This window comes from Rhizobium sp. NPDC092011 (assembly GCF_044756305.1).
GTDB lineage: Bacteria > Pseudomonadota > Alphaproteobacteria > Rhizobiales > Rhizobiaceae > Rhizobium.
Genome location: NZ_JBIVSO010000002.1, coordinates 165,311 through 276,493 on the forward strand (window position 1 = coordinate 165,311; position 111,183 = coordinate 276,493).

Annotated in this window: 113 protein-coding genes and 1 riboswitch (2 of these 114 only partly in view); of the genes, 69 read left to right on the plus strand and 44 right to left on the minus strand. The window is 59.8% G+C overall.

The features are described from left to right. On the plus strand, positions 1-1,473 hold the 3' portion of the coding sequence (locus tag ACIQJ2_RS09195) for an IlvD/Edd family dehydratase (protein WP_400670253.1). It extends 312 nt beyond the left edge of the window; the window shows 1,473 of its 1,785 coding nt (coding positions 313-1,785); the start codon falls outside the window, past its left edge; its stop codon occupies positions 1,471-1,473. 127 nt (positions 1,474-1,600) lie between these two features. Continuing rightward, on the plus strand, positions 1,601-3,433 hold the full coding sequence (locus tag ACIQJ2_RS09200; protein WP_400669807.1) for an EAL domain-containing protein: 1,833 nt from the start codon (positions 1,601-1,603) through the stop codon (positions 3,431-3,433). On the opposite strand, the gene ACIQJ2_RS09205 is transcribed toward ACIQJ2_RS09200, so the two are convergent. Then, on the minus strand, positions 3,396-4,418 hold the full coding sequence (locus ACIQJ2_RS09205; protein WP_400669810.1) for a YeiH family protein: 1,023 nt from the start codon (positions 4,416-4,418) through the stop codon (positions 3,396-3,398). The two genes, ACIQJ2_RS09200 and ACIQJ2_RS09205, sit on opposite strands and share 38 nt — an antisense overlap. Positions 4,419-4,532: 114 nt before the next feature. On the opposite strand from ACIQJ2_RS09205, the gene ACIQJ2_RS09210 reads away from it, so the two are divergent. Continuing rightward, on the plus strand, positions 4,533-5,477 hold the full coding sequence (locus tag ACIQJ2_RS09210) for a LysR substrate-binding domain-containing protein (RefSeq protein ID WP_199148014.1): 945 nt from the start codon (positions 4,533-4,535) through the stop codon (positions 5,475-5,477). Positions 5,478-5,512: 35 nt separating this feature from the next. Here ACIQJ2_RS09210 and ACIQJ2_RS09215 read toward each other — a convergent pair whose 3' ends face one another. Continuing rightward, positions 5,513-6,322, minus strand: a complete 810-nt coding sequence (locus ACIQJ2_RS09215; RefSeq protein ID WP_199148013.1) for a DeoR/GlpR family DNA-binding transcription regulator — start codon at positions 6,320-6,322, stop codon at positions 5,513-5,515. 308 nt (positions 6,323-6,630) lie between these two features. On the opposite strand from ACIQJ2_RS09215, the gene ACIQJ2_RS09220 reads away from it, so the two are divergent. Beyond that, the gene (locus ACIQJ2_RS09220) at positions 6,631-7,509 is read left to right on the plus strand and encodes a choline/ethanolamine kinase family protein (protein ID WP_199148012.1); all 879 of its coding nucleotides are present in this window, start codon (positions 6,631-6,633) and stop codon (positions 7,507-7,509) included. Between the two features lie 9 nt (positions 7,510-7,518). Next, positions 7,519-9,966, plus strand: a complete 2,448-nt coding sequence (locus ACIQJ2_RS09225; protein ID WP_400669813.1) for an FAD-dependent oxidoreductase — start codon at positions 7,519-7,521, stop codon at positions 9,964-9,966. A 128-nt stretch (positions 9,967-10,094) separates the two neighbouring features. On the opposite strand, the gene ACIQJ2_RS09230 is transcribed toward ACIQJ2_RS09225, so the two are convergent. From ACIQJ2_RS09230 to ACIQJ2_RS09245, 4 genes are all read right to left on the minus strand, one after another. Next, the gene (locus tag ACIQJ2_RS09230; protein ID WP_400669814.1) at positions 10,095-10,448 is read right to left on the minus strand and encodes a hypothetical protein; all 354 of its coding nucleotides are present in this window, start codon (positions 10,446-10,448) and stop codon (positions 10,095-10,097) included. A 104-nt stretch (positions 10,449-10,552) separates the two neighbouring features. Next, positions 10,553-11,533, minus strand: coding sequence for an AraC family transcriptional regulator ligand-binding domain-containing protein (locus ACIQJ2_RS09235; protein ID WP_400669817.1), 981 nt, complete (start codon positions 11,531-11,533; stop codon positions 10,553-10,555). Between the two features lie 131 nt (positions 11,534-11,664). Further along, complete coding sequence (locus ACIQJ2_RS09240; RefSeq protein WP_400669820.1) at positions 11,665-12,480, minus strand: SDR family oxidoreductase; 816 nt, start codon at positions 12,478-12,480, stop codon at positions 11,665-11,667. Positions 12,481-12,611: 131 nt separating this feature from the next. Continuing rightward, a complete protein-coding gene (locus ACIQJ2_RS09245; RefSeq protein ID WP_400669822.1) occupies positions 12,612-13,151 on the minus strand; it encodes an AAA family ATPase in 540 nt (179 codons plus the stop codon). A 53-nt stretch (positions 13,152-13,204) separates the two neighbouring features. Between ACIQJ2_RS09245 and ACIQJ2_RS09250 the strand changes: the two genes are divergently transcribed. From ACIQJ2_RS09250 to ACIQJ2_RS09265, 4 genes are all read left to right on the plus strand, one after another. Then, on the plus strand, positions 13,205-14,062 hold the full coding sequence (locus ACIQJ2_RS09250; RefSeq protein ID WP_400746512.1) for an inner membrane-spanning protein YciB: 858 nt from the start codon (positions 13,205-13,207) through the stop codon (positions 14,060-14,062). 87 nt (positions 14,063-14,149) lie between these two features. Next, positions 14,150-14,851: a uracil-DNA glycosylase gene (gene ung, locus ACIQJ2_RS09255; protein ID WP_400669826.1), complete on the plus strand. Its 702-nt coding sequence runs from the start codon at positions 14,150-14,152 to the stop codon at positions 14,849-14,851. Between the two features lie 166 nt (positions 14,852-15,017). Further along, complete coding sequence (locus tag ACIQJ2_RS09260) at positions 15,018-15,950, plus strand: VOC family protein (protein WP_400669828.1); 933 nt, start codon at positions 15,018-15,020, stop codon at positions 15,948-15,950. Positions 15,951-15,964: 14 nt separating this feature from the next. Then, entirely contained in the window at positions 15,965-16,576 is a 612-nt protein-coding gene (locus ACIQJ2_RS09265) for an alpha/beta hydrolase (RefSeq protein ID WP_400669831.1), read from the plus strand. A 51-nt stretch (positions 16,577-16,627) separates the two neighbouring features. Here ACIQJ2_RS09265 and ACIQJ2_RS09270 read toward each other — a convergent pair whose 3' ends face one another. Then, positions 16,628-17,053: a hypothetical protein gene (locus ACIQJ2_RS09270; RefSeq protein ID WP_400669833.1), complete on the minus strand. Its 426-nt coding sequence runs from the start codon at positions 17,051-17,053 to the stop codon at positions 16,628-16,630. Between the two features lie 215 nt (positions 17,054-17,268). On the opposite strand from ACIQJ2_RS09270, the gene ACIQJ2_RS09275 reads away from it, so the two are divergent. The 4 genes from ACIQJ2_RS09275 to ACIQJ2_RS09290 all read left to right on the plus strand — a co-directional run bounded on the left by ACIQJ2_RS09275 (position 17,269) and on the right by ACIQJ2_RS09290 (position 19,998). Continuing rightward, on the plus strand, positions 17,269-18,198 hold the full coding sequence (locus ACIQJ2_RS09275; RefSeq protein WP_400669836.1) for a DMT family transporter: 930 nt from the start codon (positions 17,269-17,271) through the stop codon (positions 18,196-18,198). A 60-nt stretch (positions 18,199-18,258) separates the two neighbouring features. Further along, a complete protein-coding gene (locus ACIQJ2_RS09280; protein ID WP_400669839.1) occupies positions 18,259-18,648 on the plus strand; it encodes a RidA family protein in 390 nt (129 codons plus the stop codon). Next, on the plus strand, positions 18,648-19,142 hold the full coding sequence (locus tag ACIQJ2_RS09285) for a VOC family protein (RefSeq protein ID WP_400669842.1): 495 nt from the start codon (positions 18,648-18,650) through the stop codon (positions 19,140-19,142). The genes ACIQJ2_RS09280 and ACIQJ2_RS09285 overlap by 1 nt, the downstream gene beginning before the upstream one ends. A gap of 127 nt (positions 19,143-19,269) precedes the next feature. Further along, positions 19,270-19,998: a class I SAM-dependent methyltransferase gene (locus ACIQJ2_RS09290; protein WP_400669844.1), complete on the plus strand. Its 729-nt coding sequence runs from the start codon at positions 19,270-19,272 to the stop codon at positions 19,996-19,998. A 61-nt stretch (positions 19,999-20,059) separates the two neighbouring features. Here ACIQJ2_RS09290 and ACIQJ2_RS09295 read toward each other — a convergent pair whose 3' ends face one another. Both ACIQJ2_RS09295 and ACIQJ2_RS09300 read right to left on the minus strand, forming a co-directional pair. After that, the gene (locus ACIQJ2_RS09295; RefSeq protein ID WP_400669847.1) at positions 20,060-21,064 is read right to left on the minus strand and encodes an NAD-dependent epimerase; all 1,005 of its coding nucleotides are present in this window, start codon (positions 21,062-21,064) and stop codon (positions 20,060-20,062) included. Between the two features lie 115 nt (positions 21,065-21,179). Continuing rightward, positions 21,180-22,502, minus strand: a complete 1,323-nt coding sequence (locus ACIQJ2_RS09300) for a UDP-glucose dehydrogenase family protein (RefSeq protein WP_400669850.1) — start codon at positions 22,500-22,502, stop codon at positions 21,180-21,182. 327 nt (positions 22,503-22,829) lie between these two features. Here ACIQJ2_RS09300 and ACIQJ2_RS09305 point away from each other — a divergent pair, with 327 nt between their 5' ends. The 3 genes from ACIQJ2_RS09305 (at position 22,830) to ACIQJ2_RS09315 (ending at position 27,602) form a co-directional block, all read left to right on the plus strand. Beyond that, complete coding sequence (locus tag ACIQJ2_RS09305; RefSeq protein WP_400669852.1) at positions 22,830-23,684, plus strand: GNAT family N-acetyltransferase; 855 nt, start codon at positions 22,830-22,832, stop codon at positions 23,682-23,684. Between the two features lie 167 nt (positions 23,685-23,851). After that, positions 23,852-25,147, plus strand: coding sequence for an adenylosuccinate synthase (locus ACIQJ2_RS09310; protein WP_400669855.1), 1,296 nt, complete (start codon positions 23,852-23,854; stop codon positions 25,145-25,147). A 61-nt stretch (positions 25,148-25,208) separates the two neighbouring features. Next, positions 25,209-27,602: a hypothetical protein gene (locus tag ACIQJ2_RS09315; protein WP_400669857.1), complete on the plus strand. Its 2,394-nt coding sequence runs from the start codon at positions 25,209-25,211 to the stop codon at positions 27,600-27,602. Between the two features lie 87 nt (positions 27,603-27,689). Here the strand turns inward: ACIQJ2_RS09315 and rpoH are convergent, their stop codons facing one another. Continuing rightward, positions 27,690-28,598: an RNA polymerase sigma factor RpoH gene (rpoH, locus tag ACIQJ2_RS09320; RefSeq protein WP_199147996.1), complete on the minus strand. Its 909-nt coding sequence runs from the start codon at positions 28,596-28,598 to the stop codon at positions 27,690-27,692. A gap of 367 nt (positions 28,599-28,965) precedes the next feature. Further along, on the minus strand, positions 28,966-29,991 hold the full coding sequence (locus ACIQJ2_RS09325; RefSeq protein WP_199147995.1) for an RluA family pseudouridine synthase: 1,026 nt from the start codon (positions 29,989-29,991) through the stop codon (positions 28,966-28,968). Positions 29,992-30,041: 50 nt separating this feature from the next. Between ACIQJ2_RS09325 and ACIQJ2_RS09330 the strand changes: the two genes are divergently transcribed. Next, positions 30,042-30,419 (plus strand): hypothetical protein, encoded by a 378-nt coding sequence (locus tag ACIQJ2_RS09330; RefSeq protein WP_199097647.1) that lies wholly within the window; start codon positions 30,042-30,044, stop codon positions 30,417-30,419. A 10-nt stretch (positions 30,420-30,429) separates the two neighbouring features. Next, positions 30,430-31,260, plus strand: a complete 831-nt coding sequence (locus ACIQJ2_RS09335; RefSeq protein ID WP_400670255.1) for a TrmH family RNA methyltransferase — start codon at positions 30,430-30,432, stop codon at positions 31,258-31,260. Positions 31,261-31,277: 17 nt separating this feature from the next. Here the strand turns inward: ACIQJ2_RS09335 and ACIQJ2_RS09340 are convergent, their stop codons facing one another. Both ACIQJ2_RS09340 and ACIQJ2_RS09345 read right to left on the minus strand, forming a co-directional pair. After that, the gene (locus tag ACIQJ2_RS09340) at positions 31,278-32,471 is read right to left on the minus strand and encodes a hypothetical protein (RefSeq protein ID WP_400669860.1); all 1,194 of its coding nucleotides are present in this window, start codon (positions 32,469-32,471) and stop codon (positions 31,278-31,280) included. Positions 32,472-32,655: 184 nt separating this feature from the next. Continuing rightward, positions 32,656-33,270, minus strand: a complete 615-nt coding sequence (locus tag ACIQJ2_RS09345; RefSeq protein ID WP_400669863.1) for a DUF1134 domain-containing protein — start codon at positions 33,268-33,270, stop codon at positions 32,656-32,658. A 305-nt stretch (positions 33,271-33,575) separates the two neighbouring features. Between ACIQJ2_RS09345 and chpT the strand changes: the two genes are divergently transcribed. Both chpT and ACIQJ2_RS09355 read left to right on the plus strand, forming a co-directional pair. Further along, positions 33,576-34,223 (plus strand): histidine phosphotransferase ChpT, encoded by a 648-nt coding sequence (gene chpT / locus ACIQJ2_RS09350; protein ID WP_400669866.1) that lies wholly within the window; start codon positions 33,576-33,578, stop codon positions 34,221-34,223. Between the two features lie 202 nt (positions 34,224-34,425). Continuing rightward, positions 34,426-34,788 (plus strand): response regulator, encoded by a 363-nt coding sequence (locus ACIQJ2_RS09355; RefSeq protein WP_199147992.1) that lies wholly within the window; start codon positions 34,426-34,428, stop codon positions 34,786-34,788. A 241-nt stretch (positions 34,789-35,029) separates the two neighbouring features. Here ACIQJ2_RS09355 and ctrA read toward each other — a convergent pair whose 3' ends face one another. Continuing rightward, a complete protein-coding gene (gene ctrA, locus ACIQJ2_RS09360) occupies positions 35,030-35,731 on the minus strand; it encodes a response regulator transcription factor CtrA (RefSeq protein ID WP_004116994.1) in 702 nt (233 codons plus the stop codon). 441 nt (positions 35,732-36,172) lie between these two features. On the opposite strand from ctrA, the gene ACIQJ2_RS09365 reads away from it, so the two are divergent. Continuing rightward, complete coding sequence (locus ACIQJ2_RS09365) at positions 36,173-36,529, plus strand: flagellar export protein FliJ (RefSeq protein ID WP_068401784.1); 357 nt, start codon at positions 36,173-36,175, stop codon at positions 36,527-36,529. A gap of 335 nt (positions 36,530-36,864) precedes the next feature. Here the strand turns inward: ACIQJ2_RS09365 and ACIQJ2_RS09370 are convergent, their stop codons facing one another. The 3 genes from ACIQJ2_RS09370 to cysQ form a co-directional block, all read right to left on the minus strand. After that, a complete protein-coding gene (locus tag ACIQJ2_RS09370) occupies positions 36,865-37,146 on the minus strand; it encodes a GNAT family N-acetyltransferase (RefSeq protein WP_400669871.1) in 282 nt (93 codons plus the stop codon). 250 nt (positions 37,147-37,396) lie between these two features. Beyond that, positions 37,397-37,672 (minus strand): DUF1153 domain-containing protein, encoded by a 276-nt coding sequence (locus ACIQJ2_RS09375; RefSeq protein WP_004107124.1) that lies wholly within the window; start codon positions 37,670-37,672, stop codon positions 37,397-37,399. A 292-nt stretch (positions 37,673-37,964) separates the two neighbouring features. Then, on the minus strand, positions 37,965-38,759 hold the full coding sequence (gene cysQ / locus ACIQJ2_RS09380; RefSeq protein ID WP_199147990.1) for a 3'(2'),5'-bisphosphate nucleotidase CysQ: 795 nt from the start codon (positions 38,757-38,759) through the stop codon (positions 37,965-37,967). Between the two features lie 325 nt (positions 38,760-39,084). Here cysQ and ACIQJ2_RS09385 point away from each other — a divergent pair, with 325 nt between their 5' ends. From ACIQJ2_RS09385 to ureG, 23 genes are all read left to right on the plus strand, one after another. After that, positions 39,085-40,335, plus strand: coding sequence for a sarcosine oxidase subunit beta family protein (locus ACIQJ2_RS09385; protein ID WP_400669876.1), 1,251 nt, complete (start codon positions 39,085-39,087; stop codon positions 40,333-40,335). A gap of 13 nt (positions 40,336-40,348) precedes the next feature. Then, positions 40,349-40,627 (plus strand): sarcosine oxidase subunit delta, encoded by a 279-nt coding sequence (locus ACIQJ2_RS09390; RefSeq protein WP_400669878.1) that lies wholly within the window; start codon positions 40,349-40,351, stop codon positions 40,625-40,627. Beyond that, the gene (locus ACIQJ2_RS09395) at positions 40,624-43,581 is read left to right on the plus strand and encodes a sarcosine oxidase subunit alpha family protein (RefSeq protein ID WP_400669881.1); all 2,958 of its coding nucleotides are present in this window, start codon (positions 40,624-40,626) and stop codon (positions 43,579-43,581) included. The genes ACIQJ2_RS09390 and ACIQJ2_RS09395 overlap by 4 nt, the downstream gene beginning before the upstream one ends. 7 nt (positions 43,582-43,588) lie before the next feature. After that, positions 43,589-44,143 (plus strand): sarcosine oxidase subunit gamma, encoded by a 555-nt coding sequence (locus ACIQJ2_RS09400; protein ID WP_400669883.1) that lies wholly within the window; start codon positions 43,589-43,591, stop codon positions 44,141-44,143. A gap of 219 nt (positions 44,144-44,362) precedes the next feature. Further along, positions 44,363-46,789 (plus strand): FAD-dependent oxidoreductase, encoded by a 2,427-nt coding sequence (locus ACIQJ2_RS09405; protein ID WP_400669886.1) that lies wholly within the window; start codon positions 44,363-44,365, stop codon positions 46,787-46,789. 306 nt (positions 46,790-47,095) lie between these two features. Next, on the plus strand, positions 47,096-47,998 hold the full coding sequence (locus ACIQJ2_RS09410) for a branched-chain amino acid ABC transporter permease (protein ID WP_199150554.1): 903 nt from the start codon (positions 47,096-47,098) through the stop codon (positions 47,996-47,998). Between the two features lie 4 nt (positions 47,999-48,002). Next, entirely contained in the window at positions 48,003-49,394 is a 1,392-nt protein-coding gene (gene livM / locus ACIQJ2_RS09415; protein ID WP_199150553.1) for a high-affinity branched-chain amino acid ABC transporter permease LivM, read from the plus strand. Further along, on the plus strand, positions 49,394-50,266 hold the full coding sequence (locus tag ACIQJ2_RS09420; protein WP_199150552.1) for an ABC transporter ATP-binding protein: 873 nt from the start codon (positions 49,394-49,396) through the stop codon (positions 50,264-50,266). Before livM ends, ACIQJ2_RS09420 begins: the two co-directional genes overlap by 1 nt. Then, positions 50,266-50,994 carry an ABC transporter ATP-binding protein gene (locus ACIQJ2_RS09425; protein ID WP_400669891.1) on the plus strand — a complete coding sequence of 243 codons (729 nt, stop codon included), beginning with the start codon at positions 50,266-50,268 and terminating at the stop codon, positions 50,992-50,994. The genes ACIQJ2_RS09420 and ACIQJ2_RS09425 overlap by 1 nt, the downstream gene beginning before the upstream one ends. 24 nt (positions 50,995-51,018) lie before the next feature. After that, positions 51,019-51,372: a DUF6867 family protein gene (locus tag ACIQJ2_RS09430; protein WP_199150550.1), complete on the plus strand. Its 354-nt coding sequence runs from the start codon at positions 51,019-51,021 to the stop codon at positions 51,370-51,372. Between the two features lie 184 nt (positions 51,373-51,556). Further along, on the plus strand, positions 51,557-52,678 hold the full coding sequence (locus tag ACIQJ2_RS09435) for a branched-chain amino acid ABC transporter substrate-binding protein (protein WP_199150549.1): 1,122 nt from the start codon (positions 51,557-51,559) through the stop codon (positions 52,676-52,678). A gap of 149 nt (positions 52,679-52,827) precedes the next feature. Beyond that, the gene (locus ACIQJ2_RS09440; protein WP_400669895.1) at positions 52,828-53,799 is read left to right on the plus strand and encodes a 2-hydroxyacid dehydrogenase; all 972 of its coding nucleotides are present in this window, start codon (positions 52,828-52,830) and stop codon (positions 53,797-53,799) included. Positions 53,800-54,091: 292 nt separating this feature from the next. After that, positions 54,092-54,913 (plus strand): urease accessory protein UreD, encoded by an 822-nt coding sequence (locus ACIQJ2_RS09445; RefSeq protein ID WP_400669897.1) that lies wholly within the window; start codon positions 54,092-54,094, stop codon positions 54,911-54,913. Between the two features lie 145 nt (positions 54,914-55,058). Beyond that, a complete protein-coding gene (locus tag ACIQJ2_RS09450; RefSeq protein ID WP_004107086.1) occupies positions 55,059-55,361 on the plus strand; it encodes an urease subunit gamma in 303 nt (100 codons plus the stop codon). A gap of 7 nt (positions 55,362-55,368) precedes the next feature. Further along, positions 55,369-55,623: a DUF1272 domain-containing protein gene (locus ACIQJ2_RS09455; RefSeq protein ID WP_400669900.1), complete on the plus strand. Its 255-nt coding sequence runs from the start codon at positions 55,369-55,371 to the stop codon at positions 55,621-55,623. A 10-nt stretch (positions 55,624-55,633) separates the two neighbouring features. Next, positions 55,634-55,939 (plus strand): urease subunit beta, encoded by a 306-nt coding sequence (locus tag ACIQJ2_RS09460; RefSeq protein ID WP_400669903.1) that lies wholly within the window; start codon positions 55,634-55,636, stop codon positions 55,937-55,939. Positions 55,940-55,961: 22 nt separating this feature from the next. Beyond that, positions 55,962-56,393, plus strand: a complete 432-nt coding sequence (locus tag ACIQJ2_RS09465) for a lysozyme inhibitor LprI family protein (protein ID WP_400670258.1) — start codon at positions 55,962-55,964, stop codon at positions 56,391-56,393. Between the two features lie 14 nt (positions 56,394-56,407). Further along, positions 56,408-57,001 (plus strand): Urease operon accessory protein, encoded by a 594-nt coding sequence (locus tag ACIQJ2_RS09470; protein WP_400670261.1) that lies wholly within the window; start codon positions 56,408-56,410, stop codon positions 56,999-57,001. A gap of 32 nt (positions 57,002-57,033) precedes the next feature. Continuing rightward, entirely contained in the window at positions 57,034-58,746 is a 1,713-nt protein-coding gene (ureC, locus tag ACIQJ2_RS09475) for an urease subunit alpha (RefSeq protein ID WP_400669906.1), read from the plus strand. Positions 58,747-59,019: 273 nt separating this feature from the next. Further along, positions 59,020-59,880, plus strand: a complete 861-nt coding sequence (locus ACIQJ2_RS09480; protein ID WP_400669908.1) for a GGDEF domain-containing protein — start codon at positions 59,020-59,022, stop codon at positions 59,878-59,880. 142 nt (positions 59,881-60,022) lie between these two features. Next, positions 60,023-60,496 carry an urease accessory protein UreE gene (gene ureE, locus ACIQJ2_RS09485; protein ID WP_400669911.1) on the plus strand — a complete coding sequence of 158 codons (474 nt, stop codon included), beginning with the start codon at positions 60,023-60,025 and terminating at the stop codon, positions 60,494-60,496. 21 nt (positions 60,497-60,517) lie between these two features. Continuing rightward, positions 60,518-61,189 (plus strand): urease accessory protein UreF, encoded by a 672-nt coding sequence (locus ACIQJ2_RS09490; protein WP_400669912.1) that lies wholly within the window; start codon positions 60,518-60,520, stop codon positions 61,187-61,189. Positions 61,190-61,295: 106 nt separating this feature from the next. Continuing rightward, positions 61,296-61,907: an urease accessory protein UreG gene (ureG, locus tag ACIQJ2_RS09495; RefSeq protein ID WP_199093402.1), complete on the plus strand. Its 612-nt coding sequence runs from the start codon at positions 61,296-61,298 to the stop codon at positions 61,905-61,907. Between the two features lie 37 nt (positions 61,908-61,944). Here ureG and ACIQJ2_RS09500 read toward each other — a convergent pair whose 3' ends face one another. Together ACIQJ2_RS09500 and ACIQJ2_RS09505 are read right to left on the minus strand one after the other, a co-directional pair. Next, complete coding sequence (locus ACIQJ2_RS09500) at positions 61,945-65,268, minus strand: efflux RND transporter permease subunit (protein ID WP_400669915.1); 3,324 nt, start codon at positions 65,266-65,268, stop codon at positions 61,945-61,947. 14 nt (positions 65,269-65,282) lie between these two features. Then, positions 65,283-66,473: an efflux RND transporter periplasmic adaptor subunit gene (locus ACIQJ2_RS09505; protein WP_400669918.1), complete on the minus strand. Its 1,191-nt coding sequence runs from the start codon at positions 66,471-66,473 to the stop codon at positions 65,283-65,285. 189 nt (positions 66,474-66,662) lie between these two features. Here ACIQJ2_RS09505 and ACIQJ2_RS09510 point away from each other — a divergent pair, with 189 nt between their 5' ends. Then, a complete protein-coding gene (locus ACIQJ2_RS09510; RefSeq protein WP_400669921.1) occupies positions 66,663-66,887 on the plus strand; it encodes a hypothetical protein in 225 nt (74 codons plus the stop codon). Here ACIQJ2_RS09510 and ACIQJ2_RS09515 read toward each other — a convergent pair. Genes ACIQJ2_RS09515 through ACIQJ2_RS09535 form a run of 5 tightly spaced genes read right to left on the minus strand, consistent with a single transcriptional unit; the run spans position 66,865 to position 71,045 of the window. After that, entirely contained in the window at positions 66,865-67,833 is a 969-nt protein-coding gene (locus ACIQJ2_RS09515) for an ABC transporter substrate-binding protein (protein ID WP_199142946.1), read from the minus strand. The two genes, ACIQJ2_RS09510 and ACIQJ2_RS09515, sit on opposite strands and share 23 nt — an antisense overlap. 57 nt (positions 67,834-67,890) lie before the next feature. After that, on the minus strand, positions 67,891-69,024 hold the full coding sequence (locus ACIQJ2_RS09520) for an ABC transporter permease (protein WP_400669924.1): 1,134 nt from the start codon (positions 69,022-69,024) through the stop codon (positions 67,891-67,893). Further along, positions 69,021-69,908 carry an ABC transporter permease gene (locus tag ACIQJ2_RS09525; protein WP_199142942.1) on the minus strand — a complete coding sequence of 296 codons (888 nt, stop codon included), beginning with the start codon at positions 69,906-69,908 and terminating at the stop codon, positions 69,021-69,023. The genes ACIQJ2_RS09520 and ACIQJ2_RS09525 overlap by 4 nt, the downstream gene beginning before the upstream one ends. Positions 69,909-69,910: 2 nt before the next feature. Further along, the gene (locus ACIQJ2_RS09530; protein WP_199142940.1) at positions 69,911-70,246 is read right to left on the minus strand and encodes a hypothetical protein; all 336 of its coding nucleotides are present in this window, start codon (positions 70,244-70,246) and stop codon (positions 69,911-69,913) included. 7 nt (positions 70,247-70,253) lie between these two features. Continuing rightward, positions 70,254-71,045, minus strand: a complete 792-nt coding sequence (locus tag ACIQJ2_RS09535) for an ABC transporter ATP-binding protein (RefSeq protein ID WP_199142938.1) — start codon at positions 71,043-71,045, stop codon at positions 70,254-70,256. Between the two features lie 124 nt (positions 71,046-71,169). Here ACIQJ2_RS09535 and ACIQJ2_RS09540 point away from each other — a divergent pair, with 124 nt between their 5' ends. After that, positions 71,170-71,583 carry a cupin domain-containing protein gene (locus ACIQJ2_RS09540; protein ID WP_400669929.1) on the plus strand — a complete coding sequence of 138 codons (414 nt, stop codon included), beginning with the start codon at positions 71,170-71,172 and terminating at the stop codon, positions 71,581-71,583. Between the two features lie 33 nt (positions 71,584-71,616). Here the strand turns inward: ACIQJ2_RS09540 and hydA are convergent, their stop codons facing one another. Together hydA and ACIQJ2_RS09550 are read right to left on the minus strand one after the other, a co-directional pair. Further along, complete coding sequence (gene hydA, locus ACIQJ2_RS09545; protein WP_400746515.1) at positions 71,617-73,071, minus strand: dihydropyrimidinase; 1,455 nt, start codon at positions 73,069-73,071, stop codon at positions 71,617-71,619. A 48-nt stretch (positions 73,072-73,119) separates the two neighbouring features. Further along, complete coding sequence (locus ACIQJ2_RS09550; protein ID WP_199142932.1) at positions 73,120-74,373, minus strand: Zn-dependent hydrolase; 1,254 nt, start codon at positions 74,371-74,373, stop codon at positions 73,120-73,122. Between the two features lie 307 nt (positions 74,374-74,680). On the opposite strand from ACIQJ2_RS09550, the gene rutR reads away from it, so the two are divergent. Further along, entirely contained in the window at positions 74,681-75,325 is a 645-nt protein-coding gene (gene rutR / locus ACIQJ2_RS09555; RefSeq protein ID WP_199142930.1) for an HTH-type transcriptional regulator RutR, read from the plus strand. A 237-nt stretch (positions 75,326-75,562) separates the two neighbouring features. Here rutR and preA read toward each other — a convergent pair whose 3' ends face one another. Together preA and ACIQJ2_RS09565 are read right to left on the minus strand one after the other, a co-directional pair. Continuing rightward, entirely contained in the window at positions 75,563-76,876 is a 1,314-nt protein-coding gene (gene preA / locus ACIQJ2_RS09560) for an NAD-dependent dihydropyrimidine dehydrogenase subunit PreA (RefSeq protein WP_199142929.1), read from the minus strand. A 13-nt stretch (positions 76,877-76,889) separates the two neighbouring features. Then, positions 76,890-78,248, minus strand: coding sequence for an NAD(P)-dependent oxidoreductase (locus ACIQJ2_RS09565; RefSeq protein ID WP_199142927.1), 1,359 nt, complete (start codon positions 78,246-78,248; stop codon positions 76,890-76,892). Positions 78,249-78,357: 109 nt separating this feature from the next. On the opposite strand from ACIQJ2_RS09565, the gene ACIQJ2_RS09570 reads away from it, so the two are divergent. Further along, positions 78,358-78,546: a hypothetical protein gene (locus tag ACIQJ2_RS09570; protein ID WP_400669938.1), complete on the plus strand. Its 189-nt coding sequence runs from the start codon at positions 78,358-78,360 to the stop codon at positions 78,544-78,546. Between the two features lie 197 nt (positions 78,547-78,743). Here ACIQJ2_RS09570 and ACIQJ2_RS09575 read toward each other — a convergent pair whose 3' ends face one another. Both ACIQJ2_RS09575 and ACIQJ2_RS09580 read right to left on the minus strand, forming a co-directional pair. Further along, the gene (locus ACIQJ2_RS09575) at positions 78,744-79,694 is read right to left on the minus strand and encodes a sensor histidine kinase (RefSeq protein WP_199142984.1); all 951 of its coding nucleotides are present in this window, start codon (positions 79,692-79,694) and stop codon (positions 78,744-78,746) included. A 228-nt stretch (positions 79,695-79,922) separates the two neighbouring features. After that, the gene (locus ACIQJ2_RS09580) at positions 79,923-80,717 is read right to left on the minus strand and encodes a response regulator (RefSeq protein WP_199142925.1); all 795 of its coding nucleotides are present in this window, start codon (positions 80,715-80,717) and stop codon (positions 79,923-79,925) included. A 266-nt stretch (positions 80,718-80,983) separates the two neighbouring features. On the opposite strand from ACIQJ2_RS09580, the gene ACIQJ2_RS09585 reads away from it, so the two are divergent. Next, complete coding sequence (locus tag ACIQJ2_RS09585) at positions 80,984-81,190, plus strand: NepR family anti-sigma factor (protein WP_400669942.1); 207 nt, start codon at positions 80,984-80,986, stop codon at positions 81,188-81,190. A gap of 12 nt (positions 81,191-81,202) precedes the next feature. Continuing rightward, a complete protein-coding gene (locus ACIQJ2_RS09590) occupies positions 81,203-81,754 on the plus strand; it encodes an RNA polymerase sigma factor (protein WP_199142922.1) in 552 nt (183 codons plus the stop codon). Between the two features lie 124 nt (positions 81,755-81,878). On the opposite strand, the gene ACIQJ2_RS09595 is transcribed toward ACIQJ2_RS09590, so the two are convergent. From ACIQJ2_RS09595 to hemP, 7 genes are all read right to left on the minus strand, one after another. Continuing rightward, complete coding sequence (locus ACIQJ2_RS09595; protein ID WP_400669946.1) at positions 81,879-82,283, minus strand: hypothetical protein; 405 nt, start codon at positions 82,281-82,283, stop codon at positions 81,879-81,881. A gap of 9 nt (positions 82,284-82,292) precedes the next feature. Beyond that, positions 82,293-82,643 carry a hypothetical protein gene (locus ACIQJ2_RS09600; protein WP_400669949.1) on the minus strand — a complete coding sequence of 117 codons (351 nt, stop codon included), beginning with the start codon at positions 82,641-82,643 and terminating at the stop codon, positions 82,293-82,295. 165 nt (positions 82,644-82,808) lie between these two features. Further along, positions 82,809-83,600, minus strand: coding sequence for a heme ABC transporter ATP-binding protein (locus ACIQJ2_RS09605; RefSeq protein WP_400669952.1), 792 nt, complete (start codon positions 83,598-83,600; stop codon positions 82,809-82,811). Positions 83,601-83,607: 7 nt separating this feature from the next. Next, complete coding sequence (locus ACIQJ2_RS09610) at positions 83,608-84,699, minus strand: FecCD family ABC transporter permease (protein WP_400670264.1); 1,092 nt, start codon at positions 84,697-84,699, stop codon at positions 83,608-83,610. Positions 84,700-84,718: 19 nt separating this feature from the next. Then, complete coding sequence (locus tag ACIQJ2_RS09615; protein ID WP_400669955.1) at positions 84,719-85,654, minus strand: hemin ABC transporter substrate-binding protein; 936 nt, start codon at positions 85,652-85,654, stop codon at positions 84,719-84,721. A 10-nt stretch (positions 85,655-85,664) separates the two neighbouring features. Then, the gene (locus tag ACIQJ2_RS09620; protein ID WP_400669958.1) at positions 85,665-86,720 is read right to left on the minus strand and encodes a hemin-degrading factor; all 1,056 of its coding nucleotides are present in this window, start codon (positions 86,718-86,720) and stop codon (positions 85,665-85,667) included. 9 nt (positions 86,721-86,729) lie between these two features. Beyond that, positions 86,730-86,903 carry a hemin uptake protein HemP gene (gene hemP / locus ACIQJ2_RS09625; RefSeq protein WP_400669961.1) on the minus strand — a complete coding sequence of 58 codons (174 nt, stop codon included), beginning with the start codon at positions 86,901-86,903 and terminating at the stop codon, positions 86,730-86,732. A gap of 193 nt (positions 86,904-87,096) precedes the next feature. On the opposite strand from hemP, the gene ACIQJ2_RS09630 reads away from it, so the two are divergent. The 5 genes from ACIQJ2_RS09630 to ACIQJ2_RS09650 all read left to right on the plus strand — a co-directional run bounded on the left by ACIQJ2_RS09630 (position 87,097) and on the right by ACIQJ2_RS09650 (position 90,030). After that, positions 87,097-87,546, plus strand: a complete 450-nt coding sequence (locus ACIQJ2_RS09630) for a hypothetical protein (RefSeq protein WP_400669964.1) — start codon at positions 87,097-87,099, stop codon at positions 87,544-87,546. Between the two features lie 5 nt (positions 87,547-87,551). Then, the gene (locus ACIQJ2_RS09635; RefSeq protein ID WP_400669966.1) at positions 87,552-88,796 is read left to right on the plus strand and encodes a TonB family protein; all 1,245 of its coding nucleotides are present in this window, start codon (positions 87,552-87,554) and stop codon (positions 88,794-88,796) included. Between the two features lie 227 nt (positions 88,797-89,023). Next, positions 89,024-89,422, plus strand: coding sequence for a DUF2325 domain-containing protein (locus ACIQJ2_RS09640; RefSeq protein WP_199095495.1), 399 nt, complete (start codon positions 89,024-89,026; stop codon positions 89,420-89,422). Next, positions 89,419-89,697, plus strand: a complete 279-nt coding sequence (locus tag ACIQJ2_RS09645; RefSeq protein ID WP_400669969.1) for a hypothetical protein — start codon at positions 89,419-89,421, stop codon at positions 89,695-89,697. The genes ACIQJ2_RS09640 and ACIQJ2_RS09645 overlap by 4 nt, the downstream gene beginning before the upstream one ends. A gap of 18 nt (positions 89,698-89,715) precedes the next feature. Then, positions 89,716-90,030 carry an antibiotic biosynthesis monooxygenase gene (locus ACIQJ2_RS09650; protein WP_199142903.1) on the plus strand — a complete coding sequence of 105 codons (315 nt, stop codon included), beginning with the start codon at positions 89,716-89,718 and terminating at the stop codon, positions 90,028-90,030. 138 nt (positions 90,031-90,168) lie between these two features. Here the strand turns inward: ACIQJ2_RS09650 and ACIQJ2_RS09655 are convergent, their stop codons facing one another. The 3 genes from ACIQJ2_RS09655 to ACIQJ2_RS09665 form a co-directional block, all read right to left on the minus strand. Beyond that, positions 90,169-90,546, minus strand: coding sequence for a DUF423 domain-containing protein (locus tag ACIQJ2_RS09655; RefSeq protein WP_199142901.1), 378 nt, complete (start codon positions 90,544-90,546; stop codon positions 90,169-90,171). Between the two features lie 5 nt (positions 90,547-90,551). Then, on the minus strand, positions 90,552-90,941 hold the full coding sequence (locus ACIQJ2_RS09660) for a group II truncated hemoglobin (protein WP_400669973.1): 390 nt from the start codon (positions 90,939-90,941) through the stop codon (positions 90,552-90,554). Between the two features lie 90 nt (positions 90,942-91,031). Beyond that, positions 91,032-92,075 carry a substrate-binding domain-containing protein gene (locus tag ACIQJ2_RS09665; RefSeq protein WP_400669975.1) on the minus strand — a complete coding sequence of 348 codons (1,044 nt, stop codon included), beginning with the start codon at positions 92,073-92,075 and terminating at the stop codon, positions 91,032-91,034. Between the two features lie 135 nt (positions 92,076-92,210). On the opposite strand from ACIQJ2_RS09665, the gene ACIQJ2_RS09670 reads away from it, so the two are divergent. The 14 genes from ACIQJ2_RS09670 to ACIQJ2_RS09735 all read left to right on the plus strand — a co-directional run bounded on the left by ACIQJ2_RS09670 (position 92,211) and on the right by ACIQJ2_RS09735 (position 105,784). Then, positions 92,211-93,251 carry a Gfo/Idh/MocA family protein gene (locus tag ACIQJ2_RS09670; RefSeq protein WP_400669978.1) on the plus strand — a complete coding sequence of 347 codons (1,041 nt, stop codon included), beginning with the start codon at positions 92,211-92,213 and terminating at the stop codon, positions 93,249-93,251. Positions 93,252-93,258: 7 nt separating this feature from the next. Next, positions 93,259-94,152 (plus strand): sugar phosphate isomerase/epimerase family protein, encoded by an 894-nt coding sequence (locus ACIQJ2_RS09675; protein WP_400669981.1) that lies wholly within the window; start codon positions 93,259-93,261, stop codon positions 94,150-94,152. Between the two features lie 235 nt (positions 94,153-94,387). Then, complete coding sequence (locus ACIQJ2_RS09680; protein ID WP_199142890.1) at positions 94,388-95,656, plus strand: extracellular solute-binding protein; 1,269 nt, start codon at positions 94,388-94,390, stop codon at positions 95,654-95,656. A gap of 68 nt (positions 95,657-95,724) precedes the next feature. Continuing rightward, the gene (locus tag ACIQJ2_RS09685) at positions 95,725-96,630 is read left to right on the plus strand and encodes a carbohydrate ABC transporter permease (protein WP_199142884.1); all 906 of its coding nucleotides are present in this window, start codon (positions 95,725-95,727) and stop codon (positions 96,628-96,630) included. Between the two features lies 1 nt (position 96,631). Continuing rightward, positions 96,632-97,507: a carbohydrate ABC transporter permease gene (locus ACIQJ2_RS09690; RefSeq protein WP_400669985.1), complete on the plus strand. Its 876-nt coding sequence runs from the start codon at positions 96,632-96,634 to the stop codon at positions 97,505-97,507. Positions 97,508-97,605: 98 nt separating this feature from the next. Then, the gene (locus ACIQJ2_RS09695; RefSeq protein WP_400669988.1) at positions 97,606-98,694 is read left to right on the plus strand and encodes an ABC transporter ATP-binding protein; all 1,089 of its coding nucleotides are present in this window, start codon (positions 97,606-97,608) and stop codon (positions 98,692-98,694) included. Between the two features lie 96 nt (positions 98,695-98,790). Continuing rightward, the gene (locus ACIQJ2_RS09700) at positions 98,791-99,354 is read left to right on the plus strand and encodes a TetR/AcrR family transcriptional regulator (protein ID WP_400669990.1); all 564 of its coding nucleotides are present in this window, start codon (positions 98,791-98,793) and stop codon (positions 99,352-99,354) included. A 19-nt stretch (positions 99,355-99,373) separates the two neighbouring features. Beyond that, the gene (locus tag ACIQJ2_RS09705; protein WP_400669993.1) at positions 99,374-99,715 is read left to right on the plus strand and encodes an SMR family transporter; all 342 of its coding nucleotides are present in this window, start codon (positions 99,374-99,376) and stop codon (positions 99,713-99,715) included. A gap of 165 nt (positions 99,716-99,880) precedes the next feature. Then, entirely contained in the window at positions 99,881-100,666 is a 786-nt protein-coding gene (locus ACIQJ2_RS09710; protein WP_199142874.1) for a ThuA domain-containing protein, read from the plus strand. Between the two features lie 8 nt (positions 100,667-100,674). After that, on the plus strand, positions 100,675-101,718 hold the full coding sequence (locus ACIQJ2_RS09715) for a Gfo/Idh/MocA family protein (RefSeq protein WP_199142872.1): 1,044 nt from the start codon (positions 100,675-100,677) through the stop codon (positions 101,716-101,718). Between the two features lie 42 nt (positions 101,719-101,760). Next, on the plus strand, positions 101,761-102,588 hold the full coding sequence (locus ACIQJ2_RS09720) for a class I SAM-dependent methyltransferase (RefSeq protein ID WP_400669997.1): 828 nt from the start codon (positions 101,761-101,763) through the stop codon (positions 102,586-102,588). Positions 102,589-102,651: 63 nt separating this feature from the next. Beyond that, positions 102,652-102,740: riboswitch (Fluoride riboswitch) on the plus strand. A 114-nt stretch (positions 102,741-102,854) separates the two neighbouring features. Next, positions 102,855-104,225, plus strand: a complete 1,371-nt coding sequence (locus ACIQJ2_RS09725; protein ID WP_400670000.1) for a voltage-gated chloride channel family protein — start codon at positions 102,855-102,857, stop codon at positions 104,223-104,225. 23 nt (positions 104,226-104,248) lie between these two features. Next, positions 104,249-104,638, plus strand: coding sequence for a fluoride efflux transporter CrcB (gene crcB, locus ACIQJ2_RS09730; protein WP_199142866.1), 390 nt, complete (start codon positions 104,249-104,251; stop codon positions 104,636-104,638). 300 nt (positions 104,639-104,938) lie between these two features. Further along, positions 104,939-105,784 carry an aspartyl/asparaginyl beta-hydroxylase domain-containing protein gene (locus tag ACIQJ2_RS09735; RefSeq protein ID WP_199142864.1) on the plus strand — a complete coding sequence of 282 codons (846 nt, stop codon included), beginning with the start codon at positions 104,939-104,941 and terminating at the stop codon, positions 105,782-105,784. Between the two features lie 186 nt (positions 105,785-105,970). On the opposite strand, the gene ACIQJ2_RS09740 is transcribed toward ACIQJ2_RS09735, so the two are convergent. The 4 genes from ACIQJ2_RS09740 to ACIQJ2_RS09755 form a co-directional block, all read right to left on the minus strand. Further along, on the minus strand, positions 105,971-107,686 hold the full coding sequence (locus ACIQJ2_RS09740) for a flotillin family protein (protein WP_400670004.1): 1,716 nt from the start codon (positions 107,684-107,686) through the stop codon (positions 105,971-105,973). Beyond that, positions 107,683-108,336 (minus strand): OB-fold-containig protein, encoded by a 654-nt coding sequence (locus tag ACIQJ2_RS09745; RefSeq protein ID WP_400670007.1) that lies wholly within the window; start codon positions 108,334-108,336, stop codon positions 107,683-107,685. The genes ACIQJ2_RS09740 and ACIQJ2_RS09745 overlap by 4 nt, the downstream gene beginning before the upstream one ends. A 3-nt stretch (positions 108,337-108,339) precedes the next feature. Next, entirely contained in the window at positions 108,340-109,485 is a 1,146-nt protein-coding gene (locus ACIQJ2_RS09750) for a PspA/IM30 family protein (protein ID WP_199142858.1), read from the minus strand. Positions 109,486-109,734: 249 nt separating this feature from the next. Further along, positions 109,735-111,183, minus strand: partial view of a thiamine pyrophosphate-dependent enzyme gene (locus ACIQJ2_RS09755; RefSeq protein WP_400670010.1) — the end only. 1,875 nt of this gene lie beyond the right edge of the window; only the last 1,449 of its 3,324 coding nucleotides appear in the window; its start codon lies beyond the right edge, outside the window — the gene reads right to left on this strand; the stop codon is at positions 109,735-109,737.

Genomic DNA, 111,183 nt, shown 5'->3' on the forward strand with positions numbered 1-111,183 from the left:
CGCAATCTTGCCTATCTCGGCCTGGTGGAAGTGCTCTACGGCTATCCGATCGACGGCGTGGTGCTGACGACCGGCTGCGACAAGACCACACCCTCCGCACTGATGGCGGCTTCGACCGTCAATATTCCGGCGATCGTTCTCTCGGGCGGGCCGATGCTCGATGGCTGGCATGACGGCGAGCTTGCCGGCTCGGGCATGGCGATCTGGCGCTCGCGCCGCAAACTGGCGGCTGGCGAGATCGATGAAGAGGGCTTTCTGGAGGCTGCTCTGGCGTCGGCTCCTTCGGTGGGACACTGCAACACGATGGGAACGGCCTCGACCATGAATGCCATGGCGGAAGCCCTCGGCATGTCGCTGACCGGCTGTGCCGCCATTCCCGGCGCCTATCGCGAGCGCGGGCAGATGGCCTATCGTACCGGGCGCCGCGCCGTCGAACTCGTGCTTGATGATATCAAGCCTTCGGACGTGCTGACGCGCGAGGCTTTCCTCAATGCGATCAGGGTCAATTCCGCCATCGGCGGTTCGACCAATGCGCAGCCGCATCTGGCCGCCATGGCCAAACATGCCGGCGTCGAACTCTATCCCGACGACTGGCAGGTGCATGGCTTCGACATCCCGCTGCTGGCCAATGTGCAGCCGGCGGGTGCCTATCTTGGCGAGCGCTTCCACCGCGCCGGCGGCGTCCCGGCCATCATGTGGGAGCTGCTGCACGCCGGAAAGCTCGATGGAAGCTGTCCGACCGTGACCGGCAAGACGATGGCGGAGAATTTGAAGGGCAGGGAGGCGAGCGATCGCGAAGTTATCCGCCCATTCGCCGAGCCGCTGAAGGAGCGGGCCGGCTTCCTCGTGCTCAAGGGCAATCTGTTCGATTTCGCCATCATGAAGATGAGTGTCGTGTCCGAGGATTTCCGCAGTCGTTATCTGCAGGAGCCGGGCCACGAAGGCGTGTTCGAGGGCCGGGCTGTCGTTTTCGACGGCTCCGAAGACTATCACAAGCGCATCAACGATCCCGATCTTGGCATTGATGAGCGGACTATTCTCGTCATCCGCGGCGCCGGGCCGATCGGCTGGCCGGGGTCTGCCGAAGTCGTCAACATGCAGCCGCCGGATGCGCTGCTCAAGCGCGGTATCCGCAGCCTGCCCACGATAGGAGACGGTCGGCAGTCGGGTACGGCCGATAGTCCCTCCATCCTCAATGCCTCGCCGGAAAGTGCTGCCGGCGGCGGCCTTGCGTGGCTGAGGACCGGTGATGTGATTCGCATCGATTTCAACCACGGTCGTTGCGACATGCTGGTGGAGGAGACGGAAATCGAGCGGCGCAAGGGCGACGGCATACCACCGGTGCCGCCAGATGCGACGCCTTGGCAGCGGATCTATCGCCGCTCCGTGACGCAGCTTTCCGATGGCGCCGTGCTCGATGGCGCCGCAGATTTCCGCAATCTCGCGGCTGTTCCGCCGCGGCACAATCACTGACGAGGGCTCGGGTTGACCCATCGGCGCATGGGCGGCAAGCTGCCGTTAAAGTTCGCGAAACTGGAGTAGTGCAAGTTAACCGAGTTGCAGCTATGTAATCTCTCCAGTTTCCGAAGGGAGGGGCTCTTTGGCAGAGGTGGCATCCGGGCGGACCGAAGAGGAGTTCCAGGACCTATTGAGGAGGCTGGAGCTGGCGCTTGACGCGTCCCAAATCGGCGTTTGGCAGCATAACGTCGACGACAAGGAACTACTTTGGGATCCGCAGATGCACAGGCTCTACGGAACCGGTCTTCAGGGCAGCAAGGTATCGTCCGATGTCTGGATGAGGGCGCTTTATCCCGAGGATGTCGAGAAGGCTCTCAACGACTTCCAGATCGCTCTCGACGCGCGTGGTTTCTACAATTCCCAGTTTCGCATCGTGTTGCCGAGCGGCGACGTGCGCTACATCCGCTCGCGGGCGCATTTCTATGAAGATCTCGATGGTTCACCATCCTTCATCGGCGCCGAATGGGATGTGACCGCCGATATCCTGCTCAATCGGGAGCTGACCAGCCAGAAGGCAATTGCCGAGGCGCGCGCGGTGGCGCTCGAGCAAAGCCGGGCTCGTATCGAATATGCGGCTGATCACGACTATCTCACAGGCCTGCCCAATCGACGCTATCTTGACCGGCGCCTTGGCGAATTGCGCAGGGACGCCGCGATCGAAACTTTGGCCGTGCTCCATATCGACATCGATGGCTTCAAGGAGATCAACGACAAATGGGGGCACGCCGCCGGCGATGCGACGTTGCAGAGCGTGGCCGCGCGTATCTCGGCTGCGATCACCGCCAGCGATATAGTGGCGCGTGTGAGCGGTGATGAATTCGTGGCCGTGTTGGTGAATGTCGGCAGTGCGGAGAGGCTGGAAGGTATCGTAAACGACATCCTCTCGCGGCTGCGGCGCGAGGTGCGTTTCGGTAACGAGATGCTGCGGATCGGCGCATCTATCGGTGTGGCCTTGAGCCTCACCGGCAACGCCGCCAATCTGCTGGCGGAATCGGACGTGGCGCTTTTTCAGGCCAAGAAGCTTGGCCGCAACCGTGCGGAGTTCTTCACGCCGGAACTGCAAGCCGACCTGCATGCCGAACGGCGGCTGGCCGATGAGCTGCGGCTGGCGCCGGTGTTGCGGCAAATCGAGCCCTTCTATCAGATCCAGGTGGATGCGCGCAGCCGCCGCATCGTCGGGCTGGAGGCGCTGGCACGCTGGCAGCATCCGGAAAAGGGGCTGCTCAATCCGGCTGCCTTTCTCAAGGTGGCGGATGAATATGGGCTGACGGCCGAGATTGATGCCGCCGTGCTCAAGCGCGCGCTTGCCGACCGCGCCACCTGGGTTTCGCGCGGTCTCGTGCCGCCGCGTATCGCCGTCAATATTTCCGGGCGCCGGCTTGCCGACCCAGACCTGATCGAAGGGTTGGAGGCGCTGAAGATACCGCGCCATGCCATCGCCTTCGAACTCGTGGAAACGATCTTTCTGGACGAGCCTGATGACCGGGTCCTGGCCAATATCGACGCTATCAAGAAGATGGGGATCGATATCGAGATCGACGATTTTGGCTCGGGCCATGCCTCTTTGATTGGTCTGGTGAAACTGAAGCCGAAAAGGCTGAAGATCGACCGGCAATTGGTGACGGAGTTGACGGTGTCGGACGAGCAGCGTCGTCTTGTCAGCTCGATCGTCGACATTGCGCGGGCTCTGAATGTCGAGGTGATTGCCGAAGGTGTGGAGACCGAGGAGCATGCGCGCATTCTGGCCGAGGTCGGTTGCGACGAACTTCAGGGCTTTGCTATCGGCTACCCCTCTCCGGAAAGCGAGATTGCAGCTCTGCTGAAATCGGCTCATGCAAAGAGCAGAAGCCGATCCGCCGTTACCGGCCACAGGCAGACTACTGGATCTGCAACGCGACGATCAAACCGTAGCTGATAACGCCAAGCATCAGCAGCGACAGCGTGGCTGCGATGATGACGCGCCCGCCCGCATGGGCAACGGAGCGCACATTTACCGAGAGGCCAAGTGCGGCCATGGCAATCACCGTCAGGATGCCCGACACCGACTGCATCGGAGCGATCAGTGCTTCCGGAATGAGGCCGAAGGAACGCATCGCCATCAAGCCGAGGAAGCCGCAGATGAACCATGGAACCAGCGAGGGGTGAAGGCCGCTGCCACCGTTCGCCTCGGTCGTCTCGACCTTGGTGATGATGCCGAGCAGGAAGATGACGGGTCCGAGCATCAGGACACGGATCAGCTTGACCAGGGTGCCAGTCTGGACGGCGAGAAGGCCGACAGGGGCAGTTGCAGCAAGCACCTGCGGGACGGCGTAGACGGTCAGCCCCGCCAGCGCGCCGTATTGCGACACGCTCATGCCGAAATGGAAGTAAAGGAAAGGCAGGAGGAAGACGGCGGCGATGCCCAATACAGCAGTGAAGGCAAGGGCTGCGGCGATCTCCTGTGAATCTGCTTCGATCACCGGGGCGACGGCGACGATGGCGGAATTGCCGCATATCGAGTTGCCGCAGGCAATCAGCGTCGCGAGCTTCGGCGGCAGGCCGAGCAGGCGTCCGATCACATAGGTTGCGGCAATCGAAAGCACGACGACGATGGCGATGCCGGCGATCAGCCAGACGCCAGCGCCGCGAATGGCCGAAAGGCTGATGGAGGCGCCGAGAAGGACGATGGCGATTTCCAGCAGGAACTTGGCACTGAAATCGATGCCCGGCTTCATGGACGGCTTCAGCGGCTTGAGGGTGCAGACGGCAATGCCGAGCGCTATGGCGAGTACCAGACTTTCGATCCACCGACCGCCGAGCAGGCCGACCTCCACGTGCTCGCCTGCATAGGCGACGATCGCGACGGCACAGGTGAGTGCGAAGCCGGGGAGGATCTTGTTTGCGCTTTGAGCTGATGACATGTGGTGCCGCCATTCTTTTTATGATGTGTTGACGGCTGGAAAGTCTCATCTGCTCATGTCGACATCCATCGAATATTATCCTATGTTTCGTTCGATAAATTAGAATGATTTCCCATGACCTTTGAGCAACTCGCAATTTTCGTCGCCGTCGCCGAACGAGAACATCTGACTAATGCGGCCGAAGCCATCCACCTGACGCCGTCTGCCGTCAGTTCGGCGATCAAGAATCTCGAGGCCTATTACGGGGTGGAGCTGTTTCATCGCGTCGGCAGGCGGATCGAGCTGACCGAGACGGGGCGATCCTTCCTGGGGGAAGCCAAGGCGACGCTCGCCCGTGTACGCTCCGCCGAACTCATGCTGTCCGAACTCGGTGGTCTGCAGCGCGGCCGGCTCAGCCTTTACGCGAGCCAGACCATAGCAAGTTACTGGCTGCCGCCTTTGCTGATGCGGTTCCAACGTGACTATCCCGGCATCGAGCTGGATCTTACGATCGGCAATACGCGAACCGTCACCGAGGCCGTCATCGACGGGGCGGCGGAGTTGGGTTTCATCGAGGGTGAGGTGGATGCGCCGGCGCTGTCGATGAAGATCGTGGCGCAGGATGCGCTTGTCATCGTTGTGCCGCCGCATCATCCCTGGGCCGACGGCCGGCAGCTCTCCATAACGGACCTCGTGACAGATACGTCCTGGGTGATGCGTGAGGAGGGATCGGGTACTCGTTCTGAGTTCGAGAACGCGATTGCCAAGCTCGGCGCCTCGCCACGCGACCTCAAGGTCGCGCTGGTTCTCCCATCGAACGAGGCGATTCTGTCGGCAGTCTGCGCGGGCCAGAGTGCCGCGGCGCTTTCCAACGCGGCTGCCAAGGCCTATCTGGGGCAGGGATTGCTGGTTCAGGCGAGCTTCGATCTGCCGGCCCGCAGTTTTCGCCTTTTGCGTCACAAGGAGCGCCATGCCAGCAAGGCGGCGTTGACGCTGGAGACCATGTGCAAGAGCTATCGTAAATATGCGAGCTTCGAAGCGGATGGGAATAGCGAAGACGTTGCTGGCGTCAACCGCTGACGTCGGCGATCCTCTAAAACATCACCTTCGGGATGCTATTTGCGCTCCACCCGCTGCCGGTTGGCGACCACCAGTTCGATCTCGTTGCGTTCCAGCATGGCGTTGATATCGGCCGGCGGTGCGTCGTCGGTGACGAGGACATCGAAGCTTGAGGGTTCGTTCAGGATGATCGGCGCGCTGCGTCCGAATTTTGCGCTGTCGGCGACGACGATACAGTTTTCAGAGCGGCTTGCCGCTTCCCGCGAATATTCCGCCTCTTCGAGATCATGCAGCATGAAGCCCGACGTGGCGTTGATGGCGCCGACCGAGAGGATGGCGTGGCGTATGTTGAAGCGGCGCAGGAAATTCGCCGCTTCCATGCCGAAAGCGCCGCCATCGTGGCCACGCAACTCGCCGCCGGCGAAGAAGACGCGGTTGCCATTGCGCGTGGCCAGTGCATGCGCCACCGACAGGGCGTTGGTGACGACGAAGAGCTTCTGATGCTTTTGTAGCGCAACGGCAATGAAGGCCGTGGTGGAGCCGACATCAAGAAAGAGCGTATCGCCGTCCTCGATCATGGCCGCCACCGAGGCGGCGATCATCCGCTTGGCTTCCGCATTTTCGTTCATGCGCAGGTGCAGCGGCGGCTCGATCATCGAGTCCTTGATATGGACGCCGCCATGCACCTTGGTGACGAGACCGTTTGCTTCGAGGCTGCGGATGTTGCGGCGGATGGTTTCTTCGGAAACGCCGAGCCGCTCTGCCAGAAACTGAATGCGGCTGGCCCCGCCGGCGAGCCGGAGTTCTTCCAGGATCTCGCGCTCGCGATGATTGGCGTGAAGCGGTGGTTGGGACATGCCCGACATGATCCTGATCCTATTGCGGGTATGATCTCGAAATTCAACTGCGGCTTTCGGATCGAGCAGGCGGCGTCACTAAGCGGCATCAAGGTTTGCAAATCAATCCGATCGCCTCGCGATGCAGTTTTTAAGGCAAATCTCACCCACGGTGAAGCGTTCTGTTTGCAATATTCATCATTCATCCAATTGAGATTTAGTCTCGAATCCAACAAAAAGCCAAATATTCGTTTCATTTTGTGGATCGATCTTGACAGCCGATCGTTTGTGAGGAACCTTCCCGCCAGAGGATGCTGAGCAGTAGCGCCGGAGGGGGAATGACTGCGACGCCGGAAGACAGGATATATTCTCTCGGAATCTGGCATGGGCCGATCGAGATCGCCCCGCTTGTCGGCGGCATAACCAATCGCAACTATCTGGTCGGCAATGCAGGACGGCGTTTCGTCGTGCGATTGGGCTCGGATATCCCCGTCCACCACATCAGTCGCACCAACGAAGTGGCGGCAAGCAGGGCCGCCCATGCGGCTGGTCTTTCTCCCGCTGTCATCCATCACGAGCCCGGCATTTTGGTGCTCGACTACGTCGATGCGAAGCCGCTATCCGCTGACGATATACGCAATCCCCTGGTGATGGCTCGGGTCTTGCCGCTCGTCAGATCGTGCCATCGCGATGTGCCGAAGCATTTTCGCGGACCGGCTGCCATCTTCTGGGTCTTCCATGTGGTCAGGGATTATGCGGCTCTTCTGGAGGCTGGCGGCAGCCGGCACACGCCGTCGCTGCCGTCTTTCCTGGAAATTGCGGAACGGTTGGAACGTGCTGCCGGACCCTACGAGATCGCCTTCGGCCACAATGATCTGCTAGCCGCGAATTTCCTCGATGACGGCAAGCGGCTCTGGCTGATCGACTGGGACTATGCCGGCTTCAACACGCCACTTTTCGATCTCGGCGGACTTGCTTCCAACAATGAATTCTCCGAGGCGCAGGAAGAGGCGATGCTGGAGGCTTACTTTGAGGCTCCCGTCAGCGACGATCTGCGCCGGCGCTATCAGGCGATGAAATGCGCCTCGCTCCTGCGCGAGACGATGTGGAGCATGATTTCGGAAATCCATTCCGACATCGAATTCGATTATTCTTCCTATACAGCTGAAAATCTCAGGCGCTTCGAGAGTGCCTGGCAGAGCTTTCGCAACTCTTGAGGTGACACGATGAAGGAACTGCCTGCTACCGCCAAGACCGTCGTCATCGGCGGCGGCATCATCGGCTGCTCGACCGCCTACCATCTCGGCAAGCTCGGCTTTACCGATACCGTGCTTCTCGAACGCAAGAAGCTGACCTCGGGCACGACGTTTCATGCCGCCGGTCTCGTCGGCCAGCTGCGCACCAGCGCCAACATCACGCAGATGCTCGGCTATTCCGTCGATCTCTACAAGAAGCTCGAGGCGGAGACGGGGCTAGCCACCGGCTGGAAGATGAATGGCGGCCTGCGTCTCGCCTGCAACGAGGAGCGCTGGACGGAGGTCAAGCGACAGGCGACGACGGCGCAGTCCTTCGGCTTGCAGATGCACCTGCTGACCCCCAAGGAGGCCTTCGACCTCTGGCCGTTGATGGATGTCGACGATCTCGTCGGCGCCGCCTTCCTGCCGACCGACGGACAGGCCAATCCCTCCGATATCACCCAGGCGCTGGCGAAGGGCGCCCGCATGAGCGGTGTCTCGATCTTCGAGGATACCGAGGTTCTCGATCTGGAGATCGACAAGGGCCGGATCCGCGCCGTCATCACCGAAAAGGGCCGCATCGAATGCGAGCGTGTGGTGGTCTGCGCGGGGCAGTGGACTCGGACGTTTGCAAGCCGCTTCGGCGTCAACGTGCCGCTCGTTTCGGTGGAACACCAATATCTCATCACCGAATCCTTCGGTGTGCCCTCCAACCTGCCGACGCTGCGCGATCCTGACCGCCTGACCTACTACAAGGAAGAGGTCGGCGGTCTTGTGATGGGCGGCTATGAGCCGAACCCGATCCCCTGGGCGCTCGACGGTATCCCAAAGGATTTCCATTACACGCTGCTCGACAGCAACTTCGACCATTTCGAGCAGATCATGGAGCAGGCGCTGGTGCGCGTGCCGGCGCTGCAGACGGCCGGCGTCAAACAGCTGCTGTGTGGCCCGGAGAGTTTTACGCCCGATGGCAATTTCATTCTCGGCGAGGCGCCGGAGCTGCGGAATTTCTTCGTCGGCGCCGGCTTCAATGCCTTTGGCATTGCCTCGGCCGGCGGTGCCGGCATGGCGCTCGCCGAATGGGTCGCCAAGGGCGAGCCGCCCTACGACCTCTGGCCCGTCGATATCAGGCGCTTCGGCCGTCCGCATTTCGACACGGACTGGGTTCGCACGCGCACGCTGGAAGCCTATGGCAAGCATTACACCATGGCCTGGCCCTTCGAGGAGCATTCCAGCGGTCGACCCTGCCGCAAGTCGCCGCTCTATGATCGGCTGAAGGCGCAGGGGGCCTGCTTCGGCGAAAAGCTCGGCTGGGAACGGCCGAACTGGTTTGCCGATCTCTTTGCCGGCGAGGAGCCGAAGGATGTCTATACCTATGGCCGTCAGAACTGGTTCGGCGCCGTCGGCCGCGAGCACAAGGCGGTGCGCGAGGCCGCGGTCATCTTCGACCAGACCTCCTTTGCCAAATTCGTGCTGAAGGGCAGGGATGCGGAGGCGGCGATGTCGTGGATCGCTTCCAACGACGTCGCCAAGCCTGTCGGTTCTTTGACCTACACGCAGATGCTGAACGATCGCGGCGGCATCGAATGCGATGTCACGGTTGCTCGCGTCGCCGAGAATGAATTCTACATCACGACCGGCACCGGCTTCGCCACGCATGATTTTGACTGGATCGCTCGGAATATTCCGAGCGAGATGCATGCCGAGCTGGTGGATGTAACCTCGGCCTATTCGGTGCTGTCGCTCATGGGGCCGAAGTCGCGCGCGATATTGCAATCGGTGACCTCAGCGGATGTTTCGAACGCCGCGTTCCCCTTCGGCAAGGTTCGGACTGTCGGTATCGCCGGCTGCCCTGTCCGGGCGCTACGCATCACCTATGTCGGAGAACTCGGCTATGAGCTGCATGTGCCGGTGGAATATACGGCGGGCGTCTATGACGTGTTGATGGCGGCCGGGCGTGAGCATGGCCTCGTCAATGCCGGCTACCGGGCTATCGAGAGCTGCCGTCTGGAGAAGGGCTATCGCGCCTGGGGTTCGGATATCGGGCCGGATCATACACCGGTCGAAGCCGGACTTGCCTGGGCGGTGAAGACGAAAAAGGACATCGCATTCCGCGGCAGGGAGGCGATCAAGCGGCAGCTTGTTTCGGGCGTGAAGAAGATGCTCGCCTGCTTCGTGCCCGACGATCCCGAGATCGTGCTTCTCGGCCGCGAGACGATCTATCGTGACGGACAGCGCGTCGGCTGGCTGTCGAGTGGCGGCTACGGCTACACGATCGGCAAGGCCATCGGCTACGGCTATGTCCGTGATCCCGGTGGGGTGACGGAGGAGTTCGTGCTGTCCGGCCGTTACGAGCTCGATGTCGCGCAGAGCCGCGTGCCATGCCAGGTGTCGCTGAAGCCGCTCTATGATCCGCAGATGGCGCGGATCAAAGGGTGAGCGCAAACGGGCGAGGCGGCGCCCTTAGAGGGCAGGAGCCGGGTACCGGGAATGCTACCCGCTCGCCATGCACTTATTTGGCCGAGCCGGGCTATATCTTATGGTTTTCATCAAGGCTGCCCCCGCGATCACTTCGAAGACTGTCCCGTGTTTTGGCCGCCATCCCTGTTGGTCCAATAATGGTCTGATATCTTCTGATTGTTGGCGATGATGCTTGCGGCGATATCAGGATTCCCACCCATAAACGTTTCAGGATCGGCGCCGCATAGAAGAAGGAAAAGCTTCTGATGGGCGACTGCCGCAAAGTACTCGTAAGCCGGAGGCTGTTCCTGTGATCCAATGGATTTCAGCTCGTAAGCCGCCTGTTCGCTGGCATGCTCGAGCGCTTGATAGATCGTTGCCAGCATAGCCCGTTCGGCCCGCTCCTGGATGTCTCCATACTGTTTCTGATCCGGCGTCGGAATAGGGCAGCTCTCGCTCATCGCATGCATCTCCTAGCTGAATATCTCATTTGTGAAGATTGGCGATTGCCACGAGATTATGCCTACTTTGGGTTGGCGGAGAAAAGTTTTGCCGAGCTGGATTGTCAGGCGCGAATCGTCGCAATCATCTCCCTGCCGTCTGTCCGGCAGATTCCACACCTTATAAAGGCTATTGCGCCACCCTGGCCTACGGCACTCGACGGTTGGCCGACCTGCTTCCTTAGGGGCTTTGCCTGATGCTGTCGGGGGTTTTTCCCGTCCAATTCCTGAAAGCTCGTACCTTCGGCTTCGATGCGGCGCTGGAGTGTGCGTTTGCTCACCGCCAGTTTGCTAGCGATCGCATCCATGGTCGTCAGGCCGCTGGGTATGCCTTCGTGAAGGGCGGCTTTGACCCGTATCGCAACGGTCACCGAAGCGTCGAGATCGGCGAGACGCTGGCGAAGATCAGGCTCGAACGCGGCCCAGAGAGGCTCGTTCGATGTCAGAAACGGGAGGATGGCATCGGACTTTGCGAATTTGATCGCGTGATGGGGGCCGCGGTGTAGGCGGCCGCCCAGGAAATCCTCGTAAGGCGCCAGCGGCGACGGAAGCTCGGTCGTGGTTACTTCTATCGGCCGGATCATCTCTCTGGTACCGATTCGAGCAAGAGTGACGCAGAACAGCAGTTCCATCATCACCAGCGACGCCGGCGTGCGCAAAGGACCGTCCTGCCAGACGAGTGCGATGGTCATCCAGTCGCCTTCCTCGCGTAGAAGCATCTGCATGGGACCGATGAGTGTCTTGTATTTGGCGATGCGCTGTGCTGCCACAAGTAGATTTGGGCTGCACAAGGCCGCAAACAACGGCGGGGAGAAGGACTCACTGCGCACGGCTTGGCATACCCGGATCGGAAAGAGCGGATCGCCCATCTCCTGCTCAGCACCCCGCCAAAGGCGATAATAAGCCTCCGGTTCTAGCCGCACCGAAGGCTGATGCAGCAGATCGTCGGGGAGCCCGGCGCGACGCAGCACATTTGCAGGCGAGATCCCAAGATCTGCGAGCAGGGTGCGCCATGTCGTATCGAGAGCGTAGGTCGGGGTTTGCATGAGAAATCCTAGAGGTTTCCGCATTCCGGGCGAAACCGCCGCGTACCAATTCAGGAACATGGTTTAGTAGGTGTCGGACCGGGTTGTCCATCGCTCCGTCTGGCGAACCCAACGGAGCGATTAGGTGGCGATCAAAGCCCGAACTGTGCCTTCATGCCGTCGAAGAAAGTGGCGTCGTCCGTGGCATCGCGCGTTCCGATCAACTGAACCGCATCGGCGCCTGCAGCGTAGCGAAGCCGATGGGTCTCGTCCATTGTCGCTCCGTATATGACATCGGCGATCAGCTCCGGCTCGGAGGCGTTTTCCATCATCGGACCAAAAAAGCGGAATAGCGACTGGATGAGGGGCTGGTATTCGGTGATGTTCTCATCATTGGTGAAATCGAAGGAGCGGCCGCCGAAATCCGTCTTGATGCCACCCGGTTCGATGAGTTTGACGGCGATGCCAAGCGGTGCAAGCTCATATTGCAATGCTTCCGACAGGCCCTCCACGGCGAACTTCGTACCATGGTAGAGTGAGCCGAACGGGAAAGCCATGCGGCCGCCGATCGACGAGATGTTGACGATGGTGCCGCTGCGGTTGGCGCGGAAATGCGGTAACAGGGCCTGGGTCACCGCGAACATGCCGAGCACGTTGACATCGAACTGGCGGCGGATCTTCTCGAAAGGCGTGACCTCGAGCGGGCCATAGGCACCATAGCCAGCATTGTTCACAAGCGCGTCGACGCGTCCGAATTTCTCCAGCCCTGCATCAATTGCCGAGCGGATCGAGGCCGCGTCCTGAACGTCCAGGCGCGTTACCAGCAGATTGTCGAGCTTCGTCAGCTCTGTTTCCTGCTCCGGCGAGCGCATGGTGGCGATGACATTCCAGCCGTGCCGGTGGAAGAGTTTTGCGGTTGCGCGGCCGAGGCCGCTGGACGTGCCGGTGATGAGAATGGTCTTGGTCATTGGGTGCTCCTTGGTGGTGATGAACCCCAAGCTACGAGCGAAACGTACCGCTTGCACTGGCAAGACATGCCAAACGACTATCGGATGACGCCAACGATTTCCGGCGCTGTCTTTTCAGCCCTCGCACTCCACTATCGCCGGGCCGGCAAATCCCAGGTCCGGTAGAGGCTATTGAGGGCCTGTGCCGTATGGCATTCCACCATCGGCAACTCCGATGCCTGGAGGATTTTTGCATATTTGGCGCCGCTGTCACGGGTTTTGACAAGGATCCACTGAACCATCTCCCATTTGATGCTGTCCTTGGCTCCTTCGAGATGCCCGGCTCGGTTCGAGCTGTTGAGAAGCGTCCGCTTGAGGTAGCGGGTGAAGCGCAGCCAGTGGTTCGAGGTTATCAGGATGGCGCCGGTCGCGCGCGCCAGGCGCTGCGGCATCAGGCGCGTGTAGTTGCCCTCCATGATCCACTGTTCGCCCAGGATCGCCGCATCGTGGAGGGCTGCGAATTCTGCCTCGGGGCGCTGCTGCCAATCCGTATAGGGCAGGTGGTGCAATTGATCGAGATGGACGGTTGGGAAGCAGAGCTTTCTGGAGAGTGCAACCGCGAGGGTTGATTTGCCAGCATTGGAAGGGCCGAGTACGACGATGCGCTCGCCAAGGGAATGCAAGGGAAGCATAGGGGCACCGGTCGAAAAGTTGGAATGGCCTCCATTGGCTGAAGTAGGTTCGGTTGTCAACGATCTGCAAGGGTGCCGCTGCCATCGACCGTCGATGGCGTCGAAGGTCGGATATCGAGCTGGAGAACGGCCGGAAGAGGGGCTGCTCGGCATCAGATCCCAAGCGTGGCTCCGTTCGCCATGTCGAGGATGATCCAGTTGATATCCTTGATCGTGACAATCCCCCGCTCTATGAATTCAACCAGTATAGAAATGAGAGCCAGGGTGCAGTGAGAAGCTTTTTCAATGCGGCCAGGCTGTTGCTTGCCGATGTCGCCTCCAGCCTGTTTTTTGCCATTCTGCTGTCGTTGACGGACAACGTCATGCTGGCGACATGTCTGGCGATTGCCTTTGGTCTTCTCCAGATCGGAGTCCAGTTCATCCGCGGCAAGCCTATCGTAATCATGGAATGGCTTAGCCTTTTTCTGGTTGTTGCCGCTGGCACGGCGACGCTGCTGACGGATGATCCGCATTTCGTGCTGTTCAAGCCGAGCATCATCTATGCGGTTGTGGGCGCCGCGATGCTGAAGGCAGGCTGGATAAACCGGTATCTGCCGGCGATTGCACGCACGGTTGCGCCCGACGTTGCGACCTATGTGGGCTTTGCCTGGGCTGGCCTGATGTTCTTGTCGGCTGCACTCAATGCGTTCATTGCTATTGTCTTTGACGTATCCACATGGGTGTTCGTCATGCCGGTCTTTGCTACCTGCAGCAAGGTGGTGTTGATGCTGGCCGGCTTTGCTGCGATACGCCTCACGGTGCTGCGACGCCTGCGTGGAATGCCCGAGGCGGAACGCGATGCTCTGCTAATCTCGACAGGGGAAAGGGTGCAATCGCCGTTGTCCGCAACGACTGCCGCCGGAAAGCTGTGATCTGGACGCTGCAATGATAGGCCTTTCCTTGACTTGCCGGCACTTTCGCCGTCAATCGAACGGCTGACGAAGATGGAGGCATGACCAATGGCGGAAGCGAACATCAGGCTTGAGGAAAGCTGGAAAGAGGCATTGTCGCCGGAGTTTGCCAGTCCATACATGGACGAACTCAAGGCTTTCCTCGTTGAGGAGAAGCAGCGCGGCAAGGTGATCTTTCCTCGCGGCAGCGAGTATTTTCGGGCACTGGACCTGACGCCGCTTGATGAGGTGCAGGTGGTCATTCTCGGACAGGATCCCTATCATGGCAGCGGGCAGGCGCATGGGCTTTGCTTCAGCGTGCGTCCCGGCGTGCGCATTCCGCCGTCGCTGGTCAATATCTACAAGGAGCTGGAGGCCGATCTCGGCATCCCGCCGGCCCGGCATGGCTTTCTGGAAAGCTGGGCGAAGCAGGGCGTACTTCTGCTCAACAGTGTGCTGACGGTAGAGGAATCGCAGGCTGCTTCACATCAGGGCAAGGGCTGGGAGCGCTTTACCGATGCTGTCATCCGCAAGGTCAACGACGAGTGCGATGGCGTCGTCTTCATGCTCTGGGGTTCCTATGCGCAGAAGAAGGCAGCTTTCGTCGATACGGAGCGCCATCTCGTCTTGAAATCCGTGCATCCCTCGCCGCTGTCGGCCCATAACGGCTTCCTCGGTTGCCGGCATTTCTCCAAGGCCAATGCCTATTTGACGGAGCAGGGCCGGGAGCCGATCGACTGGTCGCTGCCGAGCAATCCCGAAGCGCAGTAAGGCATTGCCGTCTCGCTTTTTGGCGTATCAGTGAACGATGAAAATTTATCGTTCACTTATTGAAGACAATCCGTTTGGCTATTGAGGGCTATCGGAACGCGGCTCCTGAGACCATCTTCTGCCCATGAGAAACGCCTGCCGGTGCAGGCGAGACAAGGGGTTTAAGATGCTCAATCAGATCAAAGGTCTTCACCACGTTACCTCGATGGCGGAAGATGCCCGCACCAACAACAAGTTCTTCACGGACACGCTAGGCCTGCGCCGCGTCAAGAAGACGGTGAATTTCGACGCTCCCGATGTCTATCACCTCTACTATGGTGACGAGATCGGCACGCCCGGCACGATCATGACCTACTTCCCATTCCCGAAGATGGCACGCGGTCGTCCGGGTACCGGCGAGGTCGGCAATACCGTCTACTCCGTACCGGAAGGTGCGATTGGTTATTGGACCGAGCGTCTTGGCCAGCATGGCGTCGAAGGCCTGAAGGCGGACGAATCCTTCGGCCAGAAGCGTCTGCACTTCGCCGGCCCTGACGGCGATGGTTTCGCTCTTGTCGAGGTCAAGGATGACAAGCGTCTGCCCTGGACGCATGGCGGCATCGATGCCGCGCATGCGATCCGTGGCTTCCATTCCGTTGCCATGCGTCTGCGGGACGAGGGTGCTACGGCCGAATTGTTGAAGTACATGGGCTACGAAGTTGTCGATACGCATGAAGGCATCAAGCGGCTGGCCATTCCCGGCGGCAACGGTGCCGACTACGTCGACCTCGAGACTATGCCGAACATCAACCGGGCGCTTCCGGGTGCTGGTTCCGTCCACCATGTTGCCTTCGCCGTCGAGAACCGCGCAAAGCAGCTCGAAGTGCGCAAGGCGCTGATGGATACGGGCTATCAGGTCACACCGGTCATCGACCGCGACTATTTCTGGGCGATTTACTTCCGTACGCCGGGCGGCGTGCTGTTCGAAGTTGCCACCAATGAACCTGGCTTCGACCGCGATGAGGACACGGCTCATCTTGGCGAAGCGCTGAAACTGCCCGAACAGCATGCGCATCTGCGCGGTCTGATCGAGCAACATCTGGAGCCGCTGGAAGGCTAATCGGAGGAAGGATTATGACTGACACGAGCTATGTGCACCGGCTGAAGGCCGGTGCATCCGGAAAGCCGATTTTCTTCACGTTCCATGGCACCGGCGGCGACGAGAACCAGTTCTTCGATTTTGCTGCCCGGCTGCTGCCGGAAGCGACCATCGTATCGCCGCGCGGCGATGTCTCGGAACATGGGGCCGCGCGCTTCTTCCGGCGGACGGGCGAGGGCGTCTATGATATGGCCGACCTTGCCCGGGCAACGGAAAAGATGGCGAATTACGTCTCGGGTCTCGCGGCGGAATATGGGGTGTCGCAGGTGATTGGCCTTGGTTTCTCCAATGGCGCCAATATTCTTGCCAACGTGCTGATCGAGCACGGCGATCTCTTTGATGCCGCCGTCCTGATGCACCCGCTTATTCCGTTTCAGCCGAAGGACAATGGCCGGCTGCAGGGCAGGCGTGTGCTGATCACCGCCGGCGAACGAGATCCGATCGCGCCCGCGCCGATCACACAGGCACTCGCCGATTACTTCGTCCGGCAGGACGCACAGGTAACGCTCGACTGGCATCCGGGCGGCCACGATATCAGGCCCAATGAAATCGAGGCCATCCGCACTTTCCTTGCACTTTACGCATAAAGTCGACCGATATGCCGGCCGCGGAGCAGTCGCAAGCTGTTCTGCGGCCGGCTATTTGCCGATCTGCCGCAGCATCGCCTGCGCCTGCGAGGCGGCCGCGAGCTTTCCCTTCTCGTCGAGATAGTCCGTTCCGCAGAAGCGGTTGAGGTTGGTGAAATCCATGGTGTCGGGCTGAGCATGCTTGACTTCGGCAATCACCATGCGCCAGGCGCAGCCGAGCACCTTGTCGGGCTGGATCGCCTCGTCGCAGCCGGTGCTCAGGCACAGGGCAACGTGTTTCTGCGCTCGATATCCTCCCGCGATCGCCTCCTCATACTCCGCTTTCCACTGGTCGCGCGTATGCTGGCATCGGGCGGGGTTGCTGCTTTGGCTGCACAGCACCGTGGTATCGACATAGGTCTCGGCTGGCGGCCATAGGGGACCGTCGACCAAGCTGACGCAGCCGCACGCGAACAAAGTGGCTGACAGCAGACGCAACTGATTCTCCCTCGATCGAAACAGAGCAGACCGTAGTGCGGCGGAGAATATCTGCAAGATCAATGTGGACCATGTCGCATTCGAGACGGCAAGATCCCGCCAATCTTCAACTGCCGGGACCGGAAGCGTGGCCTTCCTGCAACCCTTGTCATCTTCCGGCAATGGCGACATGTCGCGGCGCAGGCTCTGCTTGTGAGCATCATTGCTACTCGCTAATGATCTGGCCCAATGCGATGGGGGTACAGATGGTGACGCTGGCGGAACAGCAACAATATAGGCTGGGCGTGACCTATGTGGCGCTCTCCGCGCTGGCTTGGTCGACTTCAGGCCTCTTCGTGCGAGCGATCAGTGCTGACCTGATGACCATCCTTTTCTGCCGCGGCATCGTCTCCGGCCTCGGCGTGTTCGCGCTGTTTTTCTATATCGAGCGCCGCAACGCTTTTCGCATCCTGCGCTCCATGCGCGGCCCCTCGCTGGCAGCGACGATCTTTTCCACCGCGTCGATGATCAGCGGTATCGGCTCGATTTATTATACGTCGGTTGCCGACGCCATGGTCATCTATGCCACCGTGCCCTTCGTGACCGCGGGCGTCGCCTTTCTCTTCATCGGCGAACGCCCGAATGTAAGGACGCTGATTGCGAGCGGCATCGCCTTTATCGGTGTTCTCGTCATGTTGTCCGGGCATGCGAGCGACGGCGGCAGCTGGCTTGGTAAAGGCCTAGCCGCCGTCATGACGCTGACGGTTGCGGCACTTGCCGTCATCATGCGGCAGCATCGCAATGTGCCGATGCTGCCGGCGATGGCCCTGTCGGCGTGGCTGTGCTCCTTCACTACCTTCTGGTTCGCTTCCCCGCTTTCGATCTCGGGGCAGGATCTCGGCCTGATCATCGCCTTCGGCATCGTTCAGAATGCGATGGGCCTCAGCCTTTACACGTTCGGCTCGCGGCTCGTCCCAGCCTCGGATGCGGCGCTGCTGACGGCGCTCGAAGTGCCGTTGACGCCGCTGTGGGTCTGGATGGTCTTTGCCGAGCGCCCTTCGACTGCGACGCTGATCGGCGGACCAATCGTTCTTGCCGCGCTTTTCGGCCATATCCTTCTGGAGGTTCGGCGCAATAGGGTGGTTACTTCAGCAAAGACGCATTGAACCGCTTGTCGGCCCAATCCCAAAATGCTGAAATCGACCAATCACGAGGAGTCGATATCGATGAACAAGATATTCAATCCGCCGTCTGTCAGACGCCCCTTCACCAACTACAATCACGGGATTCTGGTGCCTCCGGGCGCCAGCCTTCTCGTCGTGTCCGGCCAGGTCGGTATCGGTCTCGACGACCGCATTCCGCCGGACGTCACCTCGCAGGCCGAAATGTGCTTCAAGGCGATCGGGGCCATTCTCGAAGACGCCGGCATGAGCTTTACCGATGTGATCCGCATCGGCGGTTTTGTCACGACGCGCGAGGACATGCCGGCCTACATCGCCGTTCGCGATCGTTACACGCTGGACCCGAAGCCGGTTTCCACGCTGCTGATCGTCAGCGGCTTCAATCGTGCGGAGTTTCTGGTCGAGGTCGAGGTCATGGCGGCGAAGGTGCTGTGATGGCAACGGATAAGCCTAACCCGCAAATGCCCGCCATATTGGGCCTGTTCGAGACCCATCTGACGGTTTCCAATCTTCGGCGTTCGCTCGAATTCTATCGTGACATCCTGAGGCTCGAAGTGGCGACGGTCATAGAAAGCAGGCAGGTCGCTTTCCTTTGGACCGACGGTGAGAAGAAGAGCATGCTCGGTCTTTGGGAGACGGGAAGCGCTCCTCTTCGCATGCGTCTCCACATCGCGCTCAGGACCAGCCTGGAAGGTGTTGTTGCATCTGCTGCCGCATTGACGGCTCACGGCGTTCAACCGAAAGGTTTCAATGGCGAGCCGATGGACGAACCGGTCGTCGTCGGCTGGATGCCGGCGGTTTCTCAGTATTTTTCCGATCCCGATGGACATTCCATCGAGTTCATCCATGTGCTTGAGGATGCTGCGGATGTGAGCTTTGGGGTGAAACCCTATTCGCAATGGTTGTCGCGGCCGAAGGCGACTGTTTGAAAGACATAAACAGTCGGAACTCCCCCATCCGACTTTTGGCAAGCTTCGTCATGTCTTATGCGGGGGAGATTTCAGCGATGTTGTCTATGTGGCCGCAGACTGGCTACAGAGAGTGTAGGAGACTGTTATGACCCAGAATATTTATGACGATCCGGGCTTTTTCGAAGGTTATAGCCGGCTTCAGCGATCGGTCTCCGGCCTGGCGGGGGCAGCGGAGTGGCCGGCCATACGTGCCATGTTGCCCGATCTGCATGGCCTCGATGTCGTCGATCTCGGCTGTGGTTTCGGATGGTTCTGCCGCTGGGCCGCCGAACAGGGTGCGGCCAGTGTGCTTGGTCTTGACGTATCCGACAAGATGCTCGCGCGTGCCTGCGCAGAGACGGCCGATTCATGCGTCCGCTACGACAGGGCGGACCTTGAGAAGCTCCAGCTTCCCAAGGCAAGCTTCGACCTCGCCTACAGCTCGCTGGCCTTCCATTATATCGAAGATTTTGCCGGACTCCTGGCGACTATTCGGAAAGCTTTGAAACCAGGTGGCCGGCTGATCTTCTCGATCGAGCATCCGATCTATATGGCGCCGCGGCAGCCGGAATGGTTGACCGAAGAAGATGGCGGGAAGACTTGGCCGCTCAATGGCTACCAGATCGAAGGAAAGAGGCTGACGAATTGGCTCGCTGAAGGCGTGGTCAAGCAGCATCGAACCATGGGGACTACGCTCAACTCGCTGATCAGGTCGGGCTTTGCCATCGCGCATGTTGAGGAATGGTCGCCAAGCGACGAAGATCTTGCCGCGCATCCGGACTGGGTGATTGAGCGCGAGCGGCCAATGTTCCTGCTGATTTCGACCCGAACCTGATGGTGGGGAGAATGTGCATATTCGGCCGGGATCTTTCACCCGACCGAATGGTCGGTTGCCGTCAGTAGTTTTCCTGATACCATTCGACAAAGCGGCGAACGCCTTCGTCGACTTCGATGTGTGGCTTGAAGCCGGTCAATGCCACCAGCAGATCCGGTACCGCATAGGTGTTGTGCACGTCGCCGGGCTGCATTGGCAGCATCTTGCGGACCGCCTTCTTGCCGAGCATCGTCTCGATGGTTTCGACGAAGGTCATCAACCCCACGGGCTGACCGCCGCCGATATTGACGACGCGGAACGGAGCGTTCTTCGACAGGGTGTCGATCACCGTGTCCGATACTACCCGGTTTTCCTCCGAGGGGACGACGCCAATCAAGCGAACGATGCCTTCGACGAGATCGTCGATATAGGTGAAATCGCGGCTCATCTTGCCTTCGCCGTAGATTTCGATCGGTCTGTCGTTGCGGATGGCGTCGACGAACTTGAAGAGCGCCATGTCCGGACGGCCCCAGGGACCATAGACCGTGAAGAAGCGGAAGGCTGTTGTCGGCACGTTGAAGAGATGGGCATAGCTGTGCGCCATCAGCTCCATGCCCTTCTTGGTCGCCGCATAGATCGTCATCTGCTCGTCGGCCTTGTCGCTTTCGGCAAACGGGATCTTTTCGTTGGCGCCATAGACGGAGGACGTGGATGCCAGCAAAAGATGCTTCGGCTGCAGATTTCTCGCCAGCTCCAGCACGTTGAACGAGCCGGTGACGTTCGAATCGACGTAGGAACGCGGATTTTCGAGGCTGTAGCGCACGCCGGCCTGTGCGGCGAGGTGGACGATCACATCAGGCTCGGCCAGTTCTGCCGCATGATCCAGCGCCGCCTTGTCCTCGAGCATGCCGGTCACGAACTTGAAGCCGTTCGAGCGTGCGAGGATAGCCGTGCGCTTCTCCTTGAGCTTGACGTCGTAATAGGGCGTCATACCGTCAAAACCGACGACGAAATGACCCTCGTCCAGCAGGCGCCTGGCAAGATGGAATCCGATGAAGCCGGCAGTGCCGGTGATGAGATAGCGCATTGATCGGCCTTTGCTTGAAGCATTTCCAGGAAAAGGGCGCAGCGGTTTCCGTTGGAAATACGTAGAAAACAACAGGAGTCAGAGTTTCCGCCTCCAAGGGAGAGGTGGAAACGCCTTAGAGCGTAGCGTCGCTCGAGGGTCTGCCAATGCTCGTATAGGTAAAGCCGTGCTTGGCGACCTCGTCATGGCGATAGATGTTTCTCAAATCGACGAGAACCGGGGCCTTCATGACGGATTTGAGCCGGGCAAAGTCAAGCGCACGGAACTGGTTCCATTCCGTTACGATCACCAGCGCATCGGCATTGCGCGCGGCGCCATAGGCGTCTTCGGCATAGGCGATGTTGTCGATCACCTGTCGGGCATTCTCCATGCCTTCGGGATCGTAACCCGTCACCGTTGCACCGGCATCCTGCAGCGTCTGAATGATCGTTATCGCCGGACTGTCGCGCATGTCGTCGGTATTGGGCTTGAAGGTCAGGCCGAGGACTGCGATCGTCTTGCCTCTGATGTCGCCGCCCATGGCGGCGATCACCTTGCGGCCCATGGCGCGCTTGCGGTTGTCATTGATCGACACAGTCGTCTCGATCAACCGCACGGGGCTGTCGTAATCCTGCGCTGTCTTGGCGAGCGCCAGCGTGTCCTTCGGGAAGCAGGAGCCGCCATAACCCGGACCGGCATGCAGGAACTTCGAGCCGATGCGACCGTCGAGGCCGATGCCGCGCGATACCTCCTGCACGTTGGCGCCGACCTTCTCGCAAAGATCTGCCATCTCGTTGATGAAGGTAATCTTCATGGCAAGGAAGGCATTGGCCGCGTATTTGATCAGTTCGGAGGTGCGACGGGAGGTGAAGAGCAGCGGCGCCTGGTTGAGGTAAAGCGGCCGATAGACTTCCGTCATGACGCCGCGGGCGCGGTCGTCATTGAGGCCGATGACGATGCGATCCGGCCGCTTGAAGTCTTCGATGGCCGCGCCTTCACGCAGGAATTCCGGATTGGACACGATTGCGACATCGGCTTCCGGATTGGTCTCGCGGACGATGCGTTCGACCTCGTCGCCGGTGCCGACGGGCACCGTCGATTTCGTGACGATAACGGTGAAGCCCTTGACGTGCTCGGCGATTTCGCGGGCAGCGGCATAAACGTAGGAGAGGTCGGCATGGCCGTCACCGCGCCTTGAAGGCGTTCCGACCGCGATGAACACGACGTCGCTGTCGGCAACGCTCGCCTCCACATCCGTGGTGAAGGAGAGGCGGCCGGCGCGAACATTGTCCGCAACGAGATGGTCCAATCCCGGTTCGAAAATCGGGATCTCACCGCGTTGCAGTGCCTCGATCTTGTTTGCGTCCTTGTCGACGCAGATGACGTCATGGCCGAAATCGGCGAAGCAGACGCCGGATACGAGCCCCACATATCCCGAGCCGATCATCGTGATGCGCATGAAACTTCAATCCTCTTGCTGGCGCCGGATCCAGCGATAAGACGCGAAGCCGGCATTGGCGATCGCTCGCGCTTATACACAGGATCGCCGGTGCTGCCTATATGCGATGTCTCAGCCGCGACAATTGCGGTGTAGGTGCCACGGGAGCCTGTTTGCACCCTGCTATTCTCCTGATGCAATTACCCAGACCCAAAATGAAACGAAGCCTTTGTACTTTAAGTCTATCATTGGCTGTCGCTTGTGAATGTCGTCATGTTGCCACATGATGAATCGCGCGCAATCGTTCCGCGTGGGGACGAGCATTATTGGGTTGTTCGGGACTGTTGCATGAAGTCGTCTTTTGCCGTGCGTACAATGCGGGCCGGGGAATTGGAGCTCGCTTTAGAATGGGCTCGGCAAGAGGGGTGGAATCCCGGCGTCGATGATGCACCGGCCTTCTGGGAGGCGGATCCCTCCGGCTTCCTCGTCGCGGCGATGGGGGAGGTGCCGGTTGGCTGTATCTCCGTCGTCCGTTATGGCGAAAGCTTTGCCTTTCTTGGCCTTTACATGCTGCATCCGGAATTTCGCGGCAAGGGCTATGGCAAGCTGCTCTGGAACAAGGGTATGGCGCTCGCCGGCAATCGTATTGTCGGGCTGGACGGCGTTGTCGCGCAGCAGGAATACTATCGCAAGCACGGTTTCGAGACGGCCTATCGCACGCTTCGCTATGCCGGCATTGCCAGGATACCCGAGGTTGGAGATCAGGCTGCGCAGGTCGCGCCGCTCACCCATGGCAAGCTTGACGGGCTGGTCCACTATGACGCCGGGATTTTCCCCGGTCTGCGTCATTCCTTCATAAGGGCATGGTGCGGCGTACCGGAACGGCGCAAAACCTTCATCGTCGGCGGTGGTAGCCGCGTGCGGGGTTATGGCACCATTCGGCGCTGTTTCCATGGCTACAAGATCGGTCCGCTATTCGCCAACAAGCCGGACGTAGCGCGTGTCTTGCTGGCGCGGTTGCTGGCGGAGGCCAAGGGCGGGCCGGTCTATCTGGATGTGCCGGTCGACAATGTGCAGGCTATCGAACTTGCGGAAGAATGCGGTCTGACACCGGTGTTCGAAACCGCCCGCATGTATCGCGGCAAGGCGCCGGAAACGCCGCTCGATCGTGTATTTGGCATCACCACGCTCGAACTCGGCTAGCTCTTCTGCGGCCGTCCTGCAGGAAAAATCCTGTTGGACATGCTGATTCGTCATGCAAAAAGCTGAATCTCCTGAGACAACAGGGTCGCTTTCCCAAAAACAAAGCTTTATAGATGCGCGGGTTTGAGCAAGGCGCGTCTCCGTGCGCAGGAAGCGGGAATTGAGAAATGACGAACGTTGTAGTGATCGGTTCACAGTGGGGCGATGAAGGCAAAGGCAAGATTGTCGACTGGCTTTCAGAGCGCGCCGACGTGATTGTACGCTTTCAGGGCGGGCACAATGCTGGTCATACGCTCGTCGTCGATGGTGTCAGCTACAAGCTCGCACTGCTGCCTTCCGGCCTCGTGCGCGGCAAGCTGAGCGTCATCGGCAATGGCGTCGTCGTTGATCCCCATCATTTCGTCGCAGAAGTCGAAAAGCTGCGTGCCCAGGGCATCGCCGTTACGCCTGATGTGTTGCGCATCGCCGAAAACGCGCCGCTGATCCTGTCGCTGCATCGCGATCTCGACGCGTTGCGCGAAGATGCGGCCTCCAACAGCGGCACGAAGATCGGCACGACACGCCGCGGCATTGGTCCGGCCTATGAGGACAAGGTCGGCCGCCGTGCCATCCGCGTCGTCGATCTGACCGAGCCTGAAACGCTGCCTACCAAGATCGATCGGCTTCTGACCCATCATAATGCCCTGCGTCGCGGCATGGGTCTGAGCGAAATTTCCTTCGATGCTCTGCATCACGAGCTGACCTCCGTCGCCGAGCACATCCTGCCTTATATCGATCAGGTCTGGCGCCTGCTCGACGAGCAGCGCAAGGCCGGCGCCCGCATTCTTTTCGAAGGTGCGCAGGGCGCGTTGCTGGACAATGATCATGGCACGTATCCCTTCGTGACCTCGTCCAATACGGTTGCAGGTCAGGCCGCGGCCGGCTCCGGTCTCGGGCCGACCGCGCTTGGTTATGTACTTGGGATTACCAAGGCCTATACGACGCGCGTCGGCGAAGGCCCGTTCCCGTGCGAACTGCATGACGAGATCGGTAAGCATCTGTCGACCGTCGGTCGCGAAGTCGGCGTCAATACCGGCCGTCCGCGCCGCTGCGGCTGGTTCGATGCCGTGCTGGTGCGCCAGACGGTTAAGACCTCGGGCATCACCGGTATCGCGCTCACCAAGCTCGACGTTCTCGATGGTCTCGATGAGCTGAAGATCTGCATCGGCTACAAGCTCGATGGCAAGGAAATCGACTATCTGCCGGCCAGCCAGGCAGCCCAGGCCCGCGTCGAGCCAATCTACATCACGCTCGAAGGGTGGAAGGAATCGACCGTCGGCGCCCGCAAATGGGCCGATCTGCCGGCTCAGGCAATCAAGTATGTGCGTCAGGTGGAAGAGCTGATCGGTGCGCCGGTTGCCATGCTTTCGACCAGCCCGGAGCGCGAGGACACCATACTTGTGACGGACCCCTTTGAGGGCTAAACTCATAAACCTATGACGAATCCCGGCCTGGCCGCTCGCCGGGCATCATGAGAAAGTGCTGATGGCGGATTTTGTAGCAGTCATTCGACGGGCCGTTGACGGCCTGACGGACAATACTCCCGAGATGCGGGTCAAGGTTTACGATCGGGCTCGTGGTGCCGTTCAACGGCAGCTTGAGAGTATGAAGCCGCGCCCGCCTGAGGAAATGCTCCGCCGTCAGCTCGACAAGCTAGAGGCCGCGATCGTCGAGGTTGAGGCCGAACATGCAGAGGCGATGCCGGCGGCGGAAGAGCCTGTCGCTGCAGCACCTGTCGTGCATCACGAGGCTGCGCCCGAACCCGTCGAGCAGCATCACGCCGAAGTGGAGGCTCATCGAGAGCCCGAGGCACACGAGCAGGAACCGGTTCCCGCCGAGGTTCGTGCCCATGAGGAGCCAAGCGCTCCTCAGCCGGTTCATGAAGAACTCGTCCATGAAGAGCCGGCCGTCTATTCCGAGCCCGATCGGTCGCATGAACATGCGCGTGCGGAAGAATGGAGCGAGCCTTATCAGGAAGAGCATCATGCACCGGCAGAGCAACATGCCGTTGCCGAGCACCATGCTGCCGTTCCCGAGGAACCGACCCACGAGCCGGTTCATGAAGAGCCTTCGGTTTATCACGAAGAGCCCCGGCACCATGCCGAAGAGGCGCCGCCGGTTGCCGCCGAACCTATCCACGCAGCTCCTGCACCTCAGATTGCGATAACGCCGGTTGATGACGTCATAAATCAGGTGGAGCAGATTTGGGCTGAGGTCGACGCACCGACCCGCCAGCCTGTGCCCGAACCGGCGGCTCCGCATCGTGATGAACCCTCCATGCCGGCTGCTGCTTTTGCCGATACGCCATTCGGGCATCCGGTGCCCCCGGCGGAACAGGCGAAAGCGCCGGCAGCCAATACCGGCTTTGCCTGGGATGCGGACGTGTTCGAAGAGATGCAGCCGCTGCCGGCCGCCTCTCAACCGGTGCAGCCCGCCCGGCAGATGCCGGATAACGCTTTCGAGGATGTCGATCTTTTCGCCGACGTGCATCCAAGCCGCAAGGTCGAACCCAACGCGGACACGAGCAATGACGGTTGGCGCGAGCTCAAGGAACTTGCCGGTTTCGACAAGCGTGCGGAAGACGATCGCGGTGGCTCCTCCTCCGTTCCGCCCGATCTGGACCAGGCGATGGCGGCGAAGCTGCAGGGCAAGAGCTTCCGGATGGAGCCGAAGCGCCGCCGTTTCAACGTTACCGGCGTAATCCTGACGCTTGTCGGCCTCGCGGTTGTTGGCGGTGGTGGCTATGCAGCATGGCTGAACCGCGACGCACTCAACAATATGGTGACGAAGCTCGTCAGCTCCGCACCGAAGAGCACTTCCACGCCACCTGCCTCGGATGCCGCAAGCAAGAACACTGCCAGCAGCACCCCTGCGGCCGCTCCAACTCAGCCGGCAGCTACGCCGCCGCAGAGCAGCGCAGCCGCTACCAAGCCGGCCGGAGCTGGCAACACCGATGTCGCCTCGCTGAACAGCGATCCGAATACGGTCAATACGAAGTTCACGCAGCGCCTCTTGTCAAACGGCTCGGAAGAGGATGAAGGCCCGGCGGCAAACGGTCAGCCGGGTGTGGTCGAAGGCAAGTCCGTCGCCGAGCAGAACGTCGCTTCTGCTGCGCCGGCTGCCACGGGCACGCCGCCGGCTGCTGCAACGGCAACGCCGCCCGCAAACACTACGGCTGCGCCGCAGGCTCAGACACCTGCCACCAATGCTCCGGTTCCAGCGAACCAGCAGACACAGACGCCTGCGACCAGTCAGCCGCAGCCGGCAGCTGCAACGCAACCGCCTGCCGCTGCTCAGCAGACTGCTCCGGTTGCCGACGGGCAGAAAGTCTTCCTTTATGAAGAGCGTCTGGGTCAGACGTCGCCGACGGCTTTCCAGGGTACGGTCACTTGGTCGCTGCAGGAGGGCAAGGGTGCCGACGGCCGGCCTGAGCCTTCCGTCCAGGGTCTTATCAGCGTTCCCGAGCGGGGCCTCGCGGCGACGATCACCGTTTCGCGAAACGGTGATCCCTCGCTTCCGGCCAGCCATCTGATCGAGCTTGCCTTCCAGGTGCCCCCGAATTTCGAGGGTGGAGCGATCGACAACGTCCAGCGTGTCGCACTGAAGGCGACCGAGCAGGATCGCGGTGATGCTCTCATCGCGGTGCCTGCCAAGGTTACCGACGATGTCTATATGGTGGCGCTCAACGATTTTCCGGATGCGCGCAAGACCAATCTGGATCTTCTGAAAAGCCGCAACTGGATCGATATTCCGGTCGTCTATCGCAACGGCCGTCGTGCGTTGCTGACGATGGAGAAGGGCCAGACCGGCACGGACGCCTTCAACAAGGCGATTGCCGAATGGCAGGCTCTGGGCGGGGTCGCCTCCAGCGGCCAATAGGCGTCACGCAATCAATAGACATGCAAAAGGCGGGCTTTGCGGCCCGCCTTTTTCTATTCGATCGCTCAAATGTGTTGAGCGGAAGCGTTACGCCGTCGCTTCGACAACGCGGAGCGCCTTGGCACGCTCCAGTGCATCCTTTTGCACGGCTTCCTGAACCTTTTCGAAGGCACGGACTTCGATCTGGCGGACACGTTCGCGGCTGATGTCGAATTCGGCCGAGAGGTCTTCCAGCGTTACCGGATCTTCCGCCAGGCGGCGAGCCTCGAAGATACGTCGTTCGCGATCGTTCAGGACACCCATGGCGCGAGCCAGCATGCGGCGACGCGTGTCAAGCTCGTCCTGTTCGATCAGCACGTCTTCCTGGCTGTCATGGTCGTCAACGAGCCAATCCTGCCACTGGCCGGAATCGCCTTCGGAAGCCTTGATCGGTGCATTCAGCGAAGCGTCGCCGGAAAGGCGGCGGTTCATCGAAATGACCTCTTCCTCCGAGACGTTCAGCTTGGTGGCGATCTCGGTGACGTGTTCCGGCTTCAGGTCGCCATCGTCGATGGCCTGGATACGGCCCTTCAGGCGGCGCAGGTTGAAGAACAGGCGCTTCTGATTGGCGGTGGTGCCCATCTTAACGAGCGACCACGAGCGCAGGATGTATTCCTGGATCGAGGCCTTGATCCACCACATGGCGTAGGTCGCCAGACGGAAGCCACGTTCCGGGTCGAACTTCTTCACGGCCTGCATCAGGCCGACATTGCCTTCCGAAACGACTTCGCCGATTGGCAGGCCGTAGCCGCGGTAACCCATGGCGATCTTCGCCACAAGGCGCAGATGGCTGGTGACGAGCCTGTGCGCGGCCTGACGGTCGGCATGTTCCGCATAGCGCTTGGCGAGCATGTACTCTTCCTGCGGTTCCAGCATCGGGAACTTGCGGATCTCGTCCAGATAACGATTGAGGCCGGCTTCTCCGGCAGCAATGGACGGTAAGGTATTACGGGCCATGATTGTGCACCCTCCTATTCGAGATTTGGTTCCTTCTGGGGGCGTATTTGCGCGCCTTCTGCGAAGCGGACCAAGGCGTACGGGTCCTGGGACCCCGCACTTAACCAACATAGAGATAAGTACGGCGAAACCGTGATTCAAGGATGTGGTCACGCAAGTGTTATAGCAGCGTGACCACCGGTCCCGCCGTAATGCCGCCCTTGGGATTATCCTCCCGAATGCTCCGGCACAGTCATCCCCAATCGTGTCTACTTCCAAAAACGCATCGGCGTTTTCGGTAAGGGAATGCTCACCGGACTCCGGTCCTAACGCCCTTATTATAGGGCGTTAGGGCAGATGCGTCCAGCTGGCGAGGTTCACTGCGGGGCTAGGCCCGCAGGGCTTCCGCCAACTCCGCCAGGTCGTCGGGCAGTGGCGCTTCGAAGTGCATGATCTCGCCGGTTCGGGGGTGTTCGAACTGCAGCATGTAGGCATGGAGCGCCTGGCGAGTGAAGCGGTTCACGACCTGCTTTGCCGCCTCCGGCAGGAGATTGGCCTTGGTCTTGAAGCCACCGCCATAGACGCCATCGCCCAGCAGCGGATGGCCGATATGCGCCATGTGCACGCGGATCTGATGCGTCCGGCCGGTTTCGAGGTGGCAGTCGACCAGCGAGGCGAGGGCGGTTGCATCGGGCCCTTCGTGAAAGCGCTCCAGCACTTCGTAGTGCGTGATAGCCTCGTCGGCATCCTGCGACGTGGGCCGCTTGACCGCACGGCGCGTGCGGTCGGTGCTCGAGCGTCCCAACGGCGCGTCGATGGTGCCGATGAGCTGGCGTGGACGGCCCCAGACGATCGCCTGATAGGCGCGCTCCAGCGATGTCGTTCTGCCGTGATCGGCAAATTGCAGCGACAGGTGACGGTGAGCGATATCGTTCTTGGCCACGACCATGACGCCGGTCGTGTCCTTGTCCAGCCGGTGGACGATGCCCGGCCGGCGTACGCCGCCGATGCCGGAAAGGCTGTCGCCGCAATGATGGATCAGCGCGTTGACCAGAGTGCCCGTCCAATTGCCGGCGGCGGGGTGGACGACAAGTCCGGCAGGCTTGGAGATGACGATGATGTCATCGTCTTCGTAGAGCACGTCGAGTGGAATGTCCTCGCCGAGTGGCGTCGGGTCCTCGGGCTCGGGAAGCGTGATCTCGTAGGTATCGCCGGAGCGCACCTTGCGTTTGGCGTCGGTGACCGCTTCGCCATTGAGCAGCACGGCTCCTTCCTTGATCATCGCTTGCACGCGATTGCGGGAAAATTCCTTGTCGAACTGGGCCGTCAGCCACGCATCGAGCCGTCCTTCGGCATTTTCGTCAGCGGTTAGGACTTTTCTATTGTCCGCGGCTTCTTTAAAGGGGTCGCTCAAACGTATTTCTCCGGCGCTCAACGGCGCTCTCAATCAGTAAGGACGCATCGATGACGAATCTCGAGCCAGACGATCAAGAGGAAAAGCCCCTCGATCCGGCCCTGGAGAAAGTCCGACGCAAGATGATCCGCCTGCAGATCGTCTCTGCGGCTGTCATGGTGGTGAGCCTTATGGCTGTCTTCGGCGCCGTTGTCTACAAGACGATGAAGCAACCGGCAAAGCCGGCGAGCCAGACGACCTCCAATATTCCTTCGGATGCTCCCGCTGCCGTTCAGGCGCTGTTGCCTGCCGGCTTCACCGTCCAGTCCACGGCGCTCTCGGGAAATCAGGTGCTGTTCTACGGCACGCTCGCCAGCGGCCAGCGGCAGGCCATCATCTTCGATTACGCCATTGGCCGCATCGTGACGACCATATCCCTGTCGAACTGACGGCATGATGATGACGAGCGACCGGCTCATCGAGATCAGGCATCCCGACGATCCCCGTATCGCCGAGTTCCGGGATATCCGTGAACGCGACCTGACCGGCCGCGAAAGCCGCTTCATTGCCGAGGGGACGGTCGTGCTGCGGCTCCTTGCGGGCGCTCATGCTGCGAGCGGGGATTTCGTCGCGGAAAAAGTGCTGCTGCTCAGGAACCGCGTTTCCGGACTGAGCGATATCATCGATGCGTTTCCCACCGATGTTCCGGTCTACGTGGCGACCTCGGAGGTGCTCGATGGAATCGTCGGGTTTCATCTGCATCGCGGCGTTCTGGCGCTCGGTCGCCGCAGACGCGAGATCGAACTTGGCGTCTTTCTCGATCGCTTGCCGCAACAGGCGCTCGTGCTTGCCGGCTGCGGTATCTCCAACCACGATAATATGGGCTCGATGTTCCGCAACGCGGCGGCCTTCGGGGCCGATGCGGTTCTGCTTGACGAGAGCTGCTGCGACCCGCTCTATCGCAAGGCGCTGCGTGTCTCTGTCGGTTCGATCCTGACGCTACCCTATTGCCGTCAATCGAGTGACCTTGGCCTGTTGGCGGCAATGGCCGATCGCGGCTTTGCCATCTGGAGCCTGTCTCCGCAAGGAAAGGTCGATATTCGCGATGTGCCTGCGTGCGAACGTATGGCGCTCGTCGTCGGCACGGAGGGGGATGGGCTGCCTCATAGCATTCTATCCACTTTCGGCAGCGTGCGCATTCCGCAGGCTCCCGGTCTGGACAGCCTGAATGTTGCAACGGCCAGCGGTATTGCGCTTTTCGAGATGGCCGCGCGGATCAAACGGATCTGAGGGCGATAGCTTATCCGTTACGGATGTTTTGGCAGCAATGCGGCCACTCTGTCGGCAAGGCTGACGCGCGAGCCTGCTTCGGCGGGGCCTTTATCTTTCGATAGAAGATCGATTATGGGCGAAGTGCTGCCTTCCTTGAGGGCCGTCAATGCCACCATGTTGGCGGCGATCGTCGCAATCTCCTCGCGCATGGCATCCTCATGCGCCGGCGAGCGCGCCTTTACCAGCCGGTCGGAGAGGGCGGCGGCTCGATTGCGGACTTCTTCCGTCATTTGCGCGATGTCGTCTTCCACTGTTCGTTCCGGCTCGGCTGCGTTCGTCTGATTGTCTGCGGTATCTTTTATGATCGAGACGGCGGACAATTTCGGTGTCTTAGCAGGTTTCTTTGGTGGGTTGATGCCGGCGGCGCGCAAAACCTTGCTGGTTTCCCTCGACTCCTTGACGGCGGCTTCCAGGCGTTCCTTCAGGCGGGCAACGTCTTGAGCGTGTCGCGCGATCGCAGTTTCCTTGTCGGCGTTGCCGGCGATCTCGCGATCCAGCCGCTCTTCCAGCCGCTTGTTCTTGTCGCCTTCCTGGTGAAGCGATTGCTCGGCCTCCGCCGCGCGCAAGCTTGCAGCGCTCAGATCCTGGCGAAGCGTATCGCGTTCATCCCGCAAAGTATTGATGCGAAGCTTCAGGCTTTCGATTTCGGTTTCGCGGGTTGCAAGGTCGATCTTGAGATTATCCGCATCGGCCGCCATCTTCGTCATCCGCTTGCGCAGGCCGTCGATATCGGCTTCTTTCTCGGCACTCACCTGCTCCGCGGTATGAATGCCTGACTTCAATTGGCTTATGTAGCTCTCCTCGTGGCGCAGGCGCGAGCGCAGTTCGCCCGCTTCGACCTCGAGATCGTCAATGCGCGTCTGAAGCTCGGTATTGCCGCTGACGAGCCGGCTCGCTTCCTGCTGCAGCTTGCCATTGTGGATCTGCAACGCAACGGTCTTGTCGCGTTCCTGCGTCAGGGCCTGTTCGGTTCTGGCGTTTTCGGCGGCGAAGAGGGCGCGTGCCATGTCCTTCTGCGCCCGCACCTCCTGGGGGCTCAACGGCATGGTGGCCTTCAGGCGCTTTTCGGTGAACCAGACGATACGGCGATGGATTGCCGGCGCAATGAGAAAGACCAAAAGTGCGGCCGTCAGAAAGCCCAATCCGAACAAAAGAGCAAATTGAATCACGACGCGGCCAGTATCCTGGGGTTATTTTCGATCTCGATGAAATGAATAATCATGGGCTGGGTACACGGGCAAGCTTTTAAATCGGATATGGTTTACCGGCGAGGGCCGGATCTACTGAAAGAAAAGGCCCGCAATCTGAGCGGGCCAATGCTGCGGCTGCCTGGGAGTGGATATTAAATCAAGCTCAGAAGGGATTCCATGTCGGGTTTGGCGTAACCTTGAGGTAACCCATATTGACGCCGAGGCGTGCGCCAAGGCCGGTGCGGATAGGAACAAGCACGACGTTGTTGTTCTTGAGGACGGTCATACCGAACCCGGCCACAACGAAGGCCTGGCCACTGACGCCGCCAAAGCGGGTGTAGACGCTGTCGATGCTCGGCAGATCGTAGACCAGCATCATGACGCGGGTGCCCTGACCGCCATAGTCGAAGCCGAGCGACGGGCCCTGCCAATAAAGCGAGTGCTCGCCGGCATTCTTGGTATTCAGCTGGCCTTCGCCATAGGTCAGGCCGGCGAGAAACGCGCCCGAGCCTTCCTGTCCGAGAATGTAGCCATTCGGCAGGCCGTACTGCTGGAAGGCTCGCTCGACCACTTTGGCCAGGCCGCCGCTGGCGGAGCCGAAGAAGGAATGGCCGGCATCGACTATTTCCTGGGCCGTATAATGATTGTTGGGCGCGGCAGCAGCGGCCTGACGGACCGGCAATGCGAAACTCACGAATGCAGCGATGGCCAGGATCAGGCCGAGGCCGAGCGTCCTAGTGCCGGGGCTTGGCATTCTCTTCAGGAATTCATAGCGCATGAAAGTCATCCGTTCATCATGGTCGGTGCGAAAGGGGGCAGATGTGGGTCGCACTCGACTGATTGCGCCACATATGGTTCGCCTCCTCCTTCAGACCGTTGCGCCCATCCATCGCAGGACGATTCGCGTGCGAAAAGGTCTGATGGTGATGAATGCATTTTGCGTCGATGGTCTTAACAATCGGTTTACCAAATATGGTGTCATTATGGCGCTCGATACAGCGCCTGTGACAATCCTCGGGCAACTTTGCTATGGCAACGTCGACTCTACCGCGTTTCGCCTTGTCAGCATTCAGGAGACAATGAATGTCGAAGAATCCAAACCTCACTCTGACCGGACCGGATCTGGCCGCGCTGCTTTGCAGCCGCGTTTGCCATGATGTGATCTCGCCGGTCGGAGCGATCAATAATGGCCTGGAGCTGCTCGACGAGGGTGGTGCCGACGCCGATGCCATGGATCTGATCCGCACCAGCGCGCTCAATGCCTCCGTCCGCCTGAAATTCGCCCGTCTCGCTTTCGGTGCCTCCGGCTCGGTCGGCGCGTCGATCGATACCGGTGAGGCCGAACGTGCAGCGAAGGATTTCGCCGCTGCGGAGAAGAAGACCGAAGTCAGCTGGGTTGGCCCGCGCGCGATCATTGCCAAGAACCGCGTCAAGCTGCTGCTCAATCTCTTCCTGGTCGCTTATGGCGCGATCCCGCGTGGCGGCAATATCGAGGTGACGCTGGAAAATCCCGAGCTTGATGCCAAGTTCACCATCACGGCCAAGGGGCGGTTGATGCGCGTGCCGCCGAAATTCGCCGAGATCTGCTCCGGCACTCTCGAAGAGGCGGTCGATGCCCATTCGATCCAGCCCTATTACACGGTGTTGCTGGCGGATGAGAGCGGTATGGAGCTCTCCTACAACGCAACGCCGGAATTGTTGACCTTCATCGCGCAGATACCGACCGAGTAGACGGATCGCCGCATTTGCGGTTTTCGGCCCGCAGCCAGATCATGGCCGCGGGCTTATCATTTGGCGTAAAGCCATCGACATAAATCTTATGGTTGTCCGCGCAATTGATAATGTAGCGGTAACGAATCCTTAGCATGCTGGTCCTATCGTTCCAATTTGATGTCGCCGTTCAACGACGGCTGATGGTGCCAGGGAGTTCTAGATGCAGCGGTTCATGATAACGGATGCTTCGGATGTCGTACGCAAGGTCGGCAAGCGAATCCTGTCCGAGCTGGATTTCCTCGTCAGTGAAGCAGGCGATGCCCAGGAAGCACTGATGCGCTGCCAGGCCGAGATCCCGGATTACCTGATCGTCGATGCAGGCATGGAAGGCGCGCTTGAGCTCATCACCAACATCCGCGCCATGCCCAACGGCAAGGACGTTAAGATCTATTATTGTGTCGTTGAAGCAGACTTGCGCAAGCTGATGGCAGGGAAGCGGGCAGGCGCCACGGACTTTTTGCTGAAGCCTTTCGATCGCAAGATCCTGACGGCCATATTCGGCAATCGCGCCGTCGCGGCCTGATCTTAGAGAACATCATCGATGCAATGCCGGCCGTCCTTTTGGGGCGGCTTTTATTTTGTCGTTGCTGCATGATTCCTTAAATCGGAATCGATTTGAGGACAAAATCATGCAGCGGATTTAAGGTGCTACAGCGACCTTTGCGCGTCACATATGACGCGCGGCGCTGTAGTCCGCGCGCACAGAAAATCCCGCCGGTGAGGGCGGGATTCGAGAGCATGGCGGTATCTGACGGGATGCGGTTTTAGGCGCTTTCGGCGAAATCGTTGCTGTCGGGCTCGCGCAGCACATAGCCGCGGCCCCAGACGGTTTCGATATAGTTGGCGCCGCCGGCTGCATTGGCGAGCTTCTTGCGCAGCTTGCAGATGAAGACGTCGATGATTTTCAGTTCAGGTTCGTCCATGCCACCGTAGAGATGGTTGAGGAACATTTCCTTGGTGAGCGTCGTGCCCTTGCGGAGCGAAAGCAGCTCCAGCATCTGGTATTCCTTGCCGGTCAGGTGCACGCGCTGGCCGCCAACTTCGACTGTCTTGGCGTCGAGATTGACGATGAGCTCGCCGGTCATGATCACCGACTGGGCGTGGCCCTTGGAGCGGCGGACGATAGCGTGAATACGGGCAACCAGCTCATCCTTGTGGAAGGGCTTGGTCATGTAGTCGTCGGCGCCGAAGCCGAGGCCGCGAACCTTGTCCTCGATGCCGGCCATGCCGGAGAGGATGAGGATCGGTGTCTTGACTTTCGAAAGGCGCAGCGTGCGCAGCACTTCGTAGCCCGACATATCCGGAAGGTTGAGATCCAGAAGGATGATATCGTAGTCGTAAAGCTTTCCGAGATCGACGCCTTCTTCACCGAGATCGGTGGTGTAGACGTTGAAACTTTCGGATTTAAGCATCAGCTCGATGCTCTGCGCCGTCGCGCTGTCGTCTTCAATTAATAGAACCCGCATAATTGTCCCCTTTACCGCCGCCGAAAGGTCGTCAGCCCCCTTACGCGATACCGATCAAATCACTGCTTGATTTGGAAGCTGCCATGTAATGGTTAACAAATTCTGATTCACTCTGGCAAGTCGTATCGAATTTATTAAATAATTTTTCCATTGCACTGTTTTCCAACGACAATCAGTAAAATCGACTCCTAAAGTATCGCGTTAAGAACTCACGCCAAGTGATTCATCCGACTCATCAATGCCAACATGTCGAATTCCGACCGAAACATTTACCGAGCCTTAAATCATTGCCCCTATCATTAACGATGCCCGTAAACGAAAGGTTACCAGCGGTAGGCATTTATTAATATCGCTGGAAATTTTTTTAACCAAGCCGCCTCAAAGCGGCTCGGCGGGTGAGAATATCGAGAGCCGGGGTCTCGCATCACGGGAGTAATGCGTATGAAGTCACGTGAGAGCCTAGTTCGCCTGAAGGAGTTTCAGGTGAACGAAAAACGCCGTCAGCTGCAGCAGTTGCAGATGATGATGGCGGAATTTGACCGTATGACAAAGGATCTGGAAAGCCAGATCGTGCTGGAAGAGAAAAAGTCCGGCATCGCCGACCCGAACCACTTTGCTTACCCGACCTTTGCCAAGGCCGCCCGTCAGCGTGCGGACAACTTGCAGGTGTCGATCAGGGAGCTTCAGGTTCAGGAAGAGGCGTTGGAACACTCGCTCGAAGACATGCAGGCCGAGTATGCCAAGGCTGCAGCGCTCGAGGAGCGCGACGGTTCGGGGCCGGCAAGGGCACGCGCCTGAGGTCGCAAGCCCGTCGACCTTTTGCGATCCACGCATAATTCCGTTCCGATATGGGACCTGTTTTGGGAATTTGCGGGATCTGATGGAAGCGGTACAAAAGCCGCGCATGACCGGCCGTCACAGGGCCGGCCATGCGGGGCTTTTTGTATTTGCACGCCTGTTTTCAGGCGCAGGGCGCCATCGCCTTGGGCATTATCGCGACTCCGTTTATCCGATTGCCGGATCTGTCTAAAGCGCGTCGCGATCTCTAAGATTCGCTTCACGCGCTTTAGCTCTTTGATTTCACGCATGTCGTAGCCGCAAAAAAAACGCTGCACACTTTTGCGCGACATGCTCTAGAGGTTGACGACGTCGCGCCAATCGTCGTGACGCTGAGCCTGCGCCTTGAAGAACGGGCAGAGCGGAATGATCTTCCAGCCGCCACGACGAGCCTCTTCGACGGCATGAACGGCGAGCGCCTGCCCAACGCCCTTGCCGCGCAAGGCATCCGGCACGCCGGTATGATCGATGATGATCAGCTTGGCGGAGGTGCGGGAGAAGGTCATCTCCGCTTCGTGACCGTCGACGGTCGCGACGTAACGGCCGCCCGATGCGTTGCTTTCGTTGCGGATATCCATGATTTTCTCCCTTTCAATCCCTGACATCGCAAGGATTGCATGTGCTCGGCCGTCTGCCAACTAGCGAGATTGTAAACGGATTGTCTCTTGTCGAAGGGAGTTTGGTATGCTTGGCGCTCGCGCGAAGCAGCGGGAAAAGATGTCCAGGGCGTTGATCGCGCCTTGATATGGGCTGCTCAACAATTCGGGCCTCTTTTCCGTTTGGAAGGAGGCCCGAACAAAGATCAGAAAGGTGGTGCTGTCGCTGCTGTCAGTGGCGATACTGCTGTATGCGCGTCGTCCGAAGGCCGGCAAGGCCATGGGTATTGATGGACGACTGCCAGGAGAGGAACTCTTCGACGGTCAACGTATAACGTTCACAGGCTTCTTCCAAGCTGAGCAGACCACCACGCACGGCGGCGACAACCTCTGCCTTGCGACGAATGACCCAGCGGCGCGTATTCGGCGGCGGAAGGTCTGCTATCGTCAGCGGGCTGCCATCGGGGCCGATGACATACTTCACTCGGGGACGTATCATTTCGGTCATTGGACTCTCTACACACACTCAAGACCACGAGAGGCACTCTATCTTGCCACATTTAAAAATTGCCTAAGCACACAGTAACACTTTGCTAAGAATTTTAAGGAATGTGGCCGGTGGGTGATTTGCCTATGGCTGTAGAGACAGAAAAGCCGCTAATTTCCTGTTATTTCGGCGAAAATCAGTTTCGCATTATCATTTTTTGTCAGTGAAAACTTACGCTTTAGGCCCGAGAAACGCCGCGGAAGCGTTGCTGGCGGTGGCGCGAAAGATGCTTTTTCTTTCGAAGAAAATGACCTTAAGCGTGTAGGACGCTTTTCTTCCCGCCCCAGCAAATGAAGTGCGGATTTGCAAAATCACTATCGGTGGCCTGGTCGATCTTGCCGTAGGCGAGAGGGGTTCCATCGACCGTCAGTGTAATGCCGCCGGCGGCGCGCAGCACAGCGTCGCCGGCCGCCGTGTCCCACTCCATCGTGCGGGCAAACCGCGGATAGACGTCGGCCTTGCCCTCGGCGAGCAGACAGAATTTTAGCGACGAGCCGATCGATGTGCAGGCCGAAACTGAATTATGCGTCAGAAAATTCTCTGTCTTCGCGTTACTGTTGCAACGGCTGGCGAGCGCCGTCAGCCTGTTCGGCGGTTCGCGCACTGCGATGGTGAGGCGATCGGCGATGGCAAAATGTTCGTCGACGATCAGCTTGCGGGCTCTGCCCGGCTCGCCCGTGAAAGCTATGCCGAGGGCGGGCGCATAGACGATGCCGGCGACCGGAATGCCGTTCATGATATAGGCGATGTTGACGGTGAATTCATCGCGATGCTCGATGAATTCGCGAGTACCATCAAGCGGATCGACCAGGAAGAAGGAGCGGCCACGAACATTCGGGATCTTACCGGCGGAAACAGCCTCCTCGGCAATTGCCGGGATATTGGGAAAGTCGCGCGCCAGATGCTCGAGAATAATGCGCTCGGCGTGCTCGTCGGCGAGGGTGACGGGGCTCATGTCCTGCTTCAGGGCAACGGCATAGCCGGCGCGATAGACCTCCAATATGGCCTTTCCCGCTGCGAGTGCCGCTGTTTCGAATGTTGCAAGCATCTGCCTGTTCGTCTTCCGCGCCATGTTCGCGCCGCAAGTGTCCGGACATTATAGATAGGAAGTCGCAAACACGAAGTTTAGAGTCAATATAATCCGGCTGTTTATGCCTTAGCGCCGGAGCGAAGCTTTCGCAACAAAGCTCTGCATCACAGCATTGCCGCGAGGTCCCTCGATCAGCCGGTGTGTTATTCGGGAGACGATCGCTCGCGCATCGTGCGCATTCGGGAAAGAACATGTTCTGTTTGCGAATCTTTTTCGTCCTTACGGGACTTGTCGTTTTTATTGCATGTGCGAATGTGCGGCCGGGTAGCATTGGGATGAATGCATGCGATATTCGGCATATCAGCTTCTAAAACAGGCGTTTTCAGGCAATCGTCACTGGCAGCCGGTGTGGCGGACGCCGGAACCGAAGCCACATTATGACGTCATCATCGTCGGCGGCGGCGGGCACGGGCTGGCGACGGCCTATTATCTCGCCAAGGAATTCGGCATCACCAATGTCGCGGTGCTGGAAAAAAGCTATATCGGCTCCGGCAATGTCGGCCGCAACACGACGATCATCCGCTCCAACTATCTGCTTCCCGGCAACGAGCCCTTCTACGAATTCTCGATGAAGCTCTGGGAAGGGCTGGAGCAGGATTTCAACTACAATGCCATGGTGTCCCAGCGCGGCGTCCTCAATCTGTTCCATTCCGATGGCCAGCGCGATGCCTACGCCCGGCGCGGCAATGCCATGCGCATGCATGGCGTCGATGCGGAATTGCTCAATCGCGAGCAGGTTCGTCGGATGATGCCCTATCTGAATTTCGACCACGCGCGCTTTCCGATCCTCGGCGGTCTCTTGCAGCGGCGCGGAGGCACAGCGCGGCACGATGCGGTCGCCTGGGGCTATGCACGCGGCGCCGACAGCCGGGGCGTCGATCTCATCCAGCAATGTGAAGTGATCGGCATTCGCCGAGAGAACGGAATCGTGACCGGCGTTGAGACCAATCGCGGCTTCATCGGCTGCAACAAGCTGGCGCTTGCGGCTGCGGGCCACACGTCGATCCTCGGCAATATGGCCGATCTCGAACTGCCGATCGAAACCCATGTGCTTCAGGCTTTCGTTTCCGAAGGGCTGAAGCCTGTCATCGACAATGTCATCACCTATGGCGCGGGACACTTCTATATCTCGCAGTCCGACAAGGGCGGTTTGGTCTTCGGCGCCGATATTGATTACTACAGCTCCTATGCCCAGCGCGGCAATCTCGCCACCGTCGAGCACACGATGGAGGAGGGGGTGGCACTCATCCCTGGCCTGTCACGCGTGCGGGTGTTGCGCGCATGGGGCGGCGTCATGGATATGAGCATGGATGGCTCGCCGATCATCGACCGTACCCCGATTGAGAATCTCTATCTGAATTGCGGCTGGAACTATGGCGGCTTCAAAGCGACGCCGGCCTCGGGCTTCTGCTTCGCGCATCTGATCGCCAAGGGCGAGAGCCACGATGTGAGCCGCCTCCTGCGTCTTGACCGCTTCGAGCGCGGCTTCGCGATCGACGAGGGCGGCAAGGGTCCGCAGCCGAACCTGCATTGAGGGCACAATACCAATGGCAAGCTTGATCAACTGCCCGCATTGCGGCGTGCGACCCAAGGAAGAATTCTCCATTCGCGGCTCGGCGTCTGTCGTCCGTCCGGCGCCGACGGCGCCGGATGAGGACTGGAACCGTTATGTCTTTATCCGCGATAACGAGCGCGGGCGGATTCAAGAATACTGGCATCACAGCGCGGGATGTCGCCGCTGGCTCGTCGTCGACCGCAGCAATGTCACCCACGAGGTCTTTTCCGTCACCGATGCCGAGGACAAGGCGAAGGAGGCGGCACGATGACGGCTTATCGTCTCTCGACCGGCGGTCTCGTCAATCGCAGCCGGCCACTGTCCTTCAAATTCGACGGCAAGGAGATGAGGGGGCTGGAAGGCGATACGCTCGCCGCCGCCCTTCTCGCCAATGACCAGCTGCTCGTCGGCCGCAGCTTCAAGTACCACCGGCCGCGCGGTATTCTGACGGCAGGATCGGCCGAGCCGAACGCACTCGTCACCATCGGCAAGGAAGGCCGCACCGAGCCGAACACGCGCGCCACAGTGGCCGAGCTTTATCAGGGCTTGACGGCCGTCAGCCAGAACCGCTGGCCATCGCTGAAATACGATCTGGGCTCGGTCAACGGCCTGCTTTCGCCCTTCCTTGGCGCAGGCTTCTACTACAAGACCTTCATGTGGCCGGCCGCCTTCTGGGAGAAGGTCTACGAGCCACTGATCCGGCGTGCTGCCGGCCTTGGCAAGGCTGTCATGCAGGCCGATCCGGACCGCTATGAGAAGGCCTGGGTGCATTGCGACCTGCTCGTTATCGGGTCGGGGCCTACGGGTTTGATGGCGGCTCTGACGGCAGCTCGTGCCGGTCTGCGTGTCGTACTGGCGGACGAAGGCTTTCGTCTGGGCGGTTCGCTGCTGTCGGAAAGGCTTGCTATCGCCGGCACATCGGCCGATGCATTCGTGCAGACGGTGTTGGACGAACTGCAGAGCTTCGAGAACGTGACGTTGATGCCGCGCACGACCGTATTCGGCTGGTATGACGGCAACGTCTTCGGTGCGGTTGAAAAGGTGCAGAAGCATGTGGCGATGCCGTCGCCGGATCTGCCCGTCGAGCGTCTCTGGCGCATTGCAGCCAAGCGCGCCATCCTAGCCTCCGGCGCCGAGGAGCGGCCGCTGGTGTTCGGCGGCAACGATCGCCCGGGTGTCATGATGGCCGGCGCTATGCGCAGCTATCTCAATCGCTATGGCGTTGTTGCCGGCCAGAAGGTGGCCGTCTTCACCAATGGCGGCTCCGGCTACCGCACGGCCGCCGATCTTGCGGCGGCTGGCGTGGAGATCGCAGCTATCCTCGATACGCGTGCCGCATCCGCCGATGCCGCGCCTCAGGGTGCTCGGGTGGTTCATGCGGCAAATGTCCATGCGACCAAGGGCAAGTATCGCGTCAGCGGCGTCATCGCCGATCGCGGCGGCCTCGATGAACTCATCGCCTGCGACGCGCTTGCCATGTCCGGCGGCTGGTCGCCGATCATTCATCTTGCCTGCCAGCGCGGCGCCAAGCCGGTCTGGTCGGACGAAAAGCAGGCGTTCATGGCGCCGCTCGTCGGCGGCGAGTTGGAGATCGCCGGATCGGCCGCAGGGGTCGAGAGCGTTTCCGGTTGTCTCGCCGATGGAGCAGAAAAGGCGCGTCAGGTGATCGAAAGCCTTGGCCGCACTGCGCATGCGGGCGATTTGCCCGAAGTCGAGGGCGAATACGATCCATCCTTTGCGGCGATCTGGCATCTGCCGGGCGCGAAGGACAAGGCGTTCGTCGACTTCCAGAACGATGTCCATGCCAAGGATCTTGGCCTTGCCCTGCGCGAAGGCTTCGGCCATGTGGAGCATGCCAAGCGCTATACCACGAGCGGCATGGCGACGGATCAAGGCAAGCTCGGAAACGTCAACGCCGCCGGCATCATCGCCGGCATGCGCGGCGTCAGCCCAGCGGCGGTCGGCACGACGACATTCAGGCCGTTCTATACCCCCGTTTCCTTCGGCGCCTTGGCTGGAACTGCGCGGGACAAGCACGCGCAGCCGGTGAGGGAGTCGCCGCTGCATGGCTGGGCGAAGAAGAATGGTGCGAGCTTCGTCGAAGCCGGCCTCTGGTATCGTTCCTCCTGGTTTGCCCGGCCGGGCGAGAAGGGCTGGCGCGACAGCGTCGACCGCGAAGTGCTGAATGTGCGCAACAATGTCGGTCTTTGCGACGTGTCGACGCTCGGCAAGATCGAGGTCTTCGGCAAGGATGCGGCGGAGTTTCTCAATCGCCTCTATTCCAATGCCTTCCTGAAGCTGCCCGTCGGCAAGGCCCGTTATGGATTGATGCTGCGTGAAGATGGCATGGTCTTCGACGATGGCACGACGAGCCGGCTGACCCCGGACCATTTCTTCCTGACGACCACGACGGCAATGGCCGGCGAGGTGATGACGCATATGGAATTCTCGGCGCAGACGCTCTGGCCACAGCTCGACGTCCGCTTCGTTTCCTCTTCCGATCAATGGGCGCAGATGGCGATTGCCGGGCCTAAGGCGCGGTTGGTGCTCGAACAGATCGTCGAGGACGATATATCCGACTCCTTCTTCCCCTTCCTCGCAGCGGCTGAAGTCATGCTGAAGGGAGGGCTGAAGGCACGGTTGTTCCGCATTTCCTTCTCGGGCGAGCTTGCCTACGAACTTGCCGTTCCGGCCGGCTACGGCGAGGCCGTCGCGGATGCGATCATGGAAGCCGGCAAGTCTCATGGCATCTGCGCATATGGGGTCGAAGCCCTCAACGTGCTGCGCATCGAGAAGGGCCATGTCACGCACAACGAGCTGGATGGCCGGACAACTCCCGACGATGTTGGCCTCGGGAAAATGATGTCGGCTCAGAAGCCGGATTTCATCGGCAAGAGATTGTCCACACGCTTCGGTCTGACCGCGGCCGATCGCGGGCAGCTCGTGGGACTGAAGCCGCTCGACACGACGAAGGAGATCCAAGCCGGCGCGCATCTTCTGAGGGAAGGTGCAAGGCCGTCGACAGTGAACGATCAGGGGCATGTGTCCTCAGCCTGCTTCTCGCCGGTTCTCGGTCATTCCATCGCATTGGCCTTCCTGAAATCGGGCCGTGAACGGATCGGCGAGCATGTGGTCGTCTGGGACGGGTTGCGCGGAGAAGAGGTGCCGGCGGAGGTCTGCAATCCTGTCTTCGTCGATCCGGACAACAAGAAGCTTTTCGGGTGAGGGATTGATGAGCGTCGCGTTTCAAAACAGGCATGTGCTGGAAGATCATATTTCCGGCTTCGAGGCTGCCGCCAATCCAAATCATCTCGCCGTCGTTCGCAGGCCGGTCATCTTCTCGGTGCTCGCCAAGGCCGGCGATGAAGACTGGGTTCTGGCCGGGTTGAAGGTGATCGACGATGTTTCCGTCCGCAACGCTGGACCGAGGGAGTGGCTTGTCGTTTCCGAGACGCTGGGCGCGGAGAGCGTGGCGCGCGATCTCTTCGCGCTCGATCCTGCCCGCGTTTCGTTTTTCGAGCAGAGTGACGGCCGCGTGCTGCTTCGCATCTCCGGTCCCAACGTGCGACGTATTCTCGCCAAATGCGTGGCTGTAGACCTGCATCCGCAAGTCTTTGCCGAAGGACAGTCTGCCAACATGCTGTGCTGCCATGTCAGCGCCAATGTCGCCCGCACGGGTGCCGATCGCTTCGAAATCATTCTGCCGCGCTCCTATGCCGGCAGCGTTTTCGAGGAGATCATGGAGATGGGGCGGGAGTTCGCCCTGACAGCCGCCTTCGTCGACTGAAAGGCCTGATGTTGCCGGACCGGGAGGGCTCTGCCGGTCTGTTTGCGGCTTCTCACGGCAATGGCGCGATCCGAACAATTGCGATGGCGCAAACAGGCATGTCCGTTTCGCAGTTCGGGCTATTTGGCTTGTCGGATAGTCTCTAGGTTTCCTTATAAATGCGGTCGGTCGCGCGGGAAGATACCCGGCGGCTTCGTGCCGAAAACAGGGGATTCCTAGATGAAAAGCCATGCCAAGGTCGTCGTCATCGGTGGCGGTGTCGTCGGATGTTCGGTGCTCTATCACCTGACGAAATTCGGCTGGAAGGATGTCGTGCTGCTCGAACGCTCCGAGCTGACGTCCGGCTCGACCTGGCATGCCGCGGGCGGCATGCACACGATCAATGGCGATCCGAATGTCGCCAAGCTGCAGAAATATACGGTCGAGCTCTATAAGGAGATCGAGGAATATTCCGGTCAGGACATCGGCCTGCACCTGACTTCAGGCCTGATGCTGGCGGCGACGCCGCAGCGATTCGACTGGCTGAAATCGATCCTTGCCAAGGGCCGTTATAACGGGCTGGAGGCGACATTGCTGACGCCGAAGGAAGCGCATGAGATGATGCCGCTTCTCGACCCAGATCAATTCGTCGGCGCTCTCTACGACCCGGTCGAAGGCCACCTTGACCCATATGGCACGACGCATGCCTATGCGCGCTCGGCCAAGAAGAACGGTGCCGATATCTATCTGCATACCAAGGTGGAAGAGCTGGTGCAGCGCGAGGACGGATCCTGGCGCGTCATTACCAACCAGGGCGAGATCATCGCCGAGCATGTCGTCAACGCCGCCGGTCTCTGGGCGCGCGAAGTTGGCCGCATGGTTGGGCTTGAGTTGCCGGTGCTCGCCATGGAGCACATGTATCTGATCACCGAGGATATGCCCGAGGTCATCGACTTCAACAAGACGACAGGCAAGGAGTTGATGCACTGCGTCGACTTCGACGGCGAGATCTATCTGCGCCAGGAACGCCAGGGCATGTTGATGGGCACCTATGAAAAGGCCTGTCGCCCATGGTCGCCGTTGACTACGCCGTGGGATTTCGGCCATGAGCTGCTGGCTGAGGACATCGAGCGCATCACGCCGGAACTGGAAGTTGGTTTCCGTCATTTCCCGGCCTTTAATAATGCCGGCATCAAGAAGATCATCAACGGCCCGTTCACCTTCTCGCCGGATGGCAATCCGCTGGTCGGACCGGTGCGCGGCCTGCGCAATTACTGGTCGGCCTGCGCCGTGATGGCCGGGTTCAGCCAGGGCGGAGGCGTCGGATTGGCGCTTGCCAACTGGATGATCTACGGCGATCCGGGTTTTGACGTTTTCGCGATGGATGTATCCCGCTACGGCGATTACGCGACGCTCGCCTATACCAATGCCAAGGTGCGCGAGAACTATGCCCGTCGCTTCTCCATCCGCTATCCGAACGAGGAGCTGCCGGCGGCCCGCCCGCTGCTGACGACGCCGATCTACGATAAGCTGAAGGATGCCGGCGGCGTCTTCGGCGCCTACTATGGTCTGGAACAGGCGCTATGGTTCGCGCCGAAGGGCGAGGTCGATCAGTTCTCCTGGCGTCGCTCCAACGATTTCGATGTCGTCGGTGCCGAAGCCAAGGCGGTGCGCGAGAGCGTGGGCCTCATGGAGACCTCGGGTTTTGCCAAATATTCGGTGAAGGGATCGGGGGCGGAGGCTTTCCTCGACAAGCTGCTGACCTGCCGTATTCCAGCCATCGGCCGCATGACGCTTGCGCCGATGCTGAAGCATGACGGCAAGCTGATCGGCGACTTCACGCTGGCGAAGCTCGGCGAGGGGGATTTCCTGCTTATCGGTTCCGGCATTGCCGAGGCCTATCACATGCGCTGGTTCGAAAGCCTTCTACCAAAGGACGGCTCGGTCGAGCTGCAGGCTCTGGGTCTTTCGCTGCTCGGCCTTTCGATTGCCGGCCCGAACTCTCGCAAGCTGCTGCAGAAGCTGACCCATCAGGATCTTTCGACCGCAGAGTTCCCTTTCATGACGATTCGTCGCATGGATATCGGCATGGCGCCTGCCATCGTCGGCCGCGTCTCCTATACCGGGGATCTCGGCTATGAAATCTGGATGAGGCCGGAGCATCAGCGCTACATCTTTGACCTCCTGATGCAGGAGGGCGCGGAATTCGACATCCGGCTCTTCGGCCTGCGGGCGCTCAATGCGCTTCGTCTCGACAAATCCTATGGCAGCTGGTCGCGAGAATACCGGCCGCTCTATGGCCCGCTCGAGGCAGGTCTCAACCGATTCGTTGCGCTCAGCAAGGAAGCCGATTTCATCGGCAAGGCCGCTGCCGCCAAGGAAAAAGCCGAGGGCGGCACGCTGCGGCTGCGCACCTTCATCCTGAGCGCCCGGGATGCCGACGTCATCGGCGACGAGCCGATCTACCATAATGGCGCCGTGTGCGGTTGGGTGACATCAGGCGGCTACGCCCATGGCTCGGGCCTTTCGGTCGCGGTCGGCTATGTGCCAAAGGGAATCGCTGACGAAACACAGGGCTGGTCGATAGAACTGCTCGGCGAGCTTCTCCCGGCTCAACTACAGGCGGAGCCATTGTTCGATGGAGACGGTGCGCGCATGCGGGCGTGATCGGAGGCCTTGTGGAAAAGTGACAGGCCCTCAGTGGGCCTGTCACTGACGAAAGCTTTTCAGAGTAAGCGCGCGGCCAGACCATTTTGGCTAGATTTGAGCCAAACGCTGCCGCTTTTGTGTCATTTTTGGTCGGATTCGCGCCAGCGCACGGTGAATTGAAAAGAATTTGTCAGTTTCTCGCCTTTTTGGCTTCACATTTCTTTCGAAAGCGGTATGGAATCGACCCTACAGGCCCTCTCGAAGGAACCTAAAAAAGTAAAATGAGATGTGGTCGTATAACGCTGCATCCAGGGGAAATGACATATGGATTACTTTATCCAGCAGCTCCTAAACGGGCTGACTCTAGGGTCTATCTATGGCCTGATCGCCATCGGCTATACGATGGTTTACGGCATCATCGGCATGATCAATTTTGCCCATGGTGACGTTTTCATGCTTGGCGGCTTTGCGGCCCTTATTACCTACCTCGTTCTCATCTCTCTCTTTGCCGGCTTGCCCGTTGCGGTGATGCTTCTGGTGATGCTCATCGTCGCCATGCTGATGACGAGCTTGTGGAACTGGGTGATCGAGCGCGTCGCCTACCGGCCGCTGCGTGGTTCGTTCCGGCTCGCGCCGCTGATCACGGCAATCGGCATGTCGATCGTGCTGTCGAACTTCATCCAGGTCGCTCAGGGTCCGCGCAACAAGCCGATCCCGACGCTGGTGGGCGATGTCTATAATTTCGGCGGCGTTTCGCTGTCCCTGAAGCAGATCATCATCTTCATCATGACGGTCGTGTTGCTGGCTGCCTTCTGGTATCTGGTCAACAAGACGGCGCTCGGCCGCGCCCAACGCGCCACCGAGCAGGATCGCAAGATGGCGGCGCTGCTCGGCATCAATGTCGACCGGACCATTTCCGTCACCTTCATCATGGGCGCGGCGCTCGCTGCCGTCGCCGGCACGATGTATCTGATGTATTATGGCGTCGCCAACTTCTCGGATGGCTTTGTCCCCGGCGTCAAGGCCTTCACGGCAGCCGTTCTCGGCGGCATCGGATCGCTTCCCGGCGCTGTCCTCGGCGGCCTGATGATCGGCTTCATCGAGTCGTTCTGGTCGGGCAATTTTCCCATCGCGTATAAGGATGTCGCGACATACGGCATCCTGGCCTACGTGCTGATCTTCAAGCCGACGGGTATTCTCGGCCGGCCGGAAGTCGAAAAGGTATAACGCCATGGCAAATTCAAACTTCGTTGCAGGCAAGACCGCGCCCGGCCTTGTCCGGAAAGGGATTACGGATGCCCTCTGGACCGCGCTGATAGCCTTTGGCATGTTCGTTCTCTATATCGGCCTCAAGACCGATCAGAATATGGACAACAAGCTGGTCATCGTGCAGCGCTGGGGCTTGCTGGCGACCATCGTTGCCATCGCTGCCGTTGGCCGTTTCATCATGACGGTCTTCGTTCAGCCTGCGCTGGCGGCGCGTAAGGCGGCCAAGGCCAAGGTGGTGCCGGTGGAAGGCGAGCAAAGCTTCGCCTCCAAGCATTTCAACAAGATCGCGCTTGTGCTGCTGATGCTCTATCCGCTTGCGGCGGTTGCGATCTTTGGTCCGCAGGGCTCGTTGACCTATGTCGACAATTTCGGCATCCAGATCCTGATCTATGTGATGCTCGCCTGGGGCCTCAACATCGTTGTCGGTCTCGCCGGTCTGCTCGATCTGGGCTATGTCGCCTTCTATGCGGTCGGCGCCTATTCCTACGCGCTCCTGTCGATGCATTTCGGCCTGTCCTTCTGGCTTCTCCTGCCGCTCTCGGGCATACTTGCCGCACTTTGGGGCATGATCCTCGGCTTTCCGGTGCTGCGCCTCCGAGGCGACTATCTGGCCATCGTCACGCTCGCTTTCGGTGAAATCATCCGCATCGTGCTGACCAATTGGACCGACGTGACGCAGGGAAGCTTCGGCATCTCCAACATCACCAAGGCGTCGCTGTTCGGCATCTACAGCTTCGATCTTAAGGACCCGCATAACTTCATCCGGTCCTTTGGTCTGCCCATGTCGTCGGCCTGGTACAAGATCTTCCTGTTCTACGTCATTCTGTTGCTTTGCATGCTGACCGCCTACGTCACGATACGGCTGCGCCGCATGCCGATTGGACGTGCGTGGGAAGCGCTGCGCGAGGATGAGATCGCCTGCCGTTCGCTCGGGATCAACACGGTGACGACGAAGCTGACCGCTTTCGCGACCGGCGCCATGTTCGGCGGCTTCGCCGGCTCCTTCTTCGCCGCGCGCCAGGGCTTCGTATCGCCGGAATCCTTCGTGTTCCTCGAGTCGGCCGTCATCCTCGCCATCGTCGTTCTCGGTGGCATGGGTTCGCTGAAGGGCATCGCGATTGCCGCGATCGCCATGGTCGGCGGCACGGAACTGCTGCGCGACATGGATTTTCTAAAGCTGTTCTTCGGTGCCGATTTCACTCCCGAACTTTATCGCATGCTGATCTTCGGCCTTGCGATGGTGGTGGTGATGATCTTCAAGCCGCGCGGCTTCGTCGGTACACGTGAGCCAACCGCCTTCCTCAAGGAGCGAAAAGCGATCTCTGGCAGCTTCACCAAGGAGGGCCACGGCTGATGAACGCTGTGACCACAACCCCCAACGACATCCTGCTCAAGGTCGATCACCTGTCGATGAAGTTCGGCGGCCTGATGGCGATCAACGACTTCTCCTTCGAGGCGAAGCGCGGCGATATCACGGCGCTGATCGGACCGAACGGCGCCGGCAAGACCACGGTGTTCAACTGCATCACCGGCTTCTACAAGCCGACGATGGGCATGCTGACCCTCAATCAGAAGAGCGGCAAGGAATATCTCCTGGAGCGGCTACCCGATTTCCGGATCACGCGCGAAGCCAAGGTGGCGCGCACATTCCAGAATATCCGCCTGTTTTCGGGTCTCACCGTGCTCGAAAACCTGCTGGTGGCGCAGCACAACAAGCTGATGCGCGCCTCCGGCTATACGATCCTCGGCCTGCTCGGCATCGGCCCATACCGAGCCGAAGCGAAGAATGCGATCGAGCTGGCGCGCTTCTGGCTCGAAAAGGCGGATCTCGTCGATCGCGCCGACGATCCGGCCGGCGATCTCTCCTACGGCGCTCAGCGTCGCCTTGAGATTGCCCGCGCCATGTGTACGGGTCCGGAACTGCTTTGCCTGGATGAGCCGGCCGCCGGCCTCAATCCTCGCGAGTCCCTGGTGCTCAACGAATTCCTGCGCAGCATCCGCAAGGATACCGGCACATCGATCCTGCTGATCGAGCACGACATGTCGGTGGTCATGGAAATCTCCGATCATGTCATCGTGCTGGAATACGGTCAGAAGATCGCCGACGGTACGCCGGACGAGGTCAAGAACGATCCGCGTGTCATCGCCGCCTATCTGGGTGTCGAGGACGAGGAAGTGGAAGAGGTGATTGCCGAAGTCGAACACCTCCAGGAAGGTGAGAATTGATGACGGGGCAACCACTTCTGAAAGTCGCGGGCGTCGAAACCTATTACGGCAATATCCGTGCGCTTTCCGGCGTCGATATCGAGGTCAACAGCGGCGAGATTGTCAGCCTGATCGGCGCCAATGGCGCCGGAAAATCGACGTTGATGATGACGATCTGCGGCAGCCCGCAGGCCCGTAACGGATCGGTCACATTCGATGGCCGGGATATCACGCGCATGCCGACGCATGAAATCGCGCGGCTTCGCATTGCCCAGTCCCCCGAAGGACGGCGCATTTTCCCGCGCATGACCGTCTATGAAAACCTGCAGATGGGTGCGAGCCTCGACAAGCTCAAATATTTCAACGAGGACGTCGAGAAGATCTTCACGCTCTTTCCACGCTTGAAGGAGCGCCAGTCGCAGCGCGGCGGCACGCTTTCCGGCGGCGAGCAGCAGATGCTGTCGATCGGCCGTGCGCTGATGGCGCGGCCTAAACTACTCTTGCTGGACGAGCCGTCGCTCGGCCTGGCGCCGCTGATCGTCAAGGGCATTTTCGAGGCTATCAAGGTTCTGAACCAGACCCAGGGCCTGACCGTGTTTCTTGTCGAACAGAACGCTTTTGCCGCACTGAAGCTTTCCGACCGCGCCTATGTGATGGTCAACGGCCGGGTGACAATGAGCGGTTCGGGCAAGGAATTGCTGGCCAATCCGGAAGTGCGTGCCGCCTATCTTGAAGGTGGACATCATTGAGTTTCGTTTCGCGGAGAATTTGACATGCAGGGACTTCTCTTCGACAGCGATAGCGGCGGCCGCTTAATTATCCGCGTGGTCATCGTCCTTCTCGGGTTCTGGACGGCATGGCGCGCCGGTCGCGCCGTCGCTTCCAACTGGGAAAACTATCCGCTCGTCGTCATTTACTGTTTCCTGATCGGCCTTGGCCTGCAGTTCCTGCACCATGCGCTGTTCAACGGGCCGGTCTTCGACGTCACCATCTACATCATAGATGTCGTTCTTTTGCTGATCTTTGCGACGGCAGGATACCGGTATCGACGTACCGACCAGATGGTAAATAACTATTACTGGCTTTACGAAAAGACCTCCGCCTTTTCCTGGCGGAAGAAGAATTGACACTGTGCCTAAACTAGGCACAGTCTTAGTCCAGCATCCGCGTCATCCTGCCTCATAAATATAAACAGCTTACGGCAGGATCATGCTTCCAGAGTTCGGAATACAAGCGTTACCGGCGTGATGATTGGTGGGTATCGCGCAGGGCAAATCAAACGGAACCCGCTCAAAAATTGGGAGTAACAATATGAAGAAGTATCTTCTGTCGGCAGTGGCATTGTCGGCGATGATCGCATTCGGTGGCGTTGCAAAGGCCGATATCATCATTGCCGTCGGCGCTCCCCTCACGGGCCCGAACGCTGCTTTTGGTGCGCAGCTTCAGAAGGGCGCCGAGCAGGCGGCCGCCGATATCAATGCGGCTGGCGGCATGAACGGGGAAAAGATCAAGATCGAACTGGGCGACGACGTTTCCGACGCCAAGCAGGGCGTCTCGGTTGCCAACAAGTTCGTGTCCGATGGTGTGAAGTTCGTCGTCGGTCACTTCAACTCGGGCGTTTCCATCCCGGCTTCGGAAGTCTATGCCGAAAACGGCATCCTCGAAGTCTCGCCGGCCGCTACCAATCCCGTCTATACCGAGCGCGGTCTTTGGAACACCTTCCGTACCTGCGGCCGTGACGACCAGCAGGGCATAGTTGCCGCCAAGTACATCGTCGACAATTTCAAGGGCGCCAAGGTTGCAGTCGTTCACGACAAGACCCCTTACGGCCAGGGCCTTGCCGACGAAACCAAGAAGAACCTGAACGCCGCTGGCGTGACGGAAGTTCTCTATGAAGGCATCACTCCCGGCGACAAGGACTACTCGGCTCTTATCGCCAAGATGAAGCAGGCCGGTGCCGATTTCGTCTACTACGGCGGTCTCCACACCGAAGCCGGCCTGATCCTGCGCCAGATGGCGGACCAGGGCGTGAAGGCTCACTTCATGTCGGGTGACGGTATCGTTACCAACGAGTTGGCTTCCATCGCCGGCGATGCCGTCGACGGCACGCTGATGACCTTCGCACCGGATGCCCGCAAGAATCCGGCTGCTGCTGACCTCGTGACCAAGTTCCGCGCTGCCGGTTACGAACCGGAAGGCTACACCTTCTACAGCTATGCAGCGATGCAGGTCATTGCCGCTGCCGCCAAGGCTGCCGGCTCTAACGATCCGATGGCCGTTGCCGACGCTATCAAGGCAAAGGGTCCGTTCAAGACTGCAATCGGCGACTTGAGCTTCAACGCCAAGGGTGACATCACCCGCCCGGACTACGTCATCTACAAGTGGTCCAAGGGTTCCGACGGCAAGTACGCTTACGACGAAATCGCGAAGTAAGCTTCGAACCCGCCGATTTCCGGCTTCGACACGATCTGCAAAGCCCGGCTACGCGCCGGGCTTTTTTCGTTGCTGCTGACTGAGGATCGGCATTTCCTTCACGGCGGACCTGCTTTAAGTCTGCCTGATACAGGCAAGAGGATAAGCACATGAGCAAACCCCGGATTCTTGTTACGCGGCGTTGGCCGACCGCCGTCGAGGCGGCCCTGTCGGAAGCTTTCGACACCACGCTGAACGAGGACGATGTTGCGCTCGATGCGGCGCAACTGCGCGACGCATTGCTTTCCTATGACGCCGTTCTGCCCACCGTTTCCGACAGGCTTCCTGCAGCGCTCTTCGCGGGAGAGGCGGTCAGGTCAAAGATCATCGGCAATTTCGGTGTCGGCTTTAATCATATCGATATTGCAGCCGCCAAAGCGAAGGACATCGTCGTCACCAACACGCCGGGTGTTCTCACCGATTGCACAGCCGATATTGCCATGCTGCTGTTGCTGTCCGTCGCGCGCCGCGGCGGAGAAGGGGAGCGTGAGGTGCGTGCCGGTGCCTGGACCGGCTGGAGACCGACGCATCTGGTCGGCACCAAGGTTACCGGCAAGACCGTCGGCATTATCGGCTTTGGTCGTATCGGCAAGGCATTCGCGCAACGTTGCCATTTCGGCTTCGGCATGGATGTCGTCTTCTACAATCGCTCCTCAGTCGATCCGGCCGAGGCCGCGCATTACGGCGCGAGGCAGTTGCCCACGGTGGAAGACGTGCTTGGTGCAGCCGATTTCGTTTCACTGCATTGCCCCGGCGGCGCGGAAAATCGCCATCTCATGAACGCGACGCGCTTTGCGGCAATGAAGCCGGGTGCGTTCCTCATCAATACCGCGCGCGGCGATGTGGTCGACGAAACGGCCCTGATAGCCGCCCTCGAGCAGGGCACAATCCGCGGCGCAGGCCTCGATGTTTACGAGGCGGAACCGCATGTGCCTGAGCGGCTGCGGGCGCTGGAGAATGTCGTGCTTCTGCCGCATCTTGGCAGCGCCACGGAAGAGACCCGCACAGCCATGGGCATGAAGGTGATGGACAATATCAGCGCCTTCTTTGCTGGTCGCGAGCCGCCGGACCGGGTGATCTGATCCGTGCATCTCGGAGCAGGTGTAAGCCGAGGGAGAGAGCTAGCCTTGATAGATCGCGTGGCGCTCCGATTGGCGGCACCCCAATAGAGTTCATGCGCAACGAGGCCGTCCGGTACTTGGTGATGACCGTGGCTGCCTTTCTTTTTGGCGTTTGGCGAAAAAGGAAGCACCCATCGTCGCGGGGCAGAGCGTTGTTCGGGGCAATGGCACAAGGCATGGAAATTGCGTGCGTCTATTCCATGAAAGACTTCAGTGATCCGGCGTCGGTGCATCGGGCAAATGGGGGGGCGGAATGGCAATGGCAGCGTCAAGCACGAGACCGCAGAGGGCGCAGGGGCGCGGCCATCTCGCGGCCAAGTCGCTTGGCGGTCGCACGCGCCTGGCGGAACTGTTTCAGGAAGGTGCCGCAAAGATCCGCCTGCCACAGACCTTCGATAATTCCATGGAAGCAGTCATCATCAATACGGCCGGCGGTCTTACCGGTGGCGATCGTATGGATTGGAGCTTTGCCGCCGCGCCGGATACGCGCATAGACGTGACGACACAGGCCTGCGAGAAAATCTACAAGGCCTCAAGCGATACGGCGGAGGTCCGGACTTCCATCAGCGTAGGTTCAGGCGCGCGGGTCGACTGGCTGCCACAGGAAACCATTCTCTTCGATCGTGCCTCGCTTTCGCGCCGGCTGGATGTCGAACTTGACGCGACGGCCGAATTTCTTGCGGTCGAGGCCATCCTGCTCGGGCGCAAGGCCATGGGTGAGGCGATGGTGACGGGGCTGTTTCGCGACCGCTGGCGCATCCGCCGCGGCGGTCGCCTGATCCATGCCGAGGAACTGCGCCTGGATGGCGATATCGCGACGCTGACCGGCAAAAGCGCTGTGTTGAGCGGCCAGGTCGCCTTTGCGACATTGCTTTATACTGGGCCTCAGGCCGAGAGCTATCTCGGTCATGTCAGGCCGCTCGTCGATGCGCATATGGCAGGCGCCAGTCACTGGAAGGACAAGCTTGTGGTGAGGCTTGTTGCGGCAGATGGTTTTGCGCTCAGAAAAGTCCTCATCCCGATCATTTCCGCCTTGCGCAACGGCGCGCCAGTGCCGAAAGTCTGGAACCTGTAAGTCCCCCGGAGCTAGATGATTTCAGGCCCGCCTGACCTAAAATCATCCAGCTCCAGAAATAAAGAACAAGAGCAGGAAGTCATCCGAAAATCGTTCACATTTTTCGGCATCCTGGTTCGGAAAACAGCAATCACGTAGGTAGGCGATGAACCTTACTCCAAGAGAAAAAGACAAGCTGCTGATTTCCATGGCGGCAATGGTGGCGCGGCGACGGCTGGAGCGTGGCGTCAAGCTCAACCATCCCGAGGCTATCGCGTTGATCACCGACTTCGTGGTCGAAGGTGCGCGCGACGGCCGCCCGGTGGCCGAGTTGATGGAGGCCGGCGCCCATGTCATCACCCGCGATCAGGTGATGGAGGGTATCGCCGAGATGATCCACGATATTCAGGTGGAGGCGACGTTCCCGGACGGAACAAAGCTCGTCACCGTTCATGAACCGATCCGTTGAGGCCGACATGCTGGAACTCAGACCCAATTGCGAATGTTGCGACAGAGATTTGCCGCCGGAAACCGAGCAGGCGATGATCTGCACGTTCGAATGCACTTTCTGCGCCGATTGTGTCGATAAGGTTCTGGGCGGTGCCTGCCCGAATTGCGGCGGCACGTTCGTGCAGCGGCCTGTTCGGCCCGCAGCATTGCTCGCCAAATATCCGGCCTCGACCAAGCGTGTTTTGAAAGCAGAGGGATGTGCGCCTGTTCGGGCTGCATGAGGAGAAGACCATGATTCCAGGCGAAATCATTGCCGCAGCTGGCGATATCGAGCTCAATACCGGCGCGTCGACCATAACGCTCGAGGTGTCCAACACGGGCGACAGGCCGGTGCAGGTCGGTAGCCACTATCATTTTGCCGAGACGAATGCCGGGCTTTCCTTTGATCGCGACAAGGCGAGGGGGATGCGGCTCGATATTCCCGCTGGGACCGCCGTGCGTTTCGAGCCGGGACAAACGCGCTCGGTGACGTTGATCCCGCTGTCGGGCAAGCGCGAAGTCTACGGCTTTCGTCAGCAGATTATGGGCAAACTCTAAGTTTTTGGGGAATTTGATGTCGATGAAAATGCTTGCGCCTGCTGCGGCTTTTGTCGCGGCCCTGATCTGCGGTCCTGCCTTTGCGCAGAACAATCCGGATAATCCGAAGATCGATTGCGCCAAGGCCGAAGCGCAGACCGATCTCAACATTTGCGCCGCGCTCGATTTCGACACGGCCGACAAGGCACTGAATGCCCAATACAAGAAAACCCGCGCCGCGACGGTCGCCATCGACGCGGATTTGGATAACGATATGAAGGGTGCCGAAAAGGCGCTCATCAAGGCGCAACGTGCCTGGGTGGATTATCGTGACGGTGAATGCGAGGCGCAGGGATTTCAGGCGCGCGGCGGCTCCATGGAGCCCATGCTGGTTTCAGGATGCAAGGCTGACCTGACCAAGAAGCGGACCAAAGAACTGAAGGATCTTGCCGATGGGCCGGAGGGCAATCAGTGAGTTCCAGGCGCATCGTGATCGTCGGTAATGGTGACGTCGCGCCGGCGCTGGCAGCGACGATCGATGCCGCCGACCTGGTAATCCGCTTCAACGATTGCCGTTCGATGGGTGCAGGCGGCAGTCGGACCGATGTGGTTGCGGTCTGCAATACCGGCCGTCCGGCGCGCGCCATGCTCGGTTCCGCCGAATGGCGAAAGAGCCCGGCGGTCGCTTCGGCGTCGGAAATCTGGAGCGTGCGCGATCCACGTAAGTTTGCAGCCCTTCGCGCGCCCTTGGCAATCTCGCATCCCGAGCTCGACGATTTCTGCGATGACTATACGGACCAGTTCACCGCCTTCTGCCAGGCAACAGGGAAACGGCATGTGGTGATCGAGCAGTCCGTGCACGAAGGCGTCGACGCCGCGCTCGCCCCGCATGAACCCGGCGCCTATGTCGTGCCGAGCAGCGGCATGATCGTGATAGCCGATGTGTTGTTGCGTCATCCCAACGACGATGTCGCCATTACCGGCTTTAGCCACGTGGGTTGGAGCGAGCATCCTTTTGCCGCCGAAAAGCAACTGGTGGACGCCTATGTGTCCCTCGGACGTCTGAGACGTCTTCCCGACTGAACCACCTCTCTTCCTGCCAAGGAGACTGAACCATGCCCTACAGGATTTCCCGCGCTGCCTATGCCAACATGTTCGGTCCGACAGTTGGCGATAAGGTGCGGCTCGCCGATACCGAGTTGTTCATCGAAGTCGAAAAGGACTTCACCACCTACGGCGAGGAAGTGAAGTTCGGCGGCGGCAAGGTCATTCGCGACGGTATGGGACAGAGCCAGGTGACGCGGGCGAACGGGGCTGTCGATACCGTCATTACCAATGCACTGATCCTTGACCACTGGGGGATCGTGAAGGCCGATATCGGCTTGAGGGATGGCCGCATCGTTGCGATCGGCAAGGCCGGCAATCCAGATACGCAGCCTGATATCGGCATTATCGTCGGGCCGGGCACAGAGGTTATTGCAGGCGAGGGCAAAATCGTTACCGCCGGCGGTATGGATAGCCATATCCATTTCATTTGCCCGCAGCAGATCGAGGAAGCCTTGATGTCGGGTATCACCACCATGCTCGGCGGCGGCACCGGCCCAGCGCATGGCACGCTGGCAACGACCTGCACGCCGGGGCCGTGGCATCTGGCGCGCATGATCGAATCCTTCGATGCTTTTCCGATGAATATCGGTCTGTCCGCCAAGGGCAACGCGTCGCTGCCGGCGGCGCTGGAGGAGATGGTGCTCGGCGGCGCCTGTGCGCTGAAACTGCATGAGGATTGGGGAACAACGCCGGCCGCGATCGACTGCTGTCTCAGTGTGGCCGATGCCTACGACGTTCAGGTGATGATCCACACGGATACGTTGAACGAAAGTGGCTTCGTCGAGGATACGATCGGCGCTATCAAGGGGCGCACGATCCATGCGTTCCATACCGAGGGCGCTGGCGGCGGTCACGCTCCAGACATCATCAAGATTTGCGGCCAGTCGAACGTCATTCCGTCGTCGACCAATCCGACCCGGCCCTATACGGTTAACACGATCGCCGAGCATCTCGACATGTTGATGGTTTGCCATCACCTGTCGTCGTCGATCCCGGAAGACATCGCTTTTGCCGAAAGCCGTATCCGCAAGGAGACCATCGCCGCCGAGGATATCCTGCACGATATCGGCGCTTTCTCGATCATCTCTTCCGACAGCCAGGCCATGGGCCGCGTCGGCGAAGTGGCGATCCGCACCTGGCAGACGGCCGACAAGATGAAGCGCCAGCGCGGCCGTCTGGCGCAGGAGATCGGCGACAACGACAATTTCCGCGTGAAGCGCTACATCGCCAAATATACGATCAACCCGGCCATCGCCCATGGCGTCAGCCATGAAGTCGGGTCGATCGAAATTGGCAAGCGCGCGGATCTGGTGCTGTGGAATCCGGCCTTTTTCGGCGTGAAACCCGAAATGGTTCTGCTTGGCGGCTCAATTGCCGCCGCGCCGATGGGCGATCCCAACGCGTCCATTCCGACGCCTCAGCCGATGCATTACCGCCCTATGTTTGGGGCATTCGGCAAGAATCGGACCAACTCTTCGGTGACCTTCGTGTCCCAGGCTGCATTCGATGCGGGACTTGCCGGCAAGCTTGGTATCGCCAAGACGCTATTGCCGGTCAGGAATACCCGCGGCGGCATCTCGAAGGCATCGATGATCCATAATAGTCTCACCCCTCATATCGAGGTAGACCCGGAAACCTATGAGGTGCGCGCCGACGGCGAGCTTCTGACCTGCGAGCCGGCGACTGTGCTGCCGATGGCGCAGCGTTATTTCCTTTTCTGACAGGTATTCCGAGGAATTGCTGTCGGCTGACATGGAGGCTCCCTTTTCGGGGGCCTTCAATGCCTTGTGCGGGTTAGTGCAGCTTTATCATGGGCTTGCGGAGCGTCACCTCCTGGCAGCCTTTCGATTTGCCCCAGAGACGGTGGCGGCCGCTATCGGAGATTGTTCACAAGTTGGGAAATGCCGGGCATTTTAGTGATTCGATTAAAGACCTGGAAGCGTCTTCACCCCTATCTCACGTGACTGAAACGGTAGCAGAAGAAGGTGAATCGCATGAAACAATGGATTTCACTGCAGACCGAAGTCGGCAACTTTCAACACAGGCGTGCGATTTATATTTTCGCGCTTAAGATGAGTTTTACGGCCGTCATCATGTCGCTTGCGATCATGATTGTTATGCTTCCCATCTTGCAGTGGTTCGATCTCCTGCCATTGCCGGTTCTTGAGGTCATGCGCTTCGGCGTCCTGCTGGCATGGATCGTCGGCGGTACGGTTTCCGGCGCGCTGGCGATACTGGCCGGCTCTTCGATGCACAGGCTTGCCGTTTCCCGCGCCGAATTCGAACGTTTGAGCCGCACCGACGGGCTTTCCGGCCTGCTCAATCGCCGCGCCTTTACGGAAGCGCTGAACGAAGCCGACCACGGCGCTTCGCTGGTGATTTTCGATGTCGACCGTTTCAAGACGATCAATGATCGTTTCGGCCACGCTTCCGGCGATGCAGTGATTATCGCGGTATCGCAGCTCTTCAGGGATGTCTTTACCGGTGGCGATGTGATCGCCCGGCTCGGCGGCGAGGAATTTGGCGCCATCATTCATGGAGGCGAGACCGCCGATCGGATCAACCGTATCGAGGAGATCAAGGAACAGATCGCCAACCATCCGATCGCCATCGACGGCGGTTCGGTCAAGATAACCATCTCGGCGGGCATTGCCGATATGAGTAGGGAGCGTAAGGCGGAGGGCGTTTACGCTGCTGCCGATAAGGCCCTTTATCTGGCCAAGACACTCGGTCGCAACCGGGTCGTTCACGAGCGCGAGCGGCTCTCTCAGATCTGGCGCCGTTGCGCCGTCGAGCAGGACGGAGAGGCCCCCGCGGAGCTCATGGAACTGCAGCGCTATGCGCTACGAATGTAGCACCTTCTGAGCGGCATTGGCGCTTGCGCGCGACACGACTATTTTGCATGCTCGGGTGAAGTTTCAATCTCTTTGTTTTGACGCATTCCGGATGGAAAACCGCTGCGCACTTTTCCTGGAAATGCTTTGATCTGGATTTGCCATGCTACGCGTAATGTCCTACCTGCCAGCCGGCACCCCTTCCTCCAATCCGATCGATCGCGTCGTGCTGCCGCATGATCTCAGGCACCTGCGCCGCAAACTGCTGCATCTTGAGAATGGCGAGATGGTGATGCTCGATCTGAAAGAGCCGGTGTTGTTTGCCAATGGCGATCTTTTGGTGCGCGAGGACGGCGAGTTGATCGAGATCGTTGCCGCGGATGAAAAGCTTTTCGAAATCACGCCGCGGGATCGCCGTCATCTGATCGAGCTTGCCTGGCATCTCGGCAATCGCCATCTTTCGGCGCAGATCGAGGAGGAACGTATCCTGATCCTGCGCGATCATGTGATTCGCGCCATGCTCGAAGGGCTCGGCGCGACTGTTGCCGAGGTCAGCGAGCCTTTCCAGCCCGCGCGTGGCGCCTATCATTCCCATGGCGGCCATTCGCATGGACATGACCATCACTCACATGATTGAGCGCAAGCGGGCGACATGGCGATGAGTGTTGATCGCGATCTACAGGCTTTGCTACGGTTGATGGCTTGGCTGTCGCCGGCATTTCCGGTGGGGTCCTTTGCCTATTCCGGTGGCCTTGAACGGGCCGTTCATGACGGATTGGTTCATGACAGCGAGAGCTTGAAGACCTGGATCGCGACGCTCATCCAGCAAGGTTCAGGATGGAACGATGCTGTCCTGCTTGCGGAAGCGCATCAGGCCGGAGATGACGCCTTGCGGCTCGCAGACGTTGCGGAGCTTGGCGAGGCGCTCGCCGGCTCAAAGGAGCGTCACGCCGAAACCATGTTGCTAGGAAAAGCCTTCCTGTCGGCCGCCGGTGCCTGGCCGCACCAGATCTTTTCGCTGCTGCCGGCAAAAGCCGTCTATCCTGTCGCGATCGGAGCCGTTGCCCGGGCTCATGCTATCCCCGTCGAGAAGACGCTCGCCGCCTTCCTGCATGCGTTTGTATCCCAGCTGCTGTCCGCCGGCATCCGGCTCGGTGTAGCCGGACAGAAGGACGGCGTCGCCATCCTCGCGGAGCTGGAGGACATCCTTGCCAAGGTGGCGATGGCGGCGGCACAATCCGATCTGGATGATCTCGGCGCGGCGACTGTTCAGGCCGATATTGCGAGCCTGCGGCACGAAACCCAGGGAACGCGGCTCTTTCGCTCATGAAGCGACGCCTCACGGAAATTTCCGCGTCGAGGGGCGTCCTACGTCATTCGCCGCTGTGCGGCGCAGGGATGCTTCGCTATCCTGCCATTTTACCGGAGTTGCGAGCATGAAATCGAGAAATGGACCTCTGCGTGTCGGCATCGGCGGGCCTGTCGGCTCGGGCAAGACCGCATTGACCGAAAAGCTTTGCAAGGCGATGCGTGACGACTATTCCGTCGCTGTCGTCACCAACGATATCTATACGACCGAGGATGCGGAAGCGCTGGTGCGGATGCAGGCTTTGACGTCGGATCGCATCGTCGGTGTCGAAACGGGCGGCTGTCCGCACACCGCCATTCGCGAGGATGCGACGATCAATTTGCAGGCTATTGCCGGCCTGAACGAGAGGCTTCCGGATCTCGACGTGGTCTTCATCGAATCCGGCGGTGACAATCTGGCCGCGACTTTTTCGCCTGATCTTGCCGATATCACCATCTACGTCATCTCGGTATGCCAGGGCGAAGAAATCCCGCGCAAGGGCGGGCCGGGCATCACCAAGTCGGACCTCCTCGTCATCAACAAAAAGGATCTGGCGCCCTTCGTCGAGGTCGATCTCGATGTGATGGACCGTGACGCCAACCGGATGCGTCAGGCTCGCCCCTTCGTGTTTTCAGACATGAAGCGAGGTGAGGGCGTCAGCAAGATCGTCGATTTCCTAAAAGAACAGGGCGGCCTTTGAGCCGCCCCGACATGGCTTGATCGTCCGATCGAGCAGCTTATTCGGCCGCGAAAGGCGGCAGTCTCAGTACATTCGTGCCTGTTGGCTTGGAACGGCGCGTATCGCCGCTTTCCATGGCCTCCACGCGCTCTTCCAATGTCGCAAGCGACTGGCGGTTTTCATTGACGGCTGTCGCCAGGCCCTCCTTGGTGACGACCTCATCGTCCGCATCCCGTTTGCCGACCAGCCTGCCGAAGAGGAAGCCAAGCAGGCGCGATACGTCGTCCATGATGAGGAAGAAAGACGGCACGACCACCAGGCTCAGCACCGTCGACACGATGATGCCACCGATGACGGCGATGGCCATTGGCGCGCGGAAGGAGCCGCCTTCGCCAACGCCGAGGGCCGATGGCAGCATGCCGGCCGACATGGCGATCGAGGTCATGATGATGGGGCGGGCGCGCTTGCGGCCGGCCTCGATGACGGCATCCAGCCTTGGCATGCCCTGATGCATCATCTCGATGGCGAAGTCGACCAGAAGGATGGCGTTCTTGGTCACGATGCCCATCAGCATGAGAATGCCGATCATCACAGGCATCGAAAGCGCGTTGCCCGTCATCATCAACGCCAGCGCCACGCCGCCGATTGCCAGCGGCAATGAGAACAGAATGGTGAAGGGCTGAATCACATCCTTGAACAGCAGGATCAGCACGGTCAAAACCAGCAGCAGGCCGAGCAGCATGGCATTGCCGAAGCTCTGCTGCATTTCCTTCTGCACCTTGGTATCGCCGCTTTCCGCCAGATGCACGGTGGCCGGGATCTTGGCCTTGTTGACGATATCGAGGAAGTGCTCGGACGCCGTATCCAGCGCCACGCCCTGAGGCAGGTCGGCGCCGATGGCGACGACGCGGAAGCGGTTGTTGCGCTTGATGGAGGACAGACCTTCCGAGTAGTTGATGTCGGCGACGGTCGACATCGGAACGGTTGCGCCCGTTGACGTCTTGATGCGCAAGGCGCGGATGGCGGCGAGATCACGCCGCATGCCGAGCGAAGCCTGCACGCGGATCGGGATCTGGCGGTCGTCGAGCGAGATTTTCGCGAGTGATGCGTCGATATCGCCGATGGTGGCGACGCGGACCGTATCGGAGATCATCTGCGGCGTGATGCCGAGGCGTGCTGCCTCATCCTTACGCGGATAAATCTGCAGCTCCGGACGCGGCAATGCGCCGTCTGCGCTGACGTTGGCGAGCGTCGGGTCGGTGCGCAGCTCGGCTTCCAGAATGCCGACCGCCTGCTTCAGGTCCTTCTCGTTGCGCGAAAGGAAGTTGTAGGTCAGGTCGCGATCACCACGGTCGTTGAGCTTGGTGATGCGCACGTCGGGGATCGAGCGCAGTTTCGCGAAGACTTCCTTTTCGACTTCCCATTGGGGACGCACGCGGCCGTGCACAGTGACCTTCGGCAGATAGGGGCCGATGACGGGCAACGAGCCGAGGACGTCGTTGACAAGCTTCTTGACGAGCGACTGATCAAGCTTACCGAGCGTCAGCGTCACCGTGGCGCGGCGCAGTTCCAGATCACCCTTCGGCGAGGCGCCGCCGAGAACGAAGATGCTCGCGACGCCGTCGATGCCCTTGACGCGGCGATAGATCTCGTTGGTCGCCTGTTCGGTGTCGTCGAGCCGTGCATTCGGCGGAAGTTCGGCTGATAGCACGATGCGCGAGGAGTCTTCCGGCGGGATGAAGCTGCCGGGGACGAACACGATCAGTGCGACAACAGAGGCGATGGAGAAAGCGAATGCTGCAATGAGCGTCGGGTAACGCGTGTACCATTTTCTCGTCGTCACCCGAACCAACCAGCTGTAGCCGCGCATGAAGCGACCATCATTGTCATGGTGGTCGTCAACACCGTCTTCGGCGCGCATCAGGTAGGCGGCCATCATCGGTGTGATCAGACGCGCGACAAGCAGCGAGAAGAACACCGAGAAGGCAACTGTCAGGCCGAACTGAATGAAGTATTGGCCCGGAATGCCCGGCATGAAGGAAACGGGCACGAAGACCGCGATGATCGTGAAGGTCGTCGCGATGACGGCCAGCCCGATTTCATCAGCCGCGTCGATGGCGGCGCGGTAGGGCGTCTTGCCCATCTTGATATGGCGCGAGATGTTTTCGATCTCGACGATGGCATCGTCGACGAGAATGCCCGTCGCCAGCGTCAATGCCAGGAAGCTGACGAGGTTCAGCGAGAAGCCGATCTGGTTCATGATCCAGAATGTCGGGATCGCGGAAAGCGGCAGAGCTACCGCTGAAATCAGCGTCGCGCGCCAGTTCCTCAGGAAGAGGAAGACCACGATAACGGCCAGGATCGCGCCCTCGAGCAGCGTATGCATGGCGGATTCGTAGTTGCCGTAGGTGTAGTAGACGGAATCGTCGATCATCTCGATCGAGACGTTCGGATTTTCAGCGCGAACCTTGGACAGCGTGTCGGCAACCGTATTGGCGACGGTCACTTCGCTGGCGCCCTTGGAGCGAAACACGCCGAAGGTGACGACAGGGGTGCTGTTGAACCGCGAGAACGACTTCGGTTCCTGATAGGTGTCCTTGATCACACCCAGATCGGAAAGCTTGACGAAGCGGCCGTTGGTGAGCGCGATCGTCGTGTCGGCGAGCTGCGCGACATTGCGGGCGTCGCCGAGGACACGAATTGCCTGCTCGCTGCCGGCGACCTGACCGCGGCCGGAACCCAGGTCGATGTTGGTGCTGCGCAGCTGCTGGCTGACGGACAGCGCCGTGATGCCATAGGCGTTCAACTTGTTCGGATCGAGCTCGATGCGGACCTCGCGGTCGGCGCCGCCATAGCGGTCGACGCGGCCGATGCCGGGCTTGCCTTGCAGCGCACGCTTGACCGTATCGTCCACGAACCAGGACAGCTCTTCAAGCGTCATGTTCGGCGAGGAGACGGCGAAGCTCTGGATCGCCTGGCCGACGACGTCAACCTTCGAGACGATCGGCTGGTCGATCGTCGAGGGCAGGTTGCCACGGATGCGATCGATGGCATCCTTGGTATCCTGAACGGCCTGCTGCGTCGGCACTTCCAAACGGAAGATCACGACGGTCTGCGACTGGCCATCGGTAACGGTCGACTGTATTTCGTCGATGCCGTTGATGCCGGCAACGGCGTCTTCGACCTCCTTCGTCACCTGCATTTCGAGTTCGGCGGGCGATGCGCCGCTCTGCGTCACGGTGACGTTGACGACGGGCACGTCGATGTTCGGAAAGCGTGTGATCGGCAGATTGAAGAAGGCGTGCGCGCCGACGATCATCAGCAGGAAGAAGCCGAGGAGCGGGGCGACCGGATTTCGAATGGACCAGGCTGAGAAGTTCATGGGGCCGTTCCCGCTTAGTTGGAGGCTTGCGAGGCATCACGCACGGGCGTGATGCGGTCGCCGTCGCGGACATAGGCGCCGGCCTTGGCAACGACATCCTCACCGGCCTTCAGGCCCTTGAGGATCTCGACATAGGCGCCGTCCTGAATGCCGGTTTCGACATTGACGAACTTGACCACGCCGTTCTCGACCTTGCGGGCGGAGGAGCCGTTCTCGTCGGTGTTGACGGCGGTTAAGGGCAGGGCAACGCCTTCTTCCTGGCGAATGATGATCTCGGCGCTGCCATACATGCCGGCGCGGGCCTTGTCGCCTTCGTCGATGGAGATGTGTACTGCGCCGAGACGGGTGACGGAATCGACGATGGGCGCGACCAGGCGTACAGTGCCGGCGAGCTTCTCGCGGCTGCCCGAGAGTGCAATCCGCGCCTTCTGTCCGATACTGATCTTGGTGATGTCGCTTTCGGAAACATCGACCACCAGTTCGAGCTGGCTGTTACGGATGATGGTGAAAAGCGGATCGCCGTTGCCGTTGGCGATGGCGCCGACGCGGGCATTGCGCGAGGCGACTGTGCCGGCGACAGGCGTCTTGATGCCGGTGCGGGCGAGTTTGAGATCGGTATCGGCGATCTGGCTGTCGATGACCTTGAGGTCGGCCTCTGAAACCACGATCGCCTGTTCGGCCGATGCCTCGCGCGCCTTGTTGGCTGCGGCTGCGGCGTTCGCCTGTTCGACGGCGGAGGTCGACATCGTGCCCTTGGCGCCCATGGTGACCGCGCGGATCCGCTGCAGCTCTGCTTCTTCGGCATTGGCGCGAGCCTCGGCCAGCTGCGCGCGCAATTGCGCAAGGCTGGCCTCGCCCTTGGCGCGCGTTGCCTGCATCTGGCTCTTCTGCAAGATCAGCGCATCGTCGTTCAGCGTGGCGAGCGTACTGTTCGCCTCGACCTTGTCGCCGACATCGGCATTGAGTGTGCGGATCGACAGGCCGTCGACCTGCGGCTGTATGTAGACCTCTTCGACCGCCTTCACCGTCCCGGTCGCGACCACCTTGTCGGTCAGCTTGCGCGTTGCGGCAGTGGTGATGACGATCGCGGGCAGGTTCTGTTTCGGTGCGGTGACGACGGGCTCCTCGGCCATCGCCGCAGGCGCTGCCAGCAATGAAAGCAGGATTGCAGTCGTGTTCAGCAGTCTAAGCGGCGTGGAGGCCATGCGTCCGGTTCCAGTTCGGCAATTGGTCAAAGGGATTTCGCTGTTTTCCGTCGCGAACACGGGGGATCAATGCATGCGAGCCGGCTATACCGGCGGATCAATATCCGTCTGTCATGCCCTGCAGGTCCCTCATCCTAGAAACGCTCTGTACATGGGAGCGGATTTGAAATCTCGCAAGATCACGAGAAAATGATTTTGCGGGTATTTCTACCTGCCGCAACCATGCGAAGCAATCACGGCATTGTGATGTCGGAATTCGAATTGTTGATGGCTGACTGCTTTTTAGGCAAATTCGGCGGTAAAGCCAGCTTTTTGTTGCTGCTGTTACAAAATGAAAAGAAACGCGCGGGGAGTGATCCCCGCGCGTTTCCAATGCCATTGATAGCGGACGCTATTTCAGTGCTGCGTCCGTGATTTCGTGCGTGTAGGCGCCCGATGGCTTCTTGTTGATGATCTTCTGATCGAGCAAGGCTTCGACTGTGCGGTCATAGGTCTTCATGTCGAGCTTGCCGTTGCCGATCAGCTTGGCGACTTCGGCTGCCATGCGCTTCTGGTGGTTCTCATCCTGGCCGCCATTGTCCATGACCATCTCGGCTGCTTCGTCAGGATGCTCGGCGGCGTATTTCCAGCCTTTCATCGAGGCGCGAACGAACTTCACCATATCGGCCTTGAACTTCGCATCCTTCAGCTTGTCTTCCTTGACGTAAAGACCGTCTTCCAGAAGGTCGTTGCCGAGTTTGGTATAGTTGAAGACGAGAAGATCTTCCGCCTTGAAACCGGCATCGATCGCCTGCCAGTACTCGTTATAGGTCATGACGGAGATGCAATCGGCCTGCTTCTGGACGAGCGGCTGCACGTCGAAGCTCTGCTTCAGGACGTTGACGCCGTCCTTGCCGCCGTCGGTCTTCAGGCCGAGTTTGTGCATCCAGGCGAAGAAGGGATATTCGTTGCCGTAGAACCAGACGCCGAGCGTGTGGCCCTTGAAATCCTTCTCGGTCTTGATCGGACCATCCTTCGGGCAGATCAGTTCCAGGCCGGATTTTTCGAAGGGCTGGGCGATGTTGATCAGCGGCACGCCCTTTTCGCGGGCAACGAGCGCACCACCCATCCAGTCGACGATGACGTCGGCACCGCCGCCGGCAATCACCTGTTCCGGGGCGATATCCGGGCCGCCCGGCTTGATGTCGACGTCGAGACCTTCTTCCTTGTAGAAGCCTTTGTCCTTGGCGACGAAATAGCCACCGAACTGACCCTGGGCCACCCATTTCAGCTGTAGAGTTATCTTGTCGGCGGCCATGGCGGTCTGGGCGGCAGCCAGCGTCATTGCACTTGCCATCAATGCGAGCATTATTTTTTTCATGTCTTCACCCTTTTTCCCTCTGAAGTTATGCCTTGATCCCCTGGACGGGACCCCGGATTACGTCTGCCCACCGCGGATAGACGGATGCCAGAACGTCGTCATTCTCTCAATAATGGCGACGATACCGTAGAAGACAGAGCCTGCGACCGCGGCAACCGCGATTTCGGCCCAAACCATGTCGACATTCATCCGACCGATTTCGGTCGAGATGCGAAAGCCCATGCCCGACATGGGTGTGCCGAAGAATTCCGCCACGATGGCACCGATGAGAGCCAAGGTCGAGTTGATCTTCAGCGCATTGAAAATAAAGGGAGCAGCCGCCGGCAGGCGCAGCTTGAACAGTGTCTGCCAGTAGCTCGATGCATAGGTGCGCATCAGGTCGCGTTCCATATTGCCGGATGCTGCAAGGCCAGCCACCGTGTTCACCAGCATCGGGAAGAAGGTCATGATGATGACGACGGCGGCTTTCGATTCCCAGTCGAAGCCGAACCACATGACCATGATCGGCGCGACGCCGATAATCGGCAGGGCGGAGACCAGATTGCCGATCGGCAACAGGCCGCGGCGCAGGAAGGCGACGCGATCCGCGAGGATGGCGACGATGAAGCCGCTGGCGCAGCCGACGATGTAGCCGATGAGGACAGCCTTGAAGATCGTCTGCTGAACATCAGTCCATAGGATCGATAGGGACCCTGCTATCCGCACGCCGATGGCGCTCGGGGGCGGCAACAGGATGAAGGGAATGCCGGCTCCGCGCGTGGCCGCTTCCCATATAACGAGGATCCACGCACCGAAGATGGCGGGGATCAACAGCCGCAGCGTATAGCTACCGGCGGCCGAGCGCGACCGGATGGCGGAGAGGATGGAGACGCAACGCCAGGCAAGCAGCCAAGCGGCGGCGATCAGAATGAAGAAGGAGGCCTGTGCTTTGCCTTCGTTGCCCGAGATTCCTGCCAGCAGCAGCCAGGCGGCGGCGTGCGCGGCGAAGAAGAGAATGGCGGCGCAAAGTCCCTCGGATAGCTTCGTGAACGAAAGAAGGGCGGCAGCGCCGATCAGAATGAAGATGACGAAGGTCGTGCCGCTGCTGACGGGTATGGCTGCATCCGTGGCGATCAACGGCAGCGCCGGGATCGCCAGAAGACAGAGGAGAAGGGAGAGTAGGCCCTGCCAGGAGAAATGAAACTGGTTCATGCCGTTCTCCCTCCCATCGAGCGATCGACAATGCGGGCGGCGATGCTGACGATGGCAACGAGAATTGCCGCAAGAACCGAGCCCGCCACCAGAGCCGCCCATATGTCGATCGTCTGGCTGTAGTAGGACCCGGCCAACAGCTTTGCACCGATGCCGGCGACGGCGCCTGTCGGCAGTTCGGCGACGATCGCGCCGACGAGGCTTGCGGCAATCGCCACCTTCATCGAGGTAAAGAGGAAGGGGATGGAGGCCGGCACGCGCAGTTTCCAGAAGGTTTGGGAGGCGCTGGCATTATAGGTTCGCATCAGGTCGAGATGCATGACCTCCGGCGAGCGCAACCCCTTCACCATGCCGACGGCGACGGGAAAGAAGGAAAGATAGGTCGAAATCAGCGCCTTTGGAATGAGCCCGGTGATATCGACTGCCGCCAGCACCACGATGACCATCGGCGCGATTGCGAGGATCGGCACGGTCTGCGATGCGATGATCCAGGGCATGAGGCTTCGGTCCAGCGCGACGACATGGACGATGCCGACAGCGATCAGTATGCCGAGAACAGTCCCGAAAGCGAAGCCGACTGCGGTGGAGGACAGCGTGACCCAGGCATTGTAGACGAGGCTGCGGTTGCTCGTGGGAGCGCGAAGGAAGGTATTTTCGAAGACGTTTTGCGCCACCTGATGCGGTGCGGGCAGGATCGGCTTGGGTTGAGCCAGCGTCTTGGCAATGAATTCCATCGTCGTCGAGGTGACGTTGGCGCGTCGGTCGAGATCGCGCTGGAACGGCGCGTTAAGAACGACGGCAAAGACATACCAGAGAACCAGGATCGCAAGGACGATGGTTCCGACCGGCAGGATCTTGTGTTTGAAGACCTGTTCCTTCTCCATCGTCATGCCCTCCCTTGCGCCGGAAGCAGCATCAATGCCATGGCGACGACGCCGAGTCCGACGCCTGCCAACTGCTGCACGCTCAGGCGCTCGCCGAAGACGATGAAGGCGATGATGTTGACGATAACGAGCTGGGTGATGGCGGAGGCTGAAATTGCCAGCCCCAGCCCGCCCTCGCGCATGAGCCGCACCATCATCAGATTGCCGACGCAATAGAGGACGAGCGACAGGATCAGAACGAGAATGTTGTTGCTGGCGACATAGGCCCGCGAAGCGGTCGCTCCGCTGATGAAGATCGCCATCGCGCCGGCAAGCCAAAGGAGGAATTGCGGGTTCATGGCGATCCTACTCCTCGTAGCTGTGACCGGCCCGCAGACCTTCGCGGACACGGTGGGCGATTTCCAGAAACTCGGGCGTTTCGCGAATGCCAAGCGGTCGCTCCGTCGGCAGCGTCGATTCGATGATGTCGGTAACGCGGCCCGGGCGGGGCGACATGACGACGATCTTGGTGGAGAGATAGACCGCTTCCGGAATGGAATGCGTGACGAAGCATATGGTCTTGTTCGTCCGCTTCCACAGCTTCAATAGCTGTTCGTTGAGATGGTCGCGGACGATTTCGTCGAGCGCGCCGAAGGGCTCGTCCATCAGCAGCAGATCGGCATCGAAGGCGAGCGCACGGGCGATCGACGCACGCTGCTGCATGCCGCCCGAAAGCTGCCAGGGGAATTTCTTTTCGAAGCCTGCGAGATTGACGAGTTCCAGCGTCTGGGCGATGCGCTTGGCCCGTTCTGTCTTGTCGTAGCCCATGATTTCGAGCGGTAGCGCGATGTTCTTTTCGATGGTGCGCCAGGGATAAAGGGCCGCCGCCTGGAAGACATAGCCGTAGGCACGGGCCTTGCGCGCCTCATCGGGCGTCATGCCGTTGACGGTGATATCGCCCGAAGTCTTCCGCTCAAGATCGGCGATGACACGCAGAAAGGTGGTTTTGCCACAGCCGGAAGGGCCGATGAAGGAGACGAAATCGCCCTTTCGAACGTCGAGATCGACATTGCTCAGCGCATGCACCGGCCCGTCGTTCGTATCGTAGGTGAGACAGAGATTCCGCGCGGAGACGACGGAGGAAGCGGATGACGTCATTAACACCTACCAGTCCTGTTTTCGCCGCACGGTCGGGGCGGATTGCGTGTTATCTTGTCTGACATTGCTGCAGCCTGGATTGGCGAGGGTGCCTTGCGGCTGCTGGATCCAGGGGAGCAATGCCATGCGTGTGTCATCGAAGCCCACCTGCCGTGTCGTGCGGCCCGGCGGTGCCTATGCCGGAAAACAGGGCCTCAACTATTTTGAGGGAATTGCCGCCGAGACAGTGGGTTCGACGGGCATATGCATGCATCTTCTGACCATCCCGCCGGGCGGTCGCGCCAAGGCGCATCTTCACGCTTCGCATGAGACAGCGATCTATGCGCTTTCGGGCGAAACGCATTGCTGGTTCGGAGACCAGTTGGAAGAGCACGTCGTCGTTCGCGAGGGGGAGATGTTCTATATCCCGGCCGGCGTTCCGCATCTTCCCGCCAACCTCAGCGACCGGCCGGCGACAGCTGTCATCGCCCGCACCGATCCGAACGAGCAGGAAAGCGTGGTCCTGCTGCCGGATCTGGAGCGGTATGTGCCGCGCTAAGCGGCGGATGAGCCGAAGCGCTGAGCCCAAGCTTTACACCCCGCTGGCGGGGATGCCGCTGCGCTGAACCTTGCGCGGTGCGGTGACGTCCTTCCAGGTCGAAAGGGCTCGGTTGGCTGCGGTGAAGGGGGCGCGCCGGACGAATTCACCATGGCCTTCCTTGGTCTTGATCGTGCCTTCCTCGATGGCGACGACGCCGCGCGTCAGCGTGTAGCGCGGCAGTCCGGTCACCTCCTTGCCTTCGAAGACGTTGTAGTCGATTGCCGATTGCTGGGTCTTGGCGGCGATGGTCTTCGAGCGCTTCGGATCCCAGACGACGATATCGGCGTCGGCGCCGACGAGGATCGCGCCCTTCCTCGGGTAGATGTTTAGGATCTTGGCAATGTTGGTGGAAGTGGCGGCGACGAATTCGTTCATCGTCAGGCGGCCGGTGTTGACGCCATAGGTCCAGAGCATCGGCATGCGGTCTTCCAAGCCGCCAGTGCCGTTCGGGATCTTGGTGAAGTCGTTGACGCCGTAGCGCTTCTGTTCGGTCGTGAAAGCGCAATGATCGGTCGCGACCACTTGCAGAGAGCCGGAGGCAAGACCGGCCCAGAGGCTGTCCTGATGCTGCTTGTTACGGAAGGGCGGCGACATGACGCGGCGGGCGGCATGGTCCCAATCCGGGTTGGCGTATTCGCTTTCGTCGAGCGTCAGGTGCTGGATCAGCGGCTCGCCGTAGACGCGCATGCCCTTCTGGCGCGCGCGGCGAATGGCTTCATGGGCCTGCTCGCAAGAGGTGTGGACGATATAGACCGGCGAGCCTGCCATATCGGCGATCATGATGGCGCGGTTCGTTGCCTCGCCCTCGACCTCTGCCGGGCGGGAATAGGCATGCGCTTCCGGCCCGTTATTGCCTTCGGCCAGCAGCTTTGCCTGCATCTGTGCAACGACGTCGCCGTTTTCGGCATGGACGAGCGGCAGGGCGCCGAGTTCGGCACAGCGCTGGAAGGACGAGAACATCTCGTCGTCATCCACCATCAGCGCGCCCTTGTAGGCCATGAAGTGCTTGAAGGTATTGATACCCTTGTCGCGAACGATGGCTTCCATCTCGTTGAAGACCTGTTCGCCCCACCAGGTAATGGCCATGTGGAAGGAATAGTCGCAGGTAGCGCGGGTGGACTTGTTGTCCCACATGGTCAGAGCTTCGAGCAGCGACTGGCCGGGCGAGGGGAGCGCGAAGTCGACGACCATCGTCGTGCCGCCGGCAAGGGCAGCGCGCGTACCACTTTCGAAATCGTCGGAAGAGTAGGTCCCCATGAACGGCATTTCGAGATGCGTGTGCGGGTCGATGCCGCCGGGCATGACGTAGCAGCCGGATGCATCCAGCACCTCGTTGCCCGAGAGATTCTGCCCGATTTCGACGATCTTGCCACCTTCGACCTTGACGTCTGCCTTATAGGTCAGGTCAGCCGTGACGATGGTTCCACCCTTGATGACTGTGCTCATGGCGCATGCTCCAGATGTGTGAAGTTCCGATGTTGGGAATCGTGGCCGTCAGGCCACGATCTCCGCCGTCTCGACGACTGCGTGGAACAGCACATCCGCGCCGGCGGCAGCCCATTCCTTGGAGATTTCTTCGGCCTCGTTGTGCGAGAGGCCGCCGACGCAGGGGCACATGACCATCGTGGCGGGGGCGACTTTGGCGGCCCAGCAGGCATCGTGACCTGCGCCGGAGATGATGTTCATGTGGCTATAACCAAGCTTTTCGGCTGCGTTGCGCACCGATGTCACGAGCTTGGGATCGAAAGTAACCGGTTCGAAATGGCCGATCGCTTCCACCGAGCAGCCAACGCCAAGGGCTTCAGCGATCTTCTTGCCTTCGGCTTCGATCTTGGTGCGCATGCGATCGAGCTTTTCCTTGTCGGGTGTGCGAAGATCGACCGTGAAGACCACCTTGCCGGGCAGGACATTGCGTGAATTCGGCGAGAAGAACACCTGGCCGACGCCGGCAACGGCACCCGGCTGGTTTTCCATCGCCACGCTCTGCACCATCTCGACGATTCGCGACATGGCAAGGCCGGCATTGACGCGCATGGCCATCGGCGTCGAGCCGGTATGCGCTTCCTTGCCCGTCAGCGTGAATTCCAGCCACCACAGGCCCTGACAGTGCGTGACCACACCGATGGTCTTGTTCTCGGCTTCGAGGATCGGACCCTGCTCGATATGGTATTCGAAATAGGCGTGCATCTTGCGGGCGCCAACCTCTTCATCGCCGAGCCAGCCGATGCGCTTCAGCTCGTCGCCATAGGTCTTGCCGTCCGGATCCTTGCGGCCGTAGGCATAATCAAGCGTGTGAACGCCGGCAAAGACGCCGGAGGCCAGCATTGCGGGGGCAAAACGAGCGCCTTCCTCGTTGGCCCAGTTGGTGACCACGATCGGATGCTTGGTCTTGATGCCGAGGTCGTTCATCGTGCGGACGACTTCGAGCGCAGCAAGCACGCCGAGGACGCCATCATACTTGCCGCCGGTCGGCTGGGTATCGAGATGCGAGCCGACATAGACGGGCAGTGCATTCGGGTCAGTGCCGGCGCGGGTCGCGAACATCGTGCCCATCTTGTCGACGCCGACAGTCATCCCGGCCTTGTCGCACCAGGTCTTGAAAAGGCTGCGTCCCTCGGCGTCGGCATCGGTGAGCGTTTGACGGTTGTTGCCGCCGGCAATGCCGGGGCCGATTTTCGCCATGTCCATCAGCGTATCCCAAAGGCGGTCGCCATTGATACGCATGTTCTCTCCTGGCGCTGCCACCATGATGCAATCCTCACCTGTTTGTCCTGGGGCTTGCAAAGCGCATGCCCGAATGTTCCCGTTGGTCTTATTCCAAATTCCCGAGCGGCGTCTTGTTTTTCTCGCCCGGAAAATCGTCAGTTGCGTTTAAGAAACATCTGACGGATAATTTGACCGATTGGTAAACATTACAACTTCCGTGGCGCGGCTCAAGACGAAAAGCACGAAAATTTCCGATAAAATTTCAGGCGATTGCCTAAATTCCATGCATCCACAGGGCGAATAAGGGCGCGGCCGAAAGGCTTGGATTTCAAGGAGAAACAGAGCACCCATGGCCATCCCCAGAGCCGCCAAGACTCAGCGCCGCACCCGAATCCAGGAAGAAAAAGAGGAAATCATACTCGAGGCTGCGCTCGACGTATTCTCTGTAAACGGCTTCCGCGGCACGACCGTCGACCAGATCGCTGAGGTCGCCGGCATGTCGAAGCCGAATCTGCTCTATTATTTCCGCACCAAGGAGGCGATGCATCGGGCGCTGATCGACCGGGTGCTGTTTACCTGGCTGGAGCCGTTGCGGGCTTTCGATGCCAACGGCAATCCTGAAAGCGAGATCCGCTCCTACATCCGCCGAAAGCTGGAAATGGCCCGCGATTTCCCGCGCGAAAGCCGGCTTTTTGCCAATGAGATGCTGCAGGGCGCGCCGCATGTGGAAGACGAGCTGCGTGGCCCCTTGAAGGCTCTTGTCGACGAGAAGGCCGAGGTTATCCGTGCCTGGGCGACAGCCGGCAAGATCGCTAAATGCGATCCTTATCACCTGATCTTCTCCATCTGGTCTACGACGCAGCACTATGCCGATTTTGACGTCCAGGTGCGGGCGGTCCTGGGGCAGGAGCACGCGGGCGAGGGGCGATTCGAAGACGCCGCGCGCTATCTGGAACAACTTTTTGTCGATGGGCTTCGTATTCGCCACAACTGAACGGCGACGCAGTCCACTAGAAGATCGTGCCGCGCGGGACTGATGATTCTCAGCGCCGCTCGCTAAAATAGTAGCCCCGTTTGAAGCTGTCGTACCGGCCTGATTTCAGGCAACAGTTCTTGAAACCGCCTCCGCGAGCTGGCAGGCCTCCGACATGAGCAACGCTGAAATTTGCGGAAAAAAGCGGCCGCAGCAAGCTGCGACCGCCAATTCATGCCGATGCGGATCTGTTCGCCTTTATTCCGCCGCCTGCCGTGCCATCGGATTGTTCGGATGGGTCGTCCAGTTGGCATAGTTCGGATCGACGATCTTGCCGGTGCGCTTGTCGAGGTTGCCGGGCGGCAGTTCTTCCATCGTGATACAGTTCTCGACGGGACAGACGCTGACGCAGAGGTTGCAGCCGACGCATTCCTCGTCCATGACCTCGAAGTGTCTGGCTCCGTCGACCATGTTGGTAATTGCCTGGTGCGAGGTGTCCTCGCAGGCAATGTAGCAACGGCCGCACTTGATGCAGGCGTCCTGGTCGATCTTGGCCTTGGCGATGTAGTTGAGGTTGAGATACTGCCAGTCCGAGACGTTCGGCACGGCACGGGCGATGATGTCGTCCAGGCTGCGATGGCCCTTCTCGTCCATCCAGTCGGAAAGGCCCGAAATCATCTCCTCGACGATCTTGAAGCCGTAGGTCATCGCCGCCGTGCAGACCTGCACGTTGCCGGCGCCGAGTGCGAGGAATTCCGCTGCGTCGCGCCAAGTGGTGACGCCGCCAATGCCTGATATCGGCAGTCCGTGGGTTTCGGGATCGCGAGCGATCTCGGCGACCATGTTGAGCGCGATCGGCTTGACCGCCGGGCCGCAATAGCCGCCGTGGCTGCCTTTGCCGCCGACCGTTGGGTTCGGCGCGAAATTGTCGAGATCGACTGAAACGATCGAGTTGATCGTGTTGATCAGCGATACTGCATCGGTGCCGCCCGCCTTGGCGGCGCGCGCCGGCTTGCGGACGTCGGTGATATTCGGCGTCAACTTGGTGATGACGGGCATGCGGGTGTATTGCTTGCACCAGCGCACGACCATTTCGATATATTCCGGAACCTGCCCGACCGCGGCACCCATGCCGCGCTCGGACATGCCGTGAGGACAGCCGAAGTTGAGTTCGATGCCGTCCGCTTCCGTCTCCTCGACCAGCGGGAGGATCGCCTTCCAGGCATCCTCGACGCAGGGAACCATGATCGAGGCGATCAGGGCCCGATCCGGCCAGTTCTTCTTCACCTGCTTCATTTCGCGCAGGTTGGTGTAGAGGTCCCGGTCGGTGATCAGCTCGATGTTGTTGAGACCGAGCAGACGGCGGTCGGCGCCCCAGATCGCGCCGTAACGCGGGCCGTTGACGTTGACGACGGGCGGGCCTTCTTCGCCGAGCGTCTTCCAGACCACGCCACCCCAGCCCGCCTTGAAGGCGCGCTCGACGTTGTATGCCTTATCCGTCGGCGGCGCGGAGGCCAGCCAGAACGGGTTTGGCGACTTGATGCCAATGAAATTATTGCGGAGATCAGCCATATCGATTCTCCTTTCAGGCGACTGCAGCGGCCGACTTGGCGGCAGCGAGCGCATGGTTGATGGATTCAGCCGCATCGCGACCCTGTGCCACGGCCGAGACCGTCAGATCGTCGCCGCCAAGCACGCAGTCGCCGCCGGCCCATACGCCCTCGATCGAGGTTCGGCCCTCGCCATCGATGGCGATGCGGCCGGCTTCCATGCGCAGCGCCCCAAGGCCTGACGCCTCGAATGTCTGGCCGATGGCCTTGAAGATCTGGTCGGCGGCAATGATGCCGACGTCGCCGGTGGCGGTCAGCTTGCCGTCGCGCAGTTCGGTATATTCGACCTCGATGCCTGCGACCTTGCCGTCCTTGTCGACGATGCGCTTCGGAGCCAGCCAGTGGCGGATGATGACGCCCTTGGAGGCGGCCAGATCCTGCTCGAATTCCGAGGCGTTCATATGCTCCTTGCCGCGACGATAACAGATCGTCACCTCTTCGGCGCCGAGCAGCTTGGCCTGCACAGCCGCGTCGATTGCAGTCATGCCGCCGCCGAGAACGACGACGCGGCGGCCGATGGCGATATCGGCCTTGCTGCCGGCCTGACGCAGTTCGGCGATATAGGCAACGGCGTCGGCAACGCCATCGAGATCCTCGCCTTCGGCGCGCAGCGCGTTGACGCCGGCGAGCCCGAGGCCGAGGAAGACGGCATCATATTGCTGGGAGAGATCGGAGAGGCTGAAATCACGGCCGAGAGCCTGGCCGTTCTTCACCTCGATGCCGCCGATGGCGAGCACGTAATCGACTTCCTTCTGCGCGAAGTCGTCGACCGCCTTATAGGTGGCGATACCGTATTCGTTGAGGCCGCCCGCCTTTTCACGAGCATCGAAGATGGTGACCTCGTGACCCTTCACGGCCAGACGGTGCGCGCAGGCAAGACCGGCCGGCCCGGCGCCGATGACGGCGATCTTCTTGCCGGTGGGTTCAGCCCGCGAATAGAACTGCTTGTTCTCGGCCATCGCTGCGTCGGTCGCATAACGCTGCAGCCGGCCGATCTCGACCGGGCGCTCTTCGGCAGTATTGCGCACGCAAGCCTGCTCGCAGAGCTGTTCGGTGGGACAGACGCGGGCACACATGCCGCCGAGGATGTTCTGATCGAAGATCGTCTTGGCCGATCCGAGCGGGTTGCCCGTCGAGATCTGGCGGATGAACATCGGAATGTCGATGGAGGTGGGACAGGCCGTCATGCACGGCGCGTCGTAACAGAAATAACAGCGGTCAGATGCGACCAGCGCCTCGTGTTTGTTGAGGCGCGGGTGAAGATCGGAAAAGTTTGCATCATATTCGGCGGGCGTGAGCCTGCCCTTATGAATCCCAGTTTCCAGTCGTCCCATTGAAGTTCCCTCTTATAGTAAACGGCTAGTACAGGAACGGTAACTCAGGTTAAAAAATTTATCAAACGGTAAAATTTTTGACCGCGAATCTGCTTGAGCAGCTGTTTCGATGAGGCGGATCGCCGATGGCGAGAGCCGCATTCATCGTTTAACTCGCTGTTTTTATGTATTTAAATTCGTAGTGATCACTGCGGCAGCGCAAATTCGAAAAAATGCGATGTTCGGAGCTGGCCGCACTTCACGCCGTGTGCAGGAGAGGCCGATTTTTCGCGTGATGGCCAGTATGAAGAAAAAATGAAATTTTTCGGATCCGGATGGAACCAAGATCGGCCAGGGTCGTTATCGGGATGTACCGATGATGATTGCATCCCCCTGATGCATGCCCAATAGCATCGTCGGACATCTACTCACGGTCCCCTCCCGATGAGTGTAAAGCAGCCAGTGCGCCGCCCTCGCACTGGCTGTTTTCTTATTTCAGCCAGCAACATAGGTCCGTCAGCGGCGTCTCAGTATCTCGTACTCGGTCTCGGGGATGGTGAGGCGATAGCCGATGCTGCCGTCGCCCATGGCGAAGTCGGCGCGGCCGTTCATGGATGTCGGCACCACTCGTTCAAGAACGGTGCGGCTAAAGCTGTTATCCTCGAATTCATGATTGCCAGGTCCATGAACGCGTTCGGACCACGCCACTTCGATCGCTTTCTTGCCGTCGAGTTCGGCTTCCTTGCAATTCAAGGTGATGCTCGTGGCTCCGGCCGAGATGGCCCCGTGCGAGGCGGAGTTGACGATCAGCTCGTGCAGGGCAAGTCCCAGATGCACCGCTGCATTCGGCGTCAGGTGGGCGTTGATGCCATAGATCGGCATGGGCACGCCGGCATCGGGCCAATAGGGGGCGAACTGCTTCTCCGCGAGTTCGAACAGATAGGCGCCGCGCCAACTGGAATCCGTGATGAGATCCTGCGAGTTCGACAGGGACTGGAGGCGTCCGCGGAACTTGATCAGGAAATTGTCGACCGAAAGCGTATGACGTGCGGTCTGGGTCGCGATGCCCTGAATGATCGCCAGCAGGTTCTTGGAGCGATGCGACAGTTCGCGCAACAGCGATTTCAGAACCTTTTCGCGATGGCGGCTTTCGGTGATTTCCGAGATGACGGAGAGAACACCCTGTGCCTTGCGATCACCGATGCGCTCCATCTTCAGCTCATAGATGCGAATACCGTCGCCGCTTGGGATTTCCACTTCGGCGGCCGCAGGCTTGCCTGTATCGAGTACGCCTCGCTTGAGGCGCAGGAGGTGTTCGCCATCCTTCTCGCCGAAAAGATCGAGGTCATTGCCGCCAATGATGAGGGATGGCTGCAGATGATCCGGCAGATTGTCAGCATGACGTATCGCAAGGGATCGATCTTGAAACAGAATCGACACGCTGGCACTCGCAAGAGCGCGCTCCATCAGGGCGGCTTTGCCTTCCAAACTCAAAGGCGCGCCGGCTAATGGTTCAGACGTATTCACCGGCTTGCCTTTCACTCGGATTTCGAGAGCCCCGCCGACAGGGCTTCTCCACTCGTAAAACTCTCGAACGACCTCTTAAATCGCCCGATATAACAGCCGGTAAACCGATTGCTTCCAATCCCAACGCCCGGCTGTGATCTTTGTTCCGTAACAGGCTTTGCAATCGAATCAGGCCGCCACTTTTGTGGTTTCGTTGAAGAAAAGCGCCTGGCTGATAAGGGCCTTCACCATGTCGGGGTTGAATGGCTTGGTCACAAGGAAGGTCGGCTCCGGCCGCTCTCCCGTCAAAAGCCGCTCAGGGAATGCCGTGATGAAGATGACCGGGATGCTGGCGCTCTTCAGAATATCGTTGACGGCGTCGATGCCCGAGCTGCCGTCAGCCAACTGGATATCGGCAAGCACCATTCTCGGCTTCGTTGCGTTGTAGAGCGCCACGGCTTCCGCATGCGTACGGGCGATGCCGGTGACGCGGTGGCCGAGGCTTTCGACCATCTGCTCGATATCCATCGCAATCAGCGGCTCATCCTCGATGATCATGATCTCGGTCGCCACCTGCCGCGAGATTTCCTGCGACGCTGTATCAAGTAGGCGCATGGCATCGCTTTCAGAGATGTCGAGAATTTCCGCGATCTCGCCGAGGCGGAAGCTTTCGACGGATCCGAGCAGGAAGGCCTGACGCGCGCGCGGAGAAACCTTGGACAGATTGACGGAAGCGCGCTGTTCCCAGGCAAAGGGCGAGGTCGGCTCTGGAATCTGAAGTGTTACGGAACCGAACAGCTTGGTGAACAGTTTATAGAGTGCGACACGGTCATTATCCGTGTCGGGAAAGATGGAGATGTCGGTGATGATGGCTTCCAAAACCGCAGCAACATAGGCGTCCCCGGATGTCTGAGTTCCGGTCAAAGCGCGAGAATAGCGCCGCAAATAAGGAAGATGCGGCGCGATGCGTGTGGAAAGTGTCATCAATGGCTCCCGCCTTTTATCAAATTCTAAATAAAATACAGCACGGAGGCTGCAGTGACTAACAAACGTCAGTTGAGTAAAAAAGTTCCTCTTTGTCGGAACTTTTTTTAGGCAGTCGCATTTCAATGCTTACAATCAGTCGACTTCATCCTTTACGATTCGTTAGGAAACGGTTTTTGATGTAGTTGACTGGTCTCCCGGGCAGGGAAGCAGTGAAGATGCGTCCATCCCATGAATGCGAGACAATTGAAAAGCGAGCAGGCTAGATGACTATCCAGAATTCCGAGGACGCAGATAAGACAGTATCGGACCTGCGCGCAGTGGATATACTCGATCCCAACAATCAGATCGGCAACAGGCTGCGTTCCTTCTATTCGGCCATGCAGGATGAAGCCATTCCCGATCGGTTCCTTGATCTGCTTGAGAAGCTAGATCAAGCCGAGCGCCTGGCCTCCGCAAAAGTCTCCGAATAGGAGGTGCGCGCCATGGAACCGCAAACGAGCTTCAAGCGCGAACTCCTCTCCGCTCTCCCGAGCCTCCGCGCCTTTGCCATCTCACTGACAGGCCGTCACGATCGCGCCGACGATCTTGTCCAGGACACCATCATGAAGGCATGGGCCAAGCAGGACCATTTCGAGATGGGCACCAATATGAAAGCCTGGCTCTTCACCATCCTGCGCAACGAGCTTTACAGCCAGATGCGCAAGAGCGGCCGTGAGGTGCAGGACACCGACGGCGTCTTCACCGAATCGATGGCAACGCATCCCTCGCAATACGGCGCCGTCGATCTTCAGGATTTCCGCAAGGCGCTGGATCAGCTGCCGCCGGACCAGCGCGAAGCGATCATCCTGGTGGGAGCTTCCGGGTTTTCCTATGAAGAGGCTGCAGAGATTTGCGGTTGTGCGGTCGGGACGATCAAGAGCCGCGTCAATCGCGCCCGCCAACGGCTGCAGGAGATACTGGATATTTCTGGCGAGGCGGATTTCGGCCCCGATGCCACCTCCGCGCCTTTGACTTCCAAGGCATTCGCCTTCTGACAAAAAGCCCGGTCGAGAGACCGGGTTTCTTCATTTCAATCACCGATTACAAGCTTTTTGATACTACCAGCTATCCAGCGGCGAAGTCATGTCCGCCGCAGTTTTCAGTTGGAAACCGGCCGGTTCAATCGTCATCGTCCCTGCTTCCGAACAGGTTACCGAAGAGCAGGGCTGCCGCAACGGCCGCGGTCATCAAAGGCTGCTTGCGCACGAGACCGAGAACGGCCGCGGCCATCGATTCCATCGCAAGCCGACGCTCGCGAGCCCGGCGTTGTTCCTGCTTATCGATGATCGCCATGACAACAAGCACGATCAGGCCAAGCAGTAGGGCACCTGCCGCAATCAGGAGCGCCGCACCTGCCGCACCATAAATCGTCGCTAGCCAGACTGCTGCGGCGACAAGTGCTGCCACATAGGCCGTCAGCAGCAGAAGAATTGCGATTGCGATGAAAATACCGTTGCGCTTGGTTCGCGCAACGGTGCGGTTGAATGTGCCCGACAGTAGCAGGCCGAGGATGGAACCGATCATCCCGCCACCCTAGCGGCGAGACAGCAGCAGGGCAACGGCGAGACCGAATGCGGCTGCGGCGCCGATGGTCGCAACCGGGTGCTGGCGCACGGTTCTGCGAACTTCGCGCGAACTTTTCGCATAGCCGCGTTGCAGATCGCGCAGCAATTCCTCGCCGCGAACCGTCAGGTCGTCAAATCCCGTTTCGGCACTCGCCCGGAGCTTCTTGCTCTGCTTGGCGCTGCTATCGCTGATAAGCTTGGCAAAGGCCGCAACTTCCTCGCGCAGCGTTTCGATTTGGTCTTCGATGCTGGCCTCGACGTCCTGCAGATTGCTGCCGTTGCGCTTGCTGCGCGCCGAATGGAGAATGGATGCAGCCATGTCTAGCTCCCTTTGCGTTATCGGGCGCCAAAGAGCGCCCATTGTACGAGCCGGTCGGGGTCATCCGACGCAACAAACTCTAATCGAACGGAACACTCATTCCGATCGCTGAACTTCAACGCGCGGATGCAGTAAAAAGTTCCGGAAGAGGCGCTTGAAAGGGCCTTAGTCGGCGAGTGCGCTATGCGCAAGGACGAAGGGAGCGTCGTTGGCCGGAACGCGATTGACCCGCAGATTGCAGCCGAAGACATCCTGAAGGTGGCCGTCGGTCAGGACTTCCTTGACGGAACCGGTCGCCTGCAGGCGGCCATCTTTCAGCAAGACCATGCGATCGGCAAAAAGCGCGGTGAGGTTGAGGTCGTGCATGACCGCGATGACACCGCCGCCGCGCCGGCAGAACCGCTGTGCGAGCGTCATGATGGTGAGCTGATGGCTGATATCCAGGCTGGAGACCGGCTCGTCGAGCAGAAGCCAGCAGGGCTTGCCTTCGAGGACCGGCTCGGAAATCTGGCAGATAACGCGGGCGAGCTGCACGCGCTGTTGCTCACCACCGGAGAGCTCCTGATAGAAGCGGGCTTCGAAGCCTGCGAGATCGACGGAGGCAAGCGCCTCAGCCGCTGTGCGATCCGCCTGTTCCGGGTGCCGGTTGCGACCGCTTGTCAGGCCCATGCGAACGATTTCGCGCACGGTGAAAGGGAAAGAGATCGAACTTGCCTGCGGCAGGACGCCCCGCATTTCGGCAAGTTGCCATGGCTCCAGCCCACGGATCTCGGAACCGTTCATGTGAACCGAGCCTTGATAGGCGAGTTCACCCGAAATGGCCTTCATCGTGGTCGTCTTGCCTGAGCCGTTCGGCCCGCAGATTGCCGTCAGCGTTCCGGCTTCTGCCGCAAAGGATACATCCTGAACGATCGTCTTGCCGGCAAGGCGGACGGAGAGGTTGGATACATCGATCATTGCAGGCTCACAGGCTGAGGCGCGAGCGCTGCCGCAGCAGCATCCATAGGAAGAAGGGACCGCCGACACCTGCCGTCAGGATGCCGATCGGCAGTTCGGCCGGAGAAACGATGGTGCGGGCCACCACATCGGCAATGACCAGCAACGAGCCGCCGAGCAGAGCCGAAGCCGGAAGCAGGAAACGGTGGTCTGGCCCGATGACCATGCGCAGGATATGTGGCACGACAATGCCGACGAAGCCGATGCCGCCGCTGACAGCCACGGAAGCGCCGACTGCGGCAGCGACGCTGACAATGGCGACATTCTTCAGTCGCTGTACGGCGACACCCATATGAAAGGCCGCCGCTTCGCCAAGCGTCAGCGCGTTCAGGCCGCGCGCCATGAAGGGCAGTGGCAACAGGGAAAGAAGGATGATCGGGCCGGCGCCGGCGACCTTGCTCCAGGTCGAGCCGGCCAGCGATCCCATGCTCCAGAAGGTCAGGTCGCGCAGCTGCCGATCATCAGCCATGTAAATCAGGATGCCGGTTGCGGCCAGAGCGAGGGAGCCGAGTGCTATGCCGGCCAGCAACATGGTCGCGATCGAAGTTTGACCGTGTCGGGTCGCAATCTTGTAAAGCAGGATCGTCGTTATCAGGCCGCCGACGAAGGCAGCGATGGGCAGGGAGAAAATGCCGAAGATGTGCACGATCGGAGCCAGCACGCTGCCGCCGAGGACGATCATCGCAACAGCACCGAGGCTGGAGCCGGCGGAGACGCCGATCAGGCCGGGATCGGCAAGCGGATTGCGGAAGAGGCCCTGCATGACCGCGCCCGAAACCGCAAGCCCGCCGCCGATCAGGAAGCCGAGAATGGCGCGGGGCAGGCGGATATCGAAAATGACAATGCGGTCGCGGATGCTGAGCGCATTCTCCGCCTTGCCACCCACCATGCTGCCGATCACATCGACGATCGAAGCATTCGATGCACCAGTCGTGATCGAGAACGCAAAGGCCGCAGCCGAAACGAGAACGAGGCCGGCGATGACGAGGATAGCAAGTGCGGTGCGGTCCCCGTTATGACGGCGTGCCTTGGTCTGCGACATCTGCTTCAGCCCTGCCATGGCATCGTTGAATGCCACGTCAGCCTCCGTAGATCGCTGCATTCAGCTCGCGAATGGCGCTGGCCGTGCGCGGGCCGAACCCGAGCAGATGCAGGCCGTCCATGCGTATGATTGCTTTATGGCTGGCGGCCGGCGTCAAGGAAATGGCCGGCTGCTTGAGCAGATCCTCGTTCGTCATCGACAACGGGCCTTCGCGATCCATAATGAGGATGACGTCAGGCTTGGCTTCGATGATCGCTTCGTCCGTTACCGATTTGTAGCCGGAGAAACCGCTGATGGCATTGATCGCACCCGTGAGCTTGATGATGCCATCCGCAGCCGTGTTGCTTCCTGACGCCAGGATCTTGCCGTTCTGGAGGCTGAGCACGAAGAGCACGCGCTTGCGCTCGGTCTCCGGGCGCTTGGCCGAATCGTTGATCGCAGCATCGAGGTCGGCGGCAACCTTATCTTCCAGGGCCTTTGCCTTTTCCTGCACGCCGAGCAGCGAACCGACGACCTCTATCTTTTTCAGGATGCCATCGCGATCATAGGTCTGCGGCACGGTTTCGAACGGCAGGCTGGCATTGCGCAACACGGCCAGCGCCTCCGGCGGGCCGGAGCCCTCAACCGCGATGATGGCCGTCGGGTTGACGGCCAGGATGCCTTCCGGCGACAGGGCGCGCATGTAGCCGACATCGGGAAGCTTGGTGACTTCCTTCGGATAGAGGCTTGTGGAGTCGCGGGCGATCAGCCGCTTCTCCTCGCCGAGCGCATAGACGATCTCGGTTACATCGCCGCCGATGGAGACCAGCCGCGTGGTGTCGAGCTTCTTTGGCGTTTCGGCGGCATGGGCATGCCGCACGAGGCTGCCGTAGCCCGCGATGGGGCTTGCCGGGACGAGCGGCAAGGCCATGACCGCCATGGTCAGGGCGATTTCCCACGCCCTGATGCGCTTGAGGTTCTTAAACATCGTCATTTGCCACTTCTCATGCAGCGACGCTGGCGCCGGCCTTTGTCAGATTTTCGACGATGGCACGCCAGTCGGGACGCTCGTCGAAGCCTTCCTTCCGCTTGCCGAAGAACTGAATGATCATCTCGCCCTTGGCATTGTAGGCTTCGAGCGAGGTGACATGTCCGTCCTTGGTCGGCTTGCGTACGGCCCAAGTCTCGGCGATCTGGTCCTGCCGAAGATGAAGGTGGAAGGTCGGATCCATGACATTGATCCACGGACCCATGGTCTGCACGTTGACGATCGGGCCTGAATGGATCTGCACGGTGCCTTCGTTAGCGACGAAGCACATGATCGGCAGTCCCTCGCGCACGGAAGCGTACATCATTTCGGCGACAGCGCCGGCATCCAGCTTCCATGCATAGTCGTCGCCCACGGTGCGGATGGCATCCTGGCGGCCGATCTTCAGCTTCTTCAGCATGCCGAAGAATTCATGCGTGTCGGTCATGCGGCTCCAATGGTCACGCAGCTCGTCGCGGCTGACATCGCCATCCGTTGCACCGTTGTCGTAGCCGGAGCGGTCCTCGACGAATTCCTGCGACTGGTCTTCGATACGCAGTTCGGCGACCATCGCGTGATAGGCCTCGACATTCGAGGCAGGACGCAGATGGATCTTGTGGACGGCGTCTCCCGCCTTGTCAAAGAACTGCAGGCTCAGCTTCTGCTGATCGCCGTCCGTCTTGGTGACGGCAAAGCCGTGGACCCAGCGCTTCGGAAAGATGCGCAGATCGATGTTTTCACCAAGAACGATGGCAGCCTGCGCACCGAACTTCATGTTTTCATAGACGCCGATCTTCTCATGGACGGCGCTCTCGTTGCGCGACAGGGCCATGATTTCGCCCAGCGAAGCGATCCGCTCGAGGAAGCGCTCGACGCTTGCATCGATGCGGATGGCCGAAATGCCGACTTCCGCTGCGACCAGCGCTGCTTCGGAAATGTTGAGGCGGGCAGCGATGTCGCGCTCGCGCATCTTTGGGTTCTCGGCGCGGAAGGCGCGGATTTCGGCAGGGGTGGGGCGGGTCGTATCAGTCATCTGTCATGCCTATTTGTTGAGTATGAGCTTGCCTTGGCGCGTAATCTTCATGCGGTAGATGACGCCTTCGTGCTTGATCATGATTTCGTTTTGGCCGCGGAAAATATCCGTGCTCTCGACGATTCTTAGCTGCGGTGCCGCCGTGTTGTGGGTCGGCGGCGTTGGGTTCTTGTCAGCAATCATCCTGCTTAGTTTTGCCTGAAAATTCATCGGGGGCCGAACTGCCGTCCTGCCAAATTTATCTTGACTCTCATACTCATGGTTTCATAAAGACGCAATAGGATACGGATAAAGTCAAGTTTAAAAATTTCGACGACACACGCCAGGGCAGTCGACCGGAAAGATGCGTGTGGAAGCATATTCAGGAGACAGACCGATGCTGACGAAGACGATCTTGACGCTCGCGATTTCGGGGATGTTTGCCGCGGCAAACTTCGCTCCGGCCTTTGCCGAGGATGCGAGCGCGGCGCCGGCAACGGCTGCGCACAAACTCAATGTTGAGCTCAATGCCTTGGCGCCGTCGCAGAAGGGCTGCATGATGACCTTCGTCGCCGAAAACGACATGGCGACACCGATCAACAAGATCTCGTTCGAGCTCGCCTTCTTCAACGACAAGAATGCCGTCGACCGGGTCACGGTCCTTGATTTCCGCGACCTTCCGCTCGGCAAGAAGCGGGTGCGGCAATTCGATATGCCCGGCGTCAAGTGCGAGACGGTCTCCCGCATCATCATCAACGATACGCCCGTCTGCGATGGCCCCGCGGCAGGCGAGTGTAAAGCCGCGTTGAACACCCGCTCGCAGATCTCAGTTCCTTTTGAAGGCTGAAGGCCATGGCAATGCGCTCGGTCAAGGTTTCCATCGAACGCCGCTCTAATGGCGGCTTGAATGACAACTATCCGAGCGCGCTGCCGGGCCATGAACTGACTGGTCTCGAAGGCGTGCCACGTCCGCCGGCCGGCGAGACGGTGATGCACTACAGCCGCTTTACGCAGATCAGTTCCTTTCCGGAGCATCCCGCCGAGTCGGCGTCCATCGAGGCTGCGGAACAGCTGCCGATGGACGCGCTACCGGAAAAGCTCCAGGCGACGGCCGCTGGGCGCAAGGCGCCACTTCTCTTCTCCGGTCTTGGTTCCTGCCTGTTTCATGGGATCGTCGTCGGTCTCTTGCTGCTGACTTTCGTTGCGACGCCGGAGGAAGCGCAGGAGGAGGCGGGCGATACGGTCAGCGTCATTATGATCGGCAATTCCGACGCGGATCAAATGGCCGCCGGTGAGGAAAGCCCGCAGCCCGAGCAGGTGACCGCGGAGGCGGTTCAGCCGCAGACGGTCCAGCCGACCGAAGTCACGCCGGAAGAGACCCAGCAGCCGCAGCCTGATGTCGTGCAGCCGCAAGCAGTCGAAGCTCAACCGGTACAGACGGCGGAAGCCGTACAGCCGGTCGAGCAGGCACCTCCCGAAACCGTCGTGCCCGAGCAGCCGCAGATTTTGGCAACGCAGGCGCCTGCCGAGACGGCGGTAATACAGCCTGCGGAGCCTATCCAGCCTGTCGACACCCAAGTTGCCGAAGCACAATCCGTCCAGCCTATGCCTGAGGTCGTAACGCCCGTTGCCAAGCCGAAGCCCGTGGAAAAGCCGCGGGAAGTCAAGAAGCCGGTCGCGAAGGTCGTGAAAGCAAAGTCGGGATCGAAAGGCGAGAGCCAGGAGAGCAGTAAGAGAGGTTCCTCCGAGGGTACGGAGACAGCACAGTCTGATACCAACTCCGTGGCGAATGCTCAGCGGACGGGTGCGGGAAGTGCCGCCGTCGCCAACTATCCAGGCAAAGTTCAGGCTCGTATTCGAAGAGCTGTCCGTGTTTCGTCGAAGTATGACGGGGGCATCACGGTGCGTGTCCGCCTTACGATTGGTGCCAATGGTGGTTTGAGTTCAATGTCGATTGCTCGAAGCTCTGGTATTCCCGAGCTCGACGAAGCGGTTACCGACGGCATCCGCAGGGCAGCGCCTTTCCCGCCTTTGCCGCCGGAATGGGGCAAGCCAAGCTGGTCGTTCACTCAGGAAGTCCAGGTGACGCGGCGCTAGGTCAGCGTGGAAATGCCCAATATTCAAGCTGTTTCAGGACCCTATCGCAGCGAATGAACTGTGTTGATGGATACAGATTACAGGCGATGACCCGGTCGACCGAGCTGTGAGATAAAATATGATGCAAATCCTCAACTTTATACTTTACTCTAAAACTCATGTTTACTAAGGTCGCCTCGCGCTCGATGGAATCGAGCACGCAAGAGCAACCAGCAAACGGGTGATGTATGGCGCGTAAGGGGAAGAAGGATTCTGGCCGGGATGGCCGCCAGGCACAGACGCCGGCGCAAGCTCCGGCGAAGTCCGGTCTCGACGTGCGCAGTTTTCTCTATGTGGGCGGTCGCGATTGCCAGGTGGCGCATCTGCGCCAGATCGCCAGCAACTTTGGCGCCGAGCTTATCCATCACGATGGCGGTCTGCGCGAAGCCGTCTCGCGCATCGATACGGTGTTGCCTTCGGTCGACTGTGTTTTCTGCCCGATCGACTGTATCAGCCACGATGCCTGCCTGCGGGTGAAAACCGGCTGCAAGAAATTCGGCAAAACCTTCATTCCGCTGCGTAACGGCAGCAAGTCCAGCCTCGAACGAGCGCTGCAGACGATGAAAGAACGAGACGTTTCCCAATGATCGATGATGGCCCTGACGGGTTTATGCTGATCGGCCTCCACAAGATGGCTGCGCAGAATGGCGACGGCCTGGTGCCGGAGCTTTATGAATTGCTGATGCGCCGCGCCGAGGAGCAGAAGCGCGTCCCGAACGTGACGACCTTTCCAACCTGGAAGGCTCGGCGTCCGGGCGAGATGGCAGATCGCAGCTTGGATGAGACGGCACACGATGGCGCAAATGTCATTGCCTTTGCCCCGGACGTGGATAACATTATCGCGCGTCGCAAGAAGGTCTGATCGTCGAACGAGGTTGCCATGTTTATCGCCATGAACCGCTTCAAAGTCGTCATCGGTTTGGAGGGCGAATTCGAAGAGGTCTGGAGAGGGCGCGATTCCCGGCTGTCCGAAGTGCCGGGTTTCCTTGAGTTCCGCCTCTTGCGTGGCAAATCGAATGTGGAGGAAGGCCATACGGTATTTTCCTCGCACACGAGCTGGCGCAGCGAAGACGACTTCATCAACTGGACGAAATCCGAGCATTTTCGCGTCGCGCACCGCAATGCCGCCGACAATAAGCGGCTCTATTGGGGGCCGCCGCAGTTCGAAGGCTTCAGCGTCGTTGCGGGAGTTTGACTAAAGCGCGTCGCGATCTTTCAGATTCGCTTCACGCTTTAGCTCTTTGATTTCCCGCATATCGTAGCCGCAAAACCGCTGCACACCTTTGCGCGACATACTCTAGGATTTTCCCGGAATCCTCAGGGCTGTTTCGTTTTATGCTTTAGCGTCCCGCATTCCAAAGAACGCGCCGATTGCTATTACAGCCCAGCCTGCAATCATGCCCATTCCGCCCGTCGGCGCAGCCATCGGAAACAGCGAGTTTCCGCCAAAATGTCTGACGACGAGATCGCCGGCGAAGATCAGCGTTCCCAATCCCAGCAGGACCGCCGCGATCGGCGCTGTGCGGATGCGGTCGTAGCCGGCGTAGAGCGCCAGCAGGGCAGGGGCGTGTGCCAGGCTCATGGTCGAAGCCGCGCCAAGAAAATGCGTGTCGCCGCCGTGGGTGGCGGCGGCGGCAAGTGCGACCCCACCTCCACCAAGGATGCCGGCGATAAACAGGGTGGCCGGACGGATTATGGCGCCAACACTCATTTTCCTCATTCCTTGTTCTGCATGTGAAAGGCCAGGCGCTCGACCGGCTCCCAGATAATGGCTCGCAGTTTTTCGTTCTCGATGGTTTCGTCCATGGCGCGGCGGAAGCAAAGCAGCCACTCATCGCGCTCTTTCGGGCCAATGGCAGCGACGAAGTGGCGACTGCGCAGACGCGGATGGCCGCGCTTTTCGACATAGAGGGGCGGCCCGCCGAGATAGCCCGTCAGATATTCGTAGAATTTCTCCTGCGAGCCTTCGAGGCTCGGCGGATGCACCGCGCGGCAATTAGCGGCTTCCGGCAGCGTGTCCATCAGCTCATAGAAGCGGGCGGTCAATACGCGTACTGTCCGATCGCCGCCGATGGCGTCGTAAAGTGTGATGGTTTCTTCGCTCAAGCCCCGGTCCCCGTTTGCATTGCCCTACATGGCAATTGACAGACGGTGCTGCAACCATCCACGTGGCCACTGCGGCGTTTCGGCGCTGCCTTATTTGGCGGATGGCAGGTAAAATGCATCGCTTTCGCCGGGAACGAGCTCGAGCGGCCATGTCGCCTGACGGTTCGTATCGGGGTAGAAATGGCTATAGGCGGGCATGCCCGAGAGCAGGATTTCCGCGAGTTCGACGCCGAGATCGTGCAATGAGGTACGAAAGCAGGTCAGGGCCGGTTGCAGAAATTTGGCCCGAGGCGCTTCGCGAAAACCCACAACGGCGATATCTCGGCCGGGAATGATGCCGGCTTCCATAACACGCCGATAAAGGCCAATCGCCATTAGCTCGTAGATCAGGATGACGGCCGTCGGTCTATCTTCGAGTCGAAGCAATTCATCTGCGACTTGATAGCCGCCCTGTTCGCTCGATTGGGCACGAATGACCAGTGCCGGATCGTATGGAATTCCATGTCGCTGCAAGGCGCGGCGGTAGCCTTCCGCAAAGACGAAGCCGAGGTTGATGTCGCTGGTGGGCACGCTGATGGCGATGCGCCGATGTCCGTGTGCGACGAGCCGGTCGACTGCGCTGTTGGCAACGCTGTCAAAATCCAGGTCGGCCCAGGGATGTTGCGTGCCCGAGAGGCTGCGGCCGAGCGCGGCAAAGGGGATCTTGGCCTTGGCGAGCAGATCGAAGCGCTTATCGACACGCTGCGTCTCGGAGAGGATCAGCGCATCGACGATGCGCCTCGCCACCATGCGTTTCAGATATTCGTAGGGGTCTTCATCATGCGGGCAGGGGAGCATGATCAGATCGAGATTGTGTCGCGAGAACACGCTCTGCAGTCCGCCCGTCACGGTCAGGAAGAAGTTGTCGCTATTTTCGACCGTTTCCCGGCTAGATTGGATCATCAGCCCGATAACGTTCGTCGTACCCTGTCGCAGGCTGCGTCCGGATTGATTGGCCACATAGCCCAGCTGCTCGGCGGCGGCGAGTACGCGCTTGCGGGTCTCCTCGTTCACATCCGGCTTGCCGTTCAATGCGCGTGATACTGTACCGATCGAGATATCGAGATGCTCGGCAAGCTGGCGAATTCCCTTCATCGGCCGCGGTTTTCCTCCATCCACCATTTTCCGTAGTCCTCCTCTATTGACACAGGAAAATCTTTTCGCCTAGTATCGTAAACGTTTACGGAGCGCGTGTCATGAGGGGTTGACCGACGCCCGCTGGAGGACATCGTGAAATTTAATGCCATTTTGTGCGGGTGCGGAGCTATGTCCAAAGGCTGGCTCCGGGCTATTGCCTCGACGCCGGCGCTTGCCGAATCCATTCAGGTCGTCGGCCTGGTCGATCTCAATCGGGCGACCGCTGAAAACCTCGCCAAAGAGTTCTCGCTGGAAGATGCCGTCATCGGCTCGGATCTCGGCGATGTCATCGCGGCGACGAAGGCCGATCTGGTTTTTGACGTCGTCATCCCGGCGGCACGCTTCAATGTGGTTTCGACGGCCCTGAAAGCTGGCTGTCACGTGCTCAGCGAAAAGCCGATGGCGACCTCGCTCGCAGAAGGCGCCGCTCTGATCGATCTTGCTGCCAAGGCTGGCAAGGTTCACGCCATCATCCAGAACCGCCGATACATTTCCGGCATCCGTCGCCTGCGCCGACTTGTGGAGGAGGGCGCGATCGGTGAACTTACGGGCATCCATTGCGATTTCTTCCTTGGCCCGCATTTCGGCGGCTTCCGCGAGGAGATGGACAATGTGCTGCTGCTCGACATGGCGATCCATACCTTCGACGCGGCCCGCTTCGTCTCCGGCAAGGTGCCGCTTTCCGTTTACTGCATGGAAAAGAACCCTGCGGGGTCCTGGTACAAGCATGGCGCATCAGCCCATGCGCTCTTCGATTTTTCCGATGATGTCGTCTTCAGCTATCGTGGCTCCTGGTGCGCCGAGGGCCGACGCACGAGCTGGGAAAGTCAGTGGCGGCTGACTGGCAGCAAGGGCATGCTCACCTGGGACGGCGAAGAGAATTTCGAAGCCAGCATCGCCGGAAACGAGCCTGGCCTGCTGCACGGCTTCAAGCCGATCGAAGTTCCCGGACCAAAGCACGAGGAAGAGACGCACGGCCATGCCAGCGTCATCGCCTCCTTCATCGAAGCGATCAGGACCGGTAAAGCGCCTGAGACGGCAAGCGGTGACAATATTCGCAGCCTGGCCATGGTTTTGGGCGCCATCGAGAGCGCCAAGACGGGTCGCCGCGTCGATATTTCAGCACAAGGATAGTGAGATTATGACCAATCCGGCAAAGGCCATCCGCATCGGCACGATGATCAGGGCGACGAACGAGGATGCCGCAGAGAATATCGCCAAGATCGCCGATCTCGGCTTCGAAAGCTTCGAGCCCTTCTTCTGGCAGACCACAAACGGCCAAAATCTGGCGGATCTCGGCAAACGTTGCCGCGACGCCATTGGCGATCGCGATATCACCATCTCAACCCTCGGCATGTTCGGCAATCCGCTCGAAGAGCGCGAGATGGACCTGCAGACACTGCAGGGATGGAAAGACTGCATAGACAATGCCCATCATTTTGGCGCCACTTGCGTTGCCGGCTTTACCGGCCGCATCCGCAACATGCCGCTCACCGACAGCCTGCCGCGCTACAAGCAGGTTTGGAGCGAGCTTGCCAAGCGTGCTGCCGACAAGGGTATTAAGATCGCCTTCGAAAATTGCGCCATGGACGGCAACTGGGCGACCGGCGACTGGAACATCGCCCATAACCCCGATGCCTGGGAACTGATGTTCAACGAGACCCCGGACGACAATATCGGTCTGGAATGGGAACCATGCCATCAGATGGTCTATCTGATCGAGCCGCTGCCGCAGATCCGCAAATGGGCAAGCAGGATTTTCCACGTTCACGGCAAGGACGCGACGATCCGTTGGGACGTCATCAAGGAACACGGCATTTTCGGCAAGGAGAAGTTCGTCTTCATGCGCACGCCGGGCTTCGGCGACAGCAACTGGACCGACATCATCTCCGAGCTGCGCCTTGCCGGCTGGACCGGCTCGATCGACATCGAGGGTTGGCACGATCCGGTTTATCGCGATGGGCTCGAGATGACTGGTCAGGTTCACGGCCTGAACTATCTCAAGAGAAGCCGGGGCGGCGAATACGTCGAGTAATGCGCGTATTTGCGAATCTGCATCGATTTAGGAGGCAAGTTGTGCGTTAATCAAAGGCGTGGAGTGGCCAACGCTCTGCGCGAGACGGGCAACCAAATGGAGGAGCTGCCGAGCATTCGCTGATCGTCCCGAGAGACGGGCGAATGCCCCCGGTAGCAATGAGGGAGAAGCCGACGGCAGCGCGGGCCATGTCGTCGGTTCGAAACCGTCACGGTTCGCAGGTGGAGGAGAATATATGAATATTTTTTCGAAGCTGGCGATCACAGCCGGCATGTCGCTCCTGCTGGCTGCCGGCGTGGCGCAAGCCCAGAGCAAGACATTCAATATCTGGTGGTTCGAGCTGCCCGACACGCCTCAATCCAAGGCGTGGACGAAAGCTCTCGACGAGCTGAAGGCCAAGCATCCTGATGTCACCGTCAATTTCGAGCTGAAGACTTTCGAGCAATTGCAGAAGGCCGGCAGCCTTATTCTCAATTCGGATCAGGCTCCGGACGTGCTCGAATACAACAAGGGCAATGCCACAGCCGGTCTCGTTGCGTCACAGGGGCTGCTGACGCCGCTCGACGATCAATTCAAGTCGCGTGGCTGGGACAAGATCCTGAACGACAACAGCATGCAACTGAGCAAGTACGATGCCAACGGCACCTATGGGTCGGGTCCGATTATCGGCATTCCGGCCTATGCGGAATTTGTCTCCGTTTTCTACAATATCGACATGTTCCAGGCGAACGGCGTGAAGGTGCCGACGACGCTGGATGAATTCGAAGCCGCGCTCGATACATTCAAGCAGAAGGGCATCACGCCGCTTTCCCTGGGGACGGTGGATTCGAACGGACAGCATCTGCTCTATACGCTGGCGCTGACACAGGCCGACGATACCTGGGTCAACAACTATCAGGGCCTCAAGGCACCGCTAGATACCAAGCCCTTTCTCTTCGCCGCGAAGAAGATCGTCGACTGGGTGGGCAAGGGTTACATCTCCAAGGATTCGACCGGCCTGAAGGGCACAGGCGGTGCTGACAACCTCTTCTCATCCGGCAAGGCGCCGATGTTTATCAGCGGCACCTGGAACAACGGCAATTTCGCCGGCTCGATCAAAAACTTCAAATGGAGCCAGTTCCTCTTCCCGACGCCAAAATACACCGTCGGCTCGACCGGAAACCTGTTCGTGGTGCCGAAGGGCTCCAAGAACAAGGATCTCGCCTATGAGTTCATCGATCTCGTGCTCGGCAAGGAAAACCAGAACGAGCAGGCCAATCTTGGCGGTGTCGCCATTGCCGCCGATCCGGCTGCGATCAAAGACGAACTCGGCAAGCGCAATGTCGAGCTCTTCAGCAATATTTCCGGCAAGGGCGGTCTCGGTCTTTACCCGGATTGGCCGGTGCCCGGCTATTACGAGCTGCTGATCCAGGCGACTACCGGCCTGGTGACCGGCTCGACCACGCCCGAGCAGTTCATCGAGCGTGTAAAGAAGCCTTACGACGACGCCCAAGCGGCCCAGTAACTCATCGGCGACAATCACAACGGCGGGACGGCTCGATGCCGCCTCGCCGTATCGGAGGGAGGAATTCGATGGTGAAGGCAGGCAGCGAAGGTAAGGCGGGGTACTATCTCTATATCATCCCCGGTATGCTGGGATTTGCGCTGGTGGTTCTCATTCCGCTGATTGCCAATTTGGCCATCAGCTTCACGACATGGAAGGGCGGCAACATTTCGCCGCGTTATGTCGGCTTCGAAAACTATCAGCGGCTGCTTCAGGATTCCGTGTTTTGGGGGTCGATGCAGCACACGTTGTTGTTCATCATTTCGATGACGATCGTACCCATCCTTCTCGGGCTGGTATTGGCTGCAGTGCTCTTCGACTACATCGCTGCCCAATTCAACGAGACCTGGTCGAGCTTCTTTCGCGCCGGTTTCTATCTGCCGCAGATTCTGCCGCTGACCACGGTGGGCGTCCTCTGGACATGGATCCTCAATCCCTTCGGCATCATCAACGCCGTGTTGCGGGCGCTCGGTCTCGATTTCATGGCGAAGAACTGGCTGGGCGATGCGAGTTATGCGCTGCTGGCGGTTTCCGCCGTCATTGTCTGGGTGCAGGTCGGCTATTGTCTCGTCGTGTTCATGTCCGGGCTGGCGCGCGTAGATCCGTCGCTCTACGAGGCTGCCGAACTCGACAATGCGAGCTGGTTCGGCCGCTTTCGCTCCATTACAATTCCGATGCTGATGCCTGAAATCTTCGTGGTCGCTTTGACGACGCTGATTGCGGCTCTGAAGGTGTTCGCGCCGATCTACGTTCTGACATCAGGCGGACCGGACAACGCGACGACGGTACCGTCCTACCTGTCCTACTATCACTTCTTCACGACCAATCGCGTCGGCTACGCCGCAGCGATCGCGACGCTACAAACAGTCATGACCATCGTGCTCGGCGTCCTTTTCATGCGCATGCAATCGAAGCAATCCGCGGGGGGACATTGATATGGCTGCGACGTCTTCGCTTTCCGCTCCGATCCTGTCGGCGGATCATCGCCGGAAGAAGGGGTTTGGTCGCTGGGTGGTTCTGGCAATCCTGCTCGTCTTCCTGGCCGCAACGCTTTTCCCATTCTTTCTGGCGGCTTTCAATGCCATCAAGACGGCGGCGGATTATGCGGCAAACGGTCCGCTCGCTTTCCCGCGGAGTTTCGATCTCACCGCGTTGAAGAACTTCTGGACAACGGTGGATTTCCCCCGGAAGCTCTTCAACAGCATCTTGATCAGCGCATGCACGGCCGTTCTGGCGGTGGTGCTCAGCCTGCTCAATGCCTATGCTATCGGCATTGGACGTGTGCGTGGTGGCCAGGCGCTGCTGGTGATCCTGCTGATTGCGATCATGGCGCCGCAGGAGGCGCTGGTTTATCCGCTCTACTATATGGCCAAGCAGGTGGGCCTGTTCGACTCGATGCTGTCGGTCATCATCATTCTCGGCGTGCTTCACACTGCTTTCGGCACTTATCTGCTCTCATCGGTCTTGGCGACGTTTCCACGCGAGATCATCGAGGCCGCGCAAATCGACAATGCGACGCGCTGGCAGATTCTCTGGCTCGTGATCGTGCCTGTGCTGCGGCCAACGCTTGCGGTGCTGGCGACCTTCTTCTTCATCTGGACCTGGAACGAGTTCCTGATCCCGCTCGTGTTCCTGGTTTCCAACAACAACCAGACCATCTCGGTGGCCATGGGCGTGCTGTCGGGATCCAATACGCAGGAACCAACCGCGATTGCCGCGGCCTCGCTGCTCGGCATCTTGCCGACGGTGATCTTTTTCCTGATTTTCCAACGCACGCTGACGCGCGGTGTGGCTGCAGGTGCCGTCAAATAAACTTATGCGGAAGCTCGGTCTGATCGGCGACGAGCCGGGAGGCCGGGTTTGAAGAATGGCAGTTCTTTCGAAGTTCGAATTTTCCGCAGGAGGAGCAAGTGGCAGGAATCAATATCAAGTCCCTCACCAAACATTTCGGGGCTGTGCAGGTTCTCAACGATATCGATCTGACGATCGAGCGCGGCGAATTCGTCGTCTTTCTCGGCGGGTCCGGTTGCGGCAAGTCGACATTGCTGCGGATGATTGCGGGTCTGGACTCGATCACCAGCGGCGAAATCTGGATCGGCGGACGGCGTGTCGATCAATTACCGCCCGGCGAACGCGGCGTGTCGATGGTCTTCCAGTCATACGCGCTCTATCCGCATATGACCGTTCGCGACAACATGTCCTTCGGTCTGCGCAACATCAAGACGCCGAGAGCCGAGATCGATCGGCGCATCGAGGAGGCGGCAAAAATCCTCGAAATGCCGCATCTTCTGGATCGGAAGCCCTCGGCTCTATCGGGTGGCCAGCGCCAGCGTGTCGCGATCGGCCGTGCCATCGTACGCGAGCCCGACGTCTTCCTCTTCGACGAGCCGCTCTCCAATCTCGATGCGGGCCTGCGCACACGAACACGCGTCGAGTTGGCACAGTTGCATGAGCGCCTGGGTGCGACGATGGTATTCGTCACCCATGACCAGGTGGAAGCAATGACGCTTGCAGACCGCATCGTGCTGCTGAACAACAAGAAGATCGAGCAGGTGGCTTCGCCCGTCGAGATCTACACGCGCCCCGCGACGCGCTACGTTGCTCAGTTCGTCGGCTCGCCGGGCATGAATTTCATCAGTATCGCCGGCCTTGGCGAGGCGGGTGGTCTGGCGACCGCCACCTTGCCGGATGGATCGGTCATCAACACGGCTGTGGCATTAAACCGCCTGGAGAATTCGGGGCTGACGCTCGGCATTCGGCCCGAGCATCTTGTCGTCACCACCGCCGAGAGGGGCGATATCGCCGGGCAGGTGGAGACGGTGGAACGCCTGGGCGACCGCTCGCTCGTCCATGTCAGACTGAGGGACGGTTCGAAGATCATCGGCACCGATCCCGGCATGACGAGCATCACGACAGGTTCGCCGATCGCCTTTGCCGTCGAGGCGACGAAGGTAAGCATTTTCGATGCGGGCGATGCCGCGCATCATTCCGTCAACTGAGGAGAGAGCGATACGAGGATCAATCAAAATCAATAGGGCTTAGAAGCAATCAATCAGATCATTGACGAAACCGTCCAACTGGTATGTTATGCCGTCATGTCCACTGCGCACCATAGGAAGAAGCAACCCTTGTTCGTCCGCCAGCAATTGCTTGACGTGGCGGCGCGGCTTGCTTCCGAAAAGGGGATGACTGCGGTGACGCTGGATGCCGTTTCCGGCGCCTCCGGTGTCAGCAAGGGTGGCTTGCTGCATCACTTCCCCAGCAAGAACATGCTTCTCGAAGCACTGTTCGAGAGTTTGCTGGGACGGCTTGATGCCGCGATCGAGGAGGCAATGCGTGCTGATCCGATGCCGCATGGCCGCTTCACCCGTGGTTATCTGCACGCTTGCCTGGCGTTGCGGGATCAGCCGCAGGGAACGAAGGACTGGGCGCAAGTGACCATGGTGCTGCTCAGCGAACCGCAATTGCGGCAGCGCTGGCGCGACTGGGTGCGCGAGCGCAGCGAGGAATATGTGGGTACGGATTCCTCGGTGGATGCGGCAATCGTGAGGCTGGCGACCGATGGGATCTGGCTCGCAGACCTGCTCGGCAGCCACGACATGGACGAAGGCGCGCGTGAAAGACTTATCGGGCGGCTGATTGAGCTGACGCAGCTCTAACATTATCGGAGAAAATGGAATGGCGAACGCATCGGTCTATGCAATGCTGATGGTTGCGATCGTGCTCGAAGTGATCGGCACGACGGCGTTGCAGATGTCGCAGCAGTTCACGCGTCTCGGCCCAACGGTCGTGCTGGTGGTCTGCTATGCCGCTGCCTTCTATTGCCTTTCGGTAACGTTGCGGGTCATCCCGGTCGGCATAGCCTATGCCATCTGGAGTGCCCTCGGCATCGTGCTGATTTCGGTGGTCGGGCTGGTGTTTTTCCGACAGAAGCTCGATCTTGCCGCCATCATTGGCTTGGCGCTGATCATCATCGGCGTCTTGGTCGTCAACCTCTTTTCAAAGTCCGTGTCGCACTGAAAAGACAGGTGTTGTTCATCGCTATTTTTGCCTTTGTCAAAACGCTTTGGACGCTTTATGTCGTGCGTTGGAAGGGTTGATTGAGGCTCGTAATACAGCGTTTTCCCAAAGCGCTTTGGACTGCGTAAACTATTCAAACCTAATGGTATTAAAAGGAGTGCCGCAATGACTATTCGTGCCGTCGTATGGGGCGAAAACATTCACGAGCAAACAAACAAGGTTGTCGCCGAAATCTATCCGGAAGGCATGCACAACACCATCGCCAAGGCGCTGAACGCCGACGCAGGTATTGAAGCAACGACTGCAACGTTGCAGGAGCCGGAGCATGGTCTGAGCGAAGCCCGGCTGAAGGATACCGACGTTCTGCTGTGGTGGGGCCACAAGGACCACGGCGCCGTCAGCGACGAGGTGGTCGAGCGCGTTGCCAAGCGCGTATGGGAAGGCATGGGCCTCATTGTCCTGCATTCCGGCCATTTCTCCAAGATCTTCAAGCGTCTGATGGGCACACCCTGCGCGCTGAAGTGGCGTGAAGCGGGCGAACGCGAGCGCCTGTGGGTCATCAATCCCCGTCATCCGATTGCAGCTGGCCTCGGCGAGCATTTCGAGTTGGAAAATGAGGAAATGTACGGCGAGCAGTTCTCCGTTCCGGAACCGCTGGAAACCGTGTTCATCTCCTGGTTCCAGGGTGGGGAAGTCTTCCGCTCCGGCATGACCTGGCGCCGTGGTGCCGGCAATATCTTCTACTTCCGCCCGGGCCACGAGACCTATCCGACTTATCACAACGACACCGTTCACAAGGTCCTGATCAACTCCGTGAAGTGGGCTCACAACCCGCTCGGCACCCAGACGAGCATTCATGATGCGCCGAACGTGCCGGTCGAAAAAGCACTGGAGCCGATCGTCGAACGCGGCCCGAGACTGCACCAGGCCGGCGAAGCCGGTTATCGCTGAGGTCCACCATGCGTCTCATAGTACTTGGCACGGGCAGCATGGCGAAGAACCATGTGGAGCATTTTGCCCGCATTCCGGGCGTCGAAGTGGTCGGCGCCGTCGATACGGACGCAACGAGGCTCAAGGCCTTTTGCGATATATTCGACATCAAGAAGCGTTTCTCGTCACTGGACGAGGCGCTGGCCTGGGGCGAGTTCGATGCGGCGACCAACGTCACGCCTGACAAGGCGCACCATCCAACAACGCTGCCTTTGCTTGCCGCCGGCAAGCATGTCCTCTGCGAAAAGCCGCTTGCAGAGGATTATGAAAAGGCGCTTGAGATGACGGAAGCTGCCGAAAGGGCAGGGGTCGTCAACATGGTCAATCTGACCTATCGCAATGTCGCGCAGCTGCAGAAGGCGCGCGAGATGGTGATCTCGGGCGAGATCGGCACGATCCGGCACGTGGAGGCGTCTTATCTGCAGAGCTGGCTCGTCTCGAAGGCCTGGGGCGACTGGCGCAGCGAATCCAGATGGCTCTGGCGTCTTTCGACCGGTCACGGTTCGAACGGCGTCCTTGGCGATATCGGCATCCATATTCTCGACTTCGCCGCCTATGGCGCAGCGACCGATATCGATCATGTCTTCGCGCGCCTGAAGACCTTTGCCAAGGCCCCCGGCGAGCGGATCGGCGAATATACGCTTGATGCCAATGACAGCTTCTCGATGTCGGTCGACTTCGCCAATGGCGCGCTCGGTGTCGTGCATGCGAGCCGCTGGGCGACGGGACATCTGAATGAGTTGAAGCTGCGCATCTATGGTGAGCGCGGCGGCCTGGAAGTGACCCACAATCCGAACGGCTCCGAGCTGCGCGGCTGCCTTGGCGATGATGTCGAAACGGCGACGTGGCGGGTCATCGAGGTGCCGCCGGTCCCAACCAACTACCAGCGGTTCGCCGAGGCCGTCATGACCGGTAGCAGTCAGGATCCGAGCTTCCGTCATGCGGCGAACTTGCAGCGCGTGCTGGATCTTGCCATGGTAACGGAAACTGAGCGGCGCGAACTGAAGGTCTGATATCATCGGCCACCTTCAGGCACAGCCTTGGGAGTGCATGCAATGTCTACCGAGGAAAAAGTAGCCAACCACTACACACGCGGATCGCTGGAAACGGCGATCCTGCAATCCCTTGCCGATAACGGCAGGGACGTCGACAACCTTCGCATTCGCGATCTGGCCGGCGTCGATGAGTTTCACCTGGGGCGGCATGCGGCCACGGTGGATTTTGCCAGGGATCTCGATCTTTCCGCCGGTTTGAGGCTCGCCGATATCGGGTCAGGGTTGGGCGGGCCTGCCCGCCATTTCGCCGATACCTATGGATGCGTCGTCTCAGGCATAGATCTTACCGAAGAATTCGTTCAGGTCGCCAATTCGTTGACGGCGCGCTGTGGTCTAGCGGAGCAGGTGTCCTTTCAGCAGGGGAGCGCCTTGGCCTTGCCTTTTGAGGACGGCAGTTTCGACCGCGCAACGCTCATTCATGTCGGCATGAACATCGAGGACAAGGCGAGGCTGTTTGCGGAAGTCAGACGTATCCTCAGGACGGGCGGTCGTTTCGGTCTCTACGAAGTCATGCAGATGCGCGACGGCGGGCTACCCTTTCCAATGCCATGGGCGATGGATCCGGAGACGAGCTTCGTCCGCAGCCCCGATATCTACCGCCGTCTGCTGGACGAGGCCGGTTTCGTGGTCGAACTGGAGCAGGATCGCAGCGCGCTGGCGATCCGCCTGGCGCACGAGGCGCGTGCCAAGGCCGCCGCAGGCGGGGCGCGTGACCAGGGCTTTCGCACATTGATGGGTCCGAAAGCAGGCGAGCGAAGCAACAACGTCAACACTTCGGTCGAAGGCGGTCTGCTCGCGCCGATCGAGATGATTGCCAGAGCCGTCTGAAGACGCCGGCCCTATGCTTTCGCTCGCGATGCGTTGACAGCAGCGCGCCTGTTTCTATATTGAAATCTCAACGGTAATGGATTTCTGCCGGGCCATGGTGGCCGAACCGCTGCTCTGACTTTCCCAGGGAAGCTGATGACTCCTACTCAAACCGCCAGAAGGCGAAGGAGTAGAGTCGTGTCTTTTTTCTTGCCGTCATTCCAATCCCATTTCCCATCCAGTATCCCCGTGAGATCGTTGTGCGGCCTCGGGGAAGGGGCAAACTGATGTCCGCATCCGCCTATTTTCAACATCGCTTTCAGCAATTTCGCAGCCTGTTCAAATGGGTCCTCCTGGTCGTGCCGATGGCTGTGGTCGTCGGCTCGCTCTGCGCGGCGTTTCTTTGGAGCCTGGACAAGGCGACTGTGACGCGCTTCGATTATCCCTGGCTGATCTTCCTGATGCCGGTTGCGGGCTTCCTCATGGTGCTGGTGTATCAGCGCTTCGGCCGAGGCTCGGAAGGAGGCAACAATCTGATCGTCGATCAGATCCACGAGCCGGGCGGCGGCGTGCCGCTACGCATGGCACCCTTCATTCTCGTATCCACCGTTCTGACGCATCTGGTTGGCGGCTCGGCGGGACGCGAAGGCACGGCCGTGCAACTTGGGGGCAGCATTGCCAGCGCCTTCGCGAAAATCTTCCGGCTCAGCCATGCCGAGATCCGCATACTTCTGATGGCGGGTATCGCAGCCGGTTTCGGGGCGGTCTTCGGCACACCGATAGCGGGCGCCGTGTTCGCGCTCGAAGTGCTGACGATCGGGCGAATGCAATATGAAGCGCTGATCCCTAGCCTTGCCGCGGCGATCGCGGCCGATTGGACATGCCATGCCTGGGGCATCGAACATATCCAATATCATATCGGCTATCTCTCAGGCACCGCGGCCAGCACGTTCCATCTGGATGCGTTGCTGCTCGTCAAGGTCGGTATCGCTGGCGTCATCTTCGGCCTGGCCGCGCGATGCTTCAGCGAGGTCTCGCACAGAGCGTCGGCGACGTTCAAGCGGCGCTGTGCCTACGCGCCGCTCAGGCCAGTCATCGCCAGCGCCATATTGATCGGTCTCGTTTATCTGCTTGGAACGCGGCAATATCTCGGGCTTGGCGTCTGGTCGCCCAATCCCGGCGATGCCACGATCCTCGGTTTTTTCGATCCGACCCGGGTCGATTACTGGAGCTGGTTCTGGAAGGCGGTCTTCACCATCGTGACGCTGAGCGCCGGCTTCAAGGGCGGCGAGGTGACACCCTTGTTCTTCATCGGTGCCGCGCTTGGCAATGCGATTGCCGCCATTCTCGGCGCCCCGGCCGATCTCTTTGCCGGATTAGGCTTCGTCGCCGTCTTTGCGGGTGCGACGAATACGCCGCTTGCCTGCATGATCATGGGCATCGAGCTCTTCGGGGCGACACACACCGTCTATCTCGCCGTCGCCTGCTTCCTTGCCTATATCTGCAGCGGTCATACCAGCATCTACCTGTCGCAGCGTCTTGGTATCGCAAAAAGCGTGGCCTCAGGCGCGCTTCCCGCCGATACGCCATTGCGCCATATTCGTGATGGCAGCCTGAAGACGCAGCGGGAAAATACCCATAAGATCGAGAAGGTTTGACGCAAGGACGACTGGAGATTGTCGTGCTCTATCTCATCGTGTTTCTCGGCGCGGGATTTGGTGGCGCCTTCCGCCTCGGTATCAATGAGGTTGCCAACCGTCTGCTCGGTCTCGAGTTCCCTTTCGGCACCCTGATCATCAATGTGCTCGGGGCATTCGTGATGGGGTTGCTGACCGAATATTTCGCCTTCCGCGGTGGTGTGTCGCAGGAGGTTCGGCTGTTCCTGACGACAGGTGTTCTGGGCGGTTTCACGACATTTTCAACCTTTGCGCTGGAGAGCGTCGTGCTATGGGAACGCGGGCAATGGATGCCGGCCGCAGCCTATGTCGCCCTGTCGGTTTTCCTGTCGATCTGCGCGCTGATTGCGGGACTTGCAATTGTCCGGCTAATAATTCAGGCTCAAGCCGCATAGTGATGGCGGGTCGTTAGACCTTGCCGCATTTTTGCCGATTCTGGGGTGAATCCCTCTCGAGAATCGCCGGAGATTCATCCCAGGATGAACCACCGTTCGTTGCGAACGGACTCTCTTGCGAAATTCGACTATTCAACTCATATAATCGGTTATTGTGATCATCGCATAACACAAGGAGACGGGTGTCAATCGGGAAGGGACAGGCTGACATCCCAAGCTTCAAGCCTGTTGCCTCTTCGGGATTTGCATGCAGATTCCGTTGGCGAAGATTTCCTCCCTGGACAGCCCTTAAAGACAGACATGACGGAGAGTCCCTTGAGCGCACCTGCTCCCACTTCCAACGAATCTCGAACTCCGGAACAGACTTTTGGCACGGCCGGGATTGCGCCTATGGAGCGCGCGAGTGCCATGACGCGCTTCTTCATGGGCATCGTCGCCTGGGCCGAGGGGCTCAATCTCAAATATGCCAAGCTTGGCAATCCGCCTGTTTACGATACCAAGACTTTTCCTTGGGCTGCCGAGATCGAGAAGGATTATCCTGCGATCCGCGCCGAGCTTGAGAAGGTGCTGCTGCGCCAGAGCGAGCTGCCGACTTTCCAGGATATCTCGACCGATGTGAAGACCATTTCGACCGACACGCGCTGGAAGACGTTCTTCCTTCTTGGCTTCGGTGTGAAGTCCGAACAGAACATCAAGGCGTGCCCCAATACCTGGGCAGCCGTGCAGAAGATCCCCGGCCTGACGACGGCGATGTTCTCGATTTTCGAGCCGGGCAAGCATCTTCCCGCGCATCGCGGCCCCTATAATGGCGTGCTGCGCCTGCATCTCGGCCTCATCGTGCCGGAGCCGAACGATAAGCTTGCCATCCGTGTCGACAAGCAGATTTGCCATTGGCAGGAAGGCAAGGCGCTGATTTTCGACGACGCCTATGAGCATGAAGCCTGGAACCATTCGGACAAGACCCGCGTCGTGCTCTTCGTCGATTTCGTCAAGCCGCTGAAATTCCCGGCTCGCTTCGTGAACTGGGCGCTGATGAACCTGGCGATCTTTACGCCTTTCATCAAGGAAGGCCTCGACAATCACAAGGAATGGGAAAAGAAGTTCTACGCCGAAGCCGAGGCGTTCCGAAATCGCCCGAAGCCCTGATTTTCTCGACGGTTGAATTCAACAAAACCCCGGAATCCCCGTCGATTCCGGGGTTTGCTTTTTGCTCGGTCGGGCCTAAAGCGCGTCGCGATCTCCAAGATTCGCTTCACACGCTTTAGCTCTTTGATTTCACGCATGTCGTAGTCGCAAAACCGCTGCACACTTTTGCGCGACATGCTCTAGTCGTTAAGCCGGTTTGCCGGTCTCTTCCGTTGCGTCGCGGTACTCTTCTTCCGGCTCTACCGCAGCGGATTTACCGTCGAGTTTGCCAAGCAGCGCCGAGATGGCATTGTCGCCGTCGAAACCGGCTTCTTTGAGCAGGCGGTCGAGGATCGGCTTGTTGGCCTGATAGGAGAGAAGCTGGCCGGCCAGGCCTTCGCCAAGGCCAACGCCACTGCCGCCAGCGGCGCCGTTGCCGTTTCGACCGAGCATGCCGCCGGTGTCGAAGATACGGATGTCCGAGATCTTCTCGATCGGCTTGACCGCTTCGGCAAGAGCGGCGGGCACGATGCGGATGCGCTCGCGGGTGATCTCGAACTCGATAATGGCCGGGCTGAGCTTGTTGCGGGCCTCGTTGAGCAGGGCTTCGCTTTCGGCCGTCGCCTTACCGTTTTCGAGAATGCCCTTGGCCTTGATGATCGCGGCATCGGCTTCGGCGGTTGCCAGCGTCTTGATGGCATCCGCCTGGTCGATGGCGGCCTGCTTTTCCGCTTCTGCTGCAATCGTGACGGCGGTTGCCTGGGTTTGAGCGCGCTTTTGGGCGTCGATCACGGCGATCTGCCTTTCACGTTCTGCGATCTCAACGGCCTTGGCGGTGCCGACTTTTTCTTCGGCAGCGATGGCGAGGGCACGTGCGGCTTCGGCCTTCGCCTTGGCTTCCGATTCCTCACGGCTCTTGTTGGCAACCGCGATGGCACTTTCCTGTGCGACGATCTGGTTGTCGCGGCGGGCTTCCGTCTCACGCTGCTGCACGGCGCGGGTCGAGTCGATGTTGGCGGATTCGCGGACCTGTTTGGCCGTGGCTTCGCGTTCGGCGATGGCCTGCTCTGCAGCAATGCGGGCTTCTTCTTCCGCGCGCTTGGCTGCCTGCTCCTGCTGTGCGGTTTCAGCGCGGGTTGCTGCAGACTTGTTGGCAATGTCGCGCTGCTGGTTCAGCTCGGCCTCACGCTTTGTCCGCTCGATGGTGAGGGACTGTTGGCGTGCTTCAAGGTCCTTTTGTGCGATCGCGACTTCGGTATCGCGAACCACTTCGTTACGCTCCTTCTTGCGAGCTTCCGTGACGCGGGTCAGCGCGGCAAGACCGTGGGCATCGAAGAAGTTGTTGGCATTGAAGTGCTTGATATCGGTCTGGTCGAGGCGCGTCAGAGATACGGATTCCAGTTCGAGACCGTTGGACTGCAGGTCGGAACCGACCGCATCCTGCACCGCCTTGACGAAGTCCATGCGTTGCTCCTGCAGCGCATCGAGGTTCATCGTGGCTGCGACCGAGCGCAAGCTGTCGACGAATTTCGCCTCGATCAGCTGGCGCAGTTGCTCGCTATCGTTGGTGCGGCTGCCGAGCGTCTGCGCGGCAAGCGCGATCGAGGAGCTATCCGGCTTGACGCGCACGTAGAATTCCGCACCGATATCGACGCGCATACGGTCCTTGGTGATCAGCGCATCGTTCTCGCCGCGCTGGACTTCCAGACGCAGGGTTTTGAGGTTGACGCGGGCGATCGAGTGGAAGATCGGCAGCACGATGGAGCCGCCGTCGAGGACGACTTTCTGGCCGCCAAGACCGGTCCGGACGTAAGCTTCATCCCGGCTCGAACGAACATACAGCGAGGCAAGGACAAAGCCGATCCCGAGGATGAGGACGAGGCCGATGCCCGCGGGGAGAATAAGGTCGTAAAGGCCAATCATGAATGTTGCTCCGTAGAGGATTGGTCATCGGAACCGACGAGGTCCGAAGGGGCGGAAACTGCGATGAAGATGTCGGCCTTGCGGTCGACAAGCAGAACTTTGGCGCCGATCGGCAAGGGGTTTTCACCCTTGGCGGCGCTGGCGCGCAGCTGATGCCAGTTGCCGTATGCATCCTTGACGCTGACGCGGCCGGGCAGGCCTTGATCCAGAGGGCCGATGGAAACTGTGCCGGTTCGGCCGACGAAATCGACGGTATCGACGGCGTAGGTCTCGTCGCGCGGCACGATCCTGGCGATCGTGCGTGTCGAACCCCGGACGAGGGGTATCGTGACGAGCAGGGCCGGCGGTGCGGCGATGATCGCTGGCAGTGGCGTCCACATCATGTCGGCAACTGTCTGGATGGCGAACCCCGTCACGGCGAAGATGCCGAGCACCAGCATGATCAGGATCAAAAGCGGCACGCCGCCTATATTGATCCAGGAGAGCAGGCCGGCGATCACGCCGTCATGGCCTTCGAAATGCGGCTTGCCGATGAGTTCGCTCAGCGAGAAGCCGAGCAGCATCGACAGGATTTCGACAACGGTCAGTCCGAACAGGATCATTGCCGCGATGGCAAAAGGCGCACATTCGGGTGCGAGAAACAGGTGCATCGTTTACTGGCCGTTGGCCTTGAAGCGGGCAAGGCGTGCTTCGATGGCCTGCTCCCGGTGCAGGCGGTCGAGCTCATCGAGCTCGGCGCTGGTGGCGGGTTCCCCCGACGGCACTCCCGTCAAGCGAGAGACGGCGGATGCGGCGCGAGCGGCGCCGGCTGCCGGCGTCGGCCGCGGATTTCCACCCGTCGTTTCCTCAGGTGTGTGCCGGGCCACGCTGCGCTTGAAGTCGATAAGCCGTGCCTCTGCCTCGCGGCGTGTGGCGAGAATGGCTTGCAGCGCCTTCTGACCCTCGTCAATCTGCTCGTGCGCATCCGCGAGCGCCCTGTCGAGCGCCGCGATCTGCGCTTCGAGATCGATCTGGCGGGCAACACCGGCTTTGGCGAGGTCATCGCGGTCGGCGGAGACGGCAAGCCGGATCTTCTCGTCGAGGACTGCTAGGTCATCGACGATTTCCGTGCGGCGGCTCTGGATGCGATATTCCTCTGCGCGCGCCTTACCCAGATCGGTGCGGGCATCGTCTGCGGCTGCATCGATCTCCCGTAGCGCCTGCTCGATGACTGCGATCTTGTTCGCGCCTTCCACCTTGTCAATGGCGGTGTTGGCGAGGCCGGCGATCAGCCGTCCCATGCGGGAAAGAATGCCTTCATTCGTCATGATGTTTTCCTCCGTTCGGGGGGAGTTGGGCGTTACGCCGATGTGAATCTCGTAGCGGCCGTCATCGGCGATCAAATAGGCGGGAAAGACGCTTTCCCAGCCCTTGAAATAACCGGCCACATCGAAGGGCACGGCAAAGCGGCCGCGCACCGTCGAGATTGTCAGGTCCGACGGACCCTTGATGGCAAAGAGTTTTTCATCGAGCGGCAGGCGGTTCGTGGCCGTCAGCTCACCTCTGCTGGCCGCAAAATCCCGCAGGCCGAGCGTCACGAGGCGCGCGGGCAAGGCGGTGCGTTCGCGGATAGTCTCATAGGCGAGGTCATGCAGCCTGACGAGGTTCGCACCGGCTCTGTCCGGAACGATCTCTGCCAGCAGCGTCATCATCTGCCTGTATGCGGCGAAGGTCTCATCCATCGCCTGTCGTGCCTGCGCATCGGGAGCGAGTTCGTATCGCAGGTCCGTTGCGTGCGATGGGGTGGGTGTCTTAGCCATGTACCTCAAGTAAAGCACCGCTCGAGTGCTTTTCAAGAGCCTGCATCTGCAAACATGAATGAATTGTAATGAAGGATGGGCCGCATAAGTTGCAAAAACTTGATGCTTCGCGCCCGCTATGGGGGATCGCCGCCGGGCTGGCGTTCGCGTTTTCGTGGAATTTCCCTCAAAATGCGGCCATGTCAGGCCGTTGCCCCGCGCCCGGTCAGGACGCGAAGCATGTTTGCCGAAGCGAAGTCGGAGAACCGGCTATTTTATGGTGCGAACGATGGCCGCGCCCGAAGTCATGCCGCCGCCAAAGGCGACGAGGCCTAGATTGAGCGGTTCGGACCGCTCGTTGACAACGTGCATCATGGCGAGCGGAATGCTCGAGGAGCTGGTATTGCCATAATTCTCGATGACGCTCAGCGCGGGGCGACCGCTGCGCTTGGCGATGGTGTCGATAATGCGCTGATTGGCCTGGTGAGGCACCAGCAGATCGAGGTTGGCAAGTTCGATACCGGCATCGACGCAGGCGTCCTCAATCGAGCGGGACATGGAATGGACCGCCTCGGTGAAAACGGTACGGCCATTCATGGCAATGACGCCGTCATCAGGCAGCGGCACATAGAGAAGATCGCCCGGCTCCGGCCGGCCGCTGATGGTGGGGCGGCTGGCCGTGAATATCGGGTTGCGCGCCATCTCGCGGGTCGTCACCAGGCTTGCGGTGGCGGCGTCGCCGAACAGGATGGCGGTGGAGAAATCCTTCATATCAAGCAGCGGCGACAGGACTTCCGAGGTGACGATCAGCACCTTGGCGTCATTCTGTTGCGCAATGAAATCATGGGCTTGCTGCAGCGCGTAGAGATAGCCGGAGCAGGCGGCGCCCATGTCATAGGCGGCAAGCGAGGGCCGCACGCCGTCTTCGGCGACGGCAACGGCAACGCGGCTTGCGAGCGATGGGGTGGCGATATCAGGCGTTCCGGTCGCGGCGATGACCAGATCAATGTCGTGGATCGTCATCTGGGTCTGGCGCAACAGATCTTGCACGGCCTTGGTCGCAAGGCTGAGCGTGCCTTCGCCCGGAGCTACCCAATAGCGGCTCTTGATGCCGGTCAGGGCAAAGATCTCGTCCGCGCGCCGGTTCGGCCAATGATGGATGATGTCGTCGTTGGCGACCCGGCGACCGCCCGTCGCATAACCAATGCCGCTGACAGCGATCTCCGAGAAGCTGCCGGAATGACGGCGCAATGTCGGAATGGAATGCGATTTCAGGCGACGCAGGACGAATTTGTTCTGTATTTCCGAGGCGAGCGCGAAGTTCCGCTCGCTGCTCTCGCGATTGGCATCGACTGTCAGGAGGGGGCTGTCGGTGGCGATCTGGTCGCCGACCCTGGCGAAGACTTCCTGCACGACGCCGCCGATATTGGCGCAGATCTCTACCGAAGCCTTGGTGGCTTCGACAACGGCAACGAGCTGGCCGACTTCGATCGTGTCGCCAGGCTTGACCAACAGATCGGTGATCAACACGTTCTCGTCGGCGGGGCCGGAGCCGATGGCCTTGATGGCAGCAGTCGGGCCGCTGTCGTCCTCTTCGTGCCAGGTCACTTCGCATTCGAGGACTTCTGCCATCAAATCCACAAGCTTGCTGTAGGACGGCAGGGTCTCTAACTGATTGCGGAAGTTGAAGGGGACGTGGGCATCGGACCGCGCAAGTCT

Excerpts from the sequence above, each read along its gene's own strand:
- hydA (WP_400746515.1), bottom strand. The coding sequence starts at position 73,071 with ATGAGCACAGTCATCAAGGGTGGAACCATCGTCACGGCTGACCTGACC.
- ACIQJ2_RS09230 (WP_400669814.1), bottom strand. The coding sequence starts at position 10,448 with ATGAGCGAGAGCTGCCCTATTCCGACGCCGGATCAGAAACAGTATGGA.
- ACIQJ2_RS09450 (WP_004107086.1), top strand. The coding sequence starts at position 55,059 with ATGAACCTTACTCCAAGAGAAAAAGACAAGCTGCTGATTTCCATGGCG.
- rpoH (WP_199147996.1), bottom strand. The coding sequence starts at position 28,598 with ATGGCCCGTAATACCTTACCGTCCATTGCTGCCGGAGAAGCCGGCCTC.
- ACIQJ2_RS09735 (WP_199142864.1), top strand. The coding sequence starts at position 104,939 with ATGACGGAGAGTCCCTTGAGCGCACCTGCTCCCACTTCCAACGAATCT.
- ACIQJ2_RS09315 (WP_400669857.1), top strand. The coding sequence starts at position 25,209 with ATGGCGGATTTTGTAGCAGTCATTCGACGGGCCGTTGACGGCCTGACG.
- livM (WP_199150553.1), top strand. The coding sequence starts at position 48,003 with ATGGCAAATTCAAACTTCGTTGCAGGCAAGACCGCGCCCGGCCTTGTC.
- ACIQJ2_RS09515 (WP_199142946.1), bottom strand. The coding sequence starts at position 67,833 with ATGAAAAAAATAATGCTCGCATTGATGGCAAGTGCAATGACGCTGGCT.
- ACIQJ2_RS09385 (WP_400669876.1), top strand. The coding sequence starts at position 39,085 with ATGCGATATTCGGCATATCAGCTTCTAAAACAGGCGTTTTCAGGCAAT.
- cysQ (WP_199147990.1), bottom strand. The coding sequence starts at position 38,759 with ATGCTTGCAACATTCGAAACAGCGGCACTCGCAGCGGGAAAGGCCATA.
- ureE (WP_400669911.1), top strand. The coding sequence starts at position 60,023 with ATGCTACGCGTAATGTCCTACCTGCCAGCCGGCACCCCTTCCTCCAAT.
- chpT (WP_400669866.1), top strand. The coding sequence starts at position 33,576 with ATGTCGAAGAATCCAAACCTCACTCTGACCGGACCGGATCTGGCCGCG.
- ACIQJ2_RS09370 (WP_400669871.1), bottom strand. The coding sequence starts at position 37,146 with ATGGATATCCGCAACGAAAGCAACGCATCGGGCGGCCGTTACGTCGCG.
- ACIQJ2_RS09685 (WP_199142884.1), top strand. The coding sequence starts at position 95,725 with ATGGTGAAGGCAGGCAGCGAAGGTAAGGCGGGGTACTATCTCTATATC.
- ACIQJ2_RS09440 (WP_400669895.1), top strand. The coding sequence starts at position 52,828 with ATGAGCAAACCCCGGATTCTTGTTACGCGGCGTTGGCCGACCGCCGTC.
- ACIQJ2_RS09335 (WP_400670255.1), top strand. The coding sequence starts at position 30,430 with ATGACGAGCGACCGGCTCATCGAGATCAGGCATCCCGACGATCCCCGT.
- ACIQJ2_RS09310 (WP_400669855.1), top strand. The coding sequence starts at position 23,852 with ATGACGAACGTTGTAGTGATCGGTTCACAGTGGGGCGATGAAGGCAAA.
- rutR (WP_199142930.1), top strand. The coding sequence starts at position 74,681 with ATGGCCATCCCCAGAGCCGCCAAGACTCAGCGCCGCACCCGAATCCAG.
- ACIQJ2_RS09640 (WP_199095495.1), top strand. The coding sequence starts at position 89,024 with ATGGCGCGTAAGGGGAAGAAGGATTCTGGCCGGGATGGCCGCCAGGCA.
- ACIQJ2_RS09245 (WP_400669822.1), bottom strand. The coding sequence starts at position 13,151 with ATGCTTCCCTTGCATTCCCTTGGCGAGCGCATCGTCGTACTCGGCCCT.
- ACIQJ2_RS09570 (WP_400669938.1), top strand. The coding sequence starts at position 78,358 with ATGAGGCGGATCGCCGATGGCGAGAGCCGCATTCATCGTTTAACTCGC.
- ACIQJ2_RS09420 (WP_199150552.1), top strand. The coding sequence starts at position 49,394 with ATGAACGCTGTGACCACAACCCCCAACGACATCCTGCTCAAGGTCGAT.
- ACIQJ2_RS09445 (WP_400669897.1), top strand. The coding sequence starts at position 54,092 with ATGGCAATGGCAGCGTCAAGCACGAGACCGCAGAGGGCGCAGGGGCGC.
- preA (WP_199142929.1), bottom strand. The coding sequence starts at position 76,876 with ATGGCTGATCTCCGCAATAATTTCATTGGCATCAAGTCGCCAAACCCG.
- ACIQJ2_RS09540 (WP_400669929.1), top strand. The coding sequence starts at position 71,170 with ATGCGTGTGTCATCGAAGCCCACCTGCCGTGTCGTGCGGCCCGGCGGT.
- ACIQJ2_RS09355 (WP_199147992.1), top strand. The coding sequence starts at position 34,426 with ATGCAGCGGTTCATGATAACGGATGCTTCGGATGTCGTACGCAAGGTC.
- ACIQJ2_RS09500 (WP_400669915.1), bottom strand. The coding sequence starts at position 65,268 with ATGAACTTCTCAGCCTGGTCCATTCGAAATCCGGTCGCCCCGCTCCTC.
- ACIQJ2_RS09305 (WP_400669852.1), top strand. The coding sequence starts at position 22,830 with ATGAAGTCGTCTTTTGCCGTGCGTACAATGCGGGCCGGGGAATTGGAG.
- ACIQJ2_RS09745 (WP_400670007.1), bottom strand. The coding sequence starts at position 108,336 with ATGCACCTGTTTCTCGCACCCGAATGTGCGCCTTTTGCCATCGCGGCA.
- ACIQJ2_RS09750 (WP_199142858.1), bottom strand. The coding sequence starts at position 109,485 with ATGGCTAAGACACCCACCCCATCGCACGCAACGGACCTGCGATACGAA.
- ACIQJ2_RS09665 (WP_400669975.1), bottom strand. The coding sequence starts at position 92,075 with ATGAAGGGAATTCGCCAGCTTGCCGAGCATCTCGATATCTCGATCGGT.
- ACIQJ2_RS09300 (WP_400669850.1), bottom strand. The coding sequence starts at position 22,502 with ATGCGCATCACGATGATCGGCTCGGGATATGTGGGGCTCGTATCCGGC.
- ACIQJ2_RS09290 (WP_400669844.1), top strand. The coding sequence starts at position 19,270 with ATGACCCAGAATATTTATGACGATCCGGGCTTTTTCGAAGGTTATAGC.
- ACIQJ2_RS09435 (WP_199150549.1), top strand. The coding sequence starts at position 51,557 with ATGAAGAAGTATCTTCTGTCGGCAGTGGCATTGTCGGCGATGATCGCA.
- ureG (WP_199093402.1), top strand. The coding sequence starts at position 61,296 with ATGAAATCGAGAAATGGACCTCTGCGTGTCGGCATCGGCGGGCCTGTC.
- ACIQJ2_RS09525 (WP_199142942.1), bottom strand. The coding sequence starts at position 69,908 with ATGGAGAAGGAACAGGTCTTCAAACACAAGATCCTGCCGGTCGGAACC.
- ACIQJ2_RS09410 (WP_199150554.1), top strand. The coding sequence starts at position 47,096 with ATGGATTACTTTATCCAGCAGCTCCTAAACGGGCTGACTCTAGGGTCT.
- ACIQJ2_RS09600 (WP_400669949.1), bottom strand. The coding sequence starts at position 82,643 with ATGGCTGCATCCATTCTCCATTCGGCGCGCAGCAAGCGCAACGGCAGC.
- ACIQJ2_RS09235 (WP_400669817.1), bottom strand. The coding sequence starts at position 11,533 with ATGCAAACCCCGACCTACGCTCTCGATACGACATGGCGCACCCTGCTC.
- ACIQJ2_RS09455 (WP_400669900.1), top strand. The coding sequence starts at position 55,369 with ATGCTGGAACTCAGACCCAATTGCGAATGTTGCGACAGAGATTTGCCG.
- ACIQJ2_RS09535 (WP_199142938.1), bottom strand. The coding sequence starts at position 71,045 with ATGACGTCATCCGCTTCCTCCGTCGTCTCCGCGCGGAATCTCTGTCTC.
- ACIQJ2_RS09215 (WP_199148013.1), bottom strand. The coding sequence starts at position 6,322 with ATGTCGGGCATGTCCCAACCACCGCTTCACGCCAATCATCGCGAGCGC.
- ACIQJ2_RS09395 (WP_400669881.1), top strand. The coding sequence starts at position 40,624 with ATGACGGCTTATCGTCTCTCGACCGGCGGTCTCGTCAATCGCAGCCGG.
- ACIQJ2_RS09520 (WP_400669924.1), bottom strand. The coding sequence starts at position 69,024 with ATGAACCAGTTTCATTTCTCCTGGCAGGGCCTACTCTCCCTTCTCCTC.
- ACIQJ2_RS09405 (WP_400669886.1), top strand. The coding sequence starts at position 44,363 with ATGAAAAGCCATGCCAAGGTCGTCGTCATCGGTGGCGGTGTCGTCGGA.
- ACIQJ2_RS09620 (WP_400669958.1), bottom strand. The coding sequence starts at position 86,720 with ATGACTGATACGACCCGCCCCACCCCTGCCGAAATCCGCGCCTTCCGC.
- ACIQJ2_RS09655 (WP_199142901.1), bottom strand. The coding sequence starts at position 90,546 with ATGAGTGTTGGCGCCATAATCCGTCCGGCCACCCTGTTTATCGCCGGC.
- ACIQJ2_RS09740 (WP_400670004.1), bottom strand. The coding sequence starts at position 107,686 with ATGATTGGCCTTTACGACCTTATTCTCCCCGCGGGCATCGGCCTCGTC.
- ACIQJ2_RS09565 (WP_199142927.1), bottom strand. The coding sequence starts at position 78,248 with ATGGGACGACTGGAAACTGGGATTCATAAGGGCAGGCTCACGCCCGCC.
- ACIQJ2_RS09590 (WP_199142922.1), top strand. The coding sequence starts at position 81,203 with ATGGAACCGCAAACGAGCTTCAAGCGCGAACTCCTCTCCGCTCTCCCG.
- ACIQJ2_RS09510 (WP_400669921.1), top strand. The coding sequence starts at position 66,663 with ATGATTTTGCGGGTATTTCTACCTGCCGCAACCATGCGAAGCAATCAC.
- ACIQJ2_RS09725 (WP_400670000.1), top strand. The coding sequence starts at position 102,855 with ATGTCCGCATCCGCCTATTTTCAACATCGCTTTCAGCAATTTCGCAGC.
- ACIQJ2_RS09550 (WP_199142932.1), bottom strand. The coding sequence starts at position 74,373 with ATGGTGGCAGCGCCAGGAGAGAACATGCGTATCAATGGCGACCGCCTT.
- ACIQJ2_RS09720 (WP_400669997.1), top strand. The coding sequence starts at position 101,761 with ATGTCTACCGAGGAAAAAGTAGCCAACCACTACACACGCGGATCGCTG.
- ACIQJ2_RS09220 (WP_199148012.1), top strand. The coding sequence starts at position 6,631 with ATGACTGCGACGCCGGAAGACAGGATATATTCTCTCGGAATCTGGCAT.
- ACIQJ2_RS09280 (WP_400669839.1), top strand. The coding sequence starts at position 18,259 with ATGAACAAGATATTCAATCCGCCGTCTGTCAGACGCCCCTTCACCAAC.
- ACIQJ2_RS09240 (WP_400669820.1), bottom strand. The coding sequence starts at position 12,480 with ATGACCAAGACCATTCTCATCACCGGCACGTCCAGCGGCCTCGGCCGC.
- hemP (WP_400669961.1), bottom strand. The coding sequence starts at position 86,903 with ATGATTGCTGACAAGAACCCAACGCCGCCGACCCACAACACGGCGGCA.
- ACIQJ2_RS09260 (WP_400669828.1), top strand. The coding sequence starts at position 15,018 with ATGCTCAATCAGATCAAAGGTCTTCACCACGTTACCTCGATGGCGGAA.
- ureC (WP_400669906.1), top strand. The coding sequence starts at position 57,034 with ATGCCCTACAGGATTTCCCGCGCTGCCTATGCCAACATGTTCGGTCCG.
- ACIQJ2_RS09690 (WP_400669985.1), top strand. The coding sequence starts at position 96,632 with ATGGCTGCGACGTCTTCGCTTTCCGCTCCGATCCTGTCGGCGGATCAT.
- ACIQJ2_RS09295 (WP_400669847.1), bottom strand. The coding sequence starts at position 21,064 with ATGCGCTATCTCATCACCGGCACTGCCGGCTTCATCGGATTCCATCTT.
- ACIQJ2_RS09210 (WP_199148014.1), top strand. The coding sequence starts at position 4,533 with ATGACCTTTGAGCAACTCGCAATTTTCGTCGCCGTCGCCGAACGAGAA.
- ACIQJ2_RS09265 (WP_400669831.1), top strand. The coding sequence starts at position 15,965 with ATGACTGACACGAGCTATGTGCACCGGCTGAAGGCCGGTGCATCCGGA.
- ACIQJ2_RS09575 (WP_199142984.1), bottom strand. The coding sequence starts at position 79,694 with ATGGAGCGCGCTCTTGCGAGTGCCAGCGTGTCGATTCTGTTTCAAGAT.
- ACIQJ2_RS09505 (WP_400669918.1), bottom strand. The coding sequence starts at position 66,473 with ATGGCCTCCACGCCGCTTAGACTGCTGAACACGACTGCAATCCTGCTT.
- ACIQJ2_RS09375 (WP_004107124.1), bottom strand. The coding sequence starts at position 37,672 with ATGACCGAAATGATACGTCCCCGAGTGAAGTATGTCATCGGCCCCGAT.
- ACIQJ2_RS09225 (WP_400669813.1), top strand. The coding sequence starts at position 7,519 with ATGAAGGAACTGCCTGCTACCGCCAAGACCGTCGTCATCGGCGGCGGC.
- ACIQJ2_RS09595 (WP_400669946.1), bottom strand. The coding sequence starts at position 82,283 with ATGATCGGTTCCATCCTCGGCCTGCTACTGTCGGGCACATTCAACCGC.
- ACIQJ2_RS09460 (WP_400669903.1), top strand. The coding sequence starts at position 55,634 with ATGATTCCAGGCGAAATCATTGCCGCAGCTGGCGATATCGAGCTCAAT.
- ACIQJ2_RS09605 (WP_400669952.1), bottom strand. The coding sequence starts at position 83,600 with ATGATCGATGTATCCAACCTCTCCGTCCGCCTTGCCGGCAAGACGATC.
- ACIQJ2_RS09285 (WP_400669842.1), top strand. The coding sequence starts at position 18,648 with ATGGCAACGGATAAGCCTAACCCGCAAATGCCCGCCATATTGGGCCTG.
- ACIQJ2_RS09430 (WP_199150550.1), top strand. The coding sequence starts at position 51,019 with ATGCAGGGACTTCTCTTCGACAGCGATAGCGGCGGCCGCTTAATTATC.
- ACIQJ2_RS09700 (WP_400669990.1), top strand. The coding sequence starts at position 98,791 with ATGTCCACTGCGCACCATAGGAAGAAGCAACCCTTGTTCGTCCGCCAG.
- ACIQJ2_RS09365 (WP_068401784.1), top strand. The coding sequence starts at position 36,173 with ATGAAGTCACGTGAGAGCCTAGTTCGCCTGAAGGAGTTTCAGGTGAAC.
- ACIQJ2_RS09425 (WP_400669891.1), top strand. The coding sequence starts at position 50,266 with ATGACGGGGCAACCACTTCTGAAAGTCGCGGGCGTCGAAACCTATTAC.
- ACIQJ2_RS09345 (WP_400669863.1), bottom strand. The coding sequence starts at position 33,270 with ATGCGCTATGAATTCCTGAAGAGAATGCCAAGCCCCGGCACTAGGACG.
- ACIQJ2_RS09715 (WP_199142872.1), top strand. The coding sequence starts at position 100,675 with ATGCGTCTCATAGTACTTGGCACGGGCAGCATGGCGAAGAACCATGTG.
- ACIQJ2_RS09680 (WP_199142890.1), top strand. The coding sequence starts at position 94,388 with ATGAATATTTTTTCGAAGCTGGCGATCACAGCCGGCATGTCGCTCCTG.
- ACIQJ2_RS09615 (WP_400669955.1), bottom strand. The coding sequence starts at position 85,654 with ATGACGATGTTTAAGAACCTCAAGCGCATCAGGGCGTGGGAAATCGCC.
- ACIQJ2_RS09490 (WP_400669912.1), top strand. The coding sequence starts at position 60,518 with ATGAGTGTTGATCGCGATCTACAGGCTTTGCTACGGTTGATGGCTTGG.
- ACIQJ2_RS09585 (WP_400669942.1), top strand. The coding sequence starts at position 80,984 with ATGACTATCCAGAATTCCGAGGACGCAGATAAGACAGTATCGGACCTG.
- ACIQJ2_RS09610 (WP_400670264.1), bottom strand. The coding sequence starts at position 84,699 with ATGGCAGGGCTGAAGCAGATGTCGCAGACCAAGGCACGCCGTCATAAC.
- ACIQJ2_RS09705 (WP_400669993.1), top strand. The coding sequence starts at position 99,374 with ATGGCGAACGCATCGGTCTATGCAATGCTGATGGTTGCGATCGTGCTC.
- ACIQJ2_RS09710 (WP_199142874.1), top strand. The coding sequence starts at position 99,881 with ATGACTATTCGTGCCGTCGTATGGGGCGAAAACATTCACGAGCAAACA.
- ACIQJ2_RS09275 (WP_400669836.1), top strand. The coding sequence starts at position 17,269 with ATGATCTGGCCCAATGCGATGGGGGTACAGATGGTGACGCTGGCGGAA.
- ACIQJ2_RS09630 (WP_400669964.1), top strand. The coding sequence starts at position 87,097 with ATGCTGACGAAGACGATCTTGACGCTCGCGATTTCGGGGATGTTTGCC.
- ACIQJ2_RS09580 (WP_199142925.1), bottom strand. The coding sequence starts at position 80,717 with ATGACACTTTCCACACGCATCGCGCCGCATCTTCCTTATTTGCGGCGC.
- ACIQJ2_RS09635 (WP_400669966.1), top strand. The coding sequence starts at position 87,552 with ATGGCAATGCGCTCGGTCAAGGTTTCCATCGAACGCCGCTCTAATGGC.
- ACIQJ2_RS09400 (WP_400669883.1), top strand. The coding sequence starts at position 43,589 with ATGAGCGTCGCGTTTCAAAACAGGCATGTGCTGGAAGATCATATTTCC.
- ACIQJ2_RS09480 (WP_400669908.1), top strand. The coding sequence starts at position 59,020 with ATGAAACAATGGATTTCACTGCAGACCGAAGTCGGCAACTTTCAACAC.
- ACIQJ2_RS09645 (WP_400669969.1), top strand. The coding sequence starts at position 89,419 with ATGATCGATGATGGCCCTGACGGGTTTATGCTGATCGGCCTCCACAAG.
- ACIQJ2_RS09650 (WP_199142903.1), top strand. The coding sequence starts at position 89,716 with ATGTTTATCGCCATGAACCGCTTCAAAGTCGTCATCGGTTTGGAGGGC.
- ACIQJ2_RS09530 (WP_199142940.1), bottom strand. The coding sequence starts at position 70,246 with ATGAACCCGCAATTCCTCCTTTGGCTTGCCGGCGCGATGGCGATCTTC.
- ung (WP_400669826.1), top strand. The coding sequence starts at position 14,150 with ATGGCGGAAGCGAACATCAGGCTTGAGGAAAGCTGGAAAGAGGCATTG.
- ctrA (WP_004116994.1), bottom strand. The coding sequence starts at position 35,731 with ATGCGGGTTCTATTAATTGAAGACGACAGCGCGACGGCGCAGAGCATC.
- ACIQJ2_RS09465 (WP_400670258.1), top strand. The coding sequence starts at position 55,962 with ATGAAAATGCTTGCGCCTGCTGCGGCTTTTGTCGCGGCCCTGATCTGC.
- ACIQJ2_RS09330 (WP_199097647.1), top strand. The coding sequence starts at position 30,042 with ATGACGAATCTCGAGCCAGACGATCAAGAGGAAAAGCCCCTCGATCCG.
- ACIQJ2_RS09675 (WP_400669981.1), top strand. The coding sequence starts at position 93,259 with ATGACCAATCCGGCAAAGGCCATCCGCATCGGCACGATGATCAGGGCG.
- ACIQJ2_RS09390 (WP_400669878.1), top strand. The coding sequence starts at position 40,349 with ATGGCAAGCTTGATCAACTGCCCGCATTGCGGCGTGCGACCCAAGGAA.
- ACIQJ2_RS09205 (WP_400669810.1), bottom strand. The coding sequence starts at position 4,418 with ATGTCATCAGCTCAAAGCGCAAACAAGATCCTCCCCGGCTTCGCACTC.